The sequence below is a fragment of the Providencia vermicola genome (assembly GCF_010748935.1).
GTDB lineage: Bacteria > Pseudomonadota > Gammaproteobacteria > Enterobacterales > Enterobacteriaceae > Providencia > Providencia zhejiangensis.
This window is the reverse complement of sequence record NZ_CP048796.1, coordinates 3,752,557-3,867,899: the sequence shown is the minus strand read 5'-3', so window position 1 is coordinate 3,867,899 and position 115,343 is coordinate 3,752,557. Positions and strand designations below refer to the sequence as shown.

At 39.0% G+C, this 115,343-nt stretch carries 100 protein-coding genes, 2 tRNA genes and 2 pseudogenes (1 of these 104 running past the window's edge); 61 read left to right on the top strand and 43 right to left on the bottom strand.

Annotation, left to right across the window (positions count from 1 at the left end):
• Positions 1 to 3 precede the first annotated feature (3 nt).
• Positions 4 to 1,230, bottom strand: coding sequence for a D-alanyl-D-alanine-carboxypeptidase/endopeptidase AmpH (gene ampH / locus G3341_RS17480; protein WP_154624861.1), 1,227 nt, complete (start codon positions 1,228 to 1,230; stop codon positions 4 to 6).
• Positions 1,231 to 1,694: 464 nt separating this feature from the next.
• Here ampH and G3341_RS17475 point away from each other — a divergent pair.
• Both G3341_RS17475 and G3341_RS17470 read left to right on the top strand, forming a co-directional pair.
• A tRNA-Leu gene (locus G3341_RS17475) sits at positions 1,695 to 1,779 on the top strand.
• Positions 1,780 to 2,185: 406 nt separating this feature from the next.
• Positions 2,186 to 3,410: pseudogene (locus G3341_RS17470) on the top strand (tyrosine-type recombinase/integrase).
• Between the two features lie 274 nt (positions 3,411 to 3,684).
• On the opposite strand, the gene G3341_RS17465 reads toward G3341_RS17470, so the two are convergent.
• Positions 3,685 to 3,891 carry a hypothetical protein gene (locus G3341_RS17465; protein ID WP_163863159.1) on the bottom strand — a complete coding sequence of 69 codons (207 nt, stop codon included), beginning with the start codon at positions 3,889 to 3,891 and terminating at the stop codon, positions 3,685 to 3,687.
• A 580-nt stretch (positions 3,892 to 4,471) separates the two neighbouring features.
• Here G3341_RS17465 and G3341_RS17460 point away from each other — a divergent pair.
• Complete coding sequence (locus tag G3341_RS17460) at positions 4,472 to 6,163, top strand: AAA family ATPase (RefSeq protein ID WP_163863157.1); 1,692 nt, start codon at positions 4,472 to 4,474, stop codon at positions 6,161 to 6,163.
• 58 nt (positions 6,164 to 6,221) lie between these two features.
• Here G3341_RS17460 and G3341_RS17455 read toward each other — a convergent pair whose 3' ends face one another.
• From G3341_RS17455 to G3341_RS17440, 4 genes are all read right to left on the bottom strand, one after another.
• Positions 6,222 to 7,088, bottom strand: a complete 867-nt coding sequence (locus G3341_RS17455; RefSeq protein ID WP_163863155.1) for a DNA adenine methylase — start codon at positions 7,086 to 7,088, stop codon at positions 6,222 to 6,224.
• Complete coding sequence (locus tag G3341_RS17450; RefSeq protein WP_163863153.1) at positions 7,088 to 8,578, bottom strand: ParB/Srx family N-terminal domain-containing protein; 1,491 nt, start codon at positions 8,576 to 8,578, stop codon at positions 7,088 to 7,090. The genes G3341_RS17455 and G3341_RS17450 overlap by 1 nt, the downstream gene beginning before the upstream one ends.
• Positions 8,579 to 9,648: 1,070 nt before the next feature.
• Positions 9,649 to 9,858 (bottom strand): helix-turn-helix transcriptional regulator, encoded by a 210-nt coding sequence (locus tag G3341_RS17445; protein WP_163863151.1) that lies wholly within the window; start codon positions 9,856 to 9,858, stop codon positions 9,649 to 9,651.
• A 105-nt stretch (positions 9,859 to 9,963) separates the two neighbouring features.
• Positions 9,964 to 10,551, bottom strand: coding sequence for an inovirus Gp2 family protein (locus G3341_RS17440; RefSeq protein WP_163863149.1), 588 nt, complete (start codon positions 10,549 to 10,551; stop codon positions 9,964 to 9,966).
• Positions 10,552 to 10,667: 116 nt separating this feature from the next.
• Here G3341_RS17440 and G3341_RS17435 point away from each other — a divergent pair, with 116 nt between their 5' ends.
• Positions 10,668 to 11,120 carry an IrmA family protein gene (locus tag G3341_RS17435; RefSeq protein WP_163863147.1) on the top strand — a complete coding sequence of 151 codons (453 nt, stop codon included), beginning with the start codon at positions 10,668 to 10,670 and terminating at the stop codon, positions 11,118 to 11,120.
• Between the two features lie 61 nt (positions 11,121 to 11,181).
• On the opposite strand, the gene G3341_RS17430 is transcribed toward G3341_RS17435, so the two are convergent.
• The 6 genes from G3341_RS17430 to G3341_RS17405 form a co-directional block, all read right to left on the bottom strand.
• The gene (locus G3341_RS17430; RefSeq protein ID WP_163863145.1) at positions 11,182 to 11,538 is read right to left on the bottom strand and encodes a cell envelope integrity TolA C-terminal domain-containing protein; all 357 of its coding nucleotides are present in this window, start codon (positions 11,536 to 11,538) and stop codon (positions 11,182 to 11,184) included.
• A 453-nt stretch (positions 11,539 to 11,991) separates the two neighbouring features.
• On the bottom strand, positions 11,992 to 12,903 hold the full coding sequence (locus G3341_RS20910) for a PAAR domain-containing protein (RefSeq protein ID WP_163863143.1): 912 nt from the start codon (positions 12,901 to 12,903) through the stop codon (positions 11,992 to 11,994).
• A 707-nt stretch (positions 12,904 to 13,610) separates the two neighbouring features.
• Positions 13,611 to 14,342, bottom strand: a complete 732-nt coding sequence (locus tag G3341_RS17420) for a class I SAM-dependent methyltransferase (RefSeq protein WP_163863140.1) — start codon at positions 14,340 to 14,342, stop codon at positions 13,611 to 13,613.
• Positions 14,343 to 15,033: 691 nt separating this feature from the next.
• Complete coding sequence (locus tag G3341_RS17415; protein WP_163863139.1) at positions 15,034 to 15,573, bottom strand: dihydrofolate reductase family protein; 540 nt, start codon at positions 15,571 to 15,573, stop codon at positions 15,034 to 15,036.
• A 359-nt stretch (positions 15,574 to 15,932) separates the two neighbouring features.
• Positions 15,933 to 17,225: an McrC family protein gene (locus tag G3341_RS17410; RefSeq protein ID WP_163863137.1), complete on the bottom strand. Its 1,293-nt coding sequence runs from the start codon at positions 17,223 to 17,225 to the stop codon at positions 15,933 to 15,935.
• Between the two features lie 29 nt (positions 17,226 to 17,254).
• Complete coding sequence (locus G3341_RS17405; RefSeq protein WP_163863134.1) at positions 17,255 to 19,294, bottom strand: McrB family protein; 2,040 nt, start codon at positions 19,292 to 19,294, stop codon at positions 17,255 to 17,257.
• A gap of 448 nt (positions 19,295 to 19,742) precedes the next feature.
• On the opposite strand from G3341_RS17405, the gene G3341_RS17400 reads away from it, so the two are divergent.
• The 3 genes and pseudogenes from G3341_RS17400 (at position 19,743) to tnpA (ending at position 23,161) form a co-directional block, all read left to right on the top strand.
• Positions 19,743 to 20,333 (top strand): HutD/Ves family protein, encoded by a 591-nt coding sequence (locus tag G3341_RS17400; RefSeq protein WP_154623472.1) that lies wholly within the window; start codon positions 19,743 to 19,745, stop codon positions 20,331 to 20,333.
• Positions 20,334 to 20,747: 414 nt separating this feature from the next.
• The gene (locus tag G3341_RS17395; RefSeq protein WP_163863132.1) at positions 20,748 to 22,451 is read left to right on the top strand and encodes a lysophospholipid acyltransferase family protein; all 1,704 of its coding nucleotides are present in this window, start codon (positions 20,748 to 20,750) and stop codon (positions 22,449 to 22,451) included.
• A 346-nt stretch (positions 22,452 to 22,797) separates the two neighbouring features.
• Positions 22,798 to 23,161: pseudogene (tnpA, locus tag G3341_RS17390) on the top strand (IS200/IS605 family transposase).
• A gap of 245 nt (positions 23,162 to 23,406) precedes the next feature.
• On the opposite strand, the gene yegD reads toward tnpA, so the two are convergent.
• Positions 23,407 to 24,759: a molecular chaperone gene (yegD, locus tag G3341_RS17385; RefSeq protein WP_154622005.1), complete on the bottom strand. Its 1,353-nt coding sequence runs from the start codon at positions 24,757 to 24,759 to the stop codon at positions 23,407 to 23,409.
• A 74-nt stretch (positions 24,760 to 24,833) separates the two neighbouring features.
• Entirely contained in the window at positions 24,834 to 25,487 is a 654-nt protein-coding gene (locus G3341_RS17380) for a CPBP family intramembrane glutamic endopeptidase (RefSeq protein WP_154622006.1), read from the bottom strand.
• 281 nt (positions 25,488 to 25,768) lie between these two features.
• On the opposite strand from G3341_RS17380, the gene G3341_RS17375 reads away from it, so the two are divergent.
• Both G3341_RS17375 and G3341_RS17370 read left to right on the top strand, forming a co-directional pair.
• Entirely contained in the window at positions 25,769 to 26,968 is a 1,200-nt protein-coding gene (locus tag G3341_RS17375) for a nicotinamide mononucleotide deamidase-related protein YfaY (protein WP_163863130.1), read from the top strand.
• 1,130 nt (positions 26,969 to 28,098) lie between these two features.
• A complete protein-coding gene (locus G3341_RS17370) occupies positions 28,099 to 29,526 on the top strand; it encodes an SPOR domain-containing protein (RefSeq protein ID WP_163863128.1) in 1,428 nt (475 codons plus the stop codon).
• A 1-nt stretch (position 29,527) separates the two neighbouring features.
• Here the strand turns inward: G3341_RS17370 and G3341_RS17365 are convergent, their stop codons facing one another.
• Together G3341_RS17365 and G3341_RS17360 are read right to left on the bottom strand one after the other, a co-directional pair.
• Positions 29,528 to 29,872, bottom strand: coding sequence for a thioredoxin family protein (locus tag G3341_RS17365; protein WP_154621992.1), 345 nt, complete (start codon positions 29,870 to 29,872; stop codon positions 29,528 to 29,530).
• 24 nt (positions 29,873 to 29,896) lie between these two features.
• Entirely contained in the window at positions 29,897 to 30,355 is a 459-nt protein-coding gene (locus G3341_RS17360; RefSeq protein ID WP_163863126.1) for a hypothetical protein, read from the bottom strand.
• A gap of 828 nt (positions 30,356 to 31,183) precedes the next feature.
• Here G3341_RS17360 and G3341_RS17355 point away from each other — a divergent pair.
• From G3341_RS17355 to G3341_RS17340, 4 genes are read left to right on the top strand one after another with little or no spacing between them, the layout of a single operon-like run.
• Positions 31,184 to 32,152 (top strand): siderophore ABC transporter substrate-binding protein, encoded by a 969-nt coding sequence (locus tag G3341_RS17355; RefSeq protein ID WP_154621990.1) that lies wholly within the window; start codon positions 31,184 to 31,186, stop codon positions 32,150 to 32,152.
• 3 nt (positions 32,153 to 32,155) lie between these two features.
• Complete coding sequence (locus tag G3341_RS17350) at positions 32,156 to 33,118, top strand: ABC transporter permease (RefSeq protein WP_154621989.1); 963 nt, start codon at positions 32,156 to 32,158, stop codon at positions 33,116 to 33,118.
• A complete protein-coding gene (locus G3341_RS17345) occupies positions 33,105 to 34,088 on the top strand; it encodes an iron chelate uptake ABC transporter family permease subunit (RefSeq protein ID WP_154621988.1) in 984 nt (327 codons plus the stop codon). The genes G3341_RS17350 and G3341_RS17345 overlap by 14 nt, the downstream gene beginning before the upstream one ends.
• A 1-nt stretch (position 34,089) precedes the next feature.
• On the top strand, positions 34,090 to 34,845 hold the full coding sequence (locus G3341_RS17340) for an iron ABC transporter ATP-binding protein (protein WP_163863124.1): 756 nt from the start codon (positions 34,090 to 34,092) through the stop codon (positions 34,843 to 34,845).
• Between the two features lie 118 nt (positions 34,846 to 34,963).
• Here G3341_RS17340 and G3341_RS17335 read toward each other — a convergent pair whose 3' ends face one another.
• The 4 genes from G3341_RS17335 to G3341_RS17320 all read right to left on the bottom strand — a co-directional run bounded on the left by G3341_RS17335 (position 34,964) and on the right by G3341_RS17320 (position 40,480).
• Entirely contained in the window at positions 34,964 to 35,455 is a 492-nt protein-coding gene (locus G3341_RS17335; RefSeq protein ID WP_154621986.1) for a RidA family protein, read from the bottom strand.
• Positions 35,456 to 35,638: 183 nt separating this feature from the next.
• Positions 35,639 to 37,060: an NAD(P)/FAD-dependent oxidoreductase gene (locus G3341_RS17330; protein WP_154621985.1), complete on the bottom strand. Its 1,422-nt coding sequence runs from the start codon at positions 37,058 to 37,060 to the stop codon at positions 35,639 to 35,641.
• Between the two features lie 1,114 nt (positions 37,061 to 38,174).
• Positions 38,175 to 38,531 carry a helix-turn-helix domain-containing protein gene (locus G3341_RS17325; RefSeq protein ID WP_163863122.1) on the bottom strand — a complete coding sequence of 119 codons (357 nt, stop codon included), beginning with the start codon at positions 38,529 to 38,531 and terminating at the stop codon, positions 38,175 to 38,177.
• Between the two features lie 632 nt (positions 38,532 to 39,163).
• Complete coding sequence (locus tag G3341_RS17320) at positions 39,164 to 40,480, bottom strand: MFS transporter (protein ID WP_154622413.1); 1,317 nt, start codon at positions 40,478 to 40,480, stop codon at positions 39,164 to 39,166.
• A gap of 1,033 nt (positions 40,481 to 41,513) precedes the next feature.
• Between G3341_RS17320 and dmsA the strand changes: the two genes are divergently transcribed.
• From dmsA to G3341_RS17295, 5 genes are all read left to right on the top strand, one after another.
• Positions 41,514 to 43,958: a dimethylsulfoxide reductase subunit A gene (dmsA, locus tag G3341_RS17315; RefSeq protein WP_163863119.1), complete on the top strand. Its 2,445-nt coding sequence runs from the start codon at positions 41,514 to 41,516 to the stop codon at positions 43,956 to 43,958.
• Between the two features lie 11 nt (positions 43,959 to 43,969).
• Positions 43,970 to 44,587 carry a DMSO/selenate family reductase complex B subunit gene (locus G3341_RS17310; protein ID WP_154622737.1) on the top strand — a complete coding sequence of 206 codons (618 nt, stop codon included), beginning with the start codon at positions 43,970 to 43,972 and terminating at the stop codon, positions 44,585 to 44,587.
• Between the two features lies 1 nt (position 44,588).
• Positions 44,589 to 45,446, top strand: coding sequence for a DmsC/YnfH family molybdoenzyme membrane anchor subunit (locus G3341_RS17305; RefSeq protein ID WP_154622738.1), 858 nt, complete (start codon positions 44,589 to 44,591; stop codon positions 45,444 to 45,446).
• 111 nt (positions 45,447 to 45,557) lie between these two features.
• Entirely contained in the window at positions 45,558 to 46,172 is a 615-nt protein-coding gene (gene dmsD, locus G3341_RS17300; RefSeq protein ID WP_163863117.1) for a Tat proofreading chaperone DmsD, read from the top strand.
• A gap of 283 nt (positions 46,173 to 46,455) precedes the next feature.
• On the top strand, positions 46,456 to 47,775 hold the full coding sequence (locus G3341_RS17295; RefSeq protein ID WP_163863115.1) for a polysaccharide deacetylase family protein: 1,320 nt from the start codon (positions 46,456 to 46,458) through the stop codon (positions 47,773 to 47,775).
• A 110-nt stretch (positions 47,776 to 47,885) separates the two neighbouring features.
• Here G3341_RS17295 and G3341_RS17290 read toward each other — a convergent pair whose 3' ends face one another.
• The 9 genes from G3341_RS17290 to G3341_RS17250 form a co-directional block, all read right to left on the bottom strand.
• Positions 47,886 to 49,001 (bottom strand): fatty acid desaturase family protein, encoded by a 1,116-nt coding sequence (locus G3341_RS17290; RefSeq protein WP_163863113.1) that lies wholly within the window; start codon positions 48,999 to 49,001, stop codon positions 47,886 to 47,888.
• The gene (locus tag G3341_RS17285; RefSeq protein ID WP_163863111.1) at positions 48,991 to 50,115 is read right to left on the bottom strand and encodes a sterol desaturase family protein; all 1,125 of its coding nucleotides are present in this window, start codon (positions 50,113 to 50,115) and stop codon (positions 48,991 to 48,993) included. Before G3341_RS17285 ends, G3341_RS17290 begins: the two co-directional genes overlap by 11 nt.
• A complete protein-coding gene (locus G3341_RS17280) occupies positions 50,112 to 50,729 on the bottom strand; it encodes a phosphatase PAP2 family protein (protein WP_163863109.1) in 618 nt (205 codons plus the stop codon). Before G3341_RS17280 ends, G3341_RS17285 begins: the two co-directional genes overlap by 4 nt.
• A complete protein-coding gene (locus tag G3341_RS17275) occupies positions 50,726 to 52,003 on the bottom strand; it encodes a F390 synthetase-related protein (protein WP_163863107.1) in 1,278 nt (425 codons plus the stop codon). Before G3341_RS17275 ends, G3341_RS17280 begins: the two co-directional genes overlap by 4 nt.
• Positions 52,000 to 52,803: an MBL fold metallo-hydrolase gene (locus G3341_RS17270; protein ID WP_154622744.1), complete on the bottom strand. Its 804-nt coding sequence runs from the start codon at positions 52,801 to 52,803 to the stop codon at positions 52,000 to 52,002. Before G3341_RS17270 ends, G3341_RS17275 begins: the two co-directional genes overlap by 4 nt.
• Entirely contained in the window at positions 52,797 to 53,804 is a 1,008-nt protein-coding gene (locus tag G3341_RS17265) for an NAD-dependent epimerase/dehydratase family protein (RefSeq protein ID WP_163863104.1), read from the bottom strand. The genes G3341_RS17270 and G3341_RS17265 overlap by 7 nt, the downstream gene beginning before the upstream one ends.
• The gene (locus G3341_RS17260) at positions 53,801 to 54,799 is read right to left on the bottom strand and encodes a 3-oxoacyl-[acyl-carrier-protein] synthase III C-terminal domain-containing protein (RefSeq protein ID WP_163863102.1); all 999 of its coding nucleotides are present in this window, start codon (positions 54,797 to 54,799) and stop codon (positions 53,801 to 53,803) included. Before G3341_RS17260 ends, G3341_RS17265 begins: the two co-directional genes overlap by 4 nt.
• Positions 54,800 to 54,879: 80 nt before the next feature.
• On the bottom strand, positions 54,880 to 55,785 hold the full coding sequence (locus G3341_RS17255) for a LysR family transcriptional regulator (RefSeq protein WP_154622747.1): 906 nt from the start codon (positions 55,783 to 55,785) through the stop codon (positions 54,880 to 54,882).
• Positions 55,786 to 55,882: 97 nt separating this feature from the next.
• Complete coding sequence (locus tag G3341_RS17250; RefSeq protein WP_154622748.1) at positions 55,883 to 56,863, bottom strand: nitrilase family protein; 981 nt, start codon at positions 56,861 to 56,863, stop codon at positions 55,883 to 55,885.
• A 1,249-nt stretch (positions 56,864 to 58,112) separates the two neighbouring features.
• Here G3341_RS17250 and G3341_RS17245 point away from each other — a divergent pair.
• From G3341_RS17245 to G3341_RS17220, 6 genes are all read left to right on the top strand, one after another.
• A complete protein-coding gene (locus G3341_RS17245) occupies positions 58,113 to 58,421 on the top strand; it encodes a helix-turn-helix domain-containing protein (protein ID WP_154622062.1) in 309 nt (102 codons plus the stop codon).
• A gap of 116 nt (positions 58,422 to 58,537) precedes the next feature.
• Complete coding sequence (locus G3341_RS17240) at positions 58,538 to 59,098, top strand: fimbrial protein (protein WP_163863100.1); 561 nt, start codon at positions 58,538 to 58,540, stop codon at positions 59,096 to 59,098.
• 204 nt (positions 59,099 to 59,302) lie between these two features.
• Positions 59,303 to 61,798 (top strand): fimbria/pilus outer membrane usher protein, encoded by a 2,496-nt coding sequence (locus G3341_RS17235; RefSeq protein ID WP_208852753.1) that lies wholly within the window; start codon positions 59,303 to 59,305, stop codon positions 61,796 to 61,798.
• Between the two features lie 11 nt (positions 61,799 to 61,809).
• Complete coding sequence (locus tag G3341_RS17230) at positions 61,810 to 62,538, top strand: fimbrial biogenesis chaperone (protein ID WP_154622064.1); 729 nt, start codon at positions 61,810 to 61,812, stop codon at positions 62,536 to 62,538.
• Positions 62,539 to 62,547: 9 nt separating this feature from the next.
• Complete coding sequence (locus G3341_RS17225) at positions 62,548 to 63,099, top strand: fimbrial protein (protein WP_154622065.1); 552 nt, start codon at positions 62,548 to 62,550, stop codon at positions 63,097 to 63,099.
• Between the two features lie 15 nt (positions 63,100 to 63,114).
• Positions 63,115 to 64,080: a fimbrial protein gene (locus G3341_RS17220; protein ID WP_154622066.1), complete on the top strand. Its 966-nt coding sequence runs from the start codon at positions 63,115 to 63,117 to the stop codon at positions 64,078 to 64,080.
• A 152-nt stretch (positions 64,081 to 64,232) separates the two neighbouring features.
• Here the strand turns inward: G3341_RS17220 and G3341_RS17215 are convergent, their stop codons facing one another.
• Positions 64,233 to 65,879, bottom strand: coding sequence for a fumarate hydratase (locus G3341_RS17215; protein ID WP_163863098.1), 1,647 nt, complete (start codon positions 65,877 to 65,879; stop codon positions 64,233 to 64,235).
• Positions 65,880 to 66,670: 791 nt separating this feature from the next.
• On the opposite strand from G3341_RS17215, the gene potA reads away from it, so the two are divergent.
• The 4 genes from potA to potD all read left to right on the top strand — a co-directional run bounded on the left by potA (position 66,671) and on the right by potD (position 70,668).
• Positions 66,671 to 67,780 (top strand): spermidine/putrescine ABC transporter ATP-binding protein PotA, encoded by a 1,110-nt coding sequence (gene potA / locus G3341_RS17210; protein WP_154622068.1) that lies wholly within the window; start codon positions 66,671 to 66,673, stop codon positions 67,778 to 67,780.
• The gene (gene potB, locus G3341_RS17205; RefSeq protein WP_163863096.1) at positions 67,767 to 68,630 is read left to right on the top strand and encodes a spermidine/putrescine ABC transporter permease PotB; all 864 of its coding nucleotides are present in this window, start codon (positions 67,767 to 67,769) and stop codon (positions 68,628 to 68,630) included. Before potA ends, potB begins: the two co-directional genes overlap by 14 nt.
• On the top strand, positions 68,627 to 69,409 hold the full coding sequence (potC, locus tag G3341_RS17200) for a spermidine/putrescine ABC transporter permease PotC (RefSeq protein WP_154622070.1): 783 nt from the start codon (positions 68,627 to 68,629) through the stop codon (positions 69,407 to 69,409). Before potB ends, potC begins: the two co-directional genes overlap by 4 nt.
• A 209-nt stretch (positions 69,410 to 69,618) precedes the next feature.
• Positions 69,619 to 70,668: a spermidine/putrescine ABC transporter substrate-binding protein PotD gene (gene potD / locus G3341_RS17195; protein WP_154622071.1), complete on the top strand. Its 1,050-nt coding sequence runs from the start codon at positions 69,619 to 69,621 to the stop codon at positions 70,666 to 70,668.
• 54 nt (positions 70,669 to 70,722) lie between these two features.
• Here potD and G3341_RS17190 read toward each other — a convergent pair whose 3' ends face one another.
• Positions 70,723 to 71,280, bottom strand: a complete 558-nt coding sequence (locus G3341_RS17190; RefSeq protein ID WP_154622072.1) for an NADPH-dependent FMN reductase — start codon at positions 71,278 to 71,280, stop codon at positions 70,723 to 70,725.
• A gap of 339 nt (positions 71,281 to 71,619) precedes the next feature.
• Between G3341_RS17190 and G3341_RS17185 the strand changes: the two genes are divergently transcribed.
• From G3341_RS17185 to G3341_RS20770, 3 genes are all read left to right on the top strand, one after another.
• The gene (locus G3341_RS17185) at positions 71,620 to 71,955 is read left to right on the top strand and encodes a tRNA-binding protein (RefSeq protein WP_154622073.1); all 336 of its coding nucleotides are present in this window, start codon (positions 71,620 to 71,622) and stop codon (positions 71,953 to 71,955) included.
• A gap of 69 nt (positions 71,956 to 72,024) precedes the next feature.
• The gene (locus G3341_RS20775; protein WP_244316448.1) at positions 72,025 to 72,411 is read left to right on the top strand and encodes a cupin domain-containing protein; all 387 of its coding nucleotides are present in this window, start codon (positions 72,025 to 72,027) and stop codon (positions 72,409 to 72,411) included.
• Between the two features lie 78 nt (positions 72,412 to 72,489).
• Complete coding sequence (locus G3341_RS20770) at positions 72,490 to 72,714, top strand: helix-turn-helix transcriptional regulator (RefSeq protein ID WP_244316447.1); 225 nt, start codon at positions 72,490 to 72,492, stop codon at positions 72,712 to 72,714.
• 5 nt (positions 72,715 to 72,719) lie between these two features.
• Here G3341_RS20770 and G3341_RS17175 read toward each other — a convergent pair whose 3' ends face one another.
• Entirely contained in the window at positions 72,720 to 73,088 is a 369-nt protein-coding gene (locus G3341_RS17175; RefSeq protein ID WP_154622075.1) for a DUF1992 domain-containing protein, read from the bottom strand.
• A 1,007-nt stretch (positions 73,089 to 74,095) separates the two neighbouring features.
• Here G3341_RS17175 and G3341_RS17170 point away from each other — a divergent pair.
• The 13 genes from G3341_RS17170 to G3341_RS17110 all read left to right on the top strand — a co-directional run bounded on the left by G3341_RS17170 (position 74,096) and on the right by G3341_RS17110 (position 86,031).
• Complete coding sequence (locus G3341_RS17170) at positions 74,096 to 74,500, top strand: helix-turn-helix domain-containing protein (protein ID WP_154635616.1); 405 nt, start codon at positions 74,096 to 74,098, stop codon at positions 74,498 to 74,500.
• A gap of 193 nt (positions 74,501 to 74,693) precedes the next feature.
• Positions 74,694 to 75,230, top strand: coding sequence for a fimbrial protein (locus G3341_RS17165; RefSeq protein WP_154623607.1), 537 nt, complete (start codon positions 74,694 to 74,696; stop codon positions 75,228 to 75,230).
• A gap of 69 nt (positions 75,231 to 75,299) precedes the next feature.
• Complete coding sequence (locus G3341_RS17160) at positions 75,300 to 75,836, top strand: fimbrial protein (RefSeq protein ID WP_154623606.1); 537 nt, start codon at positions 75,300 to 75,302, stop codon at positions 75,834 to 75,836.
• A gap of 95 nt (positions 75,837 to 75,931) precedes the next feature.
• Positions 75,932 to 78,466, top strand: a complete 2,535-nt coding sequence (locus G3341_RS17155; RefSeq protein WP_163863094.1) for an outer membrane usher protein — start codon at positions 75,932 to 75,934, stop codon at positions 78,464 to 78,466.
• 139 nt (positions 78,467 to 78,605) lie between these two features.
• Positions 78,606 to 79,334, top strand: coding sequence for a fimbria/pilus periplasmic chaperone (locus G3341_RS17150; protein ID WP_163863656.1), 729 nt, complete (start codon positions 78,606 to 78,608; stop codon positions 79,332 to 79,334).
• Positions 79,335 to 79,375: 41 nt separating this feature from the next.
• Entirely contained in the window at positions 79,376 to 79,984 is a 609-nt protein-coding gene (locus tag G3341_RS17145; RefSeq protein WP_154623604.1) for a fimbrial protein, read from the top strand.
• An 11-nt stretch (positions 79,985 to 79,995) separates the two neighbouring features.
• Positions 79,996 to 80,517, top strand: coding sequence for a fimbrial protein (locus G3341_RS17140; RefSeq protein ID WP_163863092.1), 522 nt, complete (start codon positions 79,996 to 79,998; stop codon positions 80,515 to 80,517).
• Between the two features lie 14 nt (positions 80,518 to 80,531).
• Positions 80,532 to 81,029, top strand: coding sequence for a fimbrial protein (locus tag G3341_RS17135; RefSeq protein ID WP_163863090.1), 498 nt, complete (start codon positions 80,532 to 80,534; stop codon positions 81,027 to 81,029).
• A 9-nt stretch (positions 81,030 to 81,038) separates the two neighbouring features.
• Complete coding sequence (locus G3341_RS17130) at positions 81,039 to 81,527, top strand: fimbrial protein (RefSeq protein ID WP_163863088.1); 489 nt, start codon at positions 81,039 to 81,041, stop codon at positions 81,525 to 81,527.
• Complete coding sequence (locus tag G3341_RS17125; protein ID WP_154623600.1) at positions 81,524 to 82,027, top strand: fimbrial protein; 504 nt, start codon at positions 81,524 to 81,526, stop codon at positions 82,025 to 82,027. Before G3341_RS17130 ends, G3341_RS17125 begins: the two co-directional genes overlap by 4 nt.
• Positions 82,028 to 82,049: 22 nt before the next feature.
• Positions 82,050 to 82,592, top strand: a complete 543-nt coding sequence (locus G3341_RS17120; RefSeq protein WP_163863653.1) for a fimbrial protein — start codon at positions 82,050 to 82,052, stop codon at positions 82,590 to 82,592.
• A 266-nt stretch (positions 82,593 to 82,858) separates the two neighbouring features.
• Positions 82,859 to 83,716, top strand: coding sequence for a hypothetical protein (locus G3341_RS17115; RefSeq protein ID WP_163863087.1), 858 nt, complete (start codon positions 82,859 to 82,861; stop codon positions 83,714 to 83,716).
• Positions 83,717 to 84,459: 743 nt separating this feature from the next.
• On the top strand, positions 84,460 to 86,031 hold the full coding sequence (locus tag G3341_RS17110) for an AbgT family transporter (protein ID WP_154622527.1): 1,572 nt from the start codon (positions 84,460 to 84,462) through the stop codon (positions 86,029 to 86,031).
• 102 nt (positions 86,032 to 86,133) lie between these two features.
• Here G3341_RS17110 and G3341_RS17105 read toward each other — a convergent pair whose 3' ends face one another.
• Together G3341_RS17105 and G3341_RS17100 are read right to left on the bottom strand one after the other, a co-directional pair.
• Complete coding sequence (locus tag G3341_RS17105; RefSeq protein WP_163863084.1) at positions 86,134 to 87,027, bottom strand: pirin family protein; 894 nt, start codon at positions 87,025 to 87,027, stop codon at positions 86,134 to 86,136.
• A 40-nt stretch (positions 87,028 to 87,067) separates the two neighbouring features.
• Positions 87,068 to 87,346, bottom strand: a complete 279-nt coding sequence (locus tag G3341_RS17100) for a GNAT family N-acetyltransferase (protein ID WP_163863082.1) — start codon at positions 87,344 to 87,346, stop codon at positions 87,068 to 87,070.
• 212 nt (positions 87,347 to 87,558) lie between these two features.
• Here G3341_RS17100 and G3341_RS17095 point away from each other — a divergent pair, with 212 nt between their 5' ends.
• The 10 genes from G3341_RS17095 to G3341_RS17050 all read left to right on the top strand — a co-directional run bounded on the left by G3341_RS17095 (position 87,559) and on the right by G3341_RS17050 (position 98,771).
• Positions 87,559 to 89,304 carry an inositol phosphate phosphatase SopB gene (locus G3341_RS17095; protein ID WP_163863080.1) on the top strand — a complete coding sequence of 582 codons (1,746 nt, stop codon included), beginning with the start codon at positions 87,559 to 87,561 and terminating at the stop codon, positions 89,302 to 89,304.
• Positions 89,305 to 89,592: 288 nt separating this feature from the next.
• Positions 89,593 to 90,708: a M42 family metallopeptidase gene (locus tag G3341_RS17090; RefSeq protein ID WP_154623530.1), complete on the top strand. Its 1,116-nt coding sequence runs from the start codon at positions 89,593 to 89,595 to the stop codon at positions 90,706 to 90,708.
• A 1-nt stretch (position 90,709) separates the two neighbouring features.
• Positions 90,710 to 90,988, top strand: coding sequence for a PTS sugar transporter subunit IIB SgcB (gene sgcB / locus G3341_RS17085; RefSeq protein ID WP_154623529.1), 279 nt, complete (start codon positions 90,710 to 90,712; stop codon positions 90,986 to 90,988).
• A 17-nt stretch (positions 90,989 to 91,005) separates the two neighbouring features.
• Entirely contained in the window at positions 91,006 to 92,319 is a 1,314-nt protein-coding gene (gene sgcC / locus G3341_RS17080) for a PTS sugar transporter subunit IIC SgcC (RefSeq protein WP_154623528.1), read from the top strand.
• 11 nt (positions 92,320 to 92,330) lie between these two features.
• Positions 92,331 to 93,137 carry a BtpA/SgcQ family protein gene (locus tag G3341_RS17075; protein WP_154623527.1) on the top strand — a complete coding sequence of 269 codons (807 nt, stop codon included), beginning with the start codon at positions 92,331 to 92,333 and terminating at the stop codon, positions 93,135 to 93,137.
• 122 nt (positions 93,138 to 93,259) lie between these two features.
• Positions 93,260 to 93,694: a PTS sugar transporter subunit IIA gene (locus G3341_RS17070; RefSeq protein WP_154623526.1), complete on the top strand. Its 435-nt coding sequence runs from the start codon at positions 93,260 to 93,262 to the stop codon at positions 93,692 to 93,694.
• 21 nt (positions 93,695 to 93,715) lie between these two features.
• Positions 93,716 to 94,345 carry an epimerase gene (locus G3341_RS17065; RefSeq protein WP_154623525.1) on the top strand — a complete coding sequence of 210 codons (630 nt, stop codon included), beginning with the start codon at positions 93,716 to 93,718 and terminating at the stop codon, positions 94,343 to 94,345.
• Between the two features lie 19 nt (positions 94,346 to 94,364).
• On the top strand, positions 94,365 to 95,138 hold the full coding sequence (locus G3341_RS17060; protein WP_154623524.1) for a DeoR/GlpR family DNA-binding transcription regulator: 774 nt from the start codon (positions 94,365 to 94,367) through the stop codon (positions 95,136 to 95,138).
• Between the two features lie 559 nt (positions 95,139 to 95,697).
• Positions 95,698 to 97,107 carry a PTS transporter subunit EIIC gene (locus G3341_RS17055; RefSeq protein WP_163863078.1) on the top strand — a complete coding sequence of 470 codons (1,410 nt, stop codon included), beginning with the start codon at positions 95,698 to 95,700 and terminating at the stop codon, positions 97,105 to 97,107.
• 197 nt (positions 97,108 to 97,304) lie between these two features.
• Positions 97,305 to 98,771, top strand: a complete 1,467-nt coding sequence (locus G3341_RS17050) for a glycoside hydrolase family 1 protein (RefSeq protein WP_163863076.1) — start codon at positions 97,305 to 97,307, stop codon at positions 98,769 to 98,771.
• Positions 98,772 to 99,088: 317 nt separating this feature from the next.
• Here G3341_RS17050 and G3341_RS17045 read toward each other — a convergent pair.
• Both G3341_RS17045 and dicD read right to left on the bottom strand, forming a co-directional pair.
• Positions 99,089 to 99,164, bottom strand: a tRNA-Phe gene (locus G3341_RS17045).
• Positions 99,165 to 99,290: 126 nt separating this feature from the next.
• On the bottom strand, positions 99,291 to 99,869 hold the full coding sequence (gene dicD / locus G3341_RS17040) for a division control transcriptional repressor DicD (protein WP_154624554.1): 579 nt from the start codon (positions 99,867 to 99,869) through the stop codon (positions 99,291 to 99,293).
• Positions 99,870 to 100,071: 202 nt separating this feature from the next.
• On the opposite strand from dicD, the gene G3341_RS17035 reads away from it, so the two are divergent.
• The gene (locus G3341_RS17035; RefSeq protein WP_154624553.1) at positions 100,072 to 101,220 is read left to right on the top strand and encodes a glycerate kinase; all 1,149 of its coding nucleotides are present in this window, start codon (positions 100,072 to 100,074) and stop codon (positions 101,218 to 101,220) included.
• A 138-nt stretch (positions 101,221 to 101,358) separates the two neighbouring features.
• Here G3341_RS17035 and G3341_RS17030 read toward each other — a convergent pair whose 3' ends face one another.
• Together G3341_RS17030 and aspA are read right to left on the bottom strand one after the other, a co-directional pair.
• Positions 101,359 to 102,681, bottom strand: a complete 1,323-nt coding sequence (locus G3341_RS17030; protein WP_154624552.1) for an anaerobic C4-dicarboxylate transporter — start codon at positions 102,679 to 102,681, stop codon at positions 101,359 to 101,361.
• 145 nt (positions 102,682 to 102,826) lie between these two features.
• A complete protein-coding gene (gene aspA, locus G3341_RS17025; RefSeq protein ID WP_154624551.1) occupies positions 102,827 to 104,251 on the bottom strand; it encodes an aspartate ammonia-lyase in 1,425 nt (474 codons plus the stop codon).
• A gap of 531 nt (positions 104,252 to 104,782) precedes the next feature.
• On the opposite strand from aspA, the gene G3341_RS17020 reads away from it, so the two are divergent.
• The 4 genes from G3341_RS17020 to G3341_RS17005 all read left to right on the top strand — a co-directional run bounded on the left by G3341_RS17020 (position 104,783) and on the right by G3341_RS17005 (position 108,431).
• A complete protein-coding gene (locus tag G3341_RS17020; protein WP_163863074.1) occupies positions 104,783 to 105,295 on the top strand; it encodes an FxsA family protein in 513 nt (170 codons plus the stop codon).
• 164 nt (positions 105,296 to 105,459) lie between these two features.
• Positions 105,460 to 105,753: a co-chaperone GroES gene (locus G3341_RS17015; RefSeq protein ID WP_008914587.1), complete on the top strand. Its 294-nt coding sequence runs from the start codon at positions 105,460 to 105,462 to the stop codon at positions 105,751 to 105,753.
• A 51-nt stretch (positions 105,754 to 105,804) separates the two neighbouring features.
• Complete coding sequence (groL, locus tag G3341_RS17010; protein WP_154624550.1) at positions 105,805 to 107,448, top strand: chaperonin GroEL; 1,644 nt, start codon at positions 105,805 to 105,807, stop codon at positions 107,446 to 107,448.
• Positions 107,449 to 108,086: 638 nt separating this feature from the next.
• Positions 108,087 to 108,431, top strand: coding sequence for a DUF4156 domain-containing protein (locus tag G3341_RS17005; protein ID WP_154624549.1), 345 nt, complete (start codon positions 108,087 to 108,089; stop codon positions 108,429 to 108,431).
• A gap of 48 nt (positions 108,432 to 108,479) precedes the next feature.
• Here G3341_RS17005 and epmB read toward each other — a convergent pair whose 3' ends face one another.
• On the bottom strand, positions 108,480 to 109,508 hold the full coding sequence (epmB, locus tag G3341_RS17000; protein ID WP_163863072.1) for an EF-P beta-lysylation protein EpmB: 1,029 nt from the start codon (positions 109,506 to 109,508) through the stop codon (positions 108,480 to 108,482).
• A gap of 44 nt (positions 109,509 to 109,552) precedes the next feature.
• Here epmB and efp point away from each other — a divergent pair, with 44 nt between their 5' ends.
• Entirely contained in the window at positions 109,553 to 110,119 is a 567-nt protein-coding gene (gene efp / locus G3341_RS16995; RefSeq protein WP_154624547.1) for an elongation factor P, read from the top strand.
• 82 nt (positions 110,120 to 110,201) lie between these two features.
• On the opposite strand, the gene G3341_RS16990 is transcribed toward efp, so the two are convergent.
• The 3 genes from G3341_RS16990 to G3341_RS16980 form a co-directional block, all read right to left on the bottom strand.
• Entirely contained in the window at positions 110,202 to 110,399 is a 198-nt protein-coding gene (locus G3341_RS16990; RefSeq protein ID WP_154624546.1) for a YbdD/YjiX family protein, read from the bottom strand.
• 318 nt (positions 110,400 to 110,717) lie between these two features.
• Positions 110,718 to 112,811, bottom strand: a complete 2,094-nt coding sequence (cstA, locus tag G3341_RS16985; RefSeq protein WP_154624545.1) for a pyruvate/proton symporter CstA — start codon at positions 112,809 to 112,811, stop codon at positions 110,718 to 110,720.
• 345 nt (positions 112,812 to 113,156) lie between these two features.
• A complete protein-coding gene (locus G3341_RS16980; RefSeq protein ID WP_154624544.1) occupies positions 113,157 to 114,065 on the bottom strand; it encodes an EamA family transporter in 909 nt (302 codons plus the stop codon).
• Between the two features lie 268 nt (positions 114,066 to 114,333).
• Between G3341_RS16980 and sugE the strand changes: the two genes are divergently transcribed.
• Entirely contained in the window at positions 114,334 to 114,648 is a 315-nt protein-coding gene (sugE, locus tag G3341_RS16975; RefSeq protein WP_154624543.1) for a quaternary ammonium compound efflux SMR transporter SugE, read from the top strand.
• 282 nt (positions 114,649 to 114,930) lie between these two features.
• Here sugE and G3341_RS16970 read toward each other — a convergent pair whose 3' ends face one another.
• Positions 114,931 to 115,343, bottom strand: partial view of a GntR family transcriptional regulator gene (locus tag G3341_RS16970; RefSeq protein WP_163863070.1) — the 3' portion only. The gene runs 319 nt beyond the window's last position; the window shows 413 of its 732 coding nt (coding positions 320-732); its start codon lies beyond the right edge, outside the window; the stop codon is at positions 114,931 to 114,933.

Below are 115,343 nucleotides of genomic sequence, written 5' to 3'. Positions count from 1 at the left end.
CTTTCAATGTCTCCCATAAGCATGGTTAGCTGATAATGCAGCGACCATCTCATTCACACCGATCGTTAATTTGCTAAATTTACTGCTATCTTTACGCGTCATCACCACAAAAACACCGATGTTTTGTTGTGGGATCATCGCCATATAGCTATTAAAACCACCGCCACCGCCTGTTTTCTGGTAAATACCGGGTCTACCATTTTGTGGTTTCATATATACCCACCCCAGTCCGAGTCCATCTGCATGGCCCGCAACATCCATGCCTTTAACATCAAGCAGCTTACCTCTTGGAAAATAAATACCTTGCTCGCGTGCTGCTGTGGCTTTTCTTAGGTTTTTATCCGTCGATAAAAATTGCTGCATCCATTTTTGCATATCGGCGGGCGTTGAATAGACTCCGCCACTCCCTGCTGCGGCTAAGGTATTGTGGCATGGGCTGGGTTTTGTTCCCTCCATCAACCTTGCACACTGCGAGGCATTGGGGGTATAGGTGGTTTCCGTCATTTTGGCAGGAGACGTCACATAACGGCTAAATAGGTTAGGGTAGGATTGGCCAGATGCTTTAACCATTGCATCAGCAAGAAGGTCATAGGCAAGGTTTGAATAAGAGGCTTCAGTGCCTGGTGTCGCATCAAGCTTACCATTTTTTAGCCAAGTCCAACGATTGTCTTGGGTTGGCCAAATAAAGACAGGCCTTCCCCATTTACCACCCGGTTGCTCTCTCGGTAACCCACTGGTGTGGCTCGCAAGATGATACAGACGGATAGGTTGCCCACTATTGTTATCAGGAACAGAAACCCCGTGATAGCTATATTGCTGGAGCGGATCAGTGATGAGTAACTTTTTGTCTTGCTCAAGCTTAATCAAAATTTCACTGGTCATGAGTTTTGTAATCGATGCAATACGAACGAGCGAGTGAGGTCCTGGCTTTTTGCCATTACCTGGAGCGGTCTCACCATAATAGCGTGATAATGTTTGGTTATTATCAATGACAATGATAGCCATCCCGCGGGCATCACTTTCGTTAAAAATACGATTCGCATACAGATCGACAATTTTAGCGACACGTTCATAGGTTCTTCTATCACCTTCAAATACTTTCCAGTCGCTAGACTCGGCATCATTATTGCCCTGTAAAAACTTTGGTTGCTTTTCTGTCGTGCTAGAACATGCTGCTAAAACGAGCGACAATGCGGACACTGACAGAATTTTTAGAAATGATTTCTTCATGTTTAGGAGCCAGTCGATATGTAATTTTGCAAATGGTCGAACAGACCAAGGTTATTTTTTCTTTGAGAAGACCTTAATCAAAGCACCGATTAAGATGCCGATGACGAGCCCCGTCGCTATCCAACCTAGAAAACCCATGTGTAAATACCTTTAATAATTCAATAATGTGCATACGCTAACAAAATTTATATAAAGTCGCCAGCAGGCTTGAGGATGCTACTAATTAAATCAAATATTTGACTAAAGTAACATATGTATAGGCTGATAAATAAACAAAAAGCATTAAATAGCCAATAAAGGATATAGAGATTCCGTTTGAAAGAATGCAATCTAATCAGATCTGCAAAGGTAGCCCTGAAGATGCTTTTTTTTTAAGCGAACAAACTGAATAATCAAGATAAATGTTGCTAGTCGAGACAAGGCAAGTATAATAGCCACGTTTTCCAAGAAACACATCACTTCGTGCCGGAGTGGCGGAATTGGTAGACGCAGTTGATTCAAAATCAACCGCCTTCGGGTGTGCCGGTTCGAGTCCGGCCTTCGGCACCATTTAAGTGAAAATAAGACGCTAAAAGGCGTCTTTTTTTATGTCTCAAATTCTCTTTATCACAGCGTTCCTATTCCTATTCCTATTCCTATTCCTATTCCTATTCCTATTCCTATTCCTATTCCTATTCCTATTCCTATTCCTATTCCTATTCCTATTCTAATTCATGGCTGTCGTATCCCCCTTAGAGTGGCGATTAATGTGTCATTATCCTTATGATAATATTGTGATTTTCTCGTTAGAATCTATGATTTTAGTTTGATGGGAGCTATTCATATCATATTCGTTATCTAAGCTTATCCGTCACCTTTGCCTGCTGCTTAGGTGTGCTCTAAATTATTGAGTGTTTATGCTTGCTTTGGGGAGAAGAAGATAAAAAATTTGGCATTAACCAATAGATAGGCTGGCATAACTAATTCAAACGAGAAAGCTTATACGCTAACAAACAGTGATGGTTTATGTCAGTATATTCACCTCAATCGTTCTAGATATTTGCGTTTTCGCTTTGGCAGCAAATAATATTTGATAACCTTTGCTGTATACTCTGAGCCACTCTTTAGTGGATGCGAGAGAAAAAAGGGATGCAGTCAGAAAGCAAGTTGCTTTAGATATCGACCCACGCGAATACAAGAAAGAATTAAAGGAAGAGCAACAAAAGAAGTTTAATACCTTTGATAAGGTTGCTCGTGATTGGTATGTAACCAATAAGAAGTGGTCTGAAGGGCATAGCCACCGAGTGCTAAAAAGCCTTGAGGACAATATTTTTGCTGCTATTGGTAAACGTAATATTGCCGAACTGAAAACTCGCGATCTCCTAGAACCGATTAAAGCCGTAGAGATGTCTGGACGTCTTGAGGTGGCGGCGCGTTTACAACAACGTGTAACAGCCATTATGCGTTATGCTGTACAAAGCGGTTTAATCGACTATAACCCAGCACAAGATATGGCTGGAGCAGTTGCCACTGGTAAACGAGTCCACAGAGCCGCTTTAGAGCTTAAACGTCTACCCGAGTTCTTACAACGTATCGATGATTATAAGGGAAGACCTTTAACTAAACTTGCAGTCAAACTTACCTTGTTAGTCTTCATTCGTTCCAGTGAACTGCGCTTTGCCCGTTGGGATGAAATTGATTTTGATAATGCCATGTGGACGATCCCTGCTGAACGTGAAGCGATAGAAGGGGTTAAACACTCTCATCGCGGATCAAAAATGCGTACCCCTCATTTAGTCCCATTAAGCCGACAAGCTATTGAGATCTTAAAACAGATCTATCAATTCAGCGGTAACCATGAGCTGATTTTTATCGGCGACCACAACCCTAGAAAGCCGATGAGTGAAAACACAGTAAACAACGCATTACGTGTGATGGGCTATGATACGAAGACAGAAGTATGTGGACATGGTTTTAGAACGATGGCATGTAGCTCGTTGATTGAGTCAGGGCTATGGTCGAAGGATGCAGTAGAAAGGCAAATGAGCCATCAAGAGCGCAACTCAGTAAGGGCTGCTTATATTCATAAGGCAGAGCATATTGAGGAAAGGCGACTGATGGTGCAATGGTGGGCTGATTATCTGGATTCGAATAGGAAGAAAGAAATTTCTCCGTTTAGTTTTGCAAAATTGAGTTATTGAGACATGGAAGGGTTATAGGACAATGCTTCCGCTAGGTAATCGGTGGTAAGTATAATTATGTTCAGTATCTGGATGTAAAGAAATCATGCAGCGATATTCAGATTATATGGATTAATTGAAGGAGAATTATTAGTTACACTGTTCTAACTCATTAAATATGTTATATCTTAAAGAAAAGCGGTGATATAGGCTAAATTATTGTCGAATTACCACATTGATATTTCCGAAGTTTTACAAACCTAAGTCTGTCTGAAGCTACGCTATTATAATAGGTTTAATCAGAATCAGAATCAGAATCAGGAACAGGAATAGGAACAGGAACAGGAACAAGAACAAGAACAGTGCTGGCTGGCGGCTGCTTAGCCGGTATTACAGGAAACCTATCTATCTGGTGAGTGATTCGATCCTTTAGTGGTGCTAGTTTTAGTTGTATCTGATAGCGGATATATTCTGCCGTAAAATCATCAGTATTGATGTGCATATTATCCTACGAGAAGGCCATTGGTTCCGTATGCCGATAGTGAGGGATAATTAAATTGCAGATCATATAGATGAACTGTGTGAGCGGAATACCACGCCATCCCACTGTCGAGTGAAGGTAAGCAATGATAATATATACTTAATCGATGGTTCCGGAGGTTGAAATATGTGCTGTAGTGACTGTCATTGGGCTTTAAGCCTCTGATTGGATGCTAGAAATGGAGACTCGGTGGTATTGGATTATGCTATCCCAGCGGCTCAGAGGGGATGACACATTTTGTTGGTGTGGCTCGGTATATAAAGACCAATTGAACTGTAGACTGGTAATACTTAGAAAACAACAGTTCTCCAAAATCAGGAATGGGGAAACTGGCTGTAAAAATAAAAAAATATTTTAGATTAAAAATATCTAGTTTAATAAATAAATGGTTTTTTGTTTCTTAATTTTAAATCTGGTGGTTTTTTATTTTTCATGTGATTGACTTATAAGCTGGAATATATTTTTCACCTTGTTATAGATGGAAAACAATGGTTTTTATATTATAATGTAAAATAACGATTTGATTAAATGAAGAATAAATATGACTAATAAAACTATGGATGATAAATTTAAAAATGCAAGGTCAAAAAAAGAACTAGGATTTTTAGATAATAAAAAAATACCATTGAAATCAATAAAGTCAATATATATAAAAAAATTTAGAAGTCTAAATGATAAAGTAATTGATCTAGGTGAGAATATTACAGTTCTTATTGGTCGTAACGGGACAATGAAAACGACAATAATGGGGTTGATTGCACATCCATTTGCCACAGAATCAAAGGATGCATTTGGAAAACAACTAAAAACTCCAATTAATGAAATATTTAAATTATCTACAAAATATGATATTGGCCCAGATAAATACAATCTTTATTTTGATGTTGGTGCAGATGTGTTTTTAAAGGAAACAGTTACAGTAAGGTTAGCTAAAGATGGTTCAGAAAGACACAGGATTGTTATTTCGGGGCATGAAAGTGGCGATGGAAACTTTACTTACAACACATCATTTCTTAATCTGAAAAGATTATTGCCAATAGTAGATACAGCTGCTGAACCTAATGATAAAGTTAGTCATTTGACGGAAAAAGAGAAGCGACAGCAACGTGACTTTTATGAAACAATTTTATCAAGTATGGATTATAATGATTTTACTGCTGTTTATGAAGTAAATAACAAAACAACATTTGCGCCATGCGGTGATGAAGCTAGATATGATTATGAGGCTATCTCTTCTGGTGAGGATAATTTAGGCGCCATATTCAATAGATTATTAGGTTTTCAGCGTTCGTTCATAGATGATAATAAATGTGGAAATGGCATTTTTTGTATTGATGAATTTGAGAGTGGTTTACATCCAATAGCGCAGTGGAATCTTTTTAATTATCTATTAAAATGGTCTAAGAAATATAAAGTACAGCTAATAATAACAACTCACTCTTTGCATTTAATTCAAAAAATAATTATAAATCATAATGAAAATATAAAAAATAACAAGGTTATATTAAATTTCATAAGCAAGGCAAATGTTGAAAATAACAATTTCAATATAATTAAAAATCCAAGTTACGATATAGCATATAAAGAACTAACATTTGAAGAGCCTGAGGATTTGAATAAGTTAAGAAAGATAAATGTGCTATGTGAAGATAAAGTTGCAATTCATTTGGTGAAATGCCTAATAAAAAATAAAGATATTATCTCTCTTGTTAATTTCGAATGTAATTTAAATAATGATTCAATAAATAAAGGTACTAGCTTTATATTATTATCAAAACTATGTTCTAATTTTTCAGTTTTATTGAATGAATCATTTGTTATTTTTGATGCGGATGTGAAAAATAAAATAGGGAAAATAAAAGATAAAAACACATATATTGTTTTACCCGATAAAGATAATCTGGCGATAGAGAGGAGAATCATTGTTTTTATTTTGGAACTACCTGGAGATGATCCTTTTTTCATTAAATTTAATAAAGAAAAAGAGAGGTTTATTAATGAATTTAAGATGTCAGGGTTTAAGACGTTAAGTCCAAGTGAAATAAAAGATGAAAAAATTGTAAGTATTTCATTATGTAAAAAATGGGCTGAAGGAAATTTATCTGAATTTAAAAAATACATAACACACTATGTTAAAACAATTGATTCTGATGTTTTTCGAAATGATTTCATATCAAAAATAAATGAAATTAATAAGAGGAGAGGGTTGCCAATAATAAATCATTCATTCTGATAAATATTATATATCACTACCTATCATTAAAAGGTAGTGATAAAATAATTACTAATAACTATAGTTTAGTTTTAATTTGATTAAAGGTAATACCAGGCTGAAATTTTGATTTAATCAAGCTCGGAGAGTGAATAATCACCTCAGAACCAATGTATTTTTTTTGAGCAGTATAACTTAACCCAAAAGATTTTGGTAAATACTCAGAATAGATAGAGCATATTTCAGGGGTATCGTCATACGTCACAATCCAAGGATGTTTTATACGTTTTACACTTTCAAATAATCTATAGTGGTCTTCATGTTCAAAGTAATTTTGGTATAAGCCCTTACCTTTAACATAATAAGGTGGATCTATATTTATAAAAGCCTTACCTTCAATCTCTGAAATATTATTATCTATAAATTGAATTGCATCTAAATTAGTTAGCCGTATATTTTTTTCGTACATTGAAATGGATTTTATTTGGTCAATGATTCTGTTTTTATTAAAACGACAATCTAATTTATAATTACCTTTTTGTTCTAAACCACCTATTACTCCGCCTTTAATAATCCCAGAATGGTTAGTTCTGTTCAGAAATAAAGTTGAAAATCCAAGTTCAAGAAGATCACTAGCTCCTTCCCTATATATTTTTCGTTGCTTATGCCATTCGTCAATTGTAATTAAAGTTGAATCAATTAACTGACAAAGTTCATCTGTGCGATATAAAACACTATGCCAGAATGAATAAATCGATTTATCTAAATCATTAATATAAATTTTATCGACATGATTGTTCAATAATAGATACCATGCAATAGCACAACCTCCAGCAAAGGGTTCGACATAAGCTCCTCCCTCAAGGTTGTTTAATTTTATTATATCTAGTACATAGGGGGTTAATTTTGATTTTCCCCCTGGATATCGTAAAGGAGATTTGAACATTAAATATCTCTGAGATTAATTAATATACTAAATAATGGGGATAACATATCCCAAAAACGATTTAGAAATTGAGGTTCTACCTTATGTATTTTGACACCATGAATATATTCATTCAATGTGTTTAAACTATAATCATTACCATGATGTAAAAGTTGATCAATCACCTTGTTAGCATCCCGATCATTAATAAACCCCCCTCTTAAAATACTCAATTTTTGCAATAGCTTGACATCATTATAGCTTTTTTTCTCTCGTTTGGCCAGATCATGTTGAAGCTCATTACTAGTCACATATTCATCTACTGCTAATTCAAGAAAAATTCGTATTGCTGCAGCTGAAACATTTGGATATGAATTTACTGGTAATTTTTGAAGTTCCTCAAATAATGCTTTTAATTTATAATTTTTAACATGAATATCATGATATTTATCAGTTAGTTGACGCCTTTTGGGATTTCCCTTAAGGAAGGGTTTTCTATCTTCATCTCCCTTGGGATTTCTTTTTTCATTTTCGCCTTCAGGTATATTATCAGCTGTTGGCTTGGGGGGGGCTATAGTTTTAGGGGCGGTTTTGTCATGTAAAGAAAATACTTTTGGCAAAGAATCAAAGATCTCTTGAAAATGAGAATCAATACTTCTAGTATTGACAGCGTATCCGAGCTTATTATTTTTATTAAGCATTAATTTCAAAAATTCTGCATATGCCAGGTAAAAACTTTGGGGCTCCGCATTAATTGAAACTCCATCTTCTGAAAAATTTATATGCCATGCCTCTCTCACTTGGCTATTTCCAAACCATCGTTCTAATATTGTCATACTTAGGCGATGACTAAGTATTAATGTTTTCTCCTCTTCAGTTAAATATACTGTCACCTCTGGTTTTGTTGCTATATCACGAATTTTAACATAGCGTAATGCTTCAATAATAGCTGCTCGTTTGAAACCACTTTGCCTAATTGTTTCTTCTATATTTTGTTCAAGACTATCATATAACCTAATGATAAATCTTTGCTGTTGTAAACGTTGCCATCTTATTTGGTGACTTGCATTCGAATGACGTTGAAGAATGTACCATTGCGCATCGTTGAATGATGGTGCGACACAAACCCTTATTTTTTCTATACTATCTCGATCTATTTTTCTTGATAGCTTAATAACAGTTTTACGAATTGCGATTGGTGCTTTTTCTGGTGAGCGGAGTAATTTTAGTGCCATTACGCGGCGATTCCCTTCAGCCACTAGAAAGTTGTTGTTTTCATCCTGCCAAACAACAATAGGGTCAAATGACAGAAAACCTCTATCTGATATGGAACTGAGTAAATCAAGAAAATCCTGTTCGTCATTTTTGTCTGATATTAACTCTTCTACATAATCCCTAACGGTAATTAATTTATTCGATGGATCAAGCCGTGGATTATTTTGCCATAGCTTTAGATTGTCAACAGAACGTAACACTCTGTTTTCATACCATTTATTTTTATCTTTCTTCATTTAATTTAATCCGTAATTCATTTTTTAATAATTAAAAAACATATTTATAAATTAATTTAATATTTTATTGAGCTACTTTATCATCAAATAGTTAAGTTAAAAACAGAGTATAGAAAGATAAATATTGTAGTGTGAATACTTAAGACTTAGTTCCTTGTGCGCAACTCCATTTATATCAGGGTTAGTACACTTCCTGGTCGGTAGATAGCCAATGTCCATAGTTCATTATGTGAAATAGTCTTGGCTGGATTTTTCTAGTGTGAACGCCAGCTTTTAATAATCTGCGGATATGTTATATCCCAGAAGGCTGCAGTTAATGCTTTGACGTCCTTCGATAGCACGTATCTTAGGCTATTTTGCACCAGATAGAGGATACATAGCTGTTATATGGGGCTGAAAATAGACGCTGTTTATAGAGTCTGGGAAGCCATTAAAGTCATCTATACTAACGACAAGGATACCCTGAAAGCTACGTTTTTGAGCTTGGTCAGCGTGTAGACTATAATTTATTTATTTTCAACTAGCTAATGCTAGCGGGTCTTTTCTAACCTTAAGTATTGACACCTAGGTGATGAGTAGTCTTGTATATTACACTGTCGTTATGACAGAGTTTCACCACAATACGGTTCATATTCAGGGTATTCAGCCAATCGTCTAACGGAAAACCCAGCATCAAATCATACTAGCATACCACATGCACTCACTAAGTAGAGTGCCCTCCAGCATTAGATGGTAATGCAGTAGACGGTCACCAACAACTAAGCTGATGCGATGTTAGCTTGAGCAGATATCGGCTCAGGGAACGTTCTACCGTGGATTGAACGGTACAGGCATAGAGCGGGTGTGCTGTCGATGCCAGGAAAGCGTATATCTGCTAGCATCTGCTGGACTATTCTTGATATAGGGGTGTTAGATGCAGCGATTGATAGTGAATTTAGTAAAGCCATTTAGCCTGTATTGATAACGGCGTAGCAATGTCTCATGTTTGGCATGATATTTTTTCATAGTGGCATTTCCGAAGTGGTTTAAATGGTGGAGTAGTTAGAGCAGAGAGGGTAGTAGTGTGGTGGTTATGCTCTGGATTCGGCAATACGTGCTTGTAACCAATCTTCAACTTCACTCTTTAACCAGCGAGAGCTACGTCCTAGTTTTATTGGTTTAGGAAACTCCCCATCTTGGATCAATTTATAAAACCATTTATCTGTTAGTCCGGTTAAACGGGTTATAAATTTCATATCAACGCATTGGTCATCTAATAAGGGAATCGCTTGAGTGCTCATTATTGAACTCCTGTCTTTAAAGTTAAAAGGCAGAAGGGATATCGATAAATGTTTAGGGATATCTCTCTTCCAAAAGATATCCCCCTCATGTTTTTTATTAGTAGATTAACGGCTGCATCCAAAAGAACGCTCACCATCACCATAATATTTTGTATGTTCTTTGGTTAAGTAACGACAGCGTTGGTTTAATTCGAATATCGTACTTTCATTGTTGGCATTATTGTTATCTAGCCAAGTAACTGCATTGTCTGGGATATGAACTAAATAACGCTCGTCAGGGTGGTTAACACCTATGGCGTTACACCATGCCTGCTGTATGAATACATAGAGCGTCCCTTCGGTTTTAATAAAGTCGCCAAGACCCCAATAGACATCTTTATTTAATAGCAAAATTACATGGTAATGTTTTTTGTTGTTTATCTCACCAAACTCTCTGACCCATACATAAAACAAGGGGCATGAATGGTTACGTTTCCATGCTTTATTTTTACGTTTTAGGTCAGCATCTATTTTTGCTTTTAAGGATTCGAAGAATCGTGTGATAACTCTGGAGTCGCTAAAATAAAATATATCTTCTGATGGGAATCGCAAGTCAACGCGGATAGCTGTAATACGATTACATGTTAAGAGTGATTTACGAATAGTGTGGTTTATCTTCTGAATGTAATGCTCGTTGTGGGTGTTTCTAGACATGATTGATACCTTTGGTTGGTTTTATTTAATATCTAGAATGGATGCTGTTAAAAATAAGAATTCATCACTTTATAAAAATGATGAACATATGAATTATGTGAGTCAGTGACAGGGTAATGAATAAGATAAAAAGTGTATATGCGATAGGACTATTGGCAGTTAGTGCATTTAGTTTGGCTGAAGAACAACAGCGTTATGCGAACACCACACATACGAGCTCAAATTTTATTAACCAAGGCTGCTGTGGTTATTCATTTACCCTCGATAATGGCGGTAACCATATGGTTCTCGACCACGCAGAGTTTGGTGCTTTTGAACCAACGCTGCGAATGAAAGATGGACAAGAAAAAGTATTAGGGGATACGGTACTGGAAGTGGAGCCTTTTGGCGATTCTAGCGCCCCTCGTGCTACGTTTGCAAGATTGGAAATTCCTTGTGAAGATGTTGCTGAATTTGAAGTCGTTAGAGTGGTGAAAGATCAGAACGGGCGTAAAGTTGAGTCACTGATATCGATCTTTCAGGCCAATAATCCAAGGTTGGCTAAGGTTTCGGTGGCGAAAAGTAAGTAATAATTGGTTTATATGACCCGATGTTAACTGCTAAGTTAGCATCGCATTAACATTATGATTATTATGGACGAAGGATAATACTAAACACATTTTTATCCGATGTTAAGTCGTCTTCTGGAGTGGGTGAAAATTGTGTTTTTTCAATTAGTTCCATACCTCTAATGCATAGATTTTGATCATTGTTACTATTTTTCTCATTAGGGATAGCTGAAATTAATTTTCCATCGTCATTGAGAGTAATTTTAATTTCGCACTCTTTTCCCTTATAAAGGTCTACATCATAAAACCGACTTTGAATGGATTTTTTTAAATTTGAAGCATAAATATCCATTGGATGCTTATTAGCTGCGGCTGCGTTTAAATAAGCAGGAAAAAGAATGACAAAAAAAAGAATGTAATTTTTTAAATTAATGATCATTTAATCGCTCTATATTTAATAAAAACAGTTTACTTCAACATTTTACGAAGTAAAAAATCAGCTGCATATGCAACTATAGGAATTAAAAATACACCATGTATTATATAAGATGTCATGAACATGTGGCCAAGTACTCCAGTGATTGAACCACTACTGGAGTACTGATTTGGATTGGCAATATAAATATTAAAGTACCAAGTAATTACAGAAAATATGTACGGTAGAGCTATGTAAAATAAAAAACGATAGCCATTATTTATCTTACTTTTGATGCATAAAAAGAATAAGGGGGCTATAGATAAAAGGTAAATAGCAAAAATGATACTCAATAAGGTTTGATGTTGAAATATAGGCACTGTATTCATTGCCTTCGGATACAGCCTGAAAAAAAACTCATGAACCATTTCAAGGTAATAAAATAAAATACCTAAAGATAATGAGATATAGGATATTTTAGTAGGCACCTGATATCACCCCACCACGGCTAGGGTAGTAAATATCCAATAGTTGTTTTTTTAGTTCCCAAGGCGAACGTAGCCAAAAAGGCTCTTCCAACTTACTAAAAATTCCGCCACTTTCATGTAACACCGTATAAATACGTTTGGCACATTCCATGATCCCAGCACCACCATATTCAAAGACTAAATTACGTAGGAGTTCTGCTTGTTGTTCAGGTATAACAAATTCAATTATAGCAATATCTTCACCATCGTCTCTCTGGTAAGCTAAATAATCATCCCAATCATAATTTGGGTATTCAAAAAATTCTCCTGAACCCCGGTGTATAGTTACCCCATCTTCACATTGTCTTTTGTAACATCCAGTATATGAGCCTGCAGGGTCATATAACAAAGAACCTTCGCCTTCACCAATAACCAACCCAACATGGCCTATCCATTCGTTGTTTATCATTACATATATTTTGACAGGATTTTCAATGAGTGAATCATTGATTGGGTTTGGATTGGTGATAACGGGAATATTTAAATTATTACTAAAAACATTATTAACAGTTGATGGCGGCTTAGGTGTTGTTATTAGCTGCTTTTGTTCAGTTTCAACGAAAGATCTTGCTTTGGCTGGCTCATCTTCTTTACTGTAGCAATCAGTGATGGAGTTTATCAGTCTTGCTTTGCATGGGCAGGAGCTAAAGCTATCCAGTGTCCCAGCCATCATTCTACCATTACCCCATACATTGCTAACGCCACCAAGTATGTTGTATGTCCCAGAATGCTTTCCACAGGTAACTAGATCGCCCTGACGTGCAGCAGATCTTCCATGAAATATAAAGGTATTATCACCGGTTAAAATCTGACCGCCACATGTTGTTTTATCGCCAACTCGTAAAAAATATCCTATCGGCATGCCTGTCCCTAAACGTAACTGAACTTAAGTTAAATGTTATTGTTGACCAGTGTTAAGACATTGACAAGTTATTTTTAACAATTACTAAGGATTACAATTAATAAGAGTAGGGTGTTAGTATTTTAATAATGTCCAACAGGAAGGATAAAAATGGTATTATGTCAGAAGCTTATGTAAGAGAGGGAGTGGTGCTAATTAATTTAGTTCTCAAACCTCAAACCACCGAGTATACATTTAAGTATACAAGAAATTATCTGTAAATTTATATCAATTAAAAATAATGTATTACCTATTAAAAGCGAGTCCGGCCTTCGGCACCATTTAAGTGAAAATAAGACGCTAAAAGGCGTCTTTTTTTATGTCTCAAATTCTCTTTTCGTAGTATGTAATTACGTTAACTTGTCATAACGTAATTTATTCAATACATCTTCTCTCGAGTTGAATATATCTTTTAATAACAATTATGCTTTTAGTTACCAAAAAAGAGTTTATTTCCATGCCTCCAGCATCTCCTTGGTTTTGGCGCTTGGAAGACAATATATTCTTTTCAAAAATGGTATTAACCGTTTCTCTCGGTAAGTTCCCAAAGTGCCGTTTTGAATTTTTACTTCATATCGACACCCTGTAGTCAATCGCAACCAATATGTTGGCATTGAACAAAGCACCATACTGATTAAATAATCGTAACCAATGTACACTGCTTACAATTAGCGATATGCGCTTAATATTAAAAAAGGTGCATAACGATTAAAAATGGCTGTTTCTGGCCTATCTATAAGTGCTGAGTCTATGACTTTAGGCTCTTTTAAAGCATCGAGGGTAAACCCTGCACCAAGCAGCCCAGTGATATAACTTTCTAATGTTCTATGATATTTAATAACATCCTCAACAAACCATGTAGTGTGGCGTATTGATTCATTTTGGTAGTTATCAACGGGCATACAGACAAATTCACCATTTATATTTTTCATAAATGATGATGATTTCGCAGTACACATTGGGTGTTCGACCGAAAAGATAAATTTCCCACCTGGTTTGAGGTGTGAATATACCTCTTTGGCAAGTTGATTAAAATTAGCAACGTAATGAATCGCGAGAGAGGAAATCACTAAATCAAAACTTTCTTGAAACTTAGGAAGATCAGTCATTGAGGCATGAATATATTCAATATCGTCAGTGTGTGTGATGAGCTTTGCTTGCTCAATCATGTTTGCAGATAATTCAACGCCATAAACTTTTTTGGCTCCCATGCTATGGGCATAGCGAGCAAAATCACCGAATCCACTCCCTAAATCAAGAACAATTTTATCCGTTAAATCCGGTAGTAACACCCTTAGCGCGGGTTCTTCCATTATTCCATTCAGACCCGTGTCATTCATTCTTAAGCTTTTGTACTTCTCAAAGAAAATTGGATTATCATAGATATTCTGTTCAGACATAGTCATATAATTCCTAAGTGATCCTCAATTTGAAATCATAACGTTCAATCGATTGCGATAAGCTATATTTAGGTCATTTCAATAATATAATGAGGTGGCACTTTTGTTCGCACTTTTTGTGTTATATAGGTATGGCTTAACAATATTTTAGAACTCTAGGTAGAGAAAAATGCTCAGAGAGCAATACTTGAGTTATTTTATGTTGTGTTTCTTGTATGAATAGCAATAGGTTATAAAAGTTAAAAATGCCTAGACTGCACTCGTCAAATTAAACTTATATCTGATATTAGTCAGTTATAATGTGTGATAGTGTATTTTATAATGAAAAATAAGCAAATACTCCTATGATTCGTTAACTGTTTTTAAGATAATAAACGTGTCGTTAAAGTTATCGTTGAAGTATAGTTTCATATTGTTAATATATTTGATTGGCTTTCGGATTAAAAAGAATGCAAAGAGTCATATTCTATGATGAAACAATATATAGATAAGATCAATCACCAGAAATTATAATAAGCATATTAGAAAAATTACCAGTATGGAAAATTTAATGTTTTAATTAAAAGACAAGGCTTGGTGTTTTTCATACTCCATAACTGACTATAATTAATCCAATAGACTATAAGCGATAGAAGCGCGTGAGGTATGAAAAACTATACCCTATTTAGAAAAATATATGTTCACTACATCATTATTTCCGCTGGCGATACCATGTATTTTTAACCATGTAGTCAAAATAACGTTCTGATTTAATATGAATAAACTGCAATGGTTCTTTTACATGCCCAAATAATGGCGTGCCGCCACCTAATAGTATCGGTACAGTTGTAATTATCATTTCATCGATTAAATCTTCTACAAGACATTGTTTTGCTGCGGAGCCTCCATCGATATAAAGGGTGTGAAAGCCTGCACGATGTATTGAGTCTATTACGCCCGTTATATCACCCCGTACAAGATGTATCGCTTTTCCTATGAGTTTTTCTGGTATTGCTTTCATTGAGTTTGACAAGACAAATACGGGTTTATTGTATGGCCATTCACCATCAAAATTACATACAGTTTCAAATGTATTTCGTCCCATGACAACAGCATCAATTCTTTGCATAAACGCTGAAAAGCCCATATCATCTTGTTCAGGATTAGGAACGGAAAATAGCCAATCTAACAGATTATTTGCATCAGCAATATAGCCGTCTAGGCTGGTTGCTATATAGATAATATTACGCATAGTACTTTCCTTTAAAATAATAATCAGTTCAAAATAGTTGGCGTTATTCTCTACTATTAGTACCTTAACGTTTACTTAGGGATCAATATAAATTAGTTGCTGATGTCCCAATAGAGCACTTAAGAAACCAAGGGTTCACATATTGATTGATTTATAACCAATAGTTATAAAATGTTGTCATAAAATATGACTCTGTAGAAGATTTTGTTGGGTAAAATAAAAATCACTTTGATATTTTCATTTTTTTAGCTACGGAGTTTAAATAATTTTATTAAAGATAAATGAATTCAAGGGATGGTAGATGAGTTTTCGTAATCAGAGAAAAAATAATAATCTATCTATATTGAAATAGATTAAGTTTATTTAATCAGATTACAGCTCTTATCTGGCCACATCATTCTTTGGCCTGCTTTTTCTGTAATCTGATATGGTACAACCCATAATCTCAAGGTATCTGAAAAAGCAAAATGTTGTTGTATTGGTTGACTAAAATCATCATGTGCTGGATAGATTAAATACATCTCACCTTCTCCATTAAGATATTTTTGTCCATAGGCAAACATTTGGTAGAAGTCCGATTGTGATAGCCCATATAGCGATTTTTTTCTTTGTTTGCAATTTATTAACTTCCATTTAGTGTCCATCACTATTTTAGCTTTAACAGGCTGGCGTGATTGAATTAGCAGGTCTGGGCGAAGTTTAAAACAGTTATTATTGCCATGTGTTACTAAGGAATAACTGCTTACTTGTGCTGCAATTTTAAATTCCGGAGGCAATTCATTGTGGATGGTTTGTGCAACAAAAGCCTCAAATATTGCTTCCATAGGAAATAAAAGTGATATTGCTTTAACATTTCCTTGTAAAGAGGTTGGGCTCATTCCCCTGAGAATTAATTGTGCCCAAATGAGTGGTTCATGGTAATGAGCCATGCCGCGTTCCAAGCGTAGGCTATTTATATCGCTTTCAATATCACGACTCAGTGGAATACCGTCAAAAGCAAAGCGTAATTCGTAAAGCCAGCGTTGATTCTCTGATGATAATTTTAAACTAACCAACGCATTTAGTGCGGAGTGTAAAAGCCGATTGGCTGCGCAATCAGGCATGTATTCATCATACTCAATACAAAATCTATGACGATTCACTATGTTATGTCGTAATTGTTCTGAAAGAATTAACTTTCCTTTCATATATGACGAGTTATTTTGCTCACTTACATAATTTGAACGTAAACCTTGTTTAATTAATAGGCTAACGCTATACAAAAATTGGTGGATAAAAATTTCAAGCAGCGGTGTATGTTGAGTTTGTAGCGTTGTCTGTTGTGTTCGAAGGTGTCGAAAGTTAGGAAGATGGCTTAACATTGTAAGAAAGGCTTCTCGTGCACTCTTACTCGTGAGGTTTTTACCAATTTTAGGTAATATCTCAAGCTGTGTGCCGTGAGGTGTATATAAGACTCCAGCGTAGTTTTGTACCTGAAGTAATTTAAAACCTGAGCGTGAAGTCAATTTGAATAATTTGCTTCCTTGAGGAGTTGCTAAACTCAGTTGCTCTAAATAATCAAAGAGTTCTGGATGAAGTATTCTCACGCCAGTAGGCGATGATTTTTCTCTTCCTAAAAGGTCATACTCGAAAATAGAAATGACTTCATCCATATATTTCTAGCCTACTTATAAAAAGGGGATTATTGTGGTTGATAAATTGCTTTATAGGCTTGTGGGGTATCCCAAATTTCCTGATCAAATGCCTCTAATTCATATGTTGTTAATTGCTGAATATGGCTTCCTAATGGATGATCGCTACCAAAAAGCGTATCTAAATCGTTATTTTTTTCAATGACGAATTGTAAATGCTCCTCAGATTTTTGATTATCAGCAAGTACTAATCTAATCTTGCTCCAGTCATCGAAGAAATATTCCTGCAAGAGAGGGATAATTTTATTCTGAAATACCCACTTTAATTGTTCAAATGCGGAATCTTCATCGTGAGTATCGAGTGCTTTTTTTACGGGTATAAAGAATGCATGCCCTAATGTGTGTTCTCTATCATAAAGTGCTTCGATACGGCTGTTAAGTCTTTCTAGCAAAGGCTCAAGTTCAATACCTTTAACTTTTATATCACTTAATAAAGATAGGTCAGGCATCATTTCAATAAAGTCAAAGCGGCGGCGTAAAGCCGTGTCCATCATAGCTAAAGAACGATCTGCGGTATTCATGGCTCCAATAATATCAACATTGGCGGGAACACTGAAATGAGCACGGCTATAAGACAGTTGCAGGCTCATGGCATTGAGCATGCCAGCCCGTTTGTCCACTTCAATGAGCGAGATCAGTTCACCAAAAATTTTGGAAATATTGCCGCGATTGATTTCATCAATGAAAATAGCATAGCGATGCGCTGGGTCGGCATTGGCGCGTTGACATAGGCGCATAAAGATACCCGGCTCAATAGGGTAAGAGATGTTGCCATTTTCGTCAGAGCGAGGGCGGATACCTTCAATAAACTCTTCGTAGCCGTAAGATTGATGAAAAGTAACCACAGCAAAACGTTGGATGGCTTCCTCAGGTTTAGGGCCATGTTTAAGCTCGGTGTAAAGTGCGAGCAAATCCTCTACTTGTTCGAGCTGTGCATCAATTAGCAGCCACTCGCTATTATCTGTTTTATTAAATATCGCAGGTTCACGCCGATTCTTATAATCAACGGTTAATGATTCGGGAACGGTATAGGCTTGCAAAGTAGCCCAAGCTGTATTTGATAAATTGCTATTACGGTCATTTAATAATGCTTTACGCTGAAACCATGTATGTTCAATAAGTTGGCGCACTTTTGCGCGTTTATTAAGATCAAGCAACACTAACGTTATTACCTGCATCCAGTTTAATGGCTCAAGGCGAGAATCCAGCCAAGCATCGCGGTCGGCTGGTATAGCATGAGAGGTGTACTCTTTCATTTTTTGCTGCAATGTGTAAGTCTTACCTGTGCCTGGTGGGCCAAAGTAGATCACGTTAGTTGGTTGATGTGAAAGGGTTTTAGTGGTGTTGGGTTCATGACTGGCGGTTAATCGGGGGGTAGGTACCGTTTTCTTTTTTTGTTGATTATCACGTTCACGGAGCAACTCATAGAGATGCCAAGTAGCCATATTCACGTAATAAGGATCTATATTGGGAGATTGTGCGTGGATAGCTTGCTTCAATTCGTGGTTTTTTTGTAACCAATTTCCCTTCAGTACCAAACCGAGGTGAAATTGCTTATTAAGGAAATCTGCTGTTTTAGAAAACGCATTTTCGTCCACTGTGCTGGTGCAGATTTCGGGTGAAAAGGCGGCAAATACACGATTTTTTAAGCTCCAGTACATACGCTTAAATTGCCCATTTTTTTTGGCCTCTTGCAGAGCATCGTTGACGTATTGGTAGGTTGCTTCATCTGGCTGCTGACGAATGCGCTCAGTGAGCTCTCTAAGTAGTGGGAGATTCTGTTCGTATTCAACTAAAGATGGAACACCTTGTTTAATACTCGCAATACCATTACTACGTTCATACCATAGTCGTTTTAGCAAATCATCGGTTTCAGGCATCAAGAATGTTGGCGTTTTCTGTAGCTGTGCTGTTAATTCTCGGTATCGTTTATTCCACTTTGACAGAGAATAGTTTTTATCTTTTGCCAAAGTGTTAATCAATTCACTTAGAGTCAGCTTACCCGCCTCAACATTATCCACAAGAGCCATTGTGATGTTTCCTTTACTATGTGATACGACTGATTATTTAAATTTTTACTTTTATTTTTAGTTATTTGATTCTAATACAATCAGTTAATCTTACTAGTAAAATTAACTGATTGTATTATTTTTTTAAGTGTCCAAGAAAAGTTTTTAGATAAATTAATTCAACGCGTATTGCTGCTTGGTTTTTAATCATTAAAATAGATTCACATAGTGCCCCCTTAATTTTTTGCAGAATATCTTAGAAAACGGGGTGGTTTAACGCTTGAGTGGTGGATGATTTTATAGTTATCACTATGCCATCTATCTAATTTAAGTAAAAAATTATCGGTTTGCTCACTTAAGCATTCATCGTGTAATGAACGACTAAAACGAGTTCAGTATAATTTAGCTATTTTTTAGTATATGTTTAAATCCTTACAACAAAACCACTAACTTAAAGGCTAATGGATCCATGACCCGAGTATTATCAGCTGAAAACTATCAAAAGATGCCGTGGAAAAATGGGCAGGGTTTTACTTTAGAAATTGCGCGTAGTCACGGTGTTGGGTTGACTGATTTTGATTGGCGCGTTTCTATTGCAGATGTTAAAACAGCAGGCGCTTTCTCCCATTTTCCAAATAGAAAACGGATCATTGGTGTACTTGATGGTGGTTCGGGGCTGGCTCTACATATTGACCAAAAAGCAGCGGTAACATTGCGGCAAAAACAATTTTTTGCATTTCATGGAGAAAGTGATGTTTATGCTGAATTGTTAGATGAGACCATTCGTGATTTTAACCTTATCTATAATCCGGAAAAATATGCGGCTCACCTTCATTGGTTCCATACACAGCAAAGTCCTGTTCCATGGATTAGTGATGCCGAGCGAGTATTGATATTTAATATCGCAGACCAACTTAATGTCACTGTCGATGGCAAGTCTTATGCTTTGAATGCATTTGAAACATTGTTGGTGGAAAATGAAGGGAATTCATTAGCGTATATTGCAGCATCTCTATCAGAATATGACTTTTGTCTTATTGAGTTATTCTCTAAGTCATAATCTTTTATCTTAGTTGGTAACGCTGTTCTTTTTTATAAAATGAACAGCGTGAATGAAGATTGTTTTTTTATCTTTATTAATTCTAAATAATAAAGTTTTTTACTAAAAAACAACGGAAATGAAAGAGGTAATGTCTCACATACCCTTAATCTGATTATCGCTATTTATAATAAATCTCCGTGCTTTTATATTCTTTATTATTAAAGCGTGTTGTGATGTTCATATTTGGAGCGATTGGAGAGAATAACATTATTCGCGGTGTCACACTGATGATATTGGGTTTTTATGCTATATTAATAAAGAATATAGCTAATTAATCAAATAGTGATTAATTAATTTTTCTGTCATGAGTTTGACACATGACTGTCATTATTCTAGCTTAGATTTGCAATAACTAAACTAGGAGACAATATTATGTTTAGTTTGGATGCTTTGTTGCAAGATATATTTCCTGAGCGATCCCCTCCCGCTTGGCAACGTAATTTACTGAAAACACTTTTACTGGAAAAAGAATTTAAACAGTTTGCAGAAGACTATCCACATTTAAAAGGAATAGATCTCGTTGAGCAAATAGTTGAGCATTTTAATATTAGTTGTGAATTAGTTGATGGCGACCTAGAAAATATCCCTTCTCAAGGCCCTGTTGTGTTAGTGGCAAATCATCCGATAGGTTCGTTAGATGGTTTAGCCATCTTGCGAACCGTAGCAACCATTCGACCAGATGTTAAAATCGTTGCAAACCAACTTTTAAATTATATTGAGCCACTAAGTAGTTTATTTGTTCCTGTCGATAATATGGGGAACCGTACGAGCAGAAAACAAATTGAAGCGATGCAGCAGCATCTAGATAAACAGGGGGCTTTGATCTTATTTCCTGCGGGTGAAGTTTCTCGATTGAGTGCTAAAGGCATTCGTGATGGTCATTGGCATACTGGCTTTTTGCGCTTAGCTGCTAAAGCGCGAGCCCCAATCGTGCCTATTCATGTTAGTGGGCGAAATAGCCATCTATTTTATTTGACCTCATTTATTTATCGTCCTTTATCTACCCTATTATTAGTGCGTGAAATGTTTAAGCAACGGGGCGGACGAATAAAAATTCGCATTGGTGGTCGTATTCCCTTTACTCATTGGCATGATGGGCATACGCGAGCGCATGATCTCGCTGAGCGTTTTCGTCGCCATACTTATCTTCTAGGACAAGGAAAAGAAGGGTTATTTATTAGTGAGTCCGCGATTGCTTTACCTGAAGATCGCCTTGAATTAAAAAAGGCATTAAGCGCATGCGAACGATTAGGTACAGCTCCAGACGGCAAGGCTATTTTTCTTTATCGTCGAAAAGATGAAGAGAGAACCCCAATTTTACGTGAACTGGGTCGATTACGAGAAATTGCTTTTCGGGCAGTCGGTGAAGGTTCGGGAAGGCGGCGAGACTTAGATACTTATGACGATGATTATTATCATTTGGTGTTATGGGATGAAAATGAATTAGAAATTGTTGGCGCTTATCGTTTTATTCCTACTGCTGAACAATTGGCAAAAAAAGGAATTGAAAGCATCTATAGCCATACGTTGTTTCATTATGATAAAGAAATGCTTCCTATCCTTGCGCAAGGCATAGAATTAGGCCGTAGCTTTATTCAACCGGCATATTGGGGAAAGCGGGGACTTGATTACCTTTGGTTGGGAATCGGGGCTTATCTTGCTAAATATCCTCAATATCGTTATTTATTTGGTCCCGTATCAATATCTGGTGCGATGCCTATTGCGGCGAGAGACTTATTAATTGCTTTTTATCGGCTTTATTTTTCGCCCGAACATGTAATAGCACAGTCTCGTCGACCATACCCTGCATCACTGCCACAGGTATTAGCGCAATTTTCAGGGGATAATTATCAAGAAGATTTAATTAAACTGAAGAGCCTTTTGAATAATATTGGTTGTTCTATACCGACTTTATACAAGCAATACACTGAACTCTGTGAGCCAGGTGGGGTACAGTTTATTGATTTTGGCACTGACCCCGCCTTTAACAATTGTATTGATGGGTTGGTGTTAGTGGATTTGACGAAACTCAAACCTACGCGCTACCAACGCTATGTCGCAGTGCATCAGGTATAGCAAATGAAATCGTGCTTTGAGAAACAATGCCGTGCTAGCATACGGCATTGAGGTTGTTGACAACGCGGGATAAAAGCGTGGTTTTCCCACTGTGTGTTATCAGCTGAAAATCTATAAATTGATTTTCTTCGTTTATTTTCAAAACCTATTCGACTTGCTGCCAAACATAATAGGTTTGTCAGCAGTCTGAATACCGTGTTAGCACACGCATTTTAATGGTCAGTCTTAAGCCCCCTTTTTAGGAGGGTTGAATTTGTGAGACGATAGCCGAAAGGTAATCCATGCTAAAAACATCCTCTTATTCACCACAAGTAAAGAGGAAATCACAGGGGTTTATACCGCGGTCATCATATGGTATTGGCGTTGCACATATCATCGAGTTCGAACGCCTAAATATCGTTATAAGATATTGAAAGTAACGTCGGGAAAGAGCCTGATAGAACAATTTATATTCTCTGCAATATGAAGGGCAGTGAAGTGCTAGAGCTAAATGTTCAGCCAGAGCATGTCCATTTTGTTGCCATGATCCCTCTTCAGTTATCAATTTCAACCCAAATGGGAGTCCTGAAAGGATGTAGTGCAATAAGACGTGATAATCGATTGCTCCCTATACGTAAAAAACGCTGAAGTCACCATTTTGGGCTAGTGGATATTTTGTTGATACGCTGGGGAGGAATGGCGTTATTATCACGCGTTATATAAGGTATTAGGATAAAGTTGCTCAATAACTTGAGCAACAAATGGCATTACTAGAGGATTAATCAGGAATACAGCTACCTTATCGGGAATCAATGTAACGCCACCTTTTTAGAGGTGGTATTTTACTATTGGTAACCTCTGGAATCGGTTTTTTCTACTTTTTGATCAGAAAACCAAGGGATTTATTTAATCATGCTCCCCTGTGACCAAACTGGATTATTCTGTCGATAGCAGGCTAAATGCTATTGTCACCTGTTTATTTAAAACAGATTTCAGCCCAGCGAGTAAGACCTGCGGTAACGGAACCAAAATCATTCCCGCGAACAATCGGAATATTGGGGAGCTGTTGCTGGATAGCTTGGCTTAAAACTGGTGATTGTGCTGAACCTCCAGTCATAAAGATAACATCAGGCTGAACTCCACCTTGGTTGACCGCCTCTTTAACCAATTCAATCATTTTACTTTTTGGTGACTCGATAGATTCGACCATTTGGTCACGATGAATATTAATTTCTAGCGTTTCATTGGTTAATGGAATGCGAGCCAAATAATTTTCATCGTTAGATAAGGCAATTTTAGCTTCTTCAGCACGGCGAACGAGGCTATAGCCTAAAGTGTCATGATAAACTTCGATGAGGCGAATTAACTTTTCTGGTTCTTGTGCATCTTGTCTTAAACGATTGAGAGCGGCGAAATTTTGTTTCGCATAAAAATCTTTTTGAGCTTCTACGTTATTGATCGCGATAGGGTTCCAAAATTGAGAAATTGGCATTTTAATCCCTGACACTGTTTGGCTGCTCATACCAAACTGATCCATTAATTGCTTTAACGCCAAATAGATATCAAGGTCATTACCGCCAACCCGCTGGCCGCTGTGCGCTAATAAACTCTCGGTACGATCTGTTTTGTGACGATAAGTTGGCCCCATTCTGATCAGTGAGCAATCTGTGGTACCACCGCCAATATCGACAACTAATACGGTCTGATCTTGGTGTAAAGTCGATTCATATTCTAGACCTGCGGCAACAGGCTCAAATTGGAAGGCGATATTTTTAAAGCCCGCTCGTTTTGCCGCTTTTACCAAAATAGCTTCTGCTTGTTGGTTGGCTAGTTCGCCACCTCGGCCATGAAAGTTGATGGGGCGGCCAATAACAGTATCAGAGATCCTCTGCTGAAGGTGTTGTTCCGCTTTATATTTAATATTGGCCATCATCGCACACACTAAGTCTTCAAAGAAACTGATCTGAACTTCGTGTAGGCCGGAGGCACCGAGAAAGGATTTGGGGGATTTGACATAATAAACATCGCGAGGATCTTTAAGGTATAAATCCAATGCTGCTTGACCAAATACAATATCTTCAGGCGCTAATTCAATACCTTCTTCACGGTTATAAGCTAATGAACGTCTGAGAATTTGCTCTCCTATTGCATCCGATGGCGTGATATTTAGATGGCGAAATAGATGTTCAGAAACAGATTCTCGAGTAGGTGCACAAAGGGTTGAAGGAATATAAGCGTTATCGCCTTCTAAAGGTAAAAGAGTGGGGGTTCCTTTATCCATGATTGCGACAGCGCAGTTTGATGTTCCATAGTCAAAGCCAATAAACATGTTGCCTCCAATGACCTTCGTTGCATATTGAAAAGGCGGCAAACTTTACCGGAAGCAGTGCATAATTACCACTATTAAAATGACATGGTTGACATGAATAATACCGCCGCTGTGTTATTTAACGCATGGAGTAATATTGGTGCAATGAGTGTGCGAGTGTGAATTCTAACGTGACAAAAAATAGCCCCCATTATCATGAGAATAATAAAGGTACTGAACGAGGTATATTGCGAGTGCACAGAGGAAAATAAAAATGAGGAAGCGAGGATAGCGAGCCATTTTCCTCTCGCGCCATACCACATGCCAGCATTGAGTAAAAAGCCCCTAAATATAATTTCTTCACCAATAGGTGCCGCAATAATTAAGGCGATTACATAAAGGAAAAACACCAACCCACTAATATGGCTGACGCTTTTTACCCACTCTTCTTCAACACCGAATAGTGCATTCAGAAACATCAGTCCGATTAACGCAAAGATGGGGAGTATGAGTGCTTGCCAGTCAATTTTACCAATAGGCATAAGGTTGAATCTCTTTTGGTAATAAGACCAACAAATTAAAGCGCAAGGCAACATCAACAGTATTGAAATAAATGGAAATGCATATGCGGAAGTTAACAAGTTATTCGCATCTGGCATCAATAGAACGAAAAAGGGTGATAAATACCAAGCAACAAATGCGCTGAGACAAATGAGTGAATGAGCGATGCGACTCTTTGGCGGATTCATAGATAAATATCCTTTTTCGTATAACGTGATTATTCCGTTGGATTTCGGTTTGGTAATATACGTAAATTTAAGATAAATTCACGTTATAAATAAAAATTTATGAAATATTTTGCGATATAGGTTGCTTAAATCATCGAAAATACGCCTTTCCACCATTCTGTCAAAAGAAAACGACTGACAAAATAAATCAAAGGGATATGCATTAAATACTTATTTGAGTGAGCGCAATTATGGGGTAGCTTAGTAAAAATTGTTATACATTCACAAACAGGGGTTCATGGATGCTAATTGTTGAGATGTTAAGTACTGGGGATGAGGTATTACATGGCCAAATTGTGGATACTAATGCGGCTTGGCTAGCAGATTGTTTGTTCCAAGCTGGCTTCCCATTGAATGGGCGAGCAACGGTCGGTGATGATCTAAATGATTTAGTACGAACTTTACGCGAACGAAGTGAACATGCAGATATTTTGATTGTTAATGGTGGATTAGGACCGACCAAAGATGATTTAAGTTCTCTGGCGGCCGCAATGGCGGCAGAAGTGCCTTTAGTTGAACATGCGGAATGGATTGCCGTGATGGAGCGCTATTTTGCATCCCGAGAGCGAGTGATGCCAAAAACAAATCGTAAACAAGCGCTATTACCAGAAGGGGCGGAACTCGTGGATAACCCTGTTGGTACAGCATGTGGTTTCGCGATGGAACTTAATGGATGCTGGTTGTTTTTTACGCCGGGGGTGCCTTCTGAATTTAAAGTGATGGTGCATGAGCAAATTTTGCCACGGCTACGTCAGCGATATCCATTTCATGAAGCGCCGCTCTGTTTGCGATTAACCAGTTTTGGCCGTAGTGAAAGTAGTTTAGCAAAACAGTTTGATCAGCTACCTTTACCTGACGGGTGTGTGCTTGGTTATCGCTCGTCTATGCCGATTATTGAATTGAAGCTGACGGGTCCTGCAACATTAAAAGAGCAGATGTTAACTCAGTGGCAAGTGATTAAAGATGGTGTTGGCGAAAATTTGGTTTTTGAGGGCACCGAAGGTTTACCAAGTGTGATCTGTCGAGAGCTAAATGCGAAACGAGTTAGCGTTGCTATATGTGAAGAGTTTAGTGCTGGATTGCTGACATGGACGTTAAATACTGCATCGGTGCCACTCAATGGCGGGAAAGTGATTGGTCAACAAGAAGATCAATCCTTATTAACGCTGATAAGTCATGCTCGTGAAATGGCTAAACAAGAAAATACGCATATCGGTTTAGCGGTGGGTGGATTCCATGATGGATGTTTATCATTAGCATTATACACATCTGAAAAAAGCTATGCCCAGCGTGTGCGTTATATGCCAAGCAATCATAGTACTAAGGTAAAGCAGGAAGTTAGCGTCATGTTAGTGTTAGATATGTTGCATCGTTGGCTCAATGAACGTGAAGTTTTTGGTCAATATGAGTGGCTAGAACAATCAGAAACATTAATAAAGTAATCTAGGCTATGCGCTGTGTTTGGTATGAAACAACACAGCGTTTATAAAACGTCCCTTCATAATATCAAACGAATAATATCTATCTATTATTGAATTTTTAAATTTTTATATTATATAACATCGTTGCCGTTGGTAGTTTTACTTAATATGGTGAGTTTTAATTTTAACTTATTTAATGACGTAAATGAGGTGATGAGATTTTATTTTTTTATTCTCAATGAAGGAGGAGAATCGATTATGCAACATAAAATGTTAGCCACTTTATCAGCGTAATGACTTTAATGGGCGTGAATTGTTTTTTAAATGAGGGCCAATATAAGTAAAATATATTTATATTGTTTTAATAAATCACATTTATTATTTCAAAAGATATTAATTGTGATTCTTTAAAGCAACTAACTGTTAATTAAGATAATTATTTTATTTTCTTATTGTGCTTATTTGGCGAGTTAAGCATGGTATGAAAATATTGAACGAATATTAGAAAAGACAGAAGGCTAAACGAAGAATATCTTATTAAAAATAGATGATTTTATAATAATTCATTGTATTATCATTAGACAATGCAGTATGGTTTACTGCAAGCTAATCGCGATTATAAACAAAAAAACATCTCTGTAATCAGATGATGTGGCTATTTAGGTGAACGCACAAATACGGATGTAGAGATTCTATCGATATAATAGAGCGACGGATGTCTATTATGTCATATCACAGGGAGCCATCAAATGGAGAGCGATTCAGAATGTATTTAACAGACTCTCATCGTGAGAAGATAGAAGGAACGATAACCTCTAATATGACATTGTGTAAATATACAGTTGTCCGCAAAATGTTATCAAACTTATGGCAGAGCTATAAATATAAATTAATAGAAACAGATTGAACGAATCCGTTCACTGCTATGGTTTAGCAATTGTATTTTGGTGTGTTAACAATGAAACCAGTGAATGACGTAGCTATGGGCTAGGTAAAAATTATCGTTGTTTGGTCTTCACTTTTTCTTATTTATAAGACAAGTATGAGAATAATGCATCGTTGAATGTGACAACTGACCTTACAAATAACGTTTAAATTGATTACCGATGTGCATGTCGTTTATTTCTACATTACTTATTTGGAATTATTTCATGTTTATTTCACAGCATCATCGCAGTATCGTTAAATTTGCTATTTTATCTATCGTTTTAGGCAGTAATTTTCTGAGTAACTCCATTGCACAGACACAGAGTTCATCGGTTGAAATGACTCATGATAAAGGTGTGCAATTAATTAATGGGGATGGCGTTCCTGTGGATCTCGTTAAAGGTCGTTATTATATTCATCAATCGGCGGTACAGGGATACCCGCTAGGGCAACTCCATTTAGGCATTTTATTTTATTTTGGCGATGGTGGAATACAAAATACGGCCTGCGCCCAATGGTGGTTAGAAAAAGCGTCACACGCGAAAGGAGAAGTGCATGACCTTGCCAAAAATTTTCTTGCTGAAATTCGAGCAGAAACCGCAATGTTATCACCCGCATCTCGCGCGCTCATTGCAGAGCCTGATCTGAAGCTTTGCCAACAATTACCGGAAATGACAAATAAAGGTATTGGGAGCAACCCTTTTAAAATAGAGCCAATTCGTCAGCCAAAAATTGATCTTGCGTTAGTGCAAAATGCCATCATCTCAGTACCGAAATTTAATCCCACTTTAGCACCACTAAGGTATGAGCAATTTCAGCAAAAATTTTCTACCCTGCCTAGTTTCATTGAGGTGATTCGTGCGAGTGGATACCTATATCATGATGCATTGAATCAGTTATCAGAACACGGGAAGTTACTTGCACATCATATTTTTAGTCATCAACAAAAAGAAGAGACCCAAATAGCTAACCATTTACCTGTAGAGCCGCTTCAGCCTGTTGAAGTTGCACGCAATCTCCCAAAAAAATCAGCGCAAACCACAACCCTAGAGCCCTCATTGTCTGAGCAGCAAGAAGAGCCAGCGAATAATGCGACGCGGCAAAGCAAACGATTAGCACAGGGAGTGATTGAAGGGGAGGGTGTGGTGTCTGACCCAATAGTGGAACCCTTACGTTATGATGATGAACAAACACCAGAGACAAAACTCATTGATTTGGCTGCGACACTTCGTAAGTTACCTGAAAATAAGATATTACATGTCACAATGAAGCCAGAGGAAGAAACGGCCAAACAGGATAACTCTTCTGCTATGGTAAAAACCGCGAAAGTCGAGAATAAGCCATCATCAACGATAAGCCCAGTGTATAACTTAGGAGGTGAGCTGCGGACAGCTAGCGCTTTACATTATACGTTGCAGCTTGGCAGTGCGAGTTCACCCTCCGGTCTATATGACCAAGCCCGTCGCCATAAATTATCGAATTATTTAGTGTATGAAACTGTGCGCAATGGGCGTCAATGGTATGTTTTGGTTTATGGCGAATTTGCTAATTTATCGTCAGCAAAACGAGCGTTGAAGACTTTACCTGCAGCCATTCAACGTGATAAGCCATGGGTGCGTAGTTTGAGACATGTCCAATCGGAGTTGCATTAATTTATTCCGTCGTGAGTGCGGATTGTATTTTTGTTGTGGCATGCTGTAGTGAGACTTCGCCTGCCACCACCGTCAGTAAGCGTGAATCTTTAAATAAGGCAATTGAGGGCACCGATCGAATACCGTAGATAGGTGCCAATGTAGGAGACTGAGCAATGTCAACGATGCCAAAATGAATAGTAGTGCTATTTAGTTGTGTCGGTAATTGCTCAAAGATAGGCCGCATATTTTTACAAGGCTGGCACCAAGAGGCGGAAAAATACACAACGGCGATCTGCCCAGGCTGTTCTGGATTTAAGAGAGCACGATTAAAACTGCATTGATCGAGGTGTTTGATGATCGCCATAATGAGGTCTATTTTACCTAAAATTTAATTATCACTCGGTAAATCGAAAATATGTTCGCTAAGATTATCGACAATAGTGTTAGGTAAGCAAGAAATGCTAGTGAGAAATTTATCTTTTTGATACACATTGACTTCTGCTTCATGCTTTGTGCCTAAATATGCAGAGGATATGGTATAGGTGTAGTGACCGTTACGAAAATCCATCTCATAGATTTGCGCAGTACCCGTATCGGTATCAGCACCTTTAGGATTGAAATAGCGCGCCACTAATTGTTCTGGCTTTCTCTCCATAGTGATATCCGGTGTTTGGTTCAGTTTACCAAACTGATAAATATACTGCCCATTCACTAAACTGACATTGACCTTTTTTTGATTTTTATTGACACACTGGAAGACAGTAACAGTATGGGAATTCGCAAGAGCAATGGGAGAAAGTAATCCTAAAGAGAGGGTAAAACACACTATATTACGGTAAGTTAGCATAATGAATCCTAATATTCTTATTGTGTAAGGGGAGCATTTAACGACTATAAACATTATCAGACGGTTTGATTAACTTGTTATATAACTGATGAGTTTATTTTGCTACAGCTAATTTATGCTGACGCCGTTTTCAGATAAGTTGATTAGCGACCTTTCAATACTATTTTGAGTCGGAATATATACCGCTATTAGAGGGAAATACCGTTTATTGATAAAACGCTTTTCGACTTTTAACAGGGTTTATTCTCAATCTCGAGTGTATTATTTAGAGGGAGCTATGATTGATATCATTACATCGTAATATTGTTTGAGTGTTATATTTTAATTATCACTATGCATGATTTTTTATTAGAGAATGGATGCGAGTTTCAAGTGTGTGAGTAGCAAGATTGCATTGTCCTCCAATAGCCCTGACGTGAGCATCGCTATCGTAGAAACGGTTGTGCTATAGGCAATATGGCCCAGTGTGTTGTTTCGATTTTTATTAGTTTATATCCCTCCTTTTTGTATTCGATGACGATTGATCCGCTGCGGATAGCCTCAAAGTACTTATATGTTGCGAATAAGATCTATTTTAGGAATTTGTGCGTTCGCTACCATTTCTTTTGAATGCAAATGTAAACTAATATCATTTGTACTAAGTACAAGGTAAGATAGCACCATTATTTGTGATATGGGTGAAATCGGCGGGTTACATCATAAGTTCAAAGCTTGTTTTTGTGATGTTACTAACCGTGTTGAGCATGCGATGTGTTTAATAAATCAGGTCGGCTCATCACACCTAAAGCGATAACTCTCATTATTTAGAGTATAGATGGAGGAAATTGGATGTTTGTAAAATCATTAACTTCGGGGCTAGTTTTATTGTCGGCCTTAGTGTTGGCGGGTTGTGATCAATCTAAAGAAAACAAAGAAACCTCTGCGGCGGCTGAGAAACAAACGATCACGATTGAGCATGCTCAAGGTAAAACAGACGTTCCCCGCCATCCTGAAAAAGTCTTCGTGATGAATATGGAAACCCTAGATATTATGGATGCACTGGGTGCTCCAGTCGCGGGTCTTCCACAAACTAACGTCCATTTACCCAAATTCTTATCTAAATATAGCGGCCAAGAATATACCAATGCAGGGACATTGTTCGAACCTGCTTATGAAACCATTAGTAACGCTCAACCAGACCTCATTTTAGGTGGTAGTCGTGCTCGTGATGCATACGATAAACTGAGTGCGGTTGCTCCCACCATCTCAATGGATATTGATAACAAACGTTTTATCGATAGCTTAACAGAGCGCACGACTGAATTGGGTATGCTGTTTGGCAAAGAAAAAGAAGCTGAGCAGTTAGTTGGTGATTTCAAAGCAAAAATTGCGGATATCAAAACGAAAACACCAAATGCAGGTAAAGCTATGGTGATTCTAGTGAGTGGCGGTAAAATTTCTGCTTATGGTCCTGGTTCACGTTTTGGCTTTATTTTTGATGAGTTAGGTTTTGAACCTGCTTATGTGTTCGGTGAAGACACAGGCAGACACGGTAATATTGTTAACGCAGAATTGCTGGTCAAACTGAACCCAGATTGGTTGTTTGTGATTGATCGTGATAGTGCAATCGGTCGTACTGATGCGCAGCCTGCTGCACAAGTATTAGATAATGCATTAGTAAGAAAAACATCTGCATGGGATAAGCAGCAAGTGACCTATCTTGATCCAACTGCGGTCTATATCGCTGGTGGTATTCAAACTTATTCTCAGTTAATGGATGATGTTAATAACGCACTGGAAAAAAGCCAAACAAACTAATCAATGAAAACGCTTTATCTATTTTTTGGAATTATCGCCTTATTGGTATTAGCGGTGATCAGTTTGTTTATTGGAGCGGGTGACGTGTCACCCGTTTCACTTTTCACTGACCCCGAGATGCAAGACATCTTTTTTATCAGTCGAATTCCTCGAACCGTTTCTTTAATATTAGCAGGCAGCGCAATGAGTGTTGCTGGGCTTATCATGCAACTTCTCACGCAAAACCGTTTTGTTGAGCCTTCATTGGCTGGAACCACTCAATCAGCGAGTTTAGGCTTACTGTTTGTCATGGTGTTGTTCCCAACTGCGGATATCATGACAAAAATGGTGGTTGCGAGTGGGTTTGCTTTGTTAGGCACTATGCTGTTTATGATCCTGTTGCGCCGAGTGATTTTAAAATCTGCTCTGATTGTACCGCTTGTCGGTATCATGTTAGGTGCGGTGATTAGTGCTCTCACCATTTTTACAGCTTATACCTTTGATTTATTGCAGGCATTAAGTGCTTGGATGAGTGGAGATTTTTCTAGCATTATTCAAGGTCGCTATGAGCTTTTATGGCTAGTCGGGTTGCTCACATTGCTTGCGTGTTGGATTGCGGATAGCTTTACGGTGGCTGGAATGGGGCGTGAATTTGCTATCAATGTTGGTTTAAACTACCGCAAAGTGATGACGATTGGGCTCTCTATTATCGCGTTGATTAGTGGGGTCGTCGTCGTTGTCGTGGGCGCGTTGCCTTTCTTAGGACTGATTATTCCTAATCTTGTTAGCTTAATTATGGGCGATAACATTCGTAAAACACTGCCGTGGATCTGCCTTGCCGGTGGAGGCTTAGTGTTGCTTTGCGACATTATCGGTCGATCAATTCGCTATCCATTTGAAATACCCGCAAGTGTTATTTTAGGTGTTATCGGCGCCGTGATTTTCCTTTTCTTATTATTGAAGCAGCAACGTTATGCAAAAAGTTAATGCATCAATTGCATTGCCCAAAAAGGGTATGACACCACGACAAAGGATATGGATTTTACTGGGGCTATCGGTTTTAGCGATTGTGCTATTTATGACGATTAACCTAGGCAATAACCTCGCTTATATACTGCCGCATCGGGGTTATATGGTACTGACAATGATTCTGGTTGCATTTGCTTCCGGTGTATCGACGGTACTTTTCCAAACGATTGCTAATAATAAAATTTTAACGCCTTCCATTATGGGGCTAGAGGCGTTATTTATTTTATTACAATCCATCTTTGTCTTTTATACCGATATTTTTCCTGCATCATGGCTATTAAATATTGGTAAGTTCTTATTAGAATCTTCGTTATTGGTTCTCTTTTCGGTATTGCTTTATCGCTGGTTATTTGTGTCAGCTAAACTCAATATCAACCTTGTTTTGATGGTAGGTATTATTCTTGGGACCTTATTTCGCAGTACTGCTACGTTATTGCAGAGACTGATGGATCCTAACGAATTTTCTATTCTACAAAGTCGTATGTTTGCGACCTTTACACGTGCGACACCTGAGCTAATTCTCTTTACTCTCATCATTACGCTTGTTGTCGGCATTCTATTATGGCGCATGCGTTATTGCTTTGATGTTTTGGCGCTTGGTCAAGCGAATGCCATTAATTTAGGTATTAATTATCGTCATAAAGTGACGGTAATCTTGCTGCTTATCTCCATACTCGTCGCTATTTCGACCGCCTTGGTCGGGCCATTAACATTTTTAGGATTAATGGTGGCGAACTTAGCTTATTTTATTAGTGGTAGTAGCCAACACCGTTATCTATTGCCTGTCTCTTTCTTGTTGGGGGTAATTGCGTTAATTGGTGGGCAATTGATCCTAGATTATGGTTTGAATATGGCGGGTACGCTATCTGTTGTGATCGAATTTATCGGCGGCATATTCTTTATTTATATGGTGTTAAGAAGGTTTTAGTATGATTGAAATTAATCAGATATCGAAAAGTTATCAGGATACTAAGGTCTTAGATAACATCACAACAACCATTAAAAATAGTGGTATTACGTCGATTATTGGGCCGAATGGGGCCGGTAAGTCGACACTGTTGTCTATTATTGGTCGCTTATTAATGGCTGACTCCGGTCATGTCAAAGTGAATGAATTAGATGTTGTGAAAACGCCAAGCGATAAATTAGCAACTTACTTATCTGTATTACGTCAAGAAAACCAGTTTGCTAGTCGCCTTACGGTTGAAGAGTTAGTTGGTTTTGGCCGTTATCCTTATACCAAAGGGCGCTTGACCGTCGAGGATAAAAAGAAAATCGACGAGTCGCTCGCATTCTTAAATCTCTCTAATTTACGTCATCGCTATTTAGATGAGTTATCGGGCGGTCAGCGACAACGCGCTTATGTTGCAATGGTCTTGTGTCAAGACACAGAATATGTGTTATTGGATGAGCCATTAAATAACTTGGATATGAAGCACTCTGTGATCATGATGAAGTTATTACGTCGCGCAGCGGATGAACTAGGTAAAACAATTATTTTAGTTATCCATGATATTAACTTTGCGTCGGTTTATTCAGATCATATTTTGGCCATGCGGTCTGGGGAGTTAGTTTATCATGGCGCGCCCAAGGATATTATGAAGGTGGACATTATTGAGGATATCTTTGATACACCAATAGAAATAAAATCGGTGGATGACAAACTCATTGCGATGTATTACTAGCTTAATTCCTTAGTTTCTATCGTATAAAAAATAACCTCTATCACCGGTTCGGTATAGAGGTTATTTTATTGATGCAGCGAATGATAATAAATCACCATCGCCCGCTGCATTAAATCACTTATTTCTTAGGACGTACCGCGGTCACTTCGATTTCAACACGCCAAGCTGGGTTAGCTAGTTTAGCGACTTGGAAAGTTGAACGAGCGGGCAGGTTTTCTGATTTGTCATTATAGAATTTTGAGTATCCAGCCATAAAGCCAGCAAAATCCATAGTGCCTTTAGTTTCATCACCACCAACAAGGAAAACTTGCATTTTCACAACATCGTTCAGAGTCAGGCCAAGATCAGCAAGGTGAGCTTCGATCTGCTTCATGACGTTGATAGTTTGAGTTTCAGTATTACCGTATGACTCAAGGACACCTTCAGGAGCGTCTTTAGAGATTTTAGTTGGCACCTTTCCGCTTAGGAAAATGATGTCATTAGTTGCACTGATTTCTACCGACTCAGCGATAGGCATTCCTTGCAGCTTATTGGTTTTTACACCTTCAGCATTTGCACTCGCTACACCCAGAACCAATGGGAGAGAAAGAAGTAAAGTTTTATAGCGCATGTAAGCTCCTTAACATTATCACAGTAATAGTTCTCCTCATACTTCAAGCCGTCGCGTTGTTGGCGACGGACTGAGTTATTTAGAGTATCAACTTATATAGACAAGCCATACATTCATTGATGCAATGCACAGCTTGAACAATAAATTTTAAAGAACAATTAACGTCAGTAGAAATTATCGCTCTTATTCAGTAAAACGAGAAAGTCTGTACGGGTGTGGATCGATGACTGGTTTAGTATCCATCAATAGATCCGCAGTCAGTTGACCTGATGCTGGACTTTCTGTCATACCCCAACCTGTTGCTGTGTTGATAACAAGGCCTGGGTATTGTTCAATTTTAGAAATAATTGGAATTTCATCATCGGTTGGGCTAACTGTGCCGCCCCAACGTTCAACCACTTTCGACTCTTTAAACACAGGGAATTCATTACGCAGTCTTTCGAGTACGCCATCCAGGTGGTCTGTGTTTGGTGTGTTAGTAGCTGTACGGAACTCTTCAAATGGTGTTTTTTCATCTAAACGCCATGACGTTGCCATTGTGAAAGAGTTAAACAAATCTTTACCGATAGAGAATTCTAATGGTAGTTCTCCGCCGCCCAGTAAGTGCATAAAGCGTGGACCTAACAGGAAGCTGTCTTTCACGATAGAGCTCGTAAAGATACGTGGAGCAACCGCATAAGTTCCATCTGCTTGCTCACGGAAGTGGATACCATTTGGTAAGTGTACGTTACCTTTTGGTGCGCCCGGTACACCCGTGATACGTTGTTGTGAGAGATAAACATTGAGTGTAGGAACGTCAACGCCAAGGTTACCCATAAACAGACGAGACCAAATACCGCCCGTTAGAACCACGTTAGAGGTTTTGATGGAGCCTTTCTCAGTCACCACATCTGAAATTTTACCGCCTGCGGTTTCCAAGCCTCTTACGGCACAATTGGTATAGATACGAATCCCGAGTGATTTTGCGTAGTTCGCCATCGTTGGCGTCACAACTTCAGGATCGAGACTACCAGCATCTTCTTCAAATCCACCAATTTTCCATGGTGTCTGAGCATTAGGAAGACGTTTTGCCAGTTCTTCACCCTCGATCATGCGAGTTCTCAATGGGGTATCAAAACCTGGGTTCTCTGAATTCTTTTTAATCCATTCTCTGGTCAGTTCAAGATCTTTTTCGCTTGAAGGAACTTCAACACGGCCTTGAATTCGGTAACTCGTATCTGCACCGATTTTTTCATTCATACCGGTCCATAAAATCTTTCCATAATGGTGTAATGGAAAAATTTCTGGAGAGGTTTTGTAACTAATGATTTGACTGTAGGCACGACCAGACTGTTCACCGCCGACAACACCTTTTTCACAAATAACGACGTTCATTCCTCTTTCAGTAAGATTAATGGCAGTCATTATTCCTTGAAGGCCAGCACCGATAATGACAGCATCTGCTGATTTCGGTAATGCCCCCTCGGTGCCCGCAACAGCAGGTACACGAGATTTAGTCGACTCAAATCGACCTTCTCTACGGATCATTGGAACAACCGTAGCACCCCCTGCGAGAACACCCGCAGCACCGACCCCTAAAAGTAGTTTTCTTCTCGAGATTTTCATCTGTAACCTCAATAATAACCTTAGTTTTTATATAGTAAATTATTACAATTTAAGATAATCATATTATCATAATTCAAGTAATTGTTAACCATGGGGTATATTTGTTAATAAAACTAAGTGGAATGTGAATAATCTTGATTGTGATAGTCAAGCCTGTAAAGGGTTTGCGCGTTGTTTTAATAAAAATCAATCCTTTTAGGCGGCAAAAAAATAAAGTGAAATGTCAGCTAAAATGTACAGTTGTTTTTTTATTTGCTCGGGAAAAATGTCAATTTGTTTCACGAGGTGAGTAATAAATAAAAATACTCAAACATGTTAAATAATAATCAACTATATTTCGTGTGGTTAATAGCAAGAAAAAAAAGGTGCCCCATTATTATTGCATTTGTGAGGTGCCATCTTGATGGTGGAGGAAAGCCAGTGACAAAGACGAGACAGTAATGATTAAATATTTATTAAATGTCTAAATATATTTTGAAGATTATTGTTGAATTTTTAAACTTTATATTTTTGTTTGGTAGAAAGTTGGTGAAATAATAGCGTCTCATTAGGTTTACACTATTTAGAAATAAACGCAAAAAATATATTTGTTCAATTTTTATCGGTTGCCACTGTGGATGGGGATATTTTTTGCTCAATAAAACATATAGTTATATTTTTTTGCTTTGGTGAGTCATGCTGGTTGATTTTTAAATTTGGTTTCAACCTTTTCGCCACTGTGGTGTTAAAAATAATCTTAACGCCTACACTCTGTTGTTCGATCATATTGATAGAAACAAAATATACGAGCATTGTAAATAGGGTTATTTTTTGGGTGATTCAATAATTGTGTTATGACGTTAAATCTATCTGTAAGTTATTTAGCTTAAATGCTATCCGTATATTTATTGTGCTTATTAGTCTGGCAGATATAAAAAGCGTGTATCAAAAAATATGGGTTATTTGATGTTTATTAATTAAATGTTTTACTTAGACTAAATTACTTAGATAAAAACCCTTACAATTAAGGGCGAATTTGTTATAAGTTTAGTGATTATTCCTTTGTGTAATATGGGGTGAAACCTTGAATTATGTTTGCCGTCCGTTGTTCAATAGCATAATTCTTTTGATTTTCTTAGTTATCCTTACTGTGAGTATAAACCTTGAACGAAGTGCTGTTTTTATCTTTAATAAAGTGCTTTAGGTATTGGCTCAATGAAGGTGGTGCTAGTAAGGCATGACCTTTCACCCTAGAATTCTTATGATATTCATTGAAGATTTTTTGCATGAAAATTAGGCAGTCTTGATCTAAAACCGATAAAAATCGATAGAGCAAATCAAGAGTGAGTGGGGTGATGCCATTTTCGTAGCGTGAAATTTGCTGTTGGCTAATTCCCATTAACTTAGCAAGTTCCTTGCCGGTTATTTTTTTCTCTTTTCTTGCTTGGCGCAACAAGCTACCTGCTAATGTGGTGAGTTTATGCTCTTCCATTATCCTATTTTCTACCCAATGTTAGATTAGATGGTGGTTATCACTAGGTCGCTACTATAACGAGTCCATAGTTGGTGTAAAAATGTTTGTACCGAATAGATAAGAATAATTGATAGCTTTTGGCTATCATAATGATTTATTTCGATCGAATATTTCGATCATTTGTTTTGTTTGATAGCTGTTTTTTAGCTAATTGAAAGTTTAAAGCTATGATGGGTAAGTCATTTTATGATTACTATTTTGATTATATTTTTCATATCATATAAAAAATAGTGAATGTAGTTATTAATACGCCATATTTGGAATTATTTATTTGATAGTATTTTGTTTCTATTTGTTACAAATTCTCATAAGCAGAAAATACTCTGTACGCCGTAGTTTCATATAATGAGTATTTTGGGGCTAAACGTGAGCTGCAAAGGCCATGATTGATTCATTTTTGTCTAAGTTGTGTAACAGTGAGATAAAGTTGATGCGATGAGCAAATTTAGCCAGTCGCGCTATTGCAAGCGAGAGAATTTCTCTCTGTAGACAAATAACCTGCCATATTGATTGAAAGCGGCGCAACTCGATATTTTGCGCCGCTTTGTATGACCAATTACTATTTAAAAATAGTGGTTCAATAGAGAGCATTAATGACGGTCATTCAAATATTCAGGCTCTTTAGGAAGCTTAAAGCAGCAGAACAAGCAGATACATAATATAACCATGACATAAATAAAGAATGAGTTTTCTGCGCCATTGGCTTTAAATTGTAATGCGACTGAGGGAGCTGAGCCGCCAAAAATTGCATTTCCTATCGCATAGGATACACCGACACCTAATGCTCGTAGGTGTGGTGGGAACATTTCAGCTTTAACCAAACCACTGATCGATGTATAGAAGCTTAATAGCATCATTAAGAAGATAAGTAATAAAGTGATAATGACAGGGGAGTAAGCAAAATAACGCATACCTATCACCATTACGGGATAGATAAATATAATCATAGATAGCGTAAATGTAATCATGGCGGCTCTACGACCAATTTTATCTGAGATAATGCCAAATAGCGGTTGAGACAACATAAACACAAATAATGAGATGGTCATGATATAGCCGACAATTTTGCTATCAATACCGATATTGGTTAAATAGGTTTTTGAATAAACCGTAATAATGTAGAAACACAGAGATCCTGCTGCGGTATAGCCAATGACTAATACAAAGGATTTCCAATGTTGCTTGAGTAGTGCGATTAAAGAACCAGACTCCTCGGCTTCAGAAGCTTCATTACTGAGCGTTTCATCAAGGCGTTTTCGGGCGATCAGCGAAACAATAGCGGCAAAGCCACCGATGACAAAAGGAATACGCCAACCCCCATCCGATAACTGCTGTTCACTGAGGAACGCTAACAGAATGACACTGAGTAAACTCGCTAATAACTGACCCCCAGAGAGTGTGACATATTGAAACGATGCAAAGAACCCCCGTTGTCCTTTGAGGCCAAGCTCACTCATATAAGTTGCAACCGCACCATATTCACCACCAACAGATAATCCTTGTAACAAGCGAACTAGCAGTAAGAGTAATGGCGCAAACATTCCTACTTGTGCATAAGTGGGGAGAGCCGCAAATAAGAAAGAGCTGAAGCCCATCAAGTAAATTGAGGCAACCATAGAACGTTTGCGACCATGACGATCCGCGATGCGACCAAATAGCCAACTACCGATGGGACGCATAAAAAAACTGGCTGCAAAGACACCCCATACATAGATAGATTGTGTCAGGGGATCCATATTTTGAGGGGTAAGAGCTTTAGTGAAATAGGCAGCAAAAACAGCATAAATATAAAAATCAAACCATTCCACTAAATTACCCGAAGCCGCACCCACAATACCGCGAATACACTTGGCTCGGTTATCTTGCGTGATATCCGTTTTTTTGAGATTAACTTGAGATATTTCCAATTTATCACCATCGTAACATTGGTTAACAATATTTTAACTAATAGCGATATTTACTTAGTGAGTCAATATTTGAATACATGGTAAGTTAAATACTGAGATCAATATCCTGTTTTTCGTTTCTTTTTTAGATAACTAACAAGACTAAATTTTACAAGTAACTGAGTGTTTTATAGATGTTTTTTAATTAGTTTAACTTAGCTATTGAGGTGAACTTTCCTGTTAATTAAGAATTTTCGCAAATAAAAGCGCTGACAGACTAATATCGTGAGTAAAATACCTTTCCTTTGCATTTCATTGCATGAATGCAGCGAGCTTGAGAAATAAAAAAATAATAGGTTATTGATAGTGATCACGAAAATAACGATGAACATGCCTTTGAATATTGGTTGATTCAGTAAAGAATACTATCGATTAATATGATGCGATTAATGCTTAACTATTTGAAAATAAATTCTTTTTAAAAAGTGGTGTTTGTCGGTTAGTTTAAATTGAACGTTAATAAAATCCTCTATCTAAATTAACGTAATAAAAATGATTAACATTTTATATTTATTAATGTTGATAAATTTATGTTAATTAATTCTTATAAAGAATAATAAAAATGTTTTATTATTTTTCTGATAATTTTGTTAGCTAAATATTAACTGAATGCAATCATTATATTTTAGATATAACCGACTGGAAATGTATTTTATAAAGTTATTAACTAACATTTAATACCGTTAATAGAGGGAAATAGGCTAAAATAATTCGTCGATATATATGTTTTGATATAACGGAAGCGCTGTGATTTATAGTTTTTATCAAAGGGTTGGTGTTATTAGTAACGTAGGTTATTACTCTTTTATTGATGTGAAACAATCTCTTAGTTTTGTGTGTTGATATTATGACCTCGACTAAAAATCTTATTATTTCGACTTTATATGACTAGTCACATTTATGACTAATCGTACTCATCTTAAATAAATTTTATTCAGTGTCGATGGAAGTTTGATTTCTAACACTTTAAGCAAACTAATTGAGCGAGTTATGTATGGCAAATATAAAAGAGAAAGCATCTGTTTTTGCTCCTCTTACCCGTCGTGGATTTATTAAAGCCGGAACAATCACTGGGTTAGCGACAGCGGCTGGAGGATTTTCTCTTCCTTTCAGTTCTGCTGCTGTTGCAGAGCAAAAAACAGTTACCCCCACTGGTGAAGAAAAAGTGGTTTGGAGTGCATGTACAGTCAACTGTGGGAGTCGTTGCCCATTACGTATGCATGTCGTTGATGGTGAAATAAAATACGTTGAGACTGACAATACCGGCAATGATGTCTATGAAGAATTGCATCAAGTGCGTGCCTGTTTACGTGGCCGTTCTATGCGCCGTCGAGTCTATAACCCAGACCGTTTACGTTACCCAATGATGCGGGTCGGTAAACGTGGTGAAGGCAAATTCAAACGCATTAGTTGGGATGAAGCTTTTGATGTCATTGCTGACAATATGAAGCGCTTAATTAAAGACTATGGTAATGAGTCTATCTACCTCAATTATGGCACTGGGACTTTAGGCGGTACCATGACAAAATCATGGCCACCAGGGGCTACATTGATTGCACGTTTGATGAATTGCTGCGGGGGATATCTAAATCATTATGGCGACTATAGTACCGCACAAATTGCTGCCGGTTTAAATTACACTTACGGCGGTTGGGCTGACGGTAATAGCCCTTCTGATATCGAAAATTCAAAACTTGTCGTCATGTTCGGTAATAACCCAGGTGAAACACGTATGAGTGGCGGCGGGGTCACGTACTATGTTGAACAGGCTCGTGAAAAATCGAACGCCAAAATGATTATCATTGATCCTCGTTATACCGATACAGGTGCAGGACGTGAAGATGAATGGATCCCTATTCGCCCAGGAACCGATGCTGCGTTAGTCAGTGCGATCGCTTATGTGATGATCAAAGAAGATTTAGTCGATCAGCCATTTCTTGATAAATATTGTGTTGGTTATGATGAGTCGACTTTACCAGCGGGAGCCCCCAAAAATGCGCACTACAAAGCCTATATTTTAGGGGAGGGACCAGATGGCCAAGCGAAAACACCTGAATGGGCCGCACCTATTACAGGTATTCCTGCTGCACGAATCGTAAAACTTGCACGTGAAATTGGTATGGCAAAACCGGCTTATATTGTTCAGGGGTGGGGACCACAACGACGCTCTAACGGTGAGCTCGCCTCCCGTGCTATCGCAATGTTAGCGATTCTTACAGGGAATATCGGTATTCATGGTGGCAATACTGGAGCGCGAGAAGGATCGTACAGTATTCCATTCGTGCGGATGCCAACTTTAACCAACCCAGTAAAAACCAGTATTTCGATGTTTATGTGGACAGATGCCATTTTACGTGGGCCTGAAATGACGGCAACACGTGATGGTGTTCGCGGTAAAGATAAGCTTGATGTGCCGATTAAAATGGTTTGGAACTATGCAGGAAACTGTTTAGTGAATCAGCATTCAGAAATTAACCGTACCCATGACATTCTGCAAGATGATTCGAAATGTGAAATGATCGTGGTGATTGATAACCACATGACAGCATCAGCGAAATATGCCGATATTTTGTTACCGGATTGCACAGCTTCTGAACAGATGGATTTTTGTATGGATGCTTCAGCGGGCAATATGTCATATGTCATTTTTGCCGATCAGGCAATTAAACCGCGTTTTGAAAGCCGCAATATTTATGAGATGACGAGTGAAATTGCTAAGCGTATGGGCGTTGAAGCGCAATTTACTGAAAACCGGACTCAAGAAGAGTGGTTACGTCATCTCTATGAGCAATCTCGCGAGGCATTACCTGAATTACCAACTTTTGAAGCGTTCCGTGCACAAGGCATTTTCAAAAAACGCGATCCTAAGGGCCATCATGTTGCTTATCGTCATTTCCGCGAAGATCCGATCGCTAATCCACTCACGACACCATCGGGAAAAATTGAGATTTATTCTTCTCAATTAGCTGAGCTACAAAATCTTTGGGAGCTCGAGGAGGGGGATGTGATTCATCCATTGCCAATCTATTCCGCGGGTTTTGAACAGTATGGGGATCCATTAATGGAAAAATACCCACTACAGTTGACTGGCTTCCATTATAAATCACGTACTCACTCGACATATGGCAACGTTGATGTACTGAAAGCCGCATGCCCACAAGAGCTATGGATTAATCCACAAGATGCAGTGAAACGAAACCTAAAACATGGCGATTTAGTGAGAGTATTTAATGATCGCGGCGAAGTGCGCGTGAAGGTGAAAGTGACACCTCGTATCGTGCCGGGCGTTGTGGGTCTCGGTGAAGGCGCTTGGTATGACCCAGATGGTAACCGAGTGGATCATGCCGGAAGTATTAATGTGCTAACTACCCAACGGCCGTCGCCATTAGCCAAAGGTAATCCATCACATTCTAATCTTGTTGAAGTTGTGAAAGCTTAGGGGTGCGAGTTATGTCAACGCAATATGGTTTTTATATCGATTCAAGTCGTTGCACTGGCTGCAAAACCTGTGAGCTAGCGTGTAAAGACTTTAAAAATTTATCTCCAGACGTCAATTTTCGTCGTATCTATGAATATGCTGGTGGCGATTGGACTGAGCAAGATGGTGTATTTGGGCAAAACGTTTTTGCTTATTACCTGTCAATTTCCTGTAACCATTGTGATGATCCTGCATGTACAAAAGTATGTCCAAGTGGGGCAATGCATAAGCGGGAAGACGGTTTTGTCGTTGTTGATGAAGAGGTTTGCATAGGCTGTCGTTACTGTAGTATGGCTTGTCCTTACGGCGCTCCGCAATTTGATGAGGTCAAAGGACATATGACCAAATGCGATGGTTGTTATGAGCGAGTTGCCGAAGGTAAAAAGCCGATCTGTGTTGAGTCTTGCCCGTTACGTGCATTGGATATGGCACCTATCGACGAGTTACGTCAAAAATATGGCACCTTAGCGGAAATCGCGCCATTACCAGCTGCAAAATATACACATCCAAATATTGTGTTAAAACTGAATGCCAATAGCCGTCCAGTTGGTGACACTTCAGGGCATCTGGCTAACCCGGAGGAGGTATAATATGGGATCGGGAATTCATGAATGGCCATTGATGTTTTTTACGGTGATTGGCCAAAGTGTCGCGGGTGCTTTTATGATGATGGCTGCGGTATTACTGAGCGGTAAACTTTCAACTGAGTTGGATCGCAAGGTTCATTACAGCATGTTTGGCTTGTGGCTGTTGATGGGAATAGGTTTTTTATTATCAACAATGCATATGGGAACACCATTACGTGCTTTTAACTCATTTAATCGCTTGGGAGCATCTTCCCTCAGTAATGAAGTTGCCAGCGGCGCCATTTTCTTTGCGTTAGGCGGTTTTTATTGGTTGCTAGCGGTCTTCAATAAGATGCCTGCTGCGCTTGGTAAAGTATGGTTGTTCATCGTGATGGTGATGGCGGTTGTCTTTGTTGTTGCGACCTCTCGTGTGTATCTGATTGATACCGTGCCAACATGGAATACTATCTATACGACAATGAATTTTATCCTCACCGCATTCCTTGGAGGACCTATACTTGCCGCATTATTGTTGCGTATTGCAGGCTTTGATTTGCAATGTATTCGTCGTATTCCTGCGCTAAGTGTGTTGGCATTATTGGTGAGTATATGCATCGCTATTTCTCAAGGTTTTGATTTAGCGAGTATTGAAACATCTGTGCAAAAAGCCACCGACTTAGTACCTGATTATGGAATATTGATGGATATAAAAGTGGTGGCTATTGCGATGGGATTAGGCTGCTGGATCATGCCATTAATCGCGAAACGTAACCCTTCTGTGCTGAATATGTTGATAGGATTTTTATTCGTGATGGCCGGTGAAATTGTCGGACGCGGCGTTTTCTACGGCTTACATATGACAGTGGGTATGGCAGTTAACTAGTTAATGAAAAAGAGGCTTAGTAATTTACTGCTAAGCCTTTTAATGCGATTTATGGTTAAATCAAGATAGACAAATTATTAAATATCTAACGATAAGTGAATAAAACACACCATGAGTGAACAATCTTTAAATCATATTTCTTTGACGGCACGAGTGCTTGGTGCTGCTTTCTATTATGCGCCAGGTGATATACAGGAAATCATTTCATTGCTGTCAACGCTTCAATGGACAGAGGAGTGGCCGTACGGTTCTCATGAGCAAAAACAGGCTATTGCCGATAAATTGGCCATAATCGCGACGGATAATGAATCCTTGGATGAGGCCTATCAGCGGTTATTTATTGGGCCTTATGCGCTGCCTGCACCGCCTTGGGGATCGGTATGGCTCGATAGGGAAAATGTGATTTTTGGGGACTCGACTTTACAATTGCGTGAGTGGATGCATGCCCATAGTATCGATATTCATTTATCACAGAATGAACCTGAAGATCATTTTGGCTTATTGCTTATGATGGTGGCATGGGTCGCTGAAAACAATCCATCTCAATTAAACGAGTTATTGGCTCAGCATATATTACCTTGGGGATTCCATTATCTTAATAAAATGGAGCAAGAGGCTAACTTTCCTTTCTATACAGGCCTTGCTGAATTAGCGCATTTAACATTAGCGAGTTGGCAGCAATCGCTTCATGTTGACGTAGAGAAGAAAATGATTTTTTATCGCTAATATTAAAATGGCATAACACGTATAGCCCTTAACTGAAAGGGCTATATAAATATAAAACAATCACTTGTATTTTGTGTTTTCTCCCAATCGCATCCCCATCATGTCTTTCAGGTAAAAAGCCATAGTCTGTTGTATCCATTGAGAGGTATAGGGGAATACACTTATTTTCTATTGCTTGCGAGTTATCCTATTTAGATAAATTATTTTTTCTAGAGTATAGGGATAGCGATTAAGTCGGTTTAAAATAAGTCGTTTTTTCTCTGGTCGTTATGATGGGTTGAGTATGCGTAATCAGTCATTAATGCTTTTTTTTATTTTTCTTTTTTTATCGGTCACAAAGTCGTTTGCACAAGTACCAACACAAAGTACAGAGAATTGGCAACTGGTGGATACGCCGCCAGCACTGATGCAACTTAAACAAAGTGAGACGATTTTCGCCCCAATTGCAGGTAACATGAAAGCCGTTGCTGAACTTTATCCTGAGCATGGTTTTTATCTGTATAAAGCAATGGGGGATTACCAACCTATACAATTTGGGAATGATTATGCCTATGTTAATACTGAGGCGGTATCCCCATTAAAACCTCGCTTAACCCCTGAAGATGATAGGCTAAATGAGTTAAGTAACCCGATTTATGATTATTTAATTACCACAAAAAATACGCCCGTATACCGTTCGGCAAAACCGCATAGCCAGCCAATCGCAACGCTATTTAGCAATCTCCGCTATCCAGTATTAGTTCGTATGATTAAAACAGATAAGCAAGGGGAAAAAGTGGCATGGTTAACGATTCGTTTAGGTGATCGCTTGGGGTATATCAAGTTAGATGATGTGGAGATAGATAAAGGTATTCCTATCTTGACCTATCATCATTTACTGAAAGAAAGTGAAAACAAAAAATTCCAACAGACTTCAACGACGACTTCGGTTGAAGCATTTCAAGAACAAATGAATTATTTGCAGCAAGCGGGTTATCAAACGCTTTCTTTAGCCGATCTTGAAGGATATTTAGATAAATCAGTGAATTTACCCGCTAAATCAGTGGTTTTAACCTTCGATGACGGTTTGAAATCGGTATATCGCTATGCTTATCCCATTTTAAAACACAATCAGCAGCAAGCGACCTTATTTGTGATCTCTTCGCGTATTAAAATGACCCCTCAAAAATGGTCTGCGGATGGGCTGCAATTTATGAGTAAGCAAGAAATAAAAAATTGCCAAGATGTGTTTAATATTCAGTCGCATACTCATTTTTTACATAAGCTCGATAAGCACAAAAGCCCCATTATTTTTAGTCGTCAAGAGCACACTATTTTCTTAGACTTCCAGCGCTCTATGCGAATTTTACAGCAATTTGAGCCTGAACAACGCTATTTAGCATACCCCTTCGGTGGATTTAACCCAATCGCGATGGATGCCGCTAAGTTATCGGGCATACATCTTGCCTTAACCACGATTCAAGGTAAGGTGCGCCTTGGCGATAATCCATTTGCCCTTAAAAGGTTGTATGCACTGAAAACAGACCCAATCGAAAAGTTTGCACGTATGGTGGGGAATAGTGGACAGTCGGTGGTTAACGAAAATATTGTTGTTGATAGGTAGAATCGTTATTTAAGCAAGAATATCTTATCGGCCTTCATGTCATCGTTTTATTATTGATAAACAATGGAAGCATATTTCCATTGTTTATCTTTTTATATCGCAATAGTCAGTTAAGAGTGTGGGTCATCCGCCCGCTTTCCTCGCCCCATTTCTTTTAAAAAGCGCTGCTGATAAATAAACAGCTCTTTAGCTGAAATACAGTGATAATTGATAGAGAACTGTTCAGCGGTACACTGAATAATATCCGCTAAAGCAGGATAGTGGCGGTGATTCCAATTAGGAAACAAGTGATGGGTTAAATGTAAATTAAGCCCACCGAGCCAGTAAGTTAACCAACGAGGGGGAGTATGCCAGTCATAGGTCGTTGAAAAAGTATGGGTGTAAAATCCATGCGGCATATTTCCTTGTTCTGGTGGGGTATAGAAAGTCGCTTTGGCCCAGTGAGTACCTAAAATTAATACCACGAAAATCAGCGATGCTAACATTTGGCTCAAGAAATAAGTGAATAGTAGTAAGCCTAATCCAATCTGTTTATCTGTCAGGAGATAAAAAGGAATGATAATCACGAGAGAGATATGCAGTATTTTGGCGCATAGAAATGTCACAATGCCGCTTTGCCCTTGATGGCGCATATGTGGAGCAACACGCGTGAAGTGGAAGCGATCTAACCAATCAAATACCCAAATTAATGCTGGAAAGGTGAGCGCCGCAACCAATGGCCAATAGAGGTGCTGCGCCTTCATAAAAGGATACCAGCGTTGATAGGGGGTTTGTCGCAATACAAAATTTTCTTCGATATCTAAATCATAATGACGAATGTTGGTATGCGCATGATGAAAAATAATATGGCGTACTCGCCAACATTCGGGATCCAAGCCTAAAGGTATCGTGATCCAAAAATTTAGCCAACGGTTGGCTTTCGCTTGCTTGAAGATTGCATTGTGCGAGGCATCATGGACTAAATTGATCGCTAAGAGCAGCGCAAAGCAGATAAATAGGGGATAAAAAATAAAAAAGAGCCATGCCGCATCACTCCACAGGGCAGTGAGATAGCTACCTAGGCAGCAACCCACTAATACTAGGCTTTTTAGATAAAACCGCCAATCGGCAAAGCGATGGTCATTATGCTGCTGTAGATATCGATTAGCGGCCTGCATGAGTGCTTGGCGGAATGCTTGGTCTTGACGATGCTGGTAGCCGAGTGGTCTTAGGGGTTCAGGATGCATGGTTGACCTGCACTGGCTGACGGCCAATACCCAGTAGCAAAGAGAGGCTATGTAGCCATAGTGCCCCAGCCAATGTTAGCCAAAAGAGGGTTTGCCACTGCCAAATAAATAATACGCAAAACAATAAGACGGTCGCGATAGTAAACCAACTCCACAGACCTACTAGGCGGCCATCGGATATTCCTGATAAGGCAATGGTCCCCGCGGCAAGCAGAGTAAACAATAGCATTTGTTGGCCAGTCGTACCTTGATAACCATAACCATATAAATAAACATAACCAATAACGAGAGTAAAAAGTAACAACGTTCCTATGACAAGGAACCACTGATTAACGCGATATAATGGCACTTTTAATGAAACTGTTTGGGGTTTTCGCTTTAAGATCCGCCAAAATGGACGGTTATTATCAATGAATGGGTTCTCTGTTGCTGGCTCGCCTTTGATACCATAGTGGTACTCGCTGTCAGGTAATGCTGAAAATGTCCCAAACCATTTATCCCAAAAGATAAAGCTACCACCAAAGTTACGGTTTGAGTAGTGACCCTCTTTGATGTGGTGAACTCGATGATGGTGTGGCGTAACCATGACTTTCTCCCACCAACCAAGGTGAGGTATTAATGCACTGTGATTAAAAAATTGAATACTATAGTGCAGAATAGAAATGGTAATAAAGATTTCGAGTGGAATACCCAACAAAGCTAACACCATGAAGAATGGGATAGATGTCAATGATGAGTACCACGAATTACGGACTCCCAGAGAGAGATTGAAATGTTCACCTTGATGGTGAACGACATGCACAGCCCATAACAGACGATATTTATGGTGTAAGCGATGTAACCAGTAAAAACCAAAATCCCACGCAAATAGCGTAAAAATCCAAACTAACGCTATAGGCCAGTGTTCAACAACACCTAATGAAAAGTGACTGACAACGAATCCGTAACAAAACAGCTCTAATCCACGAAATAACCACAACATAATATGGCCTGAGTTCAGGTTAAATACCCACTCTTGCCAATTAATTGTTCCTTTTTCTGTTTTTGTGATGATGATTCCTTCAAGCGTCACAACCAATAACATAAAAATAATCGGAAAAGTTAATTCATTCACTTAGCTTTTCTCCATAAACATACGGCTGGTTGTGCAAAACGAACAATATACAGCACACTGATCGCCGTTAAAGCTCCGGTCACAACATCAATAAATAAATGTCGTTTTAGTATTAAAACAGAGGCACAGATAGCGATGGCCCATAATAAATATATTGTGGTACGAATGATTTGCTGTGATGACCATAATGCATTGAGAACAACAAGAGTCAATGAGACATGTAGAGAAGGTAATAAATTTTGCGGGCTATCGATACTCATGAGATGACAAAGCGCATTACCTGCTAATGAAAGGCATTCAATCGGTGGATAACTCATCGTCGTTGGAAAAAATAGATAGATAACGCCTGAAATAAGGGCACATAATTGCATCGCAAACATTAAGCGACGTGCTTGGCTAAGGGAACTACATAGATAACCTAATGGAATAAATACAAAAAAAGAGAGGTATAGCCATATTGCTTCCACGTTGTAAGGAATAGCATTATCGACCCAACTTGGCGCTAATAACGTGGCATTTTCATCAATTTCACCTGTGAATTGATAAATAATACCGACAGTTCCCCAGCCAAGGAGGCAATAAAGCAATCGTAATAGAATGTGTTTGAAATTCATTCAACCTCCTTGCGCCTGATCCGTCTTCGTTTTATGGCAAAAGGTTGTGAAATAGGGTCGACGCGTAGCGTCCAAGTCAGCTGATCAATCGCCACATTTTGCCTAATAAAGTAGTCTTCTAGCGAGCGCTGACATTGTTTGAGTTCAAATGCCTGACACTCTCCCTGTAAATCGAGATGGTAGCCTTGTTGAGTTAAGCGAAAATCAGCAGTGACAGGGAGATGATTAACGATAATGCGAGACACGGGATCAGCAAATAATGTCACGACATTGCCGTGATGGTCAGGTAGCAATAATTGGTCATCACAACGACCTTCGATTCGTTCAATGGCAAGTTGAGGATCACCACAAGGGCAAGGAGTGTCACGTATGACTAAAATATCATCCAGTTGATAGCGAACGATAGGTTGTGTTTTTCGCGTAAAATCGGTGATTATTGGTGAGAATCGCTGTTCATCTAGCCAATGTGGCTCAATATGTAAAAAAGCTTCATTCAGATGCAGGGTTCCCTGTGCACAGGTACAACCTAAAAACCCCTCAGTTGCTTGGTAAATTTCGCCGACATGAGAAAAACATTGCTGTAGAAGCTGCTTATCATGAGGTTGTAGAACCTCGGCAACGGAAATAACGTTTCGTACATTGAGCTTAATCTCTCGGTTGTTAATGGCTTCTGCAATTGCGCATAGCACCTGAGCAGGGGCGACAATAATAGTCGGTTGATCGCTTTCTAATGTTTGTAGCTGTTGGCGGAAATTGGCATAGAGGTCATAAAAGCGCAACGAGATCCAACGGTTATTAACACTTTCATAGAGGTTATTATTTGCCCGTAAAAATAAGGCAATGCGTTCACCGTTGAATAAACCGAGAGGTAGCATTTTGGCTAACATACTACCAGACCAAATATTTTGTTCTTGTGGACTCACGACGAATAAGCCACGACGGCCGGAGGTACCCGATGAAAGGCCAACACTGTATTTACCCATTTTGGGCGAGAAATCACGTGATTTTTCGCTCTGTTGAGCGCAATGAAGCAGCCTCTCACTGGAGAGCTTAGCGGTATTCATACGGTCAAAGTTATCCATCATGATTTGTTTATTCATGATAGGAAATTGTTCAAGCGGCAGGTGTACAAACTGACTAAAATAAGGGCTTTTTACCAACGTCTTGCGTTTAAACGCGTTTAAACGTCGCTGTTGATAGTCCTCAAGTGCCACTCGGTCTGTAAAGTGCAGACGTTTGGCTCGCCAGTAATGCCATAACACGGATAAAATCAAATAAGGTCCCCTTCATGGCATAATTGAATGGGAATATTTTGTTTGTCGAGTTGATGCAGTTTATTAAGTGTCTGATAATAGGCGTGCTTATCATCCATAATGATATGAGCAATCGCCATGGGTCCACGTCGTTCGCGATAATTCGTGGGTGACCAAGCGGCATCACCCGCTAATAAAATCCAGCCTTGTTCAGTGAGTACACATAGCCCAATATGCCCAGGGGCATGCCCCGGTAACGGAACAATGAATAATGTTTTTTGGTCATTGACCGCAAAACCTTTCCCAAGGATCTGCAATTCAGGTGGAAGTTCGACAGCCTCCAGTCCTTCATAAAAACGTGTTCTTTGCTCGAAATCTTCTGGGATCAGCCCACGAACAAAAGCGCCTTTTAATGCTGCAAAACCAGTGAGGTGACGTGTTTTTTGCCACCCTTCACCGGAACAAATAATTGGAATTCCAGGGAAGTCACGTAGCCCAGCAATATGGTCACCATGAAAATGCGACAAGATAAGGCCATTCACATCATTTGGTGTGATCCCTGCATCTGCAAGTTGGTTAATGAGGGCATCTTTACTCTCAAAATAGACCGGTGTGACGGTGCGGTAAAACCGCATGATCCCTGTACGAGTATGGTCATAAAAGTGATTCGCATAGCCCGTATCAAACAGCCATCGCTGATCATTACCCTCAATTAACCACGCTCTGGCAGGAAATTTACATGCTTTAACACTTGCCCCTTTTAATGCCACACAGCCAGGGTGAGTACAATATCCTACCTCAAACTGATTGATAGTTAACATAATTTATCCTGCTGCCGTAGCCATTGGGCTGTTAGGTGAATACCTTCCGTCATATTAATAGGCGGATAATAGCCGAGTTCTTGCTGGGCTTTTTGATTATCTAACGTCATGGTGAAATAAGCAGCTCCCAGACTGTAGCGGGTTAATAGCGGCTCTTTGCCGGTAAGGTGCGCGATACCTTCAAGTACTGTTGCCAGTGTCAATAACACCGGATAAGGGGCTGAGCATATTTGGCAGTCTAATGTTAACTCATCAAAGAGTTGTTCTAACGTTTGCCTCAGTGGCTGAGGTTGTTGGTTAGTAATATTATATGTTGCCCCACTGATAAGATTATCTCTGGTAGTGGCTAGCATCATACTGTGAACAACGTTACCAACATAAGTCAGATCGAATGCATGTTTACCACCCTCTGGCAGCACTAATTTGCCTTTTCTCGCTTTAATTTGAGCGAATAAACGAGGCAATAACACACGATCATAGGGGCCAAACAAACCGCGAGGGCGCAATATGGTGTAGCGTGTGAGGGAGGAATATGCAACGCTTCGTGCAATCGCGGTTTCGGCTAAATATTTGGTTCGCGCATAGTGGTTGGCAAAACGTGTATTAGTCTGTGTCTCCGCAATATCACGCTGGTGGCTGAAATTGAAGTAAATCGCGGGGGTGGAGATATGAATAAAGCGCGGAATATGTAGCTCACCCGCGGTATCTGCAAGCATTTGGGTTGCTCGATAATTGATCTCGACAAACTCATGGTATTTCCCCCAAGGGGATGAGAGTGCAGCACAATGCCAAATAGCGTCGCAGCCATCCATCAACCTTTTGGCGTTTTCAATGGAAAGATGGGCAAGGTCGATTGGCAAAAACTGGACACCTTGCTGGCTAAGCTGTTGGCCAATTTCTTTATTTCGACCACAAGCAACCACTTGATGACCCTGTTGCAGTAAGCTATCGACCGCATTTCTACCCAGTCCACTCGTTGCTCCTGTCACTAATATTTTCATGGGATCAGCACCATGGCACAAAAAGCGAGCCCCGCAGCAGTCCCTATTAACATGACATTTTTTTGCTCATAAAATCGGCCACTTTCAATTGCTTCATGTAATGCGGAAGGAATTGAGGCAGCGACTTGGTTGCCACGAAAACGGTAAATATCAATTAACTGTTCCGGTTTGACACCTAAGCGTTGCCGCATATGCTCTAAAGACAGATGGCTTGCTTGATGAGGGATGACGGTGCCAATGTGATTAATCGGTAAATGCGCATCTGTTAAAACGCGTTGCATAAAACGTTCGACCAAGGATGAGGCCATTCGAAACAGTTTTTTACCTTGCATATGAAATAAAAAATCCGTATCGGTCATGCCTGCGCGTGGATTTCGGCGTGTGCCTCCAGCGCGTATTTCACATAGCTCGATACCTTCAGTGTGTGTTTCATGATGATAAGTGATGATGCCACTTGTTCCATCGCCTTTTTCAACAATGACGCAGGCAGCGCCATCACCAAAAATTAATGCGGATTCATTATCGTGCCAATCGATCCCACGAGAAGCCAGATCCGCGGAAACGATGGCAATGCGTTGATATTGGCTGGTAGAAAGGAAACCCGCGGCTACTTGCAGCGCGGTGATAAAGCTGACACAACTGGCATTAATATCAAAACAGGCGATACCTTGCTTCAGTCGTGATTGCGCAAGAATGTGTGCGGCCGTACAAGGAAGAGCTTGAATGGAAATAGCTGAGGCAGAAATCAGCATGTCAATGCTTTGCGCTGGAATTTGTTTGGCTTCAAGGGCATGGTGGAGCGAATCGGCAGCTAATTGTGCTTGAGAATCTTCATTATTTGCATGAAAGCGATAATCAATACCCGAGTATTTTTTCACATAGCCGCTCGGCTTATTGAGTCTCACATCTAACTCTTGTGAGTCTATTTTATTTTTAGGAAGTGCAATGCCCGATGCGATAATTTTTATCGGGGTCACGAGAGGGTTAGTAAGCATGTGAAGCTTATCCATATAAATAAATTATTAGGATTATAGATATCAGAATTTCTACTCATTATATATAGGATTAAAGAGCGTTATTTGGGATTGGCATGGCGATTAAAATGATGCAGTGTTTCTTTTAGCAATGCCCTGATTATATCTTGCCAAGAGGCAGGTAAGGATGATGACCAGACGACATCGATATCCCAAGTGGCTGACGCAATGTTTTCAATGGGGATGAAAGTCACATCGTGACGACTAATATGTCTAGCGCTATAGGGAACTAAGCTGACGCCAGCACCCGCGCCAACGAGAGCAATGATTGTTTGAATATCACTCGCTTCTTGGGCTGGAATCAATGATATTTTTTGTTGTTCTAAAAACTGTTCAATTTGCTGAGAAAGCCCGCTGCCTCGTTCCTTCCTAAGTGATAAATAAGGATGGGTCATTAAGAGTTGTTTAATCGATTGATGAGTTAATTGGGATGTGGAAATGGCCAGTGACAGTGTTTCTTTTTTTAACGGATAAACCGCAAAATGTGTAGAGAATGGGGTTTCAGGACGACGCAAAAAAGCAACTTGTAATTGATGGTTGGCTAATTTTTGCGACATGATATTTGACGGCATATCATCAAAGTAAATGGTGGTTTTTGGTAAATGTTCCCGTAAGCGAGCCACGAAAAATGAAGCCTCTTGGAAGACGGAAATACCAAACCCAACATAGATAGATTTAGGAAATTGAGAACTTAATTCAGAAGCTCGATTTAAAAGTTGATTCGTTTGAGACAGCACTTGCTGAGCGAAAGGAAGCAGTTTGTGACCATTTTCCGTTAATTGTGCACCGTGACGACCACGTTCGAATAACGTTATAGCAAGTTGCCGTTCTAATTGTTTAATCTGTTTGGTCAATGCTGGCTGAGTGACATACAGTTGTGATGCTGCCGTATGGTAGTTCGCTGTTTCGGCTAAAACAACAAAAGCACGTAATAATCGAGTATCCATTACGCCTCATCGGTAAATTTATCAGTTATGTTGGCTTGTAGAGACAATATATTATGTCTCTACAAGTATATTATTCATTAAAAAAGATGCGCCACTGTTATTTTGAAATTGCGACTGGCTTATCAGCAAATCTTACGCTGCGTGCATCTCGTTCATAACCCATTGTTTTAGTAAGGATGCCATACAGTTCAGGGCGTCGACCTGACATCCAGCGGCGGCCTGTCGACATAGGAAGTAAACTTAAATCCAGTTCGGCGATAACCATATCATTTTCAATTGCATCACTTTCTTTAATAATACGTCCATAAGGGTCTATGATCATGGCATTACCAGTGCGTATCTCATCATCATCTAGCCCAACACCGTTACTGAAAACATAAAAGACACCATTATCATGCGCACGAGCTGGTAGCCAACGCATTAACCAGCCGCGTCCATGTTCACCTTGGAAAGCATCTCGTAAGGCTTCTGGGGCTATCTCTCTATTTTCCCATAAAGACAGTGGGATTGGTTTCATACTATATGGACTGCGGGAATTGGTACCTCCCGTTTGATGAGGCGCTAAAATAATATCTGCGCCCAATAATGCAGTCGCACGCGGGTTTTCGACTAAATTATTATCCCAACAAATGAGGATACCTGCTTTTACCCCCCATGGCGTATCAAACACGGTATAGCTATCACCCGAGTGGATGCTAGGGTGCTCAAAAGCATGGAGTTTGCGATGAGCATGATATGTGCCATCGGGCATACAAGCGACCCAAGTATTATAACACTTATCATCTAACCCTTTTTCAATCAGCCCTACGCCAATAATCATATTGAGCTCTTTCGCTCTTTGGCGGATTGGGGTTAATGAAGGGCTATCATGTAGCGTTTCACTGAGTTGATAAACCTCTTCACTAGGCAATTTAGGTACGTGCCAATAACCGGTAATGCACATTTCAGGTAACACGAGTATTTGTACGTTCTGTGATGCGGCTTGATCGATAAAGGCATGGATCTGCTTTAGGTTATCGTTTTTGTCAGAAGCTTTATGTTGAAATTGTACAGTGGCTACTCGAATGGGTGTCGACATAGTGTATCTCCTCTCTTACGGTAAAGAGATAACACCACATAATTGCACAGAGATATAATGAGATATTATCCTTTTTGATAACCAATCGTTATCGATCTAAATCAGATAATCACTTTGCCTCTGATGAGGGCTAGTCAATAAAGGCATAATATTATGTTTCTCCAATACTAGACTGAAATGAACAGATCACGCTAAAAAACAAAAAAACGTATTGATAACCCAAATTAATCTTTGATCAATCATTCAAAAATGCTGGTTATGTTAATAACATGTTACCTTTCATATAAACATTAAATAAGCTTATTAAATGTATGCATATTCTCCCGATTAAATTTTGAGTTTTGGGGCATACTCTCTTATGAGATTTGTCCTAGTTTTTGATTTTTATAGGTCTATTTTTGATTGTTTCAAAGTGATTCCTCTGTTTTTAGCCTATTCGCCACTCTCATTTGAAATATTTACTATCATTTGGTTACATTTTGTAAAGAATGTAATTCATTGAATGTAAAGAGTTATTTCTATTCATAAAAAGACTGATTATGAGTGCTAGCCATTGATTAATCTAATTTATGATAAATTTCCATCTTTAAAACTAGTTAGACCCTATTTAACTGCGTAAAACTAAGGAAAAATTAAGATTAGCGTGATTTATCATATTCTGTACTCTTTAACCGAGTATGACTTTGGTGCTAAATTCATGCTTGATAAAAGCAGATAAAATAAATAAACCACTGTCAGTGGTAAAATAGTTAGAATATAAAAAATGAGACTTAAATGAATTTATTTGGCTATATTTTATATTTCCTCTTATATATCAACGATGAAATACCATATTAAATATAGTTGGTGTTATTTTTTATTTATAATGATCCTAGCTTCTATTTATATAGTTATACAACCAATAGTAGTAAAATGAATTAATGATAAATATCAAAACGTTAAGGTTGTTTCTTTATTTTTTTTAAAAAAAGGTCGACCAAAATGTTATAAGAATATTTACTTTAAGTGGCCTGTATTTTTTAATAGATATTCTTGATAGGTTTCGTCTAATTTTATTAATCGTATCGATCGTTATAAACAGTTTTACTTTCAAAGTGTCAAATCTATAATTAAGTCAAATTCATATATTGCATATTTAACTACTTTTTCTTAATGTGAATTACTTAAATAATAATAATAATTAAAAAATATTGTTTATGACGTTATCTTTTTCACTACGATAATTTTAAATGAGATCGGGTCTTAATAAATGAAAAATGTAAACCAGATCGTTGGTAAAGAAATCCGCAAAAGAAGAAAGAGTTTAGGCCTTTCTGGCATTGAACTTGCGGATCTTGTTGGCGTGAGTCAGCAACAAATTTCACGTTATGAAAGAGGTGAATGCAATATTACATTGGATAATCTACTTAATTTAGCAAAAGCGCTTGAAACAGATTTAATATGCTTTTTACATGATGATATTTTTTCGATAGAAAGTTGTGTGGAGCTAAAAAAAGAACTAAAAAAAGAACAAAAAAACAGAATTATAAAACATAGAATGGCTAATCATTACTTATAGCCTTTACATTATTATTCAGTTGTCTCTCTAAACTATAACAGAATTAATCTCTACCTAATGATCAATATCGTTAGGGAGTTTGTACGTCAGTCGTCTTTCTTAAATAGGAAAATAATATGAAATTATCTAAAATTGCTTTAGCTACCATTATTGCGGCATCATTCACTACAGGTATTGCAAATGCAGCTGTTGACCAAGGTAGTGGTGTTATTAACTTTAAAGGTAAAGTTATTAATGCTCCATGTACTCTGCCTGGTGACGGTACTGTTAACGTCGACTTAGGTCAAGTTGCAAATAAAGTTTTAGAAACAGGTAACAAATACAGCCAAAATGTTCAATATACTATTGCATTAGAAAACTGTGATTTGGGTGAAGTTAAAGGCGAAAATGGAGAAGCGTCATTCCCAGCGGTAAGCAAAGTTAAAGTGACTTTCTCAGGTACGCCTGACTCAACGAAAACTGAACTGTTAGCAAACACGGGTACTTCTAAAGGTGTTGGTGTTCGTCTGTTGAACGCTAATGGTGCAGTGATGAAACTAGGTGATACTAGTATTGAAATTCCACTGGTTGAAGGTCCAAACAAACTGACTTTCAGCGCACGTGTTGAAGCGAACGGTAGTAAAGTAGAAACAGGTAGTATCATTTCTCAAGCAACTTACGCTTTAAACTACCTATAATTTAACTCGCTATATTTCAAGTTATCTCATTATTGATGTGTATATCGCTACTTGAGTATATCGTTATTTATATTTCTACAGGTAGTTTTCATTACCATCTAAATGAAACTAGAACTATTTGAGTATATGTAAGTAACAGGTCTTTTTTTGCCTGTTACTTACCTTTCTTGGTTTGATTTGTTTACCTATATGACAGGGATTATCATGTCTTTATTGCCTCAATTCAAAGTAAATAAATTATTATTCTCCATTGTTTTAGCACTTTCCGTCTCAAGCGTGGCTAAAGCAGTCGAGTTTAATATGAATATTATTGATGCAAAAGACAGAGATAATATCGATCTCACTCAATTCTCAAATCCAGACTTTATACCTGCGGGAGAATATTTAACAGATATTACCCTTAATGGTCGTAAACTCTCTGGACAATATTTAATTAAATTCACTGAAGTTGATAAAGATACTTCAGCACTCTGTATTACGCCTAAAATGATTCAGCTTTTTTCATTGAAAAAGAAAGTCAGCGATGAAATTTTACAGCATGAAAATAATCAGTGTGTTGAATTACCTAAATCAATGGATATTAATTATCATTTTGATAAAGCTAACCAAAATATTTTATTTTCAATACCACAAGCATGGCTGGAATATGATGACCCTTATTGGGTTCCACCATCACAATGGGAAAATGGAATTACTGGTGCATTTATTGATTACAATCTTTTTGCCAATTATTCAGCACCTAAAAATAATAGTGAAACCTTTAGCGCTAGCAGTAACGGAACCGCGGGGGTGAATTTGGGGGCATGGCGTTTTCGTGCAGATTATCAATACCAATATAACCGTTCACAAGGTAAAACCAATGAACGGTTCGATTGGACACAGATTTATGCATTTAGAGCTTTCCCCGAATTAGGCGCTAAAATTTTATTGGGTGAGTCATACCTAAAAACGGATATATTCGATAGTTTCCGTTTTATTGGTGTATCACTCTTTAGTGATACTCGTATGCTACCGCCTTCGATGCGTGGTTATGCTCCACAAATTACAGGGATCGCTCAAACGAACGCGACCGTCATTATTTCTCAAAATGGGCGGGTGATTAAGCAAACCCGTGTTGCACCAGGACCTTTTAATATTCAGGATATCACTGAGGCGGTGCAAGGTACCTTAGATGTTACGGTGGAAGAGGAAAATGGAACTAAAACCCAATACCAAGTAACAGCCGCATCATTACCATTTTTGACGCGACAAGGTCAGTTTTTATATAAATTCTCTGCTGGGGAGTCGAGCCCATTTGGACATTCACAGCGTGTTGAGCCTCGATTTATCTCTGGAGAAATGTCTTACGGCGTTTTAAGTAATACCTCATTATTTGGTGGTTTGATCGCAACAATCAGCAATAACGATTACCAAGCGTTTAACTTAGGTATTGGTCAAAATATGAATCAATTTGGTGCGATTTCTTTTGATATCACTCGCACATACGCAAGATTAGATCATTTTGGCACCTATTCAGGAAACAGTTACCGCTTAAATTACTCGAAACGTTTTGAATCAACGAATTCGCAAGTCACCTTTGCGGGTTATAAATTCTCGGAAAAAGAATTTTTGACCATGCCGCAATATATTGATGCAGCGAACGGCATACTTGATTTTAGGCGGGATAAAAACGTATATACCGCATCGTTTAACCAATACATTAGTCCGTTGGATGTCACGCTATATTTTAATGCGTCTCACCATCAATTTTGGAATAGCGAATCGACCACATCCTTTGGGATGAGTGTGAGCAAATTATTTAATATTGGTGATATAAGAAATATTTCTGCCACATTCTCACTGAATAAAATCAAATATCAGGAAACAGATGATAACCAAGCTTATTTATCGTTTTCAATTCCATTAGAAAGTGGTGCTTCTGTTAGCTATGACATGCAATATGCGAATGGAGGCAAAAGCTTAAATCAATCAGTCGCGTATTACAGTGAGAATATAAATAACAATTACTGGAGCTTACGTGCTGGCGGTGATAAGCGTGAACTTGGTCGCATGGAGCCGAGTATTAGTGGTACTTATCAATATTCTTCACCTTATGGTGTGCTGAATATGAATGGTACAGATAATGTCAATTCATACCGTGCATTGGGTGGAAGCTGGTATGGTTCGATGACAGCGACTAAATATGGCGCTGCATTGCACCGTAATGGCACAAATAATGAACCACGAGTCATGATTGATAGCGGTAATGTTGCGGGTATTTCTATCGATAACGGTCAATCAGTTACCAACCGATTTGGTATCGGTGTTGCCACAAATTTAAATAGTTTCTCTAACTCTGATGTGTATATCGATATGAACACGTTACCTGATGATGTTGATGTGAATGACAACATTATTGGTAAAACCTTAACTGAAGGTGCAATTGGTTATCAAACTATTAGCGCTAATCAAGGTAAACGTATTTTGGCGGTTGTTCGTTTAGAAAATGGGAAATTCCCGCCATTAGGAACCAGCGTGATTGAAATAAACACAGGTAGAGAAGTTGGCATTATCGGAGATAACGGCATCGTATATTTAACGGGTATTAATCCAGAAGAGCAATATAGCGTCAAATGGTCAGGCGGAAATGCGCAGTGCCAATTGAATTTCACGAGTTTCTCTGAAAAAGAACAAAGTAAAGTTTTGATTCCCTGCCTTTAAAGGAAAGTGTTATGAATAAATTGTATAAAGCCTCTGTTTGCTTTTCGCTCATATTTATAGGATTACAAACAGCGTCTGCGGCAATCAATATCGACCGTACAAGGATCATTTTCCCCGGTCAGGACAAATCTGTCAGCTTAGTTATTAATAACCAAAGCAAAACGATGCCTTATCTTGCACAGTCATGGATAGAAGATGATAAGGGGAATAAAGTCTCAGCACCTTTTACTGTGCTTCCGCCTATGCAGCGCGTTGAACCGAACGCTAAAAATCAGATAAAAGTCATTAAAACTGAGGGATTGGATAAATTACCCCAAGATAGAGAATCATTATTTTATTTGAATGTCCGTGAAATTCCACCAGTTGCGGATAAAGAAAACGTGGTGCAAATTGCGATTCAGAGCCGTTTGAAAATGTTTTATCGGCCATCACAGATTGAAAACAATAGCGATAAAGTGTGGGCGAAAGAGTTGAAGTATACCCATACAGGTAATCAATTGCTGATAGAAAATCCGACAAAATACTATGTGACTCTAGGTTATTTAAGTAGCCATTCCACGAGTAATTTTCCTGGTTTTGAAAGTGTCATGATAGCCCCGATGTCAAAGGAAACGGTAACCGTACCAGCGACGCCATTTAGTCAACTGTATACAGGGTATATGGATGATTACGGTGGTATGAAAATGCTGACTTACCAATGTGCTGCATCTATTTGTCAATTATCTAAAGAAAGTAAATAGGATCCGGCCATGAGAAATTGCTACGTATCAATATGTTTTTTTATTTCTTTGCTGCTAACAGGGAATGTTTATGCAGATAGCAGCATGATGAAAGGCGACCTGAATTTTACTGGGCGTGTTGTTTCATTGCCTTGCAAGATCAGCTTTTCATCGTTAGATCAAAATATTGATTTGGGACCAATTTCTCTTAATTTCTTTCATGAAATAGGGGATAGGAGTCCTCAGCAAGAAATTAAATTAAAATTTGATGATTGCATTTTCCCTTCGTTTAATCGCGATGATAGAGAACCCGTTGTTCGGATTATGTTTATTTCCGAACCCACAGAAAGTACGGATCGTAATTTATTTGGCGGTAAAACGATATTGAAAGGTTATGGGATTAGATTAATTGATAAAAATGGCAATACAGTGCCAAACGGAGAATATCGTAATTACTCGGTTTACTTTGATGATAACCAGCAAATTACTCTTTATTCAATGTTAGAAAGCTATCTTCCTCGAAAAGACTTAACTGTAGGTAATATCAAAACACAAATTACATTGAGCATTGCCTATCTCTAATAAGGTGTATAACTCATGATACACAGATTGATTAAATACAGCAGACTCCCTGTTTTTCTGCTATTGGCATTTTTTAGTACGAGAGTATTCGCTTTAGATTGTGTGGAATACGGAACCGGAGAAGTGATTAAACCGGCAGTACCTGTCGGTCAATTAGCGATCCCCTCGGATACACCAGCAAATACCGTGATCTGGCAATCAAACCCGATGACGGTTACCGTTTATTGTGACAATGTTATAGGCGATGCCGTTGACGTTGTTCATATGTATTTCAACCCAACCTCTCAAAAATTGGGAACAGGGTTGTTATTGGGCGCGAATTATAAAGGTATTCAGCTCGAAAGAAATCAACAGAGCGTAAGCTTAGGTACTAAACCTATCCGTAAAGGGCAGAGTGTCACTGTCACTGTGACATTTTCTCTGTATATTAAGGTAACTGGTGTGGTTCCCCCTTCAGGTAATTATACGGGCGATAACCAATTTACGGTTTTCCAATTTGATGGAAGTGGAGGCATTAACTTTACACCAGGAGCGAAAAACTTAAGGTATGCGATTTCAGGATTAAAAGGTATCCGTTTTTTGAAATGCGGGGCGGAGATTAAAGTTTATCCAGAATCTCAACAAATTGATTTTGGCCAATTGATGATAACCGACCTTAACCAAGGAAAAGAGTTTAAAAAGGAATTTCAACTACAAGCGGCAAAACGAGGGTGTTTAGATAATTTCTCAATGAATGTGAGCTTTGAAACAACGGATAATCTCAATGGTGATTATGCGATTGATTTAAAAAATGGTACTAACCTCACCATATTTGACGATCAAGGTGGTCGCGTAAAATTTAACTATTTCCAGTTTTTCGGTTCTCTACCTACAGGGAGCACCTCAATCACTCGTACTTATAACGCATCGGTCAAGAAAGTAAGTGCGGTGAAAACCGGACCATTTAATGCTTCAACGATCGTTAGGATAAACTATTACTAATCATGATTTTTAAGGAGAGTATTTGTCAGGGAATGACATTTTTTTAAACCGCTCAACATGCTGACGGTGACAGTAAATCGGCTATTGTTGTTAATGATATGGCCTTAAATAAAAAACGGCGACGATTGAATTTAGTCGCCGTTATTTTTTATTTATTTAACACAACGTTGGCAAGTTTGATTTTGTACTTGTTCGAAAAAATTATTGCCTTTATCGTCAACTAAAATAAAGGCAGGTAGTCCTTCAACCTCCATTTTCCAAACTGCCTCCATACCAAGCTCTGGATATTCAAGGCAACTTAAACTTTTGACGTATTCTTGCGCTAAGATGGCTGCTGAGCCACCAATACTGCCTAAATAAAAGCCACCGTGTTTTTTACATGCGTCAGTGACCGCTTGGGTTCGATTACCTTTTGCCAGCATGAGCATGCTGCCGCCATGAGATTGGAATAGATCAACATACGGATCCATACGGTTACCTGTCGTTGGGCCTAATGAGCCAGAAACTTTATCTTCGGGCTTTTTGGCTGGACCTGCGTAATAAACCATATGATCTTTAAAATATTGTGGTAGCTCTTCTCCATTATCTAGGCGTTCTTTAAGCTTCATATGTGCGATATCGCGCGCAATAATCAATGGACCGCTAAGGGAAACGCGAGTGGATACAGGATGTTTGCTTAATTCTGTCAATATCGCTTGCATTGGCTGGTTCAGGTCTATATGAACGACTTTAGCTTCATGATGTTGGCGTAAAGATTCGGGGATATATTGCGCAGGATTGTGTTCCATTTTTTCAATCCATAAGCCTTGTTTGTTGATTTTTGCTTTAATATTACGGTCAGAGGAACAGGAAATGGCTAAACCAATTGGGCAAGATCCTCCATGACGAGGTAAACGCACCACTCTGACATCATGCGCAAAATATTTACCACCAAATTGAGCACCAAAACCAAAATGGCGAGTTGCTTCAAGTAAGGTATTTTCGAGTTCGATATCTCTAAATGCTTGACCATATTGATTACCCGAGGTGGGTAAATTGTCATAATATTTTGTTGAAGCCAGTTTTGCGGCTTTTAATGTCGCTTCAGCAGAGGTTCCTCCAATCACAAAAGCGATATGGTATGGAGGGCATGCGGTGGTTCCTAATGCTTTCATTTTTTCGATCAGGAAAGCTTTTAGTTTATTCGGTTCTAAAATAGTCTTGGTTTCTTGGAATAGAGCCGATTTATTGGCAGAACCGGCGCCTTTATTCACAAACAAGAAGTAATATTCCTCTCCTTCAGTGGCAAAAATATCAATTTGAGCAGGCAAATTAGTGCCGGTATTGACCTCAGTATACATATCTAGCGCGGCATTTTGAGAAAAGCGAAGGTTCTCTTGTTTGAAGACATTATAAACACCACGAGATAAAGCTTCTGCATCATTACAATCAGTCCAAACTTGTTGGCCTTTTTTAGCAACAATGGTTGTGGTACCGGTATCTTGGCAGTTCGGTAAAATTCCTTTAGCGGAGATTTCGGCATTACGTAAAAGTTGTAACGCGACATACCTATCATTTTCACTTGACTCTGGATCAGATAATATCGCCGCTACTTGCCTTTGGTGCGCTGCTCTTAAGAAAAATTGAGAATCATAGACGGCGTGTTGAGCCAAAATGGTTAGCGCTTCCGGTTCAATTTTTAAGATCTCTTTACCTGCGAATGTCTCTACAGAAACGTATTTATCACTTAACTGATAATATTCAGTATTGTCTACAGATAAAGGATAAGGCGGTTGATAAAAAAATTCATTATTAGACATGTTATTTACTCACATATTTATCCAATGGAATCGTGTAATAGCCCCAATAAGGAGCTTCTGTTTATTCATAATTGAATGCTGTTTCTGCTAGCCTAAAAATGTAAGAGGAATGTGCTGCGGCTAAAAGAGATGCGATTATGAATAGCGGATGCCTATCTATTTATTTTTAATAAGATGATTGTATTCAGTTAGATGTGGTCAATAACATGACATTGATTAATATTATCGATATTACATTTCATTTAAGTGAAAAATTTGCGAGAGGTCACAGAATAAATAAAGCAGGATTTATTTTGAGCCTATGTTATTAGTGTTACTGACTATCTATTTTTGAAATTCAATTGCAAAAAATGTATTGATAATATGGTCGAGCAGAGCGATTTTTAACTTTTATGTATCCCTATTGTCTATTTTTTTCATAGAGTTGTATTAAACTTTAATCAGTATTCATGCTGTTTATGTTATGAATAATGAAAATCTAACTTAAGTTGCCTTTATGATTATCTTACAAAGGGTTGCCGATTCATGTTGCTATGGTTAAGTGGCTTATTTTTTTCGTAAAGACAATAATTTCATTGAGTTTTCATAACGAAAGGCAAACAAAATGCTGAAAATGGCTTTCAATTTGAGCAAACAGTGTTTATCATGCACCACTTAATGAAATTTAAATGGCGCTACTGGTTTTGGGCTTTGCTGGGGAAGATAAGAAGAGTCAATCTCCGATAAGCTTACACAGTCTTTAACGGTAGCGGTTCTATCTGCATTATTCATAGGGATAGAGTGTAGCATAAATGACTGAGACAACCTCTCTGACACCACTCGTCGAATTAAAAGCATTAAATAAAGCTTTTGATGGCAAACAAATTATTTCCGAGCTTGACTTAACCATCCAAAATGGTGAGTTTTTAACCATTTTAGGGCCTTCTGGCTGTGGCAAAACAACCGTTTTACGTTTAATTGCCGGCTTAGAAGATGTTGATGAAGGCAAAATCATCCTTGATGGCCAGGATATTACTGATATTCCAGCAGAACAGCGTTTTGTGAATACGGTATTTCAGAGCTATGCTTTGTTCCCACATATGACTGTTTTTGATAACGTCGCTTTTGGTCTACGTATGCAAAAAACACCCGCAGATGAGATCCAGAAACGTGTTGATCAAGCATTGCGTATGGTGCAATTAGAGGATTTCGCGCAACGTCGTCCAAACCAGCTGTCTGGCGGACAACAACAGCGAGTTGCTATTGCTCGGGCTGTCGTTAATCGCCCAAAAGTCCTCCTGCTGGATGAATCTTTATCTGCCCTAGATTATAAATTGCGTAAGCAAATGCAAAATGAGTTAAAAGCATTGCAACGTAAGCTGGGGATAACGTTTATTTTCGTCACGCATGATCAAGAAGAAGCACTTGCGATGTCTGACCGTATTATCGTGATGCGTGAAGGCAAAATAGAGCAGGATGGCTCACCACGAGAAATATATGAAGAGCCTAAAAATCTCTTTGTTGCTCAATTTATTGGTGAAATCAACATTTTTGATGCGAAAGTGCTATATCGCATTGATGAACAACGTATTCGCGCCAATGTTGAGGGCCATGAATGTGATATCTTTACCGCTCTTCCTGTTAAAGAAGGGCAATCTGTTCATGTCTTATTACGCCCAGAAGATTTGCGCGTAGAAGAGGTGAATGATGCAGAAAATCATCCTGGTTTAATTGGCTATGTTCGTGAGCGCAATTATAAAGGGATGACGCTAGATTCTGTGGTAGAGATGGAAGATGGCAAAATTATCATGGTCAGCGAATTCTTTAATGAGGATGATCCAGACGTAGACCACTCCTTAAACCAAAAAGTTGCTGTAACTTGGGTTGAAAGCTGGGAGGTGGTACTGGATGATCCGGCGTAAACATAAGATCTTACAAAACGTTATCATTACAGGCGTGGTAGCTTGGTTACTGCTATTTGTCTTTTTACCAAACATCATGATCATTGGTACTAGCTTTTTGACGCGCAGTGATACTAACCTTGTCGATCTGATCTTTACATGGGATAACTATCTCCGTTTATCGGATCCCATGTATGCGGAAGTGATGCTTCATTCACTGAATATGGCATTGGTCGCCACGTTTTTTTGTTTAATTATTGGCTATCCATTCGCTTTTATTCTGGCAAAGTTACCAAAACGTCTGCAACCTTTAATGCTTTTTCTGCTGATCGTACCTTTTTGGACTAATTCTCTAATCCGTATTTATGGATTAAAAGTTTTTTTGAGTACCAAAGGGTATTTAAATGATTTTTTGTTGTGGATAGGCATTATCGATAAACCGATACGCTTGATGTATACACCTGAAGCGGTTGTATTAGGCCTTATCTATATTCTATTGCCCTTCATGGTAATGCCGCTTTATTCCAGTATTGAAAAACTCGACAAATCTTATTTAGAAGCGGCGAGAGACCTTGGTGCGAATAAATTTCAGACCTTCATAAAGATCATTATTCCACTCACTATGCCCGGTATTATCGCGGGTTGTTTACTGGTGTTATTACCGGCGATGGGGCTGTTTTATGTTGCGGATTTAATGGGAGGAGCAAAAAATCTCTTAATAGGGAACGTTATTAAGAGTCAATTCCTGAATATCCGTGATTGGCCGTTTGGTGCGGCAACCAGCATCTTCTTGACTGTGATGATGGGACTGTTGCTGTATGTGTATTACCGAGCTGCTAAGCTTTTGAATAAAAAGGCGTATGAAGAATGATCGGTCGCACGTTACGAGGTGGCTTTATGGCCATCGTCTACGCTTATCTTTATATTCCAATTATCATTTTGATTGTTAATTCCTTCAATGAATCCCGTTTTGGAATTAATTGGCAGGGCTTTTCAACCAAATGGTATGAACTATTAATAAATAACGATAGCTTATTACAGGCGGCAGGGCATTCGTTGACGATGGCTGTTATTTCGGCGACATTTGCTACGATAATTGGCACATTAACAGCCGTTGCACTGTTTCGTTACCGTTTTAGAGGAAAACCGTTTGTCGGTGGCATGCTGTTTGTCGTCATGATGTCTCCTGATATCGTGATGGCAATTTCTCTGCTGGTATTATTTATGCTCTTAGGGGTTTCTCTCGGTTTTTGGTCGTTGCTATTTTCACATATTACATTCTGCCTACCTTTCGTTGTGGTGACCGTCTATGCCAGATTAAAGGACTTTGATGTGAAAATGTTGGAGGCAGCTAGGGACCTTGGGGCCGGGGAGTTTACAATTTTACGCAAGATTATCCTCCCGTTAGCATTACCCGCTGTTGTTGCTGGGTGGCTATTGAGCTTTACCTTATCTATGGATGATGTGGTCGTTTCATCATTTGTGACGGGGCCAAGCTATGAAATTTTACCGTTAAAGATTTACTCGATGGTGAAAGTCGGTGTTTCTCCTGAGGTTAATGCCTTGGCGACGGTATTGTTGTTAATGTCGCTAATTTTAGTTTGTTTGAGCCAATGGGTGATGCGGGATAAACTCGCAAAACAGCCATAATCATTATTTATGTTGTATACGCAGCGCTGCTACTGGGGTCAGTAGCTCGCATATTTCGATGCCATTTGGCGATGAGGGTGGGCTCTCTATGAGCCTATAAGATATATATACACAAGATAATTCAAGTTTCGATTGGTGTAATCCGGTGATAAAGGGTGACTTGAAATATGGCGAGTATAAAAAAACACTTTGTTGAGGGATGCTCAGTAATGAAAAAATGGTCCTATCTGCTGGCGGCTGGCTTAGTTGCTGCAAGTATTGGCGCAGCTACAGCTGCTGACGAAAATAAAGACGTACTGTATTTCTATAACTGGACAGAATATGTTCCCCCTGGTTTATTAGAGCAATTTACTAAAGAAACTGGGATCAAGGTGATTTATTCCACCTACGAATCAAATGAAAGCATGTACACCAAACTCAAGACCTATAAAGAAGGTGCTTATGATTTGGTCGTTCCTTCAACTTACTTTATTTCTAAAATGAGTAAAGAAGGCATGTTACAAAAAATTGATAAAAACAAACTCAGTAATTTTAATAATCTTGACCCGAATCTACTGCATAAAGAATTCGACCCACAAAATGATTACTCGATCCCTTATATTTGGGGGGCAACGGGTATTGGTATTAACGGCGATGCGGTTGACCCTAGCTCGGTGACTTCTTGGGCTGATTTTTGGAAACCCGAATATAAAAATAGCCTATTAATGATGGACGATGCGCGTGAGGTATTCCAAGTCGCATTGACGAAATTGGGGTATTCAGGTAACACCACAGACCCTAAACAAATTGAAGAAGCTTATAAAGAGCTGCAAAAATTACGTCCAAATATTTTAGCTTTCAACTCCGATAACCCTGCAACACCATTTATTGAAGGTGAAGTTGATGTTGGGATGCTGTGGAATGGTTCCGCCTTTGTGGCGCGTCAAGCCGGCTTACCAATAGACGTTGTTTGGCCAAAAGAGGGGGGAATTTTCTGGATGGACAGCTTAGCTATCCCTGCGAATGCGAAAAATCCAGAAGGGGCACATAAGTTGATCAACTTCCTCTTGCGCCCTGAAATTGCCGCACAGGTTGCGGAAACGATCGGTTATCCAACACCCAACCTAGAAGCGAAGAAGATGCTACCGCCAGAAATCGCTAATGATCCATCCCTGTATCCAAGTGAAGAGGTGTTGAAAAAAGGTGAATGGCAAAGTGATGTCGGTAATGCAAATATTGTGTATGAAGAGTATTTTCAGAAACTAAAAGCAGGTCGCTAATATATTAGCGATTTTTAATCAGGGCATCGCAACGGCGATGCCCTTTTCGTTTTATTATTTGCTGCTATTCTTAATGACAAATTGCGCATAAGCATCAGCCCACGCTTGAATAAACTCTTTACTCTTAGGGGCAAAATTTCCTTGTTCATCGACCATACCATCAAACCATTTCAAATAGCACTCAGGTTGGTTGAGCGTTGGCATATTCAAAAACGCAAGGCTATTACGCAAGTGCTGTTGAGCAATAGCAGTACTGATATTTCCAATCGATACCCCTAAAATACCCGCTGGTTTCCCATTCCATGAATTATCACCCCATGGGCGTGAGCCTTGGTCAATGGCATTTTTTAAAACACCGGGGATTGAACGGTTATATTCAGGGGTAACAAAAATAATGCCATCACATTGAGTAATTTGTGATTTGAAACCCGTGACAATGGCGGGAACATGTTGATCAGCATCTTGGTTATATAAAGGCAGTTGACTGATATCAATAAATTGAAATGAGAAATGCGCTGGGAATAGCTTGATGAGTGCATTGGCGACCAATTTATTGTATGAGTCTGTACGTAAACTTCCTACAACAACACCAATTTGATATTGATTCGACATAATACATCCTTTTCTTTTGTGATTAGATGTTCTGCTTATATATTCTAGCGCTTTATCGGCATATAAATCCAATTTAAGACATATAAACATTAGAGAGTCATAAAAACTGAGCTTTTAAGATTAGCTAGCCGTATTTGTAACGAATTGAATAACGAATATAAATAAGATTACGGTAAGGATATAGCGGCGATAAATGTCGATTTTCGGTATTCGTTATGCTTAGAGAGGAACGTTTTGCGATGACGGTTGCGCGACAAAGAATGCCTGTTTGGCGATAAAGTTCTACACAAGGTTTGTGATAGCCTAAAACTTATGTATGACTTAACTCAGGGAAAAAATATGCAACATATTGAATGGGACGATTTTACTCGTGTTGAAATGCGGGCTGGTACGATAATTAAAGCGGAAGTGAATAGCAAAGCCAAAAAACCTGCTTATGTTATGGACGTGGATTTAGGTGAATTAGGTATTAAGCGTTCGAGCGCACAAATTACTGTCAATTACACACCAGAAGAATTGGTTGGTAAGCGTGTATTGTGCGTATGTAACTTTGAGGTCAAGCGCATCGCAGGTATTAAATCTGAGGTTCTTATTACAGGTGCTCCTGACGAGACAGGCGCTATCGTTCTGGCTGAGTTCAATTTACCTCTGCCTAATGGTGCGAGACTTGCCTGACAGGCTAGCTGCAATTTAAATAATAAAAAGGCTATACTGCTACTATGCCCAGCAAGTAGGAGTTCGCCTTTGTTATTGCCTGAATTACATTACCGCCAATATTCCGAAGATGTTGTTTCTCATCAGCATGATGGGCAATGGCAAATTGTCTTTGCATTAGCTGGTGGAATGGAAATTAATATGCATCGACAACATTTTTTGTTGGGGGCAGGCAACGGGGTGATAATCGCTCCGGGTGTGAGCCATGCCTTTAGCGGACAAACAGGTAACCAAAACTATGTTTTGGAAATGCCAATCGCTTCACAATGGCGTGTTGATGAAAAAACGCCCTACTTTTCGTTAACTCCGGCGGCAATGGGATTATTAAATTGGTTACAAAATTTCCCCCAGCCGCCTGAGCAAAATACGGTTATCGCAAAATTACTACTCGCACAATTGAAACCACAATCTCAGTAGATTGATAGCATTACGCAATGGGTTGATGCGCGCTTACATCGGCCAATTAGTTGCCAAGATATGGCTAATGCATTCTGTATGTCAGTTAGTACATTACAGCGCAAAATTAAAGTAGAGACTCAGCTAACCGTGATGCAATTTGTATTACAACAGCGAATGGAAGCCGCATGCCGTTTATTGATGGGAACTCTTTCAATTGAGCAGGTTGCATTAGCGGTCGGCTATGACTCTCATTCGGCTTTTAGCCAAGCATTTCGCCAATTCTATGGTAAAACACCAATGGAATATCGCTTGGGGAGATGAGTGCATTACTTAGGCTTAAAGTGTTGGCGAATAGGCATTTCATATTCACCATGCAAAAAGTCAGTATTCACATTGGCTTGTTTAAGTTTCAGTTCTAACAAAGACAGTTGTTTGCTTAAAGGGAGATAGCTGGGATTATCAGGTTCTAAACCTTTCAACATATCGACCAAGGTTAGCGCATCTTTGCGATCTTGTAATTCGGGAGGTAGATAACCTGCATTTTTTAGTATGCGATAACTCGCCCGTAATTCAGGTGGGACTTGGCTATCATCATCCAGTAATAGCGGTTTACCTTCCCCTTGTAGATTGTTTAGTTCACCTTTGCTTAGGGCTTCTTGAATGTGGCGCTCAGCCCAATCATCAATAACAGACATAATGACTCATTAGGTTTTATATAATAAAAAGTGACTAGGGTATTAGACCGATAAAATCGATAAACGCTTAGCGGTTAATTCACTGAAAATCGGTATGCTTTCAGCATGAATCTTAGCAAGAACCGGCAAATACGTCATCAGTATTATAATCGTAACAACGATATCATTGCTATCTTCATTGTGACTTGATTATGTCTGGCTCCCCTCATTTTGAATCAATAAATAGTCGGAAATTAGGAAAAATATAAGGTGACATATGGCGTGTTTTGATTGATTTGAGGCCTAAAAAAAGAGGTTATTGGTTATTTATCGCAAGTAGCGCCATGTTTTGAACTAAAGCTCGCTGATTTATTATTTTTTACTCATATTTTAAAGGGGAAAAGAAGAAGAAGGAGAAAAAATATCATATCGCTTTACTCCTTTTATGAAAAAAATATCGTTCACTGAAGGCTAACTTTATTAAAAATAACCTCTATTGTGTGTATTAGGGGTATTTTGTGAAATTTAAGTGTGTTCATCGACTGTTTTCAGTATGAGTGGCGAATAGATAAGAAACGATATTATTAATATTATGATTTTTAAGTTAATTAATGAGGTTATTGTAAAAAAGAATATGAAACTTAGCGTGCTAGTCAGTATCACCTAATTGTGGGTTTTAGTTATCCATTTTGTTATTAATTATTTGATATTTTTTCAAGCTGTTAAAATTTATTACTTTAGGGATTAAAAATCATATTTTTAGTCTTTTTTTGATTTGTTTGTTATAAAATGCTGCCTCATTGACATGAATAACTTAACAATATTTTTTAAGTCGTTGTTTTATTATTGGCTTTATATATTTTCACTTACGCATAAATGGTGTTTTTTTTATTGCTAATAATAGGCTGCGTTGCATTTATGATGCTACTCCATGATAATTAATACACTTTTACAGCGTAACAATGGTTATGAATTGGAAATAGAAGAGTGAATTAATATTATGTTTTGATTTTTAGTGGAGTAACGGCATGCTTTTAAAAATAAATTCACGACCTTTAAGTGAAAGTGACAAAGTGGCAATAAAAAAAGAAATGGCTGTCATTATTGGTCGTGTATTGTTTAAACTTAGAAAGTCCTATGGCATATCAGGAAAGAAATTAGCGAAAGAAGTTGGTATGTCACAACAACAAATTTCACGATACGAAAATGGCATTAACTATATCACTGTGGATATGATTTTAGGTATATTATATTTCTTGGAAGTGCCTATTTTCGAATTCTTTAATATTGTGACGAAAGAAATTAAAAATAGTAATTATGAGCTATTTTTGATTTATGAGAAAGTATTAACGAATAATTATATAAGCTCTAATTTATTACATAAAGATGCTTTTTTTGATGTAATTAGTGATTCATCAGTTAAATACTATTAATTTTTAATTGTAGTTTTTATTCTTTTTGGGTTCCTTTTTTATTTTTAATCAAACTATTTTTATTTAGTTGTTCATTTTGTTTATTTGATTTTTTAATTAAATAAATGATTGGCATTTAAATCTGTAGTGGGAAATTTTATTTCCTTGTTAATCATCCGTATGTTTTACAATTAATAGGTTATAGGTTTTATTCATGAAAAATAAATCAATTGCAATAGCAACTTTTATGATGCTAGGTCTAGCATCTGCCGCAAATGCAGCAGACCAAGGACATGGAAAAGTCACATTTAAAGGGGCTATTATTGATGCGCCATGCTCTATCTCTCCAGACTCTATCGATCAAACTGTTGATCTGGGCCTCATTTCTAATATGGCATTAGTTGATGGTGGTAAATCTTCACCACGCGTATTTGACATTGCACTGGAAAACTGTGATATCACGAACCTCACTAAGGGGGTGCAATTGGTATTTACCGGCGCATCCGCAGCCTTCGATAATACCAATAAAACGCTCGGTATTGTTGGTACTGGTTCAGGTGCGGGCGTTCAAATTACGACGGGTAACGGGAATGTCATCACACTGGGTACCGCAACACCCTTCCAAAATATTCAAGAAGGTAATAATACCTTACGTTTCTCTGCATACCTAATGGGTAATGGTGGCGATATCTCTACCATTACTGCTGGTGATTTCAGCTCTGTTGCAGATTTCACGATGTCTTACGAATAATTCATATTGAGCCAGTAAACAAGGATGTTTTTGGCTCATCCCTAACTGAATTTTGAGTGAGAAATAAGAATGAATAATCCAATAGGCAGCGGTGTTTTTTCAATCGGTCTAGGAATATGTGCTTTGATTTTTGCTCCTTCAATAAGCGCATCAGGCTCAGTCAAGATGAATGGAAGCATAATTGAAACAGCTTGTGCTATTGATGTGGGAAGTCGTGACCAAACTGTTGATATGGGAAGCTTAGCGCTGACACAAATTCGTCGTGATGGGCAAGGACCAACACGCCCCTTTGTGATTCGATTAATGAATTGTGTTCTTGAACAACAAGATCCGAATAAACCGAATTGGCAATATTTTCGTATTACCTTTGATGGCCCTCATGAAAAAGGGTTATTTGGTGTGAGCGGGCAAGCCAAAGGTGTCGGTTTGCTAATTCAGCGTGATAACGATGGTGAAATCGTAATTCCAGGTCAAGGTATGTCTTCTAATCAACTCGTTGAGGGGAACCGAGAATTAATCTATCAATTGCGGTTAGTCGCTAATCATCGTCCGCTGAGTTCAGGACAATATTACAGTCAGTTGCGCTTTAAATTGGATTATGAATAACGAAGACGTAATGTCATCTGGGCTTTCAGGGAAGATGACTCAATTCAATCATGCAATGACATCACGAAAAAAGAATATATAAGAAGGTCGATACCATGACCCTAAATTGTATTTATTCGCCGTTATTACGATTTGTTCAGCCATACAGAGCAGGGTTACTTGCAACCTTGGTCATCAGCTTAACAACAAATGCGACTGAAATAGAATTTAATACCGATATTTTGGACGTCAATGATCAGGCGAATATTGATTTAAGCCAGTTCTCTCGTCCCGGTTATTTAATGCCCGGAGAATACAGTTTTACTATTTTTCTAAATAAACAAAGTATTCCTGAACAAACTGTTTTTTATTATGCGCCAGAACACCAGAGGAATGAAAGTGAAGCATGTTTAAGCCCTACATTAGTGCAACAACTCGGTCTTAAGCCTAATTTATTGCCGACATTACAGTGGTGGCATCAAGATCAGTGTTTGTCATTAGAGAGCCTCCCAGGGATGGAAGTCAAAGCCGATTTAGCCTCCTCGGCTTTATACATTAGTTTACCGCAAGCTTATTTAGAGTATACGGCGGAGAGCTGGGATCCTCCAGCTCGTTGGGAAGAGGGGATACCAGGAGCGTTACTTGACTATAACTTGAATATGCAAATTGGCCAACAGACAAGAAGTGGACTGCAAACCAGCTACAACGCCAGTGGTAATGGGGTGATGGGGATTAACTTAGATGTTTGGCGAGTACGAGCTGACTGGCAGCTGCGCTTTGATAAGCAACAAGGTCAAGATTCAACGTCATCGTTAGATTGGAACCGTTACTACATGTACCGCTCGGTTAAACCGTTAGGCGCTAAATTGACACTCGGAGAGGATTACCTGAGTTCTGACATCTTCGACAATTTTCGCTTTACGGGACTGAGTTTACTGACTGATAGCAATATGTTGCCGCCAAATTTACGAGGCTATGCACCTGAAGTGACAGGCGTCGCCAAAAGTAACGCAACCGTGATTGTGAGCCAACAAGGGCGAATTATCTATCAGACTCAAGTTGCAGCAGGTCCTTTTCGTATTCAAGACCTGAATGACGCACTGACGGGTGAGCTCAATGTCGAAGTGAAAGAACAAGACGGTTCAACACAAACATTCACTGTAAATACTGCGAGCGTACCTTATCTGACTCGACCTGGACTCCTACGCTATAAGCTTGCAGCAGGTCGCCCCACTGATTGGCGCCACCAAGTGAGAGGAGAAAACTTTGCTAGCGGTGAGTTTTCATGGGGAGTGAATAATGGTTGGTCTCTGTTTGGTGGCGGAATGACCTCAGAGAATTATAACTCTGCTGCTTTTGGTATTGGGCGAGATTTAAAGGTGCTCGGGGCTCTTTCATTTGATGTAACGCATGCGCGTGCTCATTTAAAAGACTTAAAGGATATCGGTGATAAAACTTATCGGGGAAGTTCGTATCGCTTGAGCTATTCAAAACACTTTGATGCTTATAACAGCCAAGTGACTTTTGCTGGGTACCGTTTTTCCGAACAAGGTTTTATGAGTATGTCTGAGTATTTAGATGCACAGGCTACTGAAGTGCGTCAATACAACAGTAAAGAGATGTATACCCTCTCGTATAACCAGCAATTTCCTGAAACTGGGTTGAGTGCATACGTTAATTATTATCATCAAACATATTGGGATCAGCCGGATAACGATCGTTATAGCATCTCGTTAGCGCGCTATTTTGATGTCGATAAGTGGAAAAATTTAAGTGTCAATGTAACGGGCTATCGCAACCGCTATCGCGGAATAAATGATGATGGTATGTACGCTTCACTCTCCATACCATGGGGAGATAGGGGGTCTGTTAGCCTGAATAGTAGTTGGGATCAAAGTGACAGCACTCAGCGTATTAGCTACTACAACCGGTTCGATGAACGTAGCAATTACCAGTTAAGTACGGGGTGGGCGCAATCAGGTGCGCTGATGAGTGGTTATTACACTTATCAAGGTGATTTAGCTCAAGTTAATGCGAATGCAACGTATCAACAAGATCGCTATCGCTCCGCTGGCTTGTCATTTCAAGGCGGATTTACTGCCACAGAAAATGGCGCTGTGATGCATAGAAATAACCAATTAGGTGGAACGCGGATATTTGTTGATACGGATGGTGTTGCAGATATTCCATTACGTGGTTATGGCTCAGTGATACGAAGCAACCGTTTTGGGCAGGCTGTCATCACTGATGTGAATAGCTATTACCGCAACCAAATTAGCGTGGACTTGAACTCGTTACCTGAAAACGCACAGGTGTCTCAGTCGATAAAACAAGGCACTTTAACCGAAGGGGCGATTGGTTATCGTCAATTTGAGGTCGTGGCTGGGCATAGTGGAATGGCCGTATTGCGTTTATCGAACGACGATACGCCGCCGTTTGGGGCGACAGTACTGAATAAACGTGGACAGAATGTCGGCATGGTTGGTGATGATGGCGTGACTTATTTAACCGGTTTGAATCCTAAAGATGTATTAAAAGTACGTTGGGATGAGCAGGTACAGTGTGAGATCACCTTACCCGATCAGCTACCTGAAGGAGAGATGCTGTTATCTCGTTGGTTATTGCCATGCCACCTTTCCAGTAATCAGTGAGGCACAAGCAAGAGTGATTGTGTGGATAGACGGAAACAGAGTGCATCTGCTGGCCAGATAGTGAAACAACTTACCTTTAAAGTGATAAGAATAGGAAGATAGTTATATGATAATTAAAACAATAGGTTATCGTACCTCAATGTTATTTTTAGGGGGCGTCTTTTCATCGATGATGTTACCCAACGCGCATGCTGCCATTGCACTGGATAGAACAAGAGCGATTATCACCGGTGAAGATAAGTCAATAAGCCTGAATGTCAGTAATGAAAACAAACAGCTGCCATATTTAGCTCAAGGTTGGATTGAAAATGGGCAGGGTGAAAAAGTTAGCGACCCGTTTACCGTGCTTCCTCCCGTGCAGCGGATTGAGCCTGGGGCAAAAAGCCAAGTCAAAATTCAAGCATTACCCAGTGTTGCTAAACTCCCTCAAGATAGAGAATCAGTGTATTACTTTAACTTGCGCGAAATTCCGCCAAAAAGTGATAAACCGAACACATTGCAACTCGCATTACAAACGCGCATTAAGTTGTTTTATCGCCCAAAAGCGATCATTCCAACTCGCGAACAAAGGGATAATCCATGGCAAGAAAAAGTGACGCTAACTCGGCAAGGTGATCAATATACACTGGTTAATCCAACACCTTATTACGTCACAATTGTAGATGCTACGCCACGTAAAGAAGGAGCAACAATCTCTGGATTTGAGCCAGTGATGGTTGCACCAAAAAGTCGCCAACCATTAGCAGGAAGTGCGAATGCATTGGGAACGAGTCCTGTGCTGACGTATATCAATGATTATGGTGGTCGGCCAACATTGACCTTTACATGCCAAGGTCCTAATTGCCATGTAGTTCCTGAGAAAAACTAGGCCAGACGGATTAAGAACGGATTAGATAACAGAGGAACGTCATGACAGTAGCTCATAGAACTCTCCAGGGTATGCCGTTGAGTTGTTTAGGATGGATTTTACTTACGAGTTCTGCTCTGGGGAGCACCTTAGATAAGGTGGATAACTGGGATGTGGATGGGGCTCATGGCGCGTTATATGTGCAGGGAGCGTTAACCGAAAGTGCTTGCCGACTGGCGATGCCTTCTACCTACCAAACCGTAGATTTAGGAACGATAGGAACGGGGCAAGTAGAGAAAGTGGGTCAAATGGGGACTCCTATAGCCATACAGTTACGGCTAGAAGATTGCTTAAGAGGGGAAAGCCGAAGTCGCAATAAAGCGGGCAATGTTTTATGGAGCCCAGATATGCCAGCGATGAAAATTCGTTTTTTAGCACCGACGGACGCCCAAGATGAGCAGTTAGTGTCTGTGTTAGGCGCAAAAGGAATGGGATTGCGATTGAGTGATGCTGAACGTAACCCAATAACATTGGGGCAATACAGCCGCCCTCAGTTGATTTCTTCAGGGCATAATCAATTGACCTACTATATAACCCCAGTACGAACAACCGCAGAGTTAAGGTCTGGTGCTTATCGTGCATTGATCCGTTTTCAAGTGAGCTATGAATAGAGGACATTCTGATGCAATTAATAGATGTTAGGCTCTATACATTAAAAAAACGGCGGTTATTCGTCACTATTTTGTTATTAAGTAGTGTGATGATATTTGCTAAAGCGGATACAGCTAATCTCAATTTGACATTAACAATTACGATGCCACCTCAGTGCACTTTTAATGGTAATCAGGCCACGTCGGTTAGTTTCGGTGAAGTACAGCAAGGGCTTATCGATGGAACGAGCTATAAGCGGATGCCAATTAATTATGGTCTTGTTTGTACGGGGCTTGAAAAAAACAATTTAACTATGACGCTGTCTTGGAATGAATTAACTCTAAATGGTGAATCAACAATAAAAACCAATCGAACGGATTTAGGGATAGCCATTTATCGTGATAGCACTCGAGTGAGAAATAATTCAGCCATTAATTTTACCTACGGTTCATCGCCACAATTATATGCAGTACCTACAAAACCAACAGGAAAAATGCTTACGGATGCGGGTAGGTTTACCGGTGTGATGACAATGACCTTAAATTACCAATAGGTTAAGGAATGAGTATGAAAAAACATATAATCTATTGGCTTGGGATAGGCTTATTTGTAGGTCTCCACCCTGTATTATCTCATGCTTTGACCGTTAATTTTGATGGCACATTAGTGGTCACACCGCCAGAATGCACGATTAATGGAGGAAGCACAACGGATGTGGATTTTGGCAATATACACGAAACCTTGATTGATAATAGCAGCTATAAACGTACAAAGATTGAATATGAATTAAATTGTATCAACATTTATAGCAATGCGGTGAAAATGACGTTGGGATGGAATGCAACCACGATTAATGGTCAGAATGTCATAAAGACCAACCTAACAAATTTAGGAATTGCGATATATCAGGATAATACCCGTTTGAATAACGGAGCCGTATTGAATTTTACTTATAAAGGAACAATGCCCTCTTTATATGCGATCCCAGTGAAACCAATTGGTAGTGTGTTAACCGATGGCGGTAATTTTAGTGGCATATTAACCATGTTGGTCGATTATCGCTAAGGAGAAAATATGAAATACCCAGGTTGGTGGTTGGTAATATTATATTTTGTCGGTACTGCTCCGGTTTTAGGGGTAAATATCAACCTACGTGGAAATCTTATCGTCACTCCCCCAGAATGCATCTTGAATAATAATAACCAAGAATCAATTCATTTTGGCGATATTTTATTAACTCGGATAGATGGAACGCATTATTTACAGGATTTGCCGTTAAGCCTGACCTGTTCAGAATTAGCTAAAAACAATCTGACATTAACGTTGAAAGGTGAGCAAACAACTTTTAATAGTAATGGGGCATTGAAAACATCAAATAGTAAATTAGGCATAGTGTTTTATATTAATGGTTCTCGGCAAGCGATAAATCAACCCGTTAAATTTACGTACAGTGCACTACCTTCTTTAAAAGTCGCACCAATAAAGAATAGCACTGCTAATTACAGCAACACAGACGGTGGTCATTTTACGGCACTTGCAACCTTGAAGGTGGATTATCAATGAAACGATTCGCAGTCATCTGTTTTATTGTGTTTGACATGTTGATGTTAGCCGGACAATCCGCTCAGGCAAATTGGGTATTTGACGGCACTTTAATTATTCCTCCTGTGTGTCAGCTTAACCAAAATAAACCAATACAGGTGTCATTTGGTAAAGTGGGAGTACGTAAAGTTGACGGTGATAGGTTTAAACAAGAGATTCCTTACCAATTGGACTGTCTAGGTGATTTAAATCAACCTTGGGATGTCACACTAACATTTAGTGGTACTCAAGCTGGAAATGGGTTTGATAAGGCAACATTGCGAACGGTCAGCGCTTTAAATAATGGTAAATTCGGTTTGCAAATTCAAAAGGATGGTCAGGCATTAGAGTTGAATAAAGCATTTTCGATTAACCCAGCGGCCCCCCCAAAATTATCTGCGGTGCCTATTAAACTCGCGGGCACAGAACTTATAGGGGATGATTTTACGGCAACAGGAGCATTGACCATTGATTTTCAATAAATTAATTTTTAAAACAAAGAATATGAGCTATAGGCTATGCCAATTATGCTCTTTTATTTTCGTTGGTTATTTGTTGAACTTTTCAGGGGTATCACAAGCGGAAACGGTACAATTTGATGGCGTTTTGGTTGAAGATGCTTGTGAAGTTTATCCTGGAGATGAAAATATTGAGTTAGATTTTGGCACTGTTGTTGATAAATATTTATATCTTAATACACGAACACATAGTCAGCCTTTTACGATCCGTTTAATTAATTGTGATTTAGTATTGGGAAAAGAAGTGAGAGTAACGTTTACCGGAAATGAAAATTTAGCGCTTCCAGGTTTATTAGCATTAGATCGCGGTAGTCAAGCTAGTGGGATAGCTATTGGATTAGAAACTGAAAATGGAACGCCTATTATCCTAAATAAGGTACATAGCTATATACAGAACCTTCACACTGGAAATGGCAATGATTTAAATTTAAAAGCGTATATACAAGGTGAACCCAATGCACTATTAACAAAAAAAATAGGCAGAGGTGAATTCTATGTAACAACAAAATTTGTTTTAGAGTATGAATGAAAATTGGCTCATTTAGTGAATTAAGCGCGAATAGGGTTTGTTTAATAAAAACAAAATTTATGAGCTAACTTAAAGAATTGAATGTCTCAATCAATTATGAAGACAGTTATATTTATTGCTAAAGCTAATGTATCAAATTCTAAAGCAGATAATTTGGTTTTGCTTTTTTAATGAATGATAAAAATCATAATAAGTTTTAGTTTTAATTTCCACATGAAAAATGAGTTGTAGTTTATAAAAAGTATAATGTTTTTAATAGGATATATATGAGAATTTTTCCCTTACTATTAGCGTGTGTGCCTTTGAGTTCATTTGCTGACTTCACGGTTACGGCCGAACAAACAACCGCACCATTCATGACGGTCTGGGCGGAAGGATTAGTCACCTATCATATTGTTAGATTTACTGACTGTAAAACAGCTGAGTGCTCGCAAGAAATACATAACGATCGTGCTAGAGTGAGCGTAGAACCAACGCTTCTTGATGATCAAGGTTTTGATCCCTTAGGTAATCGGGTTAGTTATGAAAGTTATAATATTAATTGTGATGGTCAGGCGCTGAGTCATATGGCTGGTTTAAACTGGGCCAGTAAAGTGTTTAATGGCGGTATGAGACTACAATTAACAGACAATAGAATACCTTCAAAATGGTTACCTTGGGATGAGAATAATGTGTCGGTTGGGATTAATTGTTTTGACAAGGTGAATAAAACATACTTAATCTATTTTTCGAATAGTGGTGGTCAGTCTAAAGGGGGACCAAATAGGTTAAGTTCATGTAGTTTAAATAGCCAGAACTTAAATCTTAATTATTCCTCATCGAGTTTAAAAGCTGAAGGGCTTGAAAAAAGTACTCGTCTGAATATTTCCTGTACTTCTGGCACAGCTCGAAATTATCAATTAAGGTTGACGGCGAGTAATGCTACAAATGGGCTGTTGAATTTCGGAAATGGCGTTTCTGCACAAGTATCATTAAATGGTATTCAAGTGAACGCGAATGGTACTGGAATTTCACTTAATAACTTAGTCAATAGTACAATAGCCGTTAATGCTAAACTAAAAGGTAGCGCAACAAAATCTGGGGTATCAAAGGCAAATGGTATTTTAGTATTAGATGCATTATAAGCTGTTGTGACTGGTTTTTATTAATATTAGCGTTAATATTTATTAATTTCATCGTCTAAATTAATGATTCGATGTCATAATTAATTGCGTGAGATTAAAAGTAGATAACGGATAATATAATAAATATGTTAATAAATATGTGTGATAATTGCACTTTTTCTCATTGAGCAATCATATTCAGGATGAAGATGAAATGTTGATGGTTTTAATCATGCTAAAATAGATTCAACTTAAATTAATATTTAAATAGATAACGGTATTGAAACGAAAACTTGCAGCAATAGAAGATTATTCGAGATTTCAAAAATGAGAGAGTATCTGAAAGTGATGGCATGATAGCAAAAATCGGGCATAGAAAAGATAACTTAGTTTATTATTCTTTTTGTAATTAGTAGAGAAAATCTTGTTGTAGATACGGATATTTCGTATCTAGTTTGTAGTGAAAATACTGAAAACTATTCTATTTTTAACTGAAAAATGCTTTCAGTCACCGAGAAAACCGCTTAAAACTGTTATCTGAACCACATTTTCACTAATTATCGTTATTTTTAACTTAATGCGTTATTTATTTAAATATTTAAGTAATCTTGTATTTTTATACTGTGTTTTGTGATTTTATTTGTGTTTAATTAACGTTAAAAACTAAAAATAAATGTTTTGTTAGGTTAGCGTTATATTTTTGAAAATAGCTAAAGCACAAAACATTGTGTAATGTCCATTTCTCTTGTTTATAAGGAGAAAATATGGAACAAAAAAAACAAGATGGGAGCCGCTTTCTACGCACAGTAGAATGGCTAGGTAATGCATTGCCTCACCCAGTCATTTTATTCATTATTTTAACTGCAATTTTATTGGTCTCATCAGCAGTCGGACAATATTTTGGTATTAGTGTGGCTGATCCCCGTCCTGAAGGGGCAAAAGGCCGTGCCGCAGATGGTGTTATTCATGTTGTCAGCCTATTAGATGCCGAAGGCATTCGTAAAATTCTTTCAAATGTTGTTAGCAACTTTACTGGTTTTGCGCCGTTAGGTACTGTTCTTGTTGCTTTATTAGGGGTTGGTATCGCGGAACGAGCAGGGCTTTTATCGGCAGCTATGCGTTTAGTGGTCATCAAAGCACCACGTAAACTAACAACAATGGCGATTGTTTTTGCTGGTATTATGTCAAACACCGCAGCTGAGTTAGGCTATGTCGTGTTAATACCTCTTGCGGCCATTATTTTCCACTCATTAGGCCGTCATCCTCTTGCAGGACTTGCAGCAGCCTTTGCTGGGGTTTCTGGCGGATACTCTGCAAACTTGCTATTAGGCACAGTTGACCCATTATTATCAGGTATTACACAACAAGCAGCACAAATTATTGATCCTACATATACCGTAGGGGCTGAAGCTAACTGGTATTTTATGTTTGCCAGTACATTCTTGATCACTATTTTGGGTTACTTCATTACAGAGAAAATTGTTGAGCCACAATTAGGGCCATACCAAGGCGGCGGGGTCGACGAAGATGAAGATAAATTACGTGCCGATGCTGAAGTCACGCCTCTTGAGAAAAAAGCACTATTTTGGGCATCCGTGACATTTTGGGGATTAGCGGCGCTATTAGCACTCATGGTCGTGCCTGAAAATGGTATTTTGCGTAACCAAGAAACAGGCTTAGTCAGTAATTCGCCCTTTTTAAAATCTATCGTGGTCTTTATTTTTATCTTCTTTGCGGTGCCGGGCATTGTTTATGGTTATGTTGCAAAAACGATGCGCTCTGATAAAGATGTCGTCGATGCAATGGCTAATGCAATGAGTACGCTTGGGCTGTATTTGGTGATTATTTTCTTTGCGGCACAGTTTGTGGCATTTTTTGGTTGGACCAATATTGGGCAAGTTGTCGCGGTAAAAGGCGCTAACTTCTTAAACAGCATCGATTTACATGGTGGAGTTCTGTTTATTGGTTTTATTATTATCTGTGCCTTTATTAACTTAATGATTGGTTCTGCTTCAGCGCAATGGGCTGTCACTGCACCGATTTTCGTCCCAATGCTAATGCTAGCAGGCTATGCACCAGAAACCATCCAAGCGGCATATCGTATTGGTGATTCAGTCACAAATATTATCACACCAATGATGAGTTATTTCGGCTTGATTATGGCTATCGTGGTCAAATATAAGAAAGATGCAGGTATCGGTACACTCGTTTCAATGATGCTGCCTTACTCAATCATCTTCTTTATTGGCTGGTCATTATTCTTTGTTATCTGGGTATTTGTACTTGGATTACCTGTAGGGCCAGGCTCCCCGATTTATTTTACACCTGGTAGCTAATAGTGATTAACGCAAAGGTAGCCAGAGTTTATGGCTACCTTTTTTATCTAGCCAATAAAAATAGCTGAACAGCCACTCATATTACAGGAAATGATGATTTACTCATGGCATTAGCGGAGAAAGAGTTGGTTCTCGAGCGTCGTTAATGACCTTACCAAATCGAGAATCGCCTAGATTCCATTCTGTAATAGCAGACGTAATTTCTTCCTTGGTCCGTCCAATAAAATTCCACCACATTAAAATAGACTCATTAAGTGGCTCTCCACCTAATAACAGAATATGACTATTTGCTGCAAGTTGTAGTGAGACTTGAGTCAGGCCTTTACCTAAATAAATTAATTCATTGCGATGGCTATGCTGGGAACCAATAATGGCATCACCTTCAATAATGAAAATACCGTATTCAAAATCAGGGCGTAGTGTTAATGACAATGCGTGGTTACTGTGGGTTGTGATATCTAAGCCTACTAAAGAAGAAAACGATAATGTCGGTGCTTTATAAGTATCGTACTCCCCAACGAGTAATTGATATGTAATATCTCCAACTGACCATTTAGGCAAAGTAGGGTAGTGGTCAAAGCGAGGTGGCATATCTTTCATTGCTGCTGGCAGTGCTATCCATAGCTGCACCGCATGTAAATGGCGGTTGTCGCCATAGGTATCTTCGGAATGGCTAATGCCTTTACCGGCGGTCATCAAATTAACTTGGCCTGGGCGGATCACTTGTTCGTAGCCTAAACTGTCTCGATGTAGAATTTCGCCTTCAAGCATCCAAGTAAAGGTTTGCAGTGCGGTATGTGGGTGAGGGGCGACGCGCATACCATCTGCATCACCTTTAAATACCGTCGGACCCGCATGATCGAGAAAGCACCAAGCACCAATTAAACGCCGCTGTTTGGTCGGTAAAACTCTCGCGACAGGGATCCCGCCAACATCTTTAATGCGTGCATGAATATGTAGGAACGGTTGTGGGTTATATTCATTTGTGATACTCATTTGCACCTCTTCTTTAGGAATATTGGCAAATAGATAAGATTTAGTGACGGATATCTTGATACTCAGGCGTTTTATCAAATATCGCTTTGGCGAATGGGCATAATGGAATAATTTTACGCTTTTCAGAACGCATTCTTTCAACCACTTTTGCGACTAACTGTTTAGCTATTCCTTGTCCTTTTAAACGTTCATCAACGACGGTATTGTCAATAATCGCGAGTTCGTCTCCGGTATAGACAAAGGTAATCTCAGCAAGACGATTTTTTTTATCATCCGATAAGATAAAAAAGCTGTGATGGTCAGATTGGATGTTGTTCATATTATACCTGCTCATACCGTTAAGAATAAAAAACCTATGGAATTTAGCTTAGATAAGATTAGGTATAAATACAATGAGGTTCTTTTGCTCAAACTATTCAAATATTTTGAATGGTCGTTATTAAAAATGATATAAAAAAAGAGAAAATCGATTTTTTATATATTTATAAAATAGTTTTATGTTGAATATTATTTTTTCAACGGAGAAACTCTATGTATTTAAAATTTATCAATCACATTCCATACTTGGATTGTCGTTATCATTTGCTTTCAAGTGAAAAAGCAAAAGCGGAAACCAGTACCGGAAAAGATTTTTCTCTTGGTATAACCTCAGTTAATAACTTATTTAAAAACCATAATTTAAAAAATAAAATTAATGGCGCCATTCCTTGTCCTGTCGCTAGCGGTAGTGATAAATATACTCTAGACAGAGTAACACAAAGTCAACACGCACTTATTCAATTTCAAAACAGTCTTGTCAATGTGGCAGAAAATATATTGAGAAAGTTTAATGTGTCTGCTGATGGTTTAAAAAGTATCTCTGAAGAGTTAAATGAGTTATCTCATGGCGAGAACAGATTACTTAATCCAAAAGAAATAAATAAGGCTAAAGATTTCAAAAAATATTTAATTCGATTCATTCATAATGAAATGCAAGGTCATAATCATAAAATCTCTTTAGAGGAAGTGAAAGTATTATTTAATAACGAATTCAAAGATATTCTCAATAGTAAAGAATGGAAGATTGTTGAAACGGAGTTAGTATACGGGAATAAAAAATACTCTTTTGTATTAATACCGGCATCAAAAATGAAATATAATAACGCTGATAATGATATATTTTATGATTGTAGTTATCAGAATAAAGGTATTTGCTCTAAGTCGAGTGATGAAACCGTTCATGCCGTAAATTTATGGGTTTCTGACGTTAAAGATGATCAACAAAACTCATTGTTTACCGGCATTCGTCATGGTGTATTATCCCCTTTCTCCCTCCCAGAAGGGAGTTTTTTACGTAAGGAAGGTGCTAAAAATAGAGCAAAAGAAGTCGTTATCGCCGCCCTTTATTCTAAACCTGAACTTTATAAGAAAGCATTAAATAATGAGGTGGTGACATTAAGGATCTCTTCGACTTCTTTACTCACATATCTGTTTGGTGAAACAAGCATGTTAGATGACCAAATTTTTGCTTGGGATTCTTTGAATAATGACCCGTTTGTGCATTTAAACATTCGAGATGAGAAAGGAGACTTAAAACAAGTTAAAATTAAGCTTGATATTGCAATTTTAAATTTTGGCGTAAACGAATTATCATTATCGATGATAAATAGGGTCTCGGATGGTATATCTGATAGATTATCTAGTTGTATAACGTATAAGAAAAATAATCTTCATCAATTAAACAAATCTGCGTTGGAAAAAATAATGGGCGATGATTATTTAGAGAATAATCATCTAGGTGGATGGGTTGGCAACTATTTATCTGAAAATCCACACGCTGATAATCGCCACAAAATAGAAATATTATGTCAACAGATAAGAGATATCTGGAAAAATAGCTCATATAACAAGGATGCGAATGAACCCTATAAAATGGCCCAACGTATTGTTATGTTAACTTATGAAATTGATGCGGTGCCTTGTTGGAACTGTAAAAGCGGTAAAGACCGAACGGGAATGCTCGATGCTGAAATAAAACGTGAGACCCTGAGTTATCATCAAAATAAGCATTTAGGTAAACCTAGCAGTAAATTAATCAGTGAAGAAAGCCAGCTTTTCCAAGATGTGTTGTTACAGAGCGGCAATTTACAAATACAGGAATATAACACAGGTCTTGTTGGCAACAAGGTTGTTAAAGATCTCCCTCTCTATTTGAAACCAATGGCCCTATCTTATGATGCGCGTATAGGTGATCGATTTATCCGACAACAAGTTAAAGGCTTTTCATCTTTATCTTAAGCGCATTTTCTATTGATCTAAAGGGTACGCCAGTGCCCTATTCAATAATGACAAAGTGATATTTTTTATATTTATTGACCGTCAAGGTAGAGATTAATACGGATATCAGTAATAGGCTAAAAAATTTAGCGCAATCACAGTGAGTGAAATTGTTTCGTTTTTGTCACAAAATTGTTTCATAATGTTATTTTTAATGACTTGATGTGATTATCATCACAATAACCCCGCCTTTTTTTGCATATAAATCGCTCATGTTTATGTCGCTTTAGTCAATATGAGATCATGATTATGGTATTTTCTACTCGAGACACACTCTTTTCCCTACTGACCTTAGACGGTATTTCAGGTCATGAAGCCCCTATCGCAAATGTGATGAAAAAACATCTCAAAACCAGTGCTAAAGACCTTTGGCAGGATCGCCTCGGTAATGTCGTTGCTCGTTACGGAAGTGAAGATCCAAAAGCACTGCGTTTAATGGTCTTTGCGCATATGGATGAAGTGGGATTCATGGTACGAAAAATTGAATCGTCAGGGTTTATTCGTTTCGAACGAGTCGGCGGGCCTGCACAGGTGACAATGTCAGGTTCAGTGGTTCGCCTTGCCGGTGAATCTGGCTCAATACCTGGATGTATTGGTATTAAATCTTATCACTTCGCGAAAGGAGATGAACGTACACAATCTCCCTCTATTGATCAGCTATGGATTGATATCGGAGCGAAAGATAAAGCAGATGCTGAAAGGATGGGAGTCAAAGTCGGTACACCAATTACGTTGTATAACCCACCCCAAGAACTGGGTAATGACATGGTTTGCAGTAAAGCATTAGATGATCGACTTGGCTGTACAGCGTTGCTGGGTTTGGCCGATGCAATCAAAGATAAAAAACTAGATATAGCCGTATTTATTGTTGCCTCAGTACAGGAGGAATTCAATATTCGTGGCATCTTGCCTGTACTACGCCGTGTAAAACCTGACCTCGCTATTGGAATCGATATTACCCCTTCTTGCGATACCCCAGACTTACAAGACTATTCGGATTTAGTCATCAATAAGGGGGTCGGCATTACTTGCTTAAATTACCACGGTAGAGGCACCCTTGCAGGGCTAGTCACACCTGTTCGTTTGATCAATATGTTAGAAAAAACAGCGTCTAAAAACCATATTCCAGTACAAAGAGAAGTTGCTCCAGGTGTCATCACTGAAACTGGCTATATTCAAGTTGAGCAAGATGGCATTCCTTGTGCAAGCCTCTCTATTCCATGCCGCTACACACATTCACCGGCTGAAGTTGCGAGTTTACGTGATCTCAGTGACTGCATTCGGTTATTAACTGCTTTAGCCACACTTCCAGCTAATCAGTTTCCTATCGAGTCTGACTCAGACTATAACCAAGAGGTTAATTAAAATGAAAAAAGTCCTCGTTGCATGTGGAACGGGTATGTCTACGTCCACAATGATTGCTCAAAAACTGCAAGATTACTTGGCAAGTGAAGGGATCCCAATCGTCACTTCACAATGCTGTTTAAATGAAATTCCACTCAATAGCCATGGTGTTGATCTGATTATCACTGCAATGAAAACGGATACAGATTATGGCGTACCAACATTGAATGGCGCGGCCTTACTCACAGGCGTTAATGACGATGCACTAAAACAAAAAATTAAAACGTTGTTATCACAATAAACCTCATAGGTGACGTTATGTTTGACTATATACTTTCTTTAGGCGGTACAGTATTTGTCCCAATCGTCATGATAATTATTGGCTTAATCTTTCGCATACCGTGGCTACAAGCCATTAAAGCAGGGGTGACTGTCGGTATTGGATTTGTCGGAATGGGGCTGGTGATCGTCATGGCTATTGATAGCCTAAGCCCTCCAATCAAAATTATGATTGAACGTTTTGGCTTATCTCTGCATGTGCTTGATGTTGGCGCGGGGCCTGCATCCGGTGTTGGTTATGCAACAGCTATTGGTGCCATGATTATCCCCGTTATTTTCTTACTTAACATCACGTTATTGTTTACTCGCCTAACGAAAACCATGAACGTTGATATTTATAATTATTGGCACTATGCGATTACTGGTACCGTTGTTCAAATAGCAACAGGCAGCTTAATTTATGGTATCGCAGGGGCGATGTGTCATGCCATCTTATCGCTAAAAATGGCGGATTGGACAGCAAAACGAGTACAAACAATCGTTGGATTAGAAGGCATTTCAATTCCTCAAGGGTATGGCTCTAGTTCAGTCCCTCTATTCGTATTTCTTGATTCGATCTATGAAAGGATCCCTTTCTTAAAAGGAAAAAATATCGATGCTCAAGCAATCCAGAAACGCTACGGTATGGTGGGAGATCCCGTTATTATCGGGGTTGTCTTAGGTTTATTATTTGGGCTTGCGGCAGGAGAAGATTTTAAAGGTTGTGCGACGTTAATGATCACGGTTGCCGCGATCATGGTGTTATTTCCACGAATGATCCGCTTGATTGTCGAAGGTTTACTGCCGATCTCTGAAGGTGCCCGTAAATTTTTTCAGAAGCATTTTAATGATCGAGAAGTGTTTATTGGTTTGGACACCGCGGTAACGCTTGGCCATCCAACGACGATTGCAGTGGGTTTACTACTGATTCCTATCATGCTGGTCTTGGCAAGCATTCTGCCATTGAACAATGTGTTACCACTGGCTGACTTGCCTGTAGCTCCTTTCTTCATCTGTATGGCCACGGTAATCCATCGTGGTGACTTATTACGCACATTACTGAGCGGTGTGATTGTGATGAGCACCGTTTTATTGATTGCAACACAATTTGCCCCTTTCTTTACTGAAATGGCGCGTAATGGGGGCTTTAATTTTGCTGAAAATGGTTCACAGATTAGTGCCTTGTCTGTAGGCAATATGTTCGGCTGGTCTATTTACGAATTGATGTCATTTGGTCTTATTGGCGTTGTGCTAACTGTCGGTATTGTTGCCTGCGTCGTTATTTTCTTACGTAATCGTGAATTACCTGAATAAGGAGTATGGAAATGAGTTGGTTAAAGGATGTTATTGGTACGGAAAAGGCGGTAATTGCTATGTGTCACTTACGTGCGTTACCTGGGGATCCTGACTTTAATGCTCAGCACAGTATGCAATGGGTCATTGATAGAGCTTATGAGGATCTGATGGCTCTACAAAATGGCGGTGTTGATGCTGTGATGTTTTCAAATGAATTTAGCCTGCCTTATCTCACTAAAGTCAAGCCAGAAACAACCGCAGCAATGGCACGGATCATTGGTCAATTGATGAGTGAGATCCGGATACCTTTTGGTGTAAATGTCCTTTGGGATCCGATCGCTTCATTCGATTTAGCGATGGCGACAGGTGCGAAATTTATCCGAGAAATATTTACCGGTGCTTATGCAAGTGATTTTGGCGTATGGAATACCAATGTGGGGGAAACGATTCGCCATCAACATCGTATTGGGGCAAGCGAGGTAAAAACACTGTTTAATATTGTACCTGAAGCTGCGGTATACCTAGGTGGACGTGATATCTGCTCAATAGCAAAGTCTACCGTTTTTAATAATAAACCAGATGCATTATGTGTTTCGGGATTAACTGCTGGCGCAAAAACAGACAGTGCGATTTTGAAACAAGTCAAAGATACGGTGCCGAATACGGTGGTCTTTGCCAATACAGGGGTGTGCCTCGAAAATGTGGAAGAGCAATTGAGTATTGCTGATGGATGCGTCACTGCGACCACATTTAAAAAAGACGGTATTTTTGCCAACTTTGTTGATCAAACCCGAGTGGAAAGATTTATGGAGAAAGTGCATAGCATAAGGCAATAAGAAAGGAGATAAGCAAAATACCTATCTCCTCGTGATACTTAGAGTCCTCGCAAGCTTCGCCAAAAGTTAGGCGAGGGCTCAATAATCAAGCATATACCGAACCTTAAAGGAGTCAATATACAATGATTGATGATGCTAAATGGATCCAAATAAATCAGGTTGCGACGGATTGGAAAGAGGCGCTTAGCATAGCTTGTAGACCTTTAATTAGGTATGGCGCGGCTGAGCCTAATTATTTACAAGGCATCATTAAAAATACCCAAAGTTGGGGGCCTTATTATTTGATTGCGCCGGGTATTGCAATGCCGCATGCACGCCCTGAACAAGGGGCTATTTATAATCAGATGACGCTAACTACCCTAAAACAACCGGTTGTCTTTGGGCATGAAGATTGTGATCCCGTATGGTTACTGATGACGGTGTGTGCGATTCAAAGCAATGACCATATTCGATTAATACAGCATATCGCTGAAATTGTAGATAACCCCTTATTACTTGATGAGATTCGTTTTGCTAAAACCAATAGCGATATTTTGAAAGTACTAAATCCATATTAATCTCTTTATGGAGGAGTAGTGATGATATTACATCCATCTTTGGCTTCTGCTGATCCACTTTGCCTTGGCTCTGTGATTGATAAACTTGCTAATCAGAATATTGGGTCATTACATCTGGATATTGAAGACGGTAATTTCATCCATAATATTACTTTCGGTAGCAAGTTGGTTAAAGCGGTCGTACAAGCCACAAAACAGGCCATATCTATTCATTTGATGGTATCTCAACCATTATTTTGGGTCAGGGAGCTTGCACCTTTTGCGCCTAAATGGATCTTTTTTCATCCAGAAGCGGTGAATAATCCTTCAGAAATTATTGCTGAAATTAAAAAAATAGGGGCAAAAGCAGGGATAGCATTAAATCCGAGCACCGCAGTGGCTCCTTATCAATATCTTACTGATAAATTAGATGCTGTGATGGTGATGACTAGCGAGCCTGATGGTGAAGATCAACAATTTATTCCATTGATGGTAGAGAAGATTCAGCAAGTGTCGTCTTTATTTCACCCACTGGAATGCTGGGTTGATGGTGGAATAAGTGCAGATAAAATGCCTTTATTAAAAAAAATGGGAATTAATAATATTGTCTTAGGAAGGGCTCTTTTTACAACTGATGATTACGAAAAAACGATAAAACAATTCAGTGATTAAATTCGGAGAGAGGTCGCTTATGAGTCTGTATAAATCTGATCGGATCCAACAGATGTTGCACTATCTTTGGAAATGCCGAGAATTGTCTACACAACAAGCCGTTGAGTTATTCGGTTGTGCTGAAGCGACAATTCGTCGTGACTTTCAGTATATCGCTGAACACTATCCAGGGATGACCAGAACGCATGGCCGCTTAAATTTCGATGATAGTACGACAGATAAAGAATCTCAGTTCGATGTTAGGCGTTCTTTAAATTGTGCCTCTAAACGTGAAATTGCACTGATAGCCCGTAAATTTATTCATGAAGGTGATTGCTTCTTTCTTGATTCTGGTTCTACTTGTTTAGAGTTAGCAAAATGTTTGGGGGATATTCGAGTGAAAGTGATTTGTAATGACATCAAAATTGCGAATCAGCTTGGGGCATTTCCAAATGTAGAAAGTTATATTATTGGTGGATTAATTAGACCAGGGTATTTTACGGTGGGAGAGAGTTTAGCCTTAGAGATGCTAAATGCGTTTGCCGTTGATCGTGTCTTTATGTCATGTGATGCATTATCGATTGAAATGGGAATAACGAATGCCACCATGTTTGAAGTAGGCGTTAAGCGTAAACTTATCGCTCGCTCGCCTGAGGTTATTTTGTTAGCTGACCATAGCAAGTTTGATATGTTTGAACCCCATGCAGTAGCAACGTTATCATGTATTAAAACTATTATTAGCGATAGTGGGCTTACCAATGAAATTCAGCAACGGTATCGTCAAGCGGGATGTGAATTAAAATGCAGCTATTAGCGATGGTATGTGGAAAATGGTATTTCATTAATATGTATATTAAGTTCTAAAATAAAATTATGATGGGGTTTATTAATAAAATGGAGTGTTAATGTTTAAACCAATTCCTCAAAGAGGAAATATTTCTATATAAGATTGAAAATAGCGAGCCAGCCCACTAAATCAATATTTGGTATTTATTCTGTCAATTATCATTACGATAGAATATATTTATCAGTAAATGTTTGTGGTTTTTTATTTTTCACCTCTTGCTTAGTCATCGACTCAATGCACTCGTAGTTTGATTTTATTGATAGTTTTACGCTATAAAATGAGTGCTGCATTTAAATTCTATTGATAAATTAAATCATACAAGGTAATTATAAAATAAAATCAATTAAAACTTAGTGAAATACAAATCATGGATCACATAAAATAAAAAAAAGGAATTTGGAAGATTGATTTTTTATCTAATGAGCCTGAATAATGTCCTTACGTAATGCCACTTAAGTATTGCTGCTTGGCAATAGGTGTCTGATATAAATAATATATCAGGCATTTTCCACATCGGAGAAAACAGATGGATTATGAAAAAACAGGATTGGACATTTTAAGGTTTATTGGTGGAGTAAGTAACATTGAGTATCTAACTCATTGCTCTACTCGACTTAGAATAAATCTTTATGATAATAATAATATTGACCGAGAAGAATTGGAAAAAATTCCTGGCGTTATTGCTGTTATTATTAATATCCAGTGCCAAATTGTGATTGGTAAAGAGATAGTTAATGTCTACAATGTGATTAATAATTTATTAATCGCTCAAAAAGATCCTGTAAATAATACAATAAAGACAAAAAAACGATTAGGCCCTTTACTTATTGTTTTTATTATTAGTGTGTTTCAACCCATCTTACCGGCTATCGCTGGAGGAGGAATTCTGAAATCAATCTTAATCATATTGGATATGTTAGGTTGGTTAAAAAAGGGTACCCCTACTTATCAAGTTTTAGACTGTATTGGCAGTAGCCCTATTTATTTTTTACCAATATTAGTTGCAATTACGACAGCGGTTAGGCTTAAAGTCAATGTAGTGATAGCTGTTTCTTGTGTCTCTGTTCTTATATTACCTGAAATGATAAGAATAATGGCAGAAGGAACTTCATTTTTAGATTTTAAACTTGAAAGTATTCAATATGCGACCCAAGTATTTCCTGCAATACTGTGTGTTCTTTTCTATTCCCAAACAGAAAAGTTATTTACGCGTTATGTACCCACTCTCTTACAAAGTTTTCTAACACCTATGTTGTCATTTATAGTGACAGTGCCTATTACGCTACTTATTTTAGGTCCAGTGGGGTATCAGCTAGGAGTTGCAATAACAACAGCAATGATTTGGTTACATAGTCATTTAGGGTTCATTGCTACGAGTATGGTAGCTTGCACTTTACCTTTCCTTGTTGCTACAGGAATGCATAAACCTCTGCTACCTTATGCGATTTCAACTTTAGCACAACATGGTAAAGAGACACTTTATATGCCAGCGTCATTAGCTCATAACATTGCAGAAGCGGGGGCTTGTTTTGCTGTTCTAGTCAAAAGTAAGAATAAATCAACCAAGCCAATTGTATTTTCTGCGGGCATATCTGCATTATGCGGTATTACAGAACCCGCACTTTATGGCGTTACCTTTGTTAATAAAGTAGTACTCTACGCTGTGATTGCTGGCTCCGCAATTGGTGGTAGCTTCTTAGGGTATATGTCTGTCGCATCTTTTGCTTCAGCTAGTCCAAGTTTAGTCAGTATCTCTATTTTTGCTTCTAGCGACTTTCCTAAAAATATTATTTATGCTCTGATTGGAGCCAGTATTTCGTTTAGTATCACCTTCCTAATCACATTTATATTCTGGCATGAAAAAAATAATGAGAAGCAAAATAAAAAAATAGAAAACGAAAAGTTGACCTCTACACCATTTTTATCAAATAAATAAATATATCAAAATAATAGTTTGTAAGTATTGATCATGTATTTAATGCTGATTTTATAAGGTTACACATTGTTTTTGATGTTTAAAATAAAATATTTTTGGCTTTAATTATTGTTAGTTTATAAGAACAGAACGTTTATATGTGATTTTTTGTTTTTAGTGAATAATAATTTAAATATTAGGATAATAAAGGGAACCGTATGGGAATAGAAAAAAGAACATTTAAGCATGGTTTTTTATGGGGAGCTGCAATTGCAGCAAATCAAGCAGAAGGTGCTTGGAATTTAGATGGAAAGGGGCCTTCTGTTGCCGATGCGATACCAATAAAATCAAATCTTAGAGTGACTGACTATAATGGGCACAACGCAGTATCAGACGAAGATATTCAGTCAGCTCTTAATGGGGTTAATAATATTGCATATCCTAAACGTAGAGGAATTGATTTCTATCACCGTTATAAAGATGATATGGCCTTATTTGGTGAAATGGGAATTAAAGTGATGCGGGTTTCCATTGCATGGACTCGTATATTTCCTACCGGAGAAGATAGTGAGCCTAATGAAATAGGTTTGAAGTATTATGAAGATCTATTCATGGAAATGCATAAATATAATATTGAACCTTTAGTGACGTTATCTCACTATGAAATGCCATTAATATTGAGTGAAAAATATAATGGTTGGACTCATAGAAATGTGATTGATGCATTTGTGAAATATTGTAATGTTTGTTTCCAGCGTTATAAGACATTAGTTAAGTATTGGCTGACATTTAATGAAATAGACAGTGTCATGCGTCATCCCTTTACGACTTTAGGGTTTCGTGAACAAAAATCGACACCAGAGCGTTATGAACAGGACATTTATCAGGCACTACACCACCAATTTGTGGCTTCAGCGATTGTAACTCGCGATTGCCATCAAATTATTCCACAAAGCCAAGTCGGTTGTATGTTAACGAAGGTGACGACATATCCAAGAACTTGTCATCCAAGCGATGTTGAAATTACATTAAGAAAAAATCTGGAAAATTATTTTTATTCAGATGTTCAGGTTCGTGGATATTATCCACCACTTATATTGCGTAGTTTTGAACTACGAGGCATTACCATTCAAATGGAACCTGATGACTTAGATATTATCCGTCAACATACTGTTGATTTTGTCTCCTTCAGTTATTACATGTCAGTGACTGAGTCTGTTCAAGATAATGCAGAGAGGACACCAGGAAATACGGTGTTTGGTGTAAAAAACCCTTATTTATCGACATCTGAATGGGGATGGCAAATCGACCCTATCGGCCTGAAGATTTCATTAATTGAGCTTTATGATCGCTACCAAAAGCCATTATTTATTGTAGAAAATGGGATTGGAGCAAAAGATATTGTAGAGGATGGCAAAATACATGATAGCTACCGAATTGATTATTTCAGGGCGCATTTTGAGCAGATGAAAGAAGCGGTGAATGAAGGTGTTGATTTAATGGGATACACAAGTTGGGGAACTATCGATATTATCAGCGCGGGCACCTCACAAATGACAAAACGTTATGGGTTTATTTATGTTGACCAAGACGATGAAGGAAATGGTACCTTGAATCGGTTGCGCAAAGACTCTTTTTATTGGTATCAAAAAGTGTGTGAAACAAATGGAGAAGACATTCGTTAGATTGCAAAAAAGTAGCGACTACATGGCAGGGTGTTGTTTATTAAGATAATAACAATAAAACATTTTAGTGAATAAGAATTAATCAAATAAAATAAACAGGCATGATAGTCATCTTTGTATGCAAATATAGAGATGACTATTATGCATTAGATAGAATAATGTTTATTGGTTAGGTTCAATAAGAAAGGGTTGTTAGAAGATACTAAAATTGAATTAATAACGAGAAGCTGATATTCATTGTTAGGTGATTTAATCTTAGACTAGTTAATTATACAAGAGGATATCGTAACTTGAAGGAACCACTGTAGAAGAGAAAGTGGTGCCCGGACTCGGAATCGAACCAAGGACACGGGGATTTTCAATCCCCTGCTCTACCGACTGAGCTATCCGGGCAACGGGGCGCATTAAACCGTATTAGGCGGTTTGCGTCAACGAGTTTTTTCTAAAAAAACGTAATTTTTAACTGAGTGTTTTCTTTTTCAGCAAAAAGTGACGGTTTAACGCGCGATCGTACTTTTTTTAGCTTAGAGCGCCTTTTTTTCGGCATAACGCAATCGCTAAAATATCTTCTGACAGGTGTTGAGCGATTTCAACATCCTTAATGTCTCGTTGAATCAATAGGCGATTTAGGCAACCTTCTAAAACTAACTCCATTTGATTAGCGACCAGTTCGGAATCTTCGATGTCTAGCTCATCCAACAACTCTTTGGTATACAGGAAAGAGTTATCTTTTTGTATACGACTTAATTGGTGAATAGGATGTTGTGGATCGGGGTAGTGGTTGCAAGCCGAAACAAATAGACAACCCGGAAAGCGCCCTTCACTGACGCGCTGATAGAGTTGTTGATAACGAGCAGATAATTTCTGCTGAGGATTGAGAGAGTCATCTAATCGTGTTTGACGCTGCCAAATTTCAATTTGTTGTCCATGGTAGCGTAAGCAATCGTACACCAAAGCTTCATCGTCAGGCCAAAATTGGCGGATCACGCTAAAATCAGGCGCAATCTCATGGAGGAGATGCTCGGTGGATGCGGATAGACCTTTTTTTTCTAACTGGTTAAGAGCATGACTCAAAATTTCTTCGCGCTGTACTGACATTGTTAGCTCCGTCACAATATTGTTCTACTACCTAGCATCATAGCAATGTTCATTATGTATTTATAGCAGTTTGCTTTATGCACAACAGTGACTCTATTCTGTGACCCCACACCATTCAAGTGGCGATAGCAATTTGCAGTAGGGTAGATATCAACATGATATAATTAGAAAATCGGCTCAGTTTTTCACAGGGTTCTCTATTATGAAAATTATCATCGCACCTGATTCATTTAAGGAAAGTATCAGTGCAGAAGTTGCTGCTCATGCCGTGAAGCAAGGATTTCACGCTATCTTTCCGGATGCGACTTATCTCTGTTTACCGATTGCCGATGGGGGGGAAGGTACTGTTGATGCGTTGATCGCCGCAATCGGAGGAGAGCATGTGACGCTTGAAGTCTCAGGGCCATTGAATAAACCCGTGATGGCGACTTATGGCTTACTTCATCAAGGTAAAACCGCCGTTATTGAAATGGCTGCTGCAAGTGGATTAATGCTAGTTGCTCCTAAACAACGTAACCCGATGCTGGCGAGTAGTTTTGGTACTGGCCAGTTGATTAAAGATGCTTTAGATAAAGGCGTAACACAGATTATTTTGGGGATTGGGGGGAGTGCGACTGTCGATGGCGGCGTCGGTATGCTGCAAGCGTTAGGCGCTATCTTTTATGATGCACAAAACCAACAGCTTGGACTGGGTGGTGAAATATTAAATAAGATCGCTTACATCGATGTATCAGGCCTAGACCCGCGATTAAAAGACTGTGATATCGAAGTGGCATGTGATGTGGATAACCCGTTAGTTGGTGAGCGCGGTGCAGCAGCAATATTTGGCCCTCAGAAAGGTGCTACCGCAGAGATGGTAGTGACGCTTGAACAAGGTCTTAATCAACTGGCGGATGTGATAGAGAGCACGGTAGGCATCGATTATCGTCATTTGGCGGGAGGCGGTGCGGCGGGCGGAATATCTGTTGCTGCTGCCGCGTTTATGAAGGCTAATTTAAAACCTGGGATAGAGATTGTCGTTCAAGCGGTCAATTTAGAAAAAGAAATGATTGATACCGACCTAGTGATCGTTGGTGAAGGGAGTATGGATGGACAAACGGCTGGCGGCAAAGCACCAATTGGTATTGCTAAAGTAGCGGCTAAACACCAGGTTCCGGTGATTGCGTTGAGTGGTGTTTTAGGGAAAGGTGTTGAAGCATTACATCAAGAAGGTATTGATGCCTTTTTTAGTATTGTCCCCCGCTTATGTTCACTCGAAGAGGCCTTATCTGAAGGGGCGGCTAACTTGCAACAAGCTGCCTATAACGTCGCGAAAGTCTTACAGTTAGGGCAACAGTTAAAGAATAGATAATATGACTGACCTTGCTTGAGGCATTTTAATGGGTGTTCGATGTGTTTCGCTATAGTGATTGATTTTGATAAGCGAAAATAAATAACCCCCAAGCGTTGGATAACAACGTTTGGGGGTTTTATTTTAAAGATTAAATGACTACAACATCATACCGCCAAATAGGAAACCGAAGGTGACGGCTAAGATGACGGCAATCGTGCCTGGAATGAAGAATGGGTGGTTAAAGACAAAACGACCGATGCGTGTTGTCCCTGTATCATCCATTTGTACCGCAGCAACGAGCGTTGGGTAAGTTGGCAGAATGAATAAGCCAGATACCGCAGAGAATGATGCGATAGCCGTCAATGGGCTAACATGTAATGCTAACGCCATTGGCATTAACGCTTTTGCTGTCGCAGCTTGTGAATACAGCAGTGCTGAACAGAAGAAGAAGATCACAGCTAGCATCCAAGAATGCTCATGAATTAAGTCGCCAGCAGTTGCTTTAATCCAATCAATATTATGTTGTACGAAAGTATCACCTAACCAAGCAACACCCAGAATACAGATACAGGCACTCATACCTGCTTTAAAGGTGCTTGAGTTAAGGATAGAGTCAGTACTCACACGGCAGAGAATAGTGATTAGGGTTGCCACACTCAGCATAATGATCAGAATAGCATTGGTGGTGTTCATCAATGGTGTCTTGACGATACCTAAGCTTGGGCTGTTGATGATGGCATAAATGACCACACCCACAACGCCCAGTAAGAACAACAGAACCGATGATTTTGCACCTGCTTTGATATCTTTAACTTGGCTACCACGCAGCTCAACGAGGCCTTCAGCCAAACGTTTCTGGTAAATAGGATCATCCGATAGTTTAGAGTTGAATGTCCAAGAGATAATGAAAGACATTAGGATGATAGCAAGGAAAGTCGATGGCAACAGGATACCTAATAGTGTGATATAGCTAACGGTGTTACCAGCACCAACCATCGCTGGGTTTTCCATAACGGAAGCCATATACACAACAGCCGCAGAAATAGGTGAAGCGGTAATACCGATTTGAGCAGCCACAACGGCAGTTGAAAGTGGACGACAAGGTTTTACGCCTTGCTCTTTTGCGACTTCAGCAATAACGGGCAAAGTTGCTAAAGAGATATTACCTGTCCCCGCAAATAGGGTTAGGAAATAGGTCACGATTGGCGCAAGGATGGTGATGTATTTAGGATTACGGCGCAGTAGTTTTTCTGTTTGAGCAACTAAGTAATCAAGGCCACCAGCAATTTGCATTGCTGAAATAGCTGCGATTACGGCCATGATAATGGAGATAACGTCAAATGGAATGGTGCCTGGTTTCACGCCAATTGCAGCGAGTACCAAGACACCTAGGCCACCGGCAAAACCGATACCTATCCCACCAAGACGGGCCCCCAGAAATATGGCCAGCAGAACAATAATAAATTCTACGGCTAGCATAGTGTTTACTCCTCGACAAAATTAAAATTAAAAATATGAAACTGTAGTGTTAATTTTTTGTGTGTGCATAAAACTAAAAAGGCACGCTTTCCGAAGGAGAGGCGTGCCTTGATTTTTAAGTATTATTTATGGTTAACATAAATGATTAGTCATCAAATCTTTTCGCTTTATAAGCTGGATGTTTTAGGTTCTCAACAGAGAAGATATCATCCAACTGCTCTTCGGTCAGTAAGCCACGCTCCAGAACGACCTCGCGGACACTCTTACCTGTTTCTGCACAGATCTTACCTACGATGTCACCATTATGGTGGCCAATGAATGGGTTCAGATAAGTGACGATACCAATAGAATTAAAGACGAACGCTTCACAGATTTCTTTGTTAACTGTGATACCGTTGACGCATTTTTCAACTAAGTTACGGCAAGCATTGCTCATCAATGAAATGGATTCAAACATTGCTTGACCGATAGCTGGTTCCATGACGTTTAACTGTAGCTGACCCGCTTCAGCTGCCATTGTAACACAGATATCGTTACCGATAACTTTGAAGCAAGCTTGGTTAACAACTTCAGGAATAACTGGGTTAACTTTTGCTGGCATAATTGAAGAACCTGCTTGCAGTTCAGGCAGATTGATTTCTTTAAGACCAGCGCGAGGACCTGAAGAGAGTAAACGTAAGTCATTACAGATTTTGGATAGCTTAACCGCAAGGCGTTTTAGGCCAGCGTGAACGGTGATGTATGCACCACAGTCAGAAGTCGCTTCAATCAGGTCTTCTGCTGGTACACATGGTAAGCCAGTCACTTCAGCTAATTTTTCAACAGCCAGTTTTTGGTAACCTGGCGCGGTATTTAAACCTGTACCGATGGCAGTAGCACCTAAGTTAACTTCTAGCAGTAACTCAATGCTACGTTTCAGATTTTTCTCTTCTTCTTTTAAAAGAGTTGCAAATGCGTGGAACTCTTGTCCTACGGTCATTGGCACAGCATCCTGTAATTGGGTACGACCCATTTTCAGAATGTCTTTAAATTCTTCCGCTTTTTTCTCAAAGCCTTTTTTCAGGTATTCAACGGAGTCAATCAATTTGATAACTGAATTATAGACCGCGATGCGGAAACCTGTTGGGTATGCATCATTGGTTGATTGGCTCTTATTTAAATGGTCATTCGGATTTAGGTATTCATATTCACCTTTCTGATGACCCATCAGTTCAAGACCGATGTTGGCAAGGACTTCGTTAGTATTCATGTTCAGTGATGTACCTGCACCACCTTGGAATACATCAACAGGGAACTGATCCATGCATTTGCCAGTATCCAGAACAACATCGCAAGCTTTGATGATGGTATCAGCGATGTTACGTGGGATAGTATGAAGTTCTTTGTTCGCCATTGCTGCCGCTTTTTTAACCATTACCATGCCGCGAATAAATTCTGGCACATCGTTAATGGTGCGGTCGCTGATATAAAAGTTTTCAATCGCACGCAGAGTATGAACACCGTAATAGGCATCAGATGGGACTTCTTTCTGACCTAACAGGTCTTCTTCGATACGAGTATTGTTTGACATGAGAACCTTCTTAATTAGATTACAGTTACTGTCTATTATGCGCTTTTAAAAATATATATACCGTGAAACAAAATATTATAGGTGTTAAACCCTTGTTACTCCGTTATCAGCATGATGATCTACTGATTTATAGGTAGATGATATGCTGTTCTTAAATCATTGCCTTGAACCTAGATCACTATATAGTTTGATTTATGAAACTGTTTTCAAAATATGTGAGAGTGCTCACAGATGAAAATAAAAAAATGAGAAATCTCCATGAGTTGAAAAGCGTTATAGTGACCTCCATCATTATGTCTATACTATGTAAAAAAGCGAATGTTGTTGTTTGTCTCTTAGATACAGTTCACAAAGGTTTTCCAAGAGGCGAGAACTCATTTATACCTGACAGACTCTAAGTTGTAGGTAGATAGCCTGTAATCCCCTTGAAGACAGCTAGGTCAATGATATGTCTCAAGATGCTAACGAGGTGAATTCCTATGCAATTTAAAGAATGGCGGGAATAAAGCGAATTGAAACAAAGGAGAACTTGTGCGCTGGTTACCACTCATATTTATATGCCTTCTCATTTATATTGAGTCTGTCATATTCGTCCGTGTTGCCTCAGAGATTGGTGTGTTGGCGACACTTATTTTGGTTGTATTGACATCCTGTTTAGGGATTTCGCTGGTCAAAAATCAGGGAATGAAAAATGTCATGCAAATTCAACAAAAAATAGCAGCTGGTGAAAGCCCTGCCGCAGAAATGATTAAAAGTGTTGCTCTGGTACTTGCTGGCTTTTTATTAATCGTACCGGGCTTCTTTACTGATTTTATTGGCTTACTTTTATTGTTGCCACCAGTTCAAAAATTATTTGTGATGCGTTTGATCCCCCATATTCGTTTTTCTCAGACGGGAAATGGCTTCAGTGCAGGGCGTCATAACCCATTCCAACAAGGCGATACATTTGAGGGAGAATTTCAACGTAAACAGGATGATCCATCCTATACGATCGATAAATCTGAAGAATCTAGCGAATCTGAAAAAGATAACCGTCCTAAGTAGTTATCCCTCTAATACGGGGAAGGTAAAAACAAAAAAATTTTATCTTCCCCCCCTTGAAGTCACTCCAACTCGCCCCAATCTGGAAAAACATGGTACTGGTTTATTTAGACATACTGGTATCGTCCTTTTACCTAGTGTGGACTTTATTTATAGGAGAACTATTAATGAAAATTCGTCCATTGCATGACCGTGTTATCGTCAAGCGTAAAGAAGTTGAATCTAAATCTGCTGGCGGCATCGTTCTGACTGGCACAGCAGCAGGTAAATCTACGCGTGGTGAAGTTCTCGCCGTTGGTAACGGTCGCATCCTTGAAAATGGTGAAATTAAAGCTTTGGATGTGAAAGTCGGCGACATCGTTATTTTTAACGACGGTTATGGCGTGAAAGCTGAAAAAATCGACAACGAAGAAGTGCTGATCATGTCAGAGAGTGACATTCTCGCAATTGTTGAAGCGTAATTTTCACTTAGATCTTCTCAACTAACGAAAAGAATTTAAAGGAAAGAAATAATGGCAGCTAAAGACGTTAAATTTGGTAATGACGCACGCGTAAAAATGCTTCGTGGTGTGAATATTCTAGCAGATGCAGTGAAAGTCACTTTAGGACCAAAAGGTCGTAACGTGGTTCTGGATAAATCATTTGGTTCACCGGTTATCACTAAAGACGGTGTTTCAGTTGCTCGTGAAATCGAATTAGAAGATAAATTCGAAAACATGGGTGCACAAATGGTTAAAGAAGTTGCATCTAAAGCTAACGATGCAGCGGGTGACGGTACGACTACTGCGACTGTACTGGCACAAGCTATTGTTACTGAAGGTCTAAAAGCCGTTGCTGCGGGTATGAACCCAATGGATCTGAAACGTGGTATCGATAAAGCAGTTGTTGCCGCGGTTGAAGAGCTAAAAGCACTGTCTGTTCCATGTTCAGACTCTAAAGCAATTGCGCAGGTTGGTACTATCTCTGCAAACTCAGATGAAACTGTTGGTAAGCTGATTGCAGAAGCCATGGATAAAGTCGGTAAAGAAGGCGTTATCACGGTTGAAGAAGGTACTGGTCTGGAAGATGAGCTGGATGTTGTTGAAGGTATGCAGTTCGACCGTGGTTACCTGTCTCCTTATTTCATCAATAAGCCAGAAACCGGTGTTGTTGAACTGGAAAACCCATTCATCCTGTTAGTTGACAAAAAAGTGTCTAACATCCGTGAATTGCTACCTGTATTAGAAGGTGTTGCGAAAGCGAGCAAGCCGCTACTGATCATCGCTGAAGATGTTGAAGGTGAAGCGCTGGCAACTCTGGTTGTTAACACTATGCGTGGTATCGTTAAAGTTGCTGCGGTTAAAGCACCTGGTTTTGGTGATCGCCGTAAAGCGATGTTACAAGATATCGCGATTCTAACTAATGGTACTGTTATCTCTGAAGAGATCGGTATGGAGCTTGAGAAAGCAACATTAGAAGATCTGGGTCAAGCAAAACGTATCGTTATCAACAAAGACACTACCACTATTATTGATGGTGTCGGTGATGAGTCTGCTATTTCAGGTCGTGTGGCTCAAATTCGCCAACAAATCGAAGAATCAACTTCTGATTATGACCGTGAAAAACTGCAAGAGCGTGTCGCTAAATTAGCTGGCGGTGTTGCGGTGATTAAAGTCGGTGCTGCAACTGAAGTTGAAATGAAAGAAAAACGTGCTCGTGTTGACGATGCTCTGCATGCAACTCGCGCTGCTGTTGAAGAAGGTGTTGTTGCTGGTGGTGGTACCGCACTAGTACGTGTTGCTGCGAAATTGGCTTCACTGAAAGGTGATAACGAAGAGCAAAACGTAGGTATTCGTGTTGCACTACGTGCGATGGAAGCACCAATGCGTCAAATCGTCACTAACGCGGGTGAAGAAGCGTCTGTTGTTGTTAATACGGTTAAAGCAGCGACAGGTAACGAAGGTTACAACGCAGCAACAGATACTTACGGTGACATGATTGAGATGGGTATTTTGGACCCAACTAAAGTTACTCGTTCTGCACTGCAATTTGCTGCATCAATTGCGGGTCTGATGATTACGACTGAAGCAATGATCACTGAAATGCCTAAAGAAGACGGCCCTGATTTAGGTGCTGCTGGAATGGGCGGAATGGGTGGAATGGGCGGTATGATGTAAGCCATTTGGCGACATCACGCTCAAACAGTGAATAATCACTGTTAAGCCTTTTAAACCGGTATTGCGAGTATTGGCTGGCAGTACCGGTTTTTTTATATCATTCGTCTATGGCTGTGCTTCAATGAGTGATGAGTTTGGTCGCTAAATGAACATGTAGAGAGTCTCTAAAGACATTGATAAAGGGGCCGTCAGTCTGATTAAGTGTGTTAGCAGCTAGGCTCTCAAATGAGATATTACATATTTATTTTTGCGAAAAGGACATGCAACAGGTTATATTTGGAGTAAGGCAAATTGGTTTGGTCAGTAACAGAAAACCCAACGTGTTAAATACTCGGTATAGTTGAAACGTGCTGCGAATTATTTAGAGTATACGCGTTTTATGGTAAGCTGCGTTGGCTGATAGGGATGGCCTAATTTTTTAGGATTCTGCCTTTGCTGATACTTTGAACCGTAATCCATATCTCTCAATATAGATCTGGCGAATTTTGGCTGTAAACAGGTGCCTGAGTGGTTATAATTTGGTGGCACTCGTGAAGATCAGTTCAATGGTGCTGTTGATGGTGACAGTCAGTTGAATAAAGAAGGGAATGAGGGTTCTCAAACCAGCTGCAAAAACATGATGATAAATGAGGGAAAACATGCGAATTAAAGTATTGCTTGGTGCTGCTGCATTACTACTTTTAGCAGGCTGTTCGACAACAACTAATTTAACTGCCGCAGGCTCACAAGTTCGTTTTGTTGAAAACCAACCTGGAAGTGATTGCCAGCTCCTTGGTCAAGTAACAGGAACTCAAAGCAACTGGTTGAGCGGTGTCAATAGTGATTCAAGTTCTATGCGTGGTGCAGCTAATGATCTACGCAACAAAGCTGGCGCTATGGGCGGAAACGTCATTTTTGGTGCGACTAGCCCAAGTGAAACTATTCTTTCAAGCTTCATTCCAGTCGATAGCAAGATGATCGGGCAAGTTTATAAGTGTCCCTAAAATGAACATGTAACGCCCGATAGCGATGACTTATCGGGCGTTTTCATTTCAGCACTGCTTCAGATTTAGGTCGAGTAACGTTTTACTCGGCTCTCCGCCAATCTCCCGTGCCAATTTAGGTACTAAGTAGCCAGAAACTTTTCCAAGTAGCTGTTGTATGAGTAATCTAGCCTCTTGATCACTCACTAAGAAATGTGCGGCACCTTGTACTTTATCTAAAACATGTAGGTAATAGGGGAGAATGCCTGCATCAAATAATGCGTTACTTAAATCAGCCAATGTATCTGAATTATCATTAACTCCGCGTAATAGCACGCTTTGGTTGAGTAATGTCACACCTGAGCTTTTGAGTTTCTGCATGGCATTTCTAAAACTATCATCGATTTCATTAGCATGGTTCAGGTGTGTCACCATGATGACTTGAAAGCGCGAGCTAGCAAGCCTGTTACATAAATTATCGGTAATGCGTTCAGGAATCACGACAGGGAGACGAGAGTGGATCCGGAGTCGCTTAATATGTGGGATCGCTTCCAGTTGGCTGATTAACCAATCGAGTTCACTATCCTTTGCCATTAAGGGATCCCCACCCGAGAAGATGATTTCATTGAGTTCAGTGTGGTTTTTTATATAATCCACAGCTATCAACCAATTATTTTTGTTTCCTTTGTTATCTTCATAAGGAAAATGTCGGCGAAAGCAGTAACGACAGTTTACCGCACAGCCTCCTTTCACCAACATCAATGCTCGGTTGTGATATTTATGTAGTAAACTGGGGATCTCATTATTTTGTTCTGCTAATGGATCAGTGGAAAAATCCGGATAGATATCAAATTCTGCTTTTGCGGTTAATACTTGCAATAGCAGAGGGTCTTGAGGATCGCCTTTTTTCATGCGCGAAATAAAGGGTTTCGGCACACGCAATGGAAATAATTTACGTGCGTCGTTGCCATCTTTCGATGCTTGATGGTTTTCTAGCCCCAGTATTTGTAGCAATTCATCAGGATTAGTGATTGCTTCAGCAAGTTGTTGTATCCAGACTTCTCTGGATGAGGTATTTTGAGTTACAATATCGACCATTTTTTGGCTATGCCATTTTTAGTGTATAAATTTAGAGGATCTCCATGGCTACTTATAGTACCAATGAATTCCGCTCAGGTCTTAAAATCATGTTAGATGGCGAACCTTGTGCAATTCTTGATAGTGAATTCGTTAAACCGGGTAAAGGTCAAGCGTTTGCACGTGTTCGTATTCGTAAACTGATTTCTAACAAACTGTTGGAAAAAACATTTAAGTCTACTGATTCTGTCGAAGGTGCAGATGTCATGGATATGAACTTAACTTACCTTTATAACGATGGTGAGTTCTGGCATTTCATGAACAACGAAACTTTCGAACAGCTTGCAGCTGACGAAAAAGCGGTTGGTGATAACGCTAAGTGGCTGATCGACCAAGCCGATTGTATTCTGACTCTGTGGAATGGTCGCCCAATCGCAGTGACTCCGCCAAACTTTGTCGAGTTAGAAATTACCGATACTGACCCAGGTCTGAAAGGTGACACAGCGGGTACTGGTGGTAAGCCAGCTACGCTGAGCACAGGTGCAGTAGTTAAAGTACCTCTATTCGTTCAGATTGGTGAAGTGATCAAAGTGGATACTCGTTCAGGCGAATACGTTTCACGCGTAAAATAATACCTGTTTGAATGAAACTAAAAAACCGTAATGTTTGTATGGCATTACGGTTTTTTTTATCTTTTAAAATTGAGAGTGCAGCTTAGCAGCACTTAAAGCCGCCTTTCCCACCATAGCGAGCATCTTGACGTTCTTTAAAGAACTCTTCATACGTCATGGGTGTTTGATCTGGATGATTCAGCTGCATATGTGCAACGTAATTATCATAGTCAGGCACACCAATCATCATTTTTGCTGCTTGCCCGAGATATTTTGCGGCATTACCTAGTGAACCAAACATGGTTATTCCCTCACTTAACGTTATATTATCGTTTAACCGTTTTTATGCGTGTTGCTTACCATTCTAACGAGCGACCTTTAGAGGGTTAGCCCCTTATACAAGGGGCTGAGGTTGTTGACAAAGTGGGATAAAAACGTGGTTTTTCCCACTTTGTGTTATCAGCCGAAAATCAATAAATTGATTTTCCTCGTTTATTTTCAAAACCTATTCGACTTGCCGCCAAACATCATAGGTTTGTCAGCAGTCTGAGCCCCTTATACAAGGGGCTTAGCGTTAGAGCTGCGGCATACTTGCCGTCATCGTGTCACCTTTATCTGGTTAATGATGACGGGTATTGGCGACGATCTCCTGATAGTTAGCTGGCATCGGTTGGTATGGCACTTCGTTTGCCGTTGGTTCAGAAGATTTCAACGCTTTCATTGCGGTACGAATTGAGAATAGGGCCAATACGACGACGACAATCATAAAGAAAATGGTTAGTCCCGCATCTAAGCGGTTATTAAAAATCAATTGGACCAACTGAGATTCAGTGTATTGCGATGGAATGTTTCCGCTATCAATCATTGCTTGGAATTTATTCGCAACCGCTAAGAAGCCTACACGAGCATCCTCACTGAAGGTTTTTTCCCATCCAGCCACCATAGTACAGACTAACAGCCATGCTGTCGGTACTAAAGCCACCCATGCGTATTTTTGGCGCTTCATTTTGAACAAGACAACGGCACATAGCATCAATGCCATACCGGCTAGCATTTGGTTCGCAATACCAAATAGTGGCCATAAGGTGTTGATACCACCAAGAGGATCAACAACGCCTTGATGAAGGAAATACCCCCAAGCAAGCACACATAATGCAGTTGCCACTAAGTTTGCAGGTAGCGAATCGGTCCGTTTTAATGACGGTGAAATAACGCCTAGCAAATCTTGTAGCATAAAGCGCGCAGCACGGGTTCCTGCATCGACAGCGGTTAAAATAAACAAGGCTTCAAACAGGATGGCGAAATGATACCAGAAGGAGACATTCATTAAGCCGCCGAGAGCACCATGCAGAATATAAGCCATACCAACGGCGAGTGTCGGAGCTCCCCCCGCACGGGAAATAATACTGTTTTCACCAACTTCATTTGCGATATTTGTTAACTGATCCGGCGTGATTTGGAAACCCCAGCTGCTCACCACTTGTGCAGCTGACGCGACAACATCTTCTGTACCAGCTGGAGCCAGCATGGCGATAGGGCTGTTCATTGCAAAATAGACACCAGGGTCAATGACACAAGCTGCAACCAGCGCCATGATAGCAACGAAAGATTCCATCAGCATGCCGCCATAACCAATAAAACAGGCTTGGTTTTCATTCGCCAGCATTTTGGGTGTGGTGCCTGAAGAGATCAATGCATGGAAACCTGAAACGGCCCCACACGCAATGGTAATAAACAGGAATGGAAACAGATCACCTGCCCACACAGGGCCTGTACCATCAACAAACTTTGTCAATGATGGCATTTGCAAGTTAGGATTTAAAATTAAAATCCCAATGGCTAAACCGATAATGGTTCCAATTTTTAAGAAGGTAGAAAGATAGTCACGAGGAGCGAGTAATAACCAAACGGGTAGTACTGCCGCCACGAAGCCATAGCCGACTAGCATCCAAGTCAATTGTACTCCAGTATAATCAAAGTAAGGTGCCCATGTTTCACTTTCAGCAACCCAACCCCCTGAAATAATAGCGAATATAAGGAATACTAAACCAATAATTGAAACTTCTCCGATACGCCCCGGACGGATATAACGAGTATATATCCCCATAAAGATAGCGAGGGGGATAGTGAAGGCAACAGTATAGGTTCCCCAGGGGCTGTGAGTCAGTGCTTTGACGACAATCATCGCGAGTACGGCAAGAATAATCACCATAATCATAAAACAGGCTATCAGAGCAATAATACCCGCCGTATTCCCCATCTCTTCTTTGACGAGCTCTCCTAATGAACGACCATCTCGGCGAGTTGAAACAAATAGCACCATAAAGTCTTGAACCGCGCCGGCTAGAACAACCCCCGCGAGGATCCATAACATACCGGGTAAGTAGCCCATTTGTGCAGCAAGAACAGGACCAACTAGTGGGCCGGCACCAGCAATAGCGGCAAAATGGTGACCGAATAGAATTTTTTTATCTGTTGGAACATAGTCTAAACCATCATTATGGCGAATTGATGGTGTCATGCGTGTTTCATCAACTTGCAGTACTTTTTTGGCGATAAATAGCCCATAGTAACGATAGGCGACTAAATAGATACAAACAGCGGCAATGACGATCCATAGCGCATTGATCTGCTCTCCGCGGTTTAATGCAACATAACCAAGAGCAAAAGCACCGAGTATTGCTAGTACAATCCAAATTAATTGTTTACCCATAGCCTTTCCATCCGTCTTATTATCAAACTGTTATTAATTATCTTTGTAGATTACTGACACATATAGCCGCTGTTGACGAAAAGACAAAATAGCTAAAACGTGAAACCAATGCTGAGGTGAAAATAAATTTCATAACTGCAATTTACATCACTAAATTGTGATGACTGGCTGGATTTTATTTTGATTTAAGCTAAAGGACATTATCAGGATGATGTGTTAATGCTATTAAATTGTAGGCTTTTGGGATTATATTCCATATGGTTATTTATCTAGGGGGGAGGTGACTCACTTATTAAGGGGAGGCAACTGGAGAGAGAGCTTCTCCAGCGTAACTTATGATGGTGATTAAATCTGTCTAACGCGTTGAATGAGTTTCCGACCAAATAAGGTGATAATTAAGCCAAACATAATAAAAGTCAGGCCAGCAATTTGTACCCTATTAATTTGTTCACCAAGGAATACGGCACTACTACTTAACCCGAACAAGGGAACTAACAGCGAAAATGGTGCAACACGCCACGCTTCATAACGCCCGAGTAAAACACCCCATAATCCATAACCGACAAAAGTTGATAAATATGCAAGGTAAATAATCGTACCGAATACTGACCAATCAAAGCCTGCTAACCCGTGTAAAATCGCTTCTTCACCTTCAAAAATCCATGAACTGACAAAGAAAGGTATGATTGGGATAAGGGCACTCCAACTGACTAAGGAGAGGGCGCTGCATTTTTCTTCGCCTTCATGCTGCATAATGATTCGGTTCGTAATATTGCCACAAGCCCATGAAAGTCCTGCGATCAAAGTAAAAGTTAAACCAAGTAACGGAATATCATCAAGGCCACTGTTGGTTCCGCCATTCGCTAATATGGTTAAACCAATCACGGCAATAAACATACCGATATAATGAGTTAATTGTAATTTTTCTTTTAAAATGACAGCGCCGAGTAGCAAGGTGAAAAAAGCTTGTGATTGCAAAATAACCGAAGTGATCCCCGCTGGCATACCCACTCGAATTGCACAAAATAGAAATGCAAATTGCCCAAAGCTGATGGTTAATCCATAAAGTAGAAGTAGTCTAAATGGGATACGGGGACGCCTGAAAAAGAAAATAGCTGGAAACGCAACAAAAACAAAGCGTAAAGCCCCTAAGAGCAAAGGCGGTAGAGCGGTAACGCCTAATTTGATAATGACAAAATTAACACCCCAAATGATGACGACACAAAGAGCGAGCAATACATCTTTGAACTTCATGTTATTTTCTCAGTTGATTTTTTATTTAGAGTAAAACACTTTACTCTTGAACATATTCATATGCGATAATAAAGATGCTCTTGTAAGCCATTACAGTACAATTAAGTTAATTTAAATCACTTATTTGGATTTAATTGTTATATTTTCTTACTTGAGACCTTTAAATTGAATGTTTATAATACCCTCTCATATCATACGCGCTTAGGACGACCTAAGTGATCGTCATAAAATTTGGGGACGACCCCGCATTGTTTATGGAGTTACAGCAATGGCTTGGGTAATCCTATTGTTTGCAGGCCTTTTAGAAATTGTTTGGGCGGTTGGTTTAAAATACACCCACGGTTTCACTCGTCTTACCCCTAGTATTGTTACAATTGTCGCGATTATTGCCAGTATGGGGTTGCTTGCCTATGCAATGCGTGATCTGCCCGCAGGGACAGCCTATGCGATTTGGACTGGAATAGGCGCTGTGGGAACCGCGATAGTTGGGATTATATTTCTTGGTGAGTCTGCCAATATATTTCGTTTATTAAGTTTGGCATTAATTATTACCGGTTTAATCGGTCTAAAAGTTTCAAGCTAACATAAATATACTCGTTAATACGGGCGCAATAGGCGCCCGTATTGATGGATAATGATAAAGTTTCAATCCACGCAAATGCGCCGAAAATAGAGACTCGATATTTGGGTTCTTTAGTACGCTGGAAAGCTCAAATTCGTCGTGATATGTGCAAATTCTATCGAAAAAACTTCCCTGAGATAGGTAATGATTAGCCAAGATGCTCCTTTGCAGGTTAGGCGCTAAGTGTTTTCGCTTGCGTGTTCATTAACACGGCCTTTTTATCGAGGGCTACGTTAGGTTTATTTATTTGGGCTCTCTTTTTTTATCAATAGCTTGATTAAAGTTTATTTCTTTATTTTGATTGCGAATATGCTCTTTGATTTCTGTTTCTAGAATATTGAGATCCCCTGAGCGTATTTTATCTAATAGCACTTTGTGCTCATCAATAATTTCTTCCATAGGCTTGGTAAAGGTGGATATCCCAATAATAATTGTCAACTGTTTAGAGACGTTTTCCCATAATGCGGTTAGGGTATTGTTCCCGCTTAATTGGCATAATGTCCGATGGAAATTCACGTCACAAAGCGAGAACTCATAGCTATCCGCTAATTTTGCTGCTCGCGCCATTTGCACAATACACTGGTTTAGCTGTTCGATAGATTGTGGGTCTAAATGCTTGTGTTTAGCGATAAAGGTTTTAATCGCTTGTCGTTCTA

Excerpts from the sequence above, each read along its gene's own strand:
- G3341_RS17355 (WP_154621990.1), top strand. The coding sequence starts at position 31,184 with ATGTTTGTAAAATCATTAACTTCGGGGCTAGTTTTATTGTCGGCCTTA.
- G3341_RS17215 (WP_163863098.1), bottom strand. The coding sequence starts at position 65,879 with ATGTCTAATAATGAATTTTTTTATCAACCGCCTTATCCTTTATCTGTA.
- sugE (WP_154624543.1), top strand. The coding sequence starts at position 114,334 with ATGGCTTGGGTAATCCTATTGTTTGCAGGCCTTTTAGAAATTGTTTGG.
- G3341_RS16980 (WP_154624544.1), bottom strand. The coding sequence starts at position 114,065 with ATGAAGTTCAAAGATGTATTGCTCGCTCTTTGTGTCGTCATCATTTGG.
- G3341_RS17460 (WP_163863157.1), top strand. The coding sequence starts at position 4,472 with ATGACTAATAAAACTATGGATGATAAATTTAAAAATGCAAGGTCAAAA.
- G3341_RS17400 (WP_154623472.1), top strand. The coding sequence starts at position 19,743 with ATGACCCGAGTATTATCAGCTGAAAACTATCAAAAGATGCCGTGGAAA.
- G3341_RS17410 (WP_163863137.1), bottom strand. The coding sequence starts at position 17,225 with ATGGATGAAGTCATTTCTATTTTCGAGTATGACCTTTTAGGAAGAGAA.
- G3341_RS17150 (WP_163863656.1), top strand. The coding sequence starts at position 78,606 with ATGTTATTTTTAGGGGGCGTCTTTTCATCGATGATGTTACCCAACGCG.
- yegD (WP_154622005.1), bottom strand. The coding sequence starts at position 24,759 with ATGTTTATTGGCTTTGACTATGGAACATCAAACTGCGCTGTCGCAATC.
- G3341_RS17220 (WP_154622066.1), top strand. The coding sequence starts at position 63,115 with ATGATACACAGATTGATTAAATACAGCAGACTCCCTGTTTTTCTGCTA.
- G3341_RS17235 (WP_208852753.1), top strand. The coding sequence starts at position 59,303 with ATGTCTTTATTGCCTCAATTCAAAGTAAATAAATTATTATTCTCCATT.
- potB (WP_163863096.1), top strand. The coding sequence starts at position 67,767 with ATGATCCGGCGTAAACATAAGATCTTACAAAACGTTATCATTACAGGC.
- G3341_RS17280 (WP_163863109.1), bottom strand. The coding sequence starts at position 50,729 with ATGAATTTCAAACACATTCTATTACGATTGCTTTATTGCCTCCTTGGC.
- G3341_RS17250 (WP_154622748.1), bottom strand. The coding sequence starts at position 56,863 with ATGTCGACACCCATTCGAGTAGCCACTGTACAATTTCAACATAAAGCT.
- G3341_RS17310 (WP_154622737.1), top strand. The coding sequence starts at position 43,970 with ATGTCAACGCAATATGGTTTTTATATCGATTCAAGTCGTTGCACTGGC.
- G3341_RS17075 (WP_154623527.1), top strand. The coding sequence starts at position 92,331 with ATGAGTTGGTTAAAGGATGTTATTGGTACGGAAAAGGCGGTAATTGCT.
- potA (WP_154622068.1), top strand. The coding sequence starts at position 66,671 with ATGACTGAGACAACCTCTCTGACACCACTCGTCGAATTAAAAGCATTA.
- G3341_RS17380 (WP_154622006.1), bottom strand. The coding sequence starts at position 25,487 with ATGAATCCGCCAAAGAGTCGCATCGCTCATTCACTCATTTGTCTCAGC.
- G3341_RS17465 (WP_163863159.1), bottom strand. The coding sequence starts at position 3,891 with ATGCACATCAATACTGATGATTTTACGGCAGAATATATCCGCTATCAG.
- G3341_RS17155 (WP_163863094.1), top strand. The coding sequence starts at position 75,932 with ATGACCCTAAATTGTATTTATTCGCCGTTATTACGATTTGTTCAGCCA.
- G3341_RS17035 (WP_154624553.1), top strand. The coding sequence starts at position 100,072 with ATGAAAATTATCATCGCACCTGATTCATTTAAGGAAAGTATCAGTGCA.
- G3341_RS17130 (WP_163863088.1), top strand. The coding sequence starts at position 81,039 with ATGAAATACCCAGGTTGGTGGTTGGTAATATTATATTTTGTCGGTACT.
- G3341_RS17295 (WP_163863115.1), top strand. The coding sequence starts at position 46,456 with ATGCGTAATCAGTCATTAATGCTTTTTTTTATTTTTCTTTTTTTATCG.
- G3341_RS17230 (WP_154622064.1), top strand. The coding sequence starts at position 61,810 with ATGAATAAATTGTATAAAGCCTCTGTTTGCTTTTCGCTCATATTTATA.
- efp (WP_154624547.1), top strand. The coding sequence starts at position 109,553 with ATGGCTACTTATAGTACCAATGAATTCCGCTCAGGTCTTAAAATCATG.
- G3341_RS17440 (WP_163863149.1), bottom strand. The coding sequence starts at position 10,551 with ATGTCTAGAAACACCCACAACGAGCATTACATTCAGAAGATAAACCAC.
- G3341_RS17270 (WP_154622744.1), bottom strand. The coding sequence starts at position 52,803 with ATGTTAACTATCAATCAGTTTGAGGTAGGATATTGTACTCACCCTGGC.
- potC (WP_154622070.1), top strand. The coding sequence starts at position 68,627 with ATGATCGGTCGCACGTTACGAGGTGGCTTTATGGCCATCGTCTACGCT.
- G3341_RS17185 (WP_154622073.1), top strand. The coding sequence starts at position 71,620 with ATGCAACATATTGAATGGGACGATTTTACTCGTGTTGAAATGCGGGCT.
- G3341_RS20910 (WP_163863143.1), bottom strand. The coding sequence starts at position 12,903 with ATGCCGATAGGATATTTTTTACGAGTTGGCGATAAAACAACATGTGGC.
- potD (WP_154622071.1), top strand. The coding sequence starts at position 69,619 with ATGAAAAAATGGTCCTATCTGCTGGCGGCTGGCTTAGTTGCTGCAAGT.
- G3341_RS17115 (WP_163863087.1), top strand. The coding sequence starts at position 82,859 with ATGAGAATTTTTCCCTTACTATTAGCGTGTGTGCCTTTGAGTTCATTT.
- G3341_RS17305 (WP_154622738.1), top strand. The coding sequence starts at position 44,589 with ATGGGATCGGGAATTCATGAATGGCCATTGATGTTTTTTACGGTGATT.
- G3341_RS17240 (WP_163863100.1), top strand. The coding sequence starts at position 58,538 with ATGAAATTATCTAAAATTGCTTTAGCTACCATTATTGCGGCATCATTC.
- G3341_RS17265 (WP_163863104.1), bottom strand. The coding sequence starts at position 53,804 with ATGAAAATATTAGTGACAGGAGCAACGAGTGGACTGGGTAGAAATGCG.
- G3341_RS17395 (WP_163863132.1), top strand. The coding sequence starts at position 20,748 with ATGTTTAGTTTGGATGCTTTGTTGCAAGATATATTTCCTGAGCGATCC.
- G3341_RS17165 (WP_154623607.1), top strand. The coding sequence starts at position 74,694 with ATGAAAAATAAATCAATTGCAATAGCAACTTTTATGATGCTAGGTCTA.
- G3341_RS17255 (WP_154622747.1), bottom strand. The coding sequence starts at position 55,785 with ATGGATACTCGATTATTACGTGCTTTTGTTGTTTTAGCCGAAACAGCG.
- G3341_RS17060 (WP_154623524.1), top strand. The coding sequence starts at position 94,365 with ATGAGTCTGTATAAATCTGATCGGATCCAACAGATGTTGCACTATCTT.
- ampH (WP_154624861.1), bottom strand. The coding sequence starts at position 1,230 with ATGAAGAAATCATTTCTAAAAATTCTGTCAGTGTCCGCATTGTCGCTC.
- G3341_RS17095 (WP_163863080.1), top strand. The coding sequence starts at position 87,559 with ATGTATTTAAAATTTATCAATCACATTCCATACTTGGATTGTCGTTAT.
- G3341_RS17405 (WP_163863134.1), bottom strand. The coding sequence starts at position 19,294 with ATGGCTCTTGTGGATAATGTTGAGGCGGGTAAGCTGACTCTAAGTGAA.
- sgcB (WP_154623529.1), top strand. The coding sequence starts at position 90,710 with ATGAAAAAAGTCCTCGTTGCATGTGGAACGGGTATGTCTACGTCCACA.
- G3341_RS17070 (WP_154623526.1), top strand. The coding sequence starts at position 93,260 with ATGATTGATGATGCTAAATGGATCCAAATAAATCAGGTTGCGACGGAT.
- G3341_RS17015 (WP_008914587.1), top strand. The coding sequence starts at position 105,460 with ATGAAAATTCGTCCATTGCATGACCGTGTTATCGTCAAGCGTAAAGAA.
- G3341_RS20770 (WP_244316447.1), top strand. The coding sequence starts at position 72,490 with ATGTCAGTTAGTACATTACAGCGCAAAATTAAAGTAGAGACTCAGCTA.
- G3341_RS17175 (WP_154622075.1), bottom strand. The coding sequence starts at position 73,088 with ATGTCTGTTATTGATGATTGGGCTGAGCGCCACATTCAAGAAGCCCTA.
- G3341_RS17345 (WP_154621988.1), top strand. The coding sequence starts at position 33,105 with ATGCAAAAAGTTAATGCATCAATTGCATTGCCCAAAAAGGGTATGACA.
- G3341_RS17365 (WP_154621992.1), bottom strand. The coding sequence starts at position 29,872 with ATGGCGATCATCAAACACCTCGATCAATGCAGTTTTAATCGTGCTCTC.
- cstA (WP_154624545.1), bottom strand. The coding sequence starts at position 112,811 with ATGGGTAAACAATTAATTTGGATTGTACTAGCAATACTCGGTGCTTTT.
- G3341_RS17375 (WP_163863130.1), top strand. The coding sequence starts at position 25,769 with ATGCTAATTGTTGAGATGTTAAGTACTGGGGATGAGGTATTACATGGC.
- G3341_RS17450 (WP_163863153.1), bottom strand. The coding sequence starts at position 8,578 with ATGAAGAAAGATAAAAATAAATGGTATGAAAACAGAGTGTTACGTTCT.
- G3341_RS17005 (WP_154624549.1), top strand. The coding sequence starts at position 108,087 with ATGCGAATTAAAGTATTGCTTGGTGCTGCTGCATTACTACTTTTAGCA.
- G3341_RS17415 (WP_163863139.1), bottom strand. The coding sequence starts at position 15,573 with ATGCGTAATATTATCTATATAGCAACCAGCCTAGACGGCTATATTGCT.
- G3341_RS17190 (WP_154622072.1), bottom strand. The coding sequence starts at position 71,280 with ATGTCGAATCAATATCAAATTGGTGTTGTTGTAGGAAGTTTACGTACA.
- G3341_RS17135 (WP_163863090.1), top strand. The coding sequence starts at position 80,532 with ATGAAAAAACATATAATCTATTGGCTTGGGATAGGCTTATTTGTAGGT.
- G3341_RS17435 (WP_163863147.1), top strand. The coding sequence starts at position 10,668 with ATGAATAAGATAAAAAGTGTATATGCGATAGGACTATTGGCAGTTAGT.
- G3341_RS17260 (WP_163863102.1), bottom strand. The coding sequence starts at position 54,799 with ATGCTTACTAACCCTCTCGTGACCCCGATAAAAATTATCGCATCGGGC.
- epmB (WP_163863072.1), bottom strand. The coding sequence starts at position 109,508 with ATGGTCGATATTGTAACTCAAAATACCTCATCCAGAGAAGTCTGGATA.
- G3341_RS17225 (WP_154622065.1), top strand. The coding sequence starts at position 62,548 with ATGAGAAATTGCTACGTATCAATATGTTTTTTTATTTCTTTGCTGCTA.
- G3341_RS17055 (WP_163863078.1), top strand. The coding sequence starts at position 95,698 with ATGGATTATGAAAAAACAGGATTGGACATTTTAAGGTTTATTGGTGGA.
- G3341_RS17125 (WP_154623600.1), top strand. The coding sequence starts at position 81,524 with ATGAAACGATTCGCAGTCATCTGTTTTATTGTGTTTGACATGTTGATG.
- G3341_RS17105 (WP_163863084.1), bottom strand. The coding sequence starts at position 87,027 with ATGAGTATCACAAATGAATATAACCCACAACCGTTCCTACATATTCAT.
- G3341_RS17455 (WP_163863155.1), bottom strand. The coding sequence starts at position 7,088 with ATGTTCAAATCTCCTTTACGATATCCAGGGGGAAAATCAAAATTAACC.
- G3341_RS17030 (WP_154624552.1), bottom strand. The coding sequence starts at position 102,681 with ATGCTAGCCGTAGAATTTATTATTGTTCTGCTGGCCATATTTCTGGGG.
- G3341_RS17050 (WP_163863076.1), top strand. The coding sequence starts at position 97,305 with ATGGGAATAGAAAAAAGAACATTTAAGCATGGTTTTTTATGGGGAGCT.
- G3341_RS17330 (WP_154621985.1), bottom strand. The coding sequence starts at position 37,060 with ATGAAAATCTCGAGAAGAAAACTACTTTTAGGGGTCGGTGCTGCGGGT.
- G3341_RS17160 (WP_154623606.1), top strand. The coding sequence starts at position 75,300 with ATGAATAATCCAATAGGCAGCGGTGTTTTTTCAATCGGTCTAGGAATA.
- G3341_RS17290 (WP_163863113.1), bottom strand. The coding sequence starts at position 49,001 with ATGCATCCTGAACCCCTAAGACCACTCGGCTACCAGCATCGTCAAGAC.
- groL (WP_154624550.1), top strand. The coding sequence starts at position 105,805 with ATGGCAGCTAAAGACGTTAAATTTGGTAATGACGCACGCGTAAAAATG.
- G3341_RS16990 (WP_154624546.1), bottom strand. The coding sequence starts at position 110,399 with ATGTTTGGTTCACTAGGTAATGCCGCAAAATATCTCGGGCAAGCAGCA.
- G3341_RS17370 (WP_163863128.1), top strand. The coding sequence starts at position 28,099 with ATGTTTATTTCACAGCATCATCGCAGTATCGTTAAATTTGCTATTTTA.
- G3341_RS17350 (WP_154621989.1), top strand. The coding sequence starts at position 32,156 with ATGAAAACGCTTTATCTATTTTTTGGAATTATCGCCTTATTGGTATTA.
- G3341_RS17420 (WP_163863140.1), bottom strand. The coding sequence starts at position 14,342 with ATGTCTGAACAGAATATCTATGATAATCCAATTTTCTTTGAGAAGTAC.
- G3341_RS17325 (WP_163863122.1), bottom strand. The coding sequence starts at position 38,531 with ATGGAAGAGCATAAACTCACCACATTAGCAGGTAGCTTGTTGCGCCAA.
- G3341_RS17340 (WP_163863124.1), top strand. The coding sequence starts at position 34,090 with ATGATTGAAATTAATCAGATATCGAAAAGTTATCAGGATACTAAGGTC.
- G3341_RS17110 (WP_154622527.1), top strand. The coding sequence starts at position 84,460 with ATGGAACAAAAAAAACAAGATGGGAGCCGCTTTCTACGCACAGTAGAA.
- G3341_RS17065 (WP_154623525.1), top strand. The coding sequence starts at position 93,716 with ATGATATTACATCCATCTTTGGCTTCTGCTGATCCACTTTGCCTTGGC.
- G3341_RS17145 (WP_154623604.1), top strand. The coding sequence starts at position 79,376 with ATGACAGTAGCTCATAGAACTCTCCAGGGTATGCCGTTGAGTTGTTTA.
- sgcC (WP_154623528.1), top strand. The coding sequence starts at position 91,006 with ATGTTTGACTATATACTTTCTTTAGGCGGTACAGTATTTGTCCCAATC.
- G3341_RS17360 (WP_163863126.1), bottom strand. The coding sequence starts at position 30,355 with ATGCTAACTTACCGTAATATAGTGTGTTTTACCCTCTCTTTAGGATTA.
- dicD (WP_154624554.1), bottom strand. The coding sequence starts at position 99,869 with ATGTCAGTACAGCGCGAAGAAATTTTGAGTCATGCTCTTAACCAGTTA.
- G3341_RS17170 (WP_154635616.1), top strand. The coding sequence starts at position 74,096 with ATGCTTTTAAAAATAAATTCACGACCTTTAAGTGAAAGTGACAAAGTG.
- aspA (WP_154624551.1), bottom strand. The coding sequence starts at position 104,251 with ATGTCAAACAATACTCGTATCGAAGAAGACCTGTTAGGTCAGAAAGAA.
- G3341_RS17120 (WP_163863653.1), top strand. The coding sequence starts at position 82,050 with ATGAGCTATAGGCTATGCCAATTATGCTCTTTTATTTTCGTTGGTTAT.
- G3341_RS17100 (WP_163863082.1), bottom strand. The coding sequence starts at position 87,346 with ATGAACAACATCCAATCTGACCATCACAGCTTTTTTATCTTATCGGAT.
- G3341_RS17090 (WP_154623530.1), top strand. The coding sequence starts at position 89,593 with ATGGTATTTTCTACTCGAGACACACTCTTTTCCCTACTGACCTTAGAC.
- G3341_RS17335 (WP_154621986.1), bottom strand. The coding sequence starts at position 35,455 with ATGCGCTATAAAACTTTACTTCTTTCTCTCCCATTGGTTCTGGGTGTA.
- G3341_RS17445 (WP_163863151.1), bottom strand. The coding sequence starts at position 9,858 with ATGAGCACTCAAGCGATTCCCTTATTAGATGACCAATGCGTTGATATG.
- dmsA (WP_163863119.1), top strand. The coding sequence starts at position 41,514 with ATGGCAAATATAAAAGAGAAAGCATCTGTTTTTGCTCCTCTTACCCGT.
- dmsD (WP_163863117.1), top strand. The coding sequence starts at position 45,558 with ATGAGTGAACAATCTTTAAATCATATTTCTTTGACGGCACGAGTGCTT.
- G3341_RS17245 (WP_154622062.1), top strand. The coding sequence starts at position 58,113 with ATGAAAAATGTAAACCAGATCGTTGGTAAAGAAATCCGCAAAAGAAGA.
- G3341_RS17140 (WP_163863092.1), top strand. The coding sequence starts at position 79,996 with ATGCAATTAATAGATGTTAGGCTCTATACATTAAAAAAACGGCGGTTA.
- G3341_RS17430 (WP_163863145.1), bottom strand. The coding sequence starts at position 11,538 with ATGATCATTAATTTAAAAAATTACATTCTTTTTTTTGTCATTCTTTTT.